This is a genomic window from Dechloromonas denitrificans, from assembly GCF_001551835.1.
Taxonomy (GTDB): Bacteria; Pseudomonadota; Gammaproteobacteria; order Burkholderiales; family Rhodocyclaceae; genus Azonexus; species Azonexus denitrificans.
On the sequence record NZ_LODL01000019.1, the window covers coordinates 237,859 to 351,746 of the forward strand.

The window sequence follows — 113,888 nt, forward strand, 5'->3', positions numbered from 1 at the left end:
CGCGAGCATCACCATCGATGGCGGCATCACCGTGCAGTGTCCGGGGACGATTACGGTGCATGCGAGTAAGAAGTCGTTTAGCGGGCCGGCACAGCAGAATTACGGATTACCGAAATTTCCTGCAAGCGTGTGCAAAGAGTGTTTACTGGCGGCGATGAAAGCAGCCTCTCCATTTGCCGCAGCACAATGAGGAAAAGGGCTTGAAGTCATTTCTTCAAAATCAACATGCGGCCGGGCTTGCCGGTGAACTGGCGGCCTGGCTGGAAGTTCCCTCGCCACAAAACTACAGGCGATTTGCAATAGCCGACATGAGTATGCTCGACACAAAAATGCTGGCTCGTATGGAACGGCATACGTCTCTGGGAATCCAGATACTTGAAACCAGTCGCTACGCAGCATACGAAGAACTTGGCCCTCGCCTGATCCCTCTGGATCGGCTTCCTGCGGAAAAAATGCAAAGTTTTCTCAGCACATCCGATGGTGTGCCAGCGTTATCTTTCGTGGAGCTTCTCGCATCTGAAGGCATTCCCCAACTTCAATCTCTGATCTGGCTGGCCGAAGCTGAAATAGCTGATGGCATGCAAATGTATTGCCGCTACACTGATACGCGGATTCTTCCGGTACTCCTCGATACGTTGACAGAAGATCAAACAGCGATGATCGGAGGAACCATTCGTCGTTGGGCTTGGTTCAACCGGGAAGGCGCGCTAAGTCAAAAAAACTTTGCGGCGACCAAGGCAGTCAACGATGTCCCATTGCCACCTCTATCTTTCGACGACCAGCAATTTTCCTCATTGATGCAGGCTGCCGAAGCAGATCTGATCTTTAGCATGCTGCGCCAATCGTCACCTGAAATTATTCCTGAAACAACGCCATTCGATATTCACCGACGTTTGTTGAGTTTGCTTGAGGCGGGACGGGAACGCGGGGTGATCGATGCGCCAGACCAACTCCAGTTTGTTGCAATTGCCTGGAGTTCATCAGAGACCTTTTACCAATTACCTTGTCTTGCTCAGAGCTGGGAAAACATTCGCAACCAACAAGGCCGTTTCTCCGAAGTTTTAAAGACCTGGGATGACAGCATTTGGGAGCAGATTGACGCCTTGAAGCCTGGAAGCCTGGAAGCCTGGAAGCCTGGAAGCCTGGAAGCAATAGAAAATACGCATGAAAACCTATTCCAATACCTTGAAAACCATATTGGCGCGCCGGCTACCCCTCGCTTTTTTCATGGTGCTTGCCGGGTGCGATTCGAGTTTCACGCCTCCGCCAGTCGACAACACAGCAGTTAGCTCCTTGTCCGCCTACAACTTCTCGTCGGAAGGCATACAGGAATATTTTGTCGATGGATCTTGGGGTGGTGGCGTGGGTATCGGCTCGGGGGGCGGCCAGGTGTGTTGCGTCAAAATTCCGAGGAAATGGCATGACAAGCTTGAGGTGACGATTGAGTGGCGGCGGAGCGATTGCGGTGTTCCAAAATCCCCACAATGTAGCCATGAAAATGCTGTGTCTGGCTCTTGGCCCATGAAAACCCTCAAAAAAATGGTTCCCATCGAGGCATATGTTGAGCCCGGAATGACTCAGGTTGTGTTTCTGCCACATGATGAAATCCAGGTTTACGTGAGCAATATGGATATTGGCCATCTCGATCACCCTTCCAAATTTGGAGACATAGGGCCACACCCGCTGACTGAAGAAGAGTTTCAAAGGTTGATAAAAAAATGACTGTTCAAACGCCACCAACCAGCTTGCCCGGATTACGTCCACTTTCTGCCAGGGAGCAGGCTCAACGCACCGCCGCCTATGGCTGCCTGGCTGACAACAAGCAGCCCAGTTGTCAGCAAACCATTTGGGTTGGCATATTCTTCGATGGCACGAACAACAACAAGAAGCGCGATCAGGAGAAAGTCACAGACCCGAACAAGCGTAGCCACTCAAACGTCGCGGTTTTGCATGATGCGTTTAGGGATGATCGAAACAACGGCTATTTTCCGTATTACATCCCCGGTGTAGGTACAGAGTTTGAGAAAATAGGCGAAAAGACTGAAAGCTCAGATGGGAAATCAATGGCTAAAGGTGGTGAGGCACGCCTTCATTGGGCCATGATCCAGCTTTATAACGCCGTTAACCGAGCGGTGCATAAGACATTGCTGGTTCCAGATGATGAAGCCCGATCCTCTGTGAACAACCCCGATGTTCTCAAAAACGGCTGGACCCTGTTCTCCGGCAAGCGTCGGAGCTATTTTCAAAGGCTAGAGTCACGACTGAAGCAGTCGCTGGGTAAAGACCCCAAGCCCAAACCCGTATTGATCAATGTGTCGGTTTTTGGGTTCTCGCGCGGAGCGGCAGAGGCCAGGGCCTATTGCAACTGGATACTCGAATGCTGCAAGAAAAAGGATGGTGGCTATACCTTTTGCGGCATTCCGATCCGCTTTCAGTTTGTCGGCCTGTTCGATACCGTTGCTTCCGTTGGTCTGGCTGATTCCTCACCGATTGGCGGTGATGGTTTAATGGACTGGGCGGATGGCACCATGGAAATCCCCGAAGCGGTTGAGCGCTGTGTGCATTACGTCGCTGCCCACGAAATCCGAAAATCTTTCCCAGTGTCGACCGCTCGCCACGGCAAGAGCTATCCAGCCAACTGCCTAGAGGTCGTCTACCCCGGCGCGCATTCGGACGTTGGTGGCGGCTATGGTCCCGGTTCGCAGGGTAAGGCCGTTGGCAGTAGGACCCTGCTGGTTTCGCAAGTGCCACTCGTGAATATGTATCTGGAGGCGAGGAAATCTGGGGTTCCGTTGTCGGATATTGCAACACTTGAGTCGGAAAATAAGGCCGACGTTGTATACGATCTAAATGTTTCCCCAACCCTCGCTACCCGTTTTCGGGACTATGCCATCTGGTCGAAAGCCTCCGCCGCTGCCGTCGAAACCCTTCTGCACAAACACATGCGGATGTACTGGCGCTGGCGGGTTAAGGCAGCTCCCAAGTTCAAGGAACTAAGCAGCTACCAGAAAGCCGATGCGCAAGACAAGGAAGACCTCTACGCCAGCGAACTGGATTTCCAAAAGGATATGGAACGGGCAATGAAGCGCAAACGCTGGTTGGATAGCTTGCCTGCCAACGACAAGCGTTCGCGCTCGCAAATGCCCTACAACATGCCGACCGAGTTGGATAAGGAGGCACTTGAGGAAGCCAAACAGGCAGATCAAGTTCCGCCGTCGGTTCATTTGTTTTTTGATGAACACATCCACGACTCCCACGCATCCTTTTACCTTGCCGGGCCGGTCACTGATTACGACAAGGCAGAAAAAATCAAACTCGCAAAAGAGAAGAAACGACGTGGACAGAAACTCAATCCATTCGAAGAGCGCATTCTCAAGGAGGATGCCCAAAAGCCGGGCAGCTTCCCAGTAATGCGGGATAGTGATGTTGGCGACATCCTGGATACTGAAGGTGCTGCAACTGGCGGCGTTGTCAAAATAATGACTTCGACACGGCGAGAAAGCGAAGGGCATATCCGGCAGCGGGTAGTTTTTGACAAGAGCTAAAGAGGCAATGACTTACCTGTTGCCCACCGAGTGCAAATTTCATTTTTCACCAAGATTGCTGGTCGACCGCCGCACTTGGCTTTTAGTCACCGGTTCGCCCTGAAAGCCGGCCAAGCCCGTCGCTGCATCTGGCTTGGGCGCTGCGTGGCGATGTCCACCTGGTCGACCACGCCGGATGCCGGCGCTGGCGATATAGCGCTGATCAAGCAGGTCGATATGCCGGCCCGCAGCTTGTCGAAGGCGGCGGCCACCCACCAAACCGTCCAGCTGGCCGGCGCGATTGGCAGCACCGGCAGCGACCAGAGCATCATCGACGACCAGGCGGCACCGCTCAAGGCATTGCAGATCGTCGCCAGCGGCATGGTCGATGCGCACCATGAAAGTGCTGCGGTAGACGACGCCCAGCAGAAGAATTCCACCACCGGCCAAGGCAAACTGCCGCACCTGACCGACCCAGCCATCATCCAGGCCGGCAAGGCCGGCATCGCGCATGTCGCCGGCAAGAATCTGCAATACGCCACTGGTGAAACCCTGACTTTCGCCAGCGGCGAGGACAGCAATTTCGCCATCGCCGGCCGGACGAGAATCCACAGCGGCCAGGCCATCGGCCTGCTCGCCGGCGCGATCAAGGCGGGCGACGGCAACACCGGTCTCAAACTGATCGCCGCCCGGGACGACATCGACCTGCAGGCACAGAGCGACGAGATGAAGTTCCTGGCCAGGAAGGACGTGAAACTGGTCTCCGCCACGCAGCACATCGACTTTGCTGCGGCGAAGAAAATCCACCTCGCCGTCGCCGGCGGGGCGAGCATCACCATCGATGGCGGCATCACCGTGCAGTGCCCGGGAACGATTACGGTGCATGCGAGTAAGAAGAGTTTTACCGGTCCAGAGAAGCAGAGTTATGCGTTACCGACGTTCCCGCAGAATGTGTGTATCAAATGCCTCCTGAAAGCGATGAACAGCGGTTCTGCTCTGTCCAAAGTCTGATAATCAATATGACGTACTACGCAGTGAGACCGCACGATTTACCGGCATTGCTAGCAGATCTGGCCAGACAGATAGTGAATGCCTCCGGGGAAAAGTGGTATGCCTTGGTCGATACTGCATTCGATCACGAGGGAAAAGCGCTTCGCGTAACCGGAAATGAAGGATTGGCCTTGTATTCCCAAGGCCAGCTAGCAGCGCTATCTGGTGTTTCACCGGTCCTGTATGCGTTGCCGACCGGCAACTCAGATCAATTGCAGCACCAATTGTCGCGCTTGCTGCACCATTGCCAAGCTCGCCCAATGCTCAGTTTTATTGGTTCGAAATTGCCGGCAAGCGATCTACGCGTCAGCTGGCAAAGCCTGCTTGAAGTTGAAACAGAAGACCAAGAGCGTTACCTGCTGCGTTTTGCCGATACACGGGTGCTGCCTACACTCGCCAGTCAGGAAAAGATTTGGAAGCGCCTGGCTGCCAACGCAACCGCGTGGTGGTCCATTGAGCGCGATGGTAAGTTGCGGGACTTGCCATTGCCGCTATTGCCAGAGCAAAACAATGACCCCTTGAAAATCGACAACTACTGCTTGGCTAAGTTACTTCGGGCAGGGGAAGTTGATGCAATGGCGGATTACATGGGCAACTACTTTCCGGAACTGCTTGCAGTGCGTGACGGATATGCCAACTACGAGATACTTGAACAAGTACTGACGCTTTGTTCGGAGCAAAGTGTATTCGGGACAACTGATCAATACGCATTAGGTGTAGCGGCACTATTTACGGATGGGCGACTATTAAATGCCCCTGAGATTTCGACTTGGCTATCAGAGAAAACTTGGGGCGAAAAAGGCATCGAAGATGCATTGGCAGAATTTATGGAAGACAAAGGATTTTCATGAGCAAACAGATTCAATCAACCAAGGACTGGTTATTGGCATGTTTGATAGGGTTCGCGCTGGCGGCCTGTTCCTGGGATGAAACCGTCGCGGTGAGCTACGGGGCATACAACCATACGGATGAGAGCATTGTTTCCATCGTCATTAACGGCGAAGGTGGAATTTTGAATGCTTCTGCCCACGGAGAAGGCGGCGGGGTGTGCTGTGTCGTTTTGCCCAAACGTTGGCGCCAGGGATTGATGGCGACGATTAAATGGCAAGAAGACGATATTCCGATATTCAACCCAGACGGCACGCGACAATTTATTGATGGCGTGCCAGCAACGAAGGAATCGCCATGGAAAGAACGGACGGTAGAGGTACCAAAGTATGAGGGTGAGCTGGGAACATTCTTTATTCACATCTTTCCGGGTGATGAGGTAAAGGTGCTAGTGCATAAATATGCAGCCGGGTACGAGGGGCATCCATTTCCTCATCCCGATAGCGACAAATCCCCAAAAGGCAAATAGCCATGGCAACGATTTCCCCTGCACCCTTTCCCGAATCGGGCCACCGCAAGCTTTCTGCGCGGGAAGCCATGCAACGCGCCAAGGCGGCTGCCTGCACGGTACCCAAAGACAATACCCCCACCTGTTCCGGGCAGGTCTTTGTTGGCCTGTTTTTCGATGGCACTGGCAACAATCTGGATGCAGACTATGTGGAGCCACGAACAGTCGAGGAACGCAAACACAGCAATGTAGTGCGGTTGTTTCATACTTTCCGTGATGAACGAAAAAAAGGTTACTTTCGCCACTACATTCCTGGTGTCGGTACAAAATTTCCACAAATTGGCGACGACAATACTTACCTTTTTAAGAAAAACCGGGGTGCCATCGGCGGCGAGCGGGGAGAGGCTCGCATTATCTGGGGGCTACTCCAGCTGCTGAACTCGCCGCATATCTATGTCACGGGCGCACACCTGATATTGGGTGACGCGGCAGCAAACATCGCCAACACCTTGGCAAGTTCCGGCTCTCCAGCTGCGCAGCGACGTATGGCACTTCGCACATGGCAAGATAAGCTCGCAGCAGCGCTGAAAGATCGCAAGCCGGCCGTCGAACAGATCAATGTCTCGGTCTTCGGCTTTTCGCGTGGCGCGGCAGAGGCTCGGGTTTTTGTTAATTGGTTGTTTGAGGTTTGCAAGCAGGAGGGCGGAGGCTGGACATTTGCCGGCATTCCCATTCGGTTACAGTTTCTCGGCATTTTCGACACGGTGGCCTCGGTGGGGCTAGCGAACCTCTCGGACTCTGGTACGCTGGCCGGCCACCAAGGCTGGGCAGACAACACGCTGGAAATCAATCCGGCTGTCGAGCGTTGCGTGCATTTTGTAGCCGGGCACGAAGTCCGTGCCTGTTTTCCTCTCGACTCAGTGCGCGTCAAATCCGATTACCCAGCGAATGCGATAGAAGTAATGTATCCCGGCGCTCACTCCGATGTTGGTGGTGGCTATGCCCCCAGAGCTCTGGGTGTTTCGCCGGCGCCAGATGCCTTCATGTCCATTATTCCCGGCAAAAGAATGTATGAGGAGGCAATCGATGCTGGGGTGCCCTTGAAGGAGTGGGAGCATCAACTGGAGGATCGTTTCAGGAAGGATCTCACGCCTTCGGCAGCGGCCATCGCCGATTTCAACGCCTATATCCAGGCGGCCAAAATCGGTGCGGGGCCAGTCGAGGATTTGGGGCGAAAACATATGGCGTATTACTTCAGCTATCGCTTCAAGCACCGTAATGCCTTTTTCCAGCGCCCACCGTATACCACTACTTCGACCAAGGATCAGGTCTATCTACGATCCACACAAAACTGTTTTATTCGCCGCCTCAGTTCCTTGACGCCAGCACTAGATCCGGGAAAGCCGCATTCCGTACGTGATCAGGTCGCCTTGTCTACTGACTTTGATCCCGTCAAATCTGCGGAGCTGCATGAAAAAATGCTCAAGGCTGCCGGGTTGCCGCCTAGTTTTTCAGAACAACATGCCATCCGTGTAGCTAAACGCATCGACACCGGTTCGGTGACGGCTGAGATGGATGTTTTCTTTGATCGATATATCCACGACTCCATGGCTGGGTTCATCGACATGGGAATGGATGAATATCAGATGAACAGCATTGGTATTCTGAAATTCAGGACTGTATTCAAGGGTAACGATTAACGTGGAGGTACTTATCTGGGCATTTCAATATTTCAGCCATAATTTCCGATTGACCGTAGAAACCCCGAAATTCCCAGCTTGAACCTCCGCGAAGCCCATGACCGCACCTGGCTAGGTCGGGGCACCGTGCGCAGCCTGCGCCTCAGCACCGCCTTTCACATCATCGGCCTGGCCCTCGACCCGGCCAAGCCGGATACCGAACACCGTTACACCGCCACCGACATCACTCACCTCGGCATCAACAACCTCAACGTAACGCTGGCTGAGAGCTTTCATGTCGACTTGATTGGTCTATATCACCCCAGCACCTATGTTATTTATGGTACTGATACCGAACAGCCGAGCTTTGAGAAAGTCGTCTGGCGCGTCAAGAAGGGCTTGACGCCGCGCGGTGGGGCCGGCCCCTCTTTGGGTGATGTCCCCTCTTTGCCGCATGGCGGCATTCGTGGGGAAGGCAGCACGCCGGAATACGTCGGCGGTCGCCCTGAAATGACGCCGACCTACGGGCATGGCACACCCTACGTCTATCAAACCAGTCACTGGGAACTACACTGCCTGTTGCAGGACGGTAAAGGCGACGGCACGGTGCCGCAAAGCTCCGGTGCAGCCCCCCTGAAGGAAAGCAAGAGCCATGTTCGGCAACAGTTCAGGATGACCGGTTTTGGTCATGAACCGGCTTACAAGAACACCGACGTGCAGCAGGCCAGCCTGTTCTCGATCAACAAGATAGCAGGATCGGCCAAGGTGCCCGCATGAAAAAAGCGCAGACCATCACCGGCGCGCTGACCGCCGCCCTGCTGATCGCCATTGCCGCAACCGCCCATGCAGGAAAAGGATTCTTCATGAAAGACAAAATCGAGCTCCCCAAAATGCAAACCCATTGTATCGGTCGCTACCTGATTGATCTCCCCGAAGAATTCAACATGACCACCGGCAGCTATCTGACCCTGTACTTCGGGCTGGACAAGAATTTTGATGCGGTCGAAATCCAGAATCACCGCCAGCGGGGTGAGTCGCCGAGTCTGGCTCGCCTGGTGGCGGCCGAAAAAGCAGAGTTGGAGAATAGCGAACATTTCAAATCCCCATCCAAGAACATGCTGGCTGCCGTAAAAGAGGTGGATCGGGATTCGATATTGGTTGAAGCATACGATGGCATGCGTTCCGTTGACTCATTGAAACTGCATCTATTTGCGCAGCGCGGTGAAGCGGTTGCCCGTCTCCAAAATGAGAAATATTCGGACAAGATCGACAGTCGCCCCCTGTCTTTCTTCGAATCTCAACTCACTCGCATCGCCGGAAACACCCGCTATATCGCCTCACCCGAGCAAGCCGGGCGCGGCGGCTGCCTGGGAACGCTGGCGGTCGACGACAAGCAGGACGGCGAAATCTACTCCTTGTACTTCTACAGTGAAAAACATCCCGATGTCGGGATCGATATCGACATGAACTCCCTGACTGAAAAGGGAGATGGCGGTTTGCTCAAGCGTGTTTCGGGCAAGGCAGGTTTGTTGCGCGCACTGGATTTCAGCTCTACTACGCTGCGCAAGGGAAAACGCCAGATGGCCGGCCGGCCGGGTGAGGAACTGCTGGATGCCGGCAAGCAGGAGGGGAAGGTACAGCGCCATTTCGTTGCGGAAACCCTCATTACCGAGCCTTCATCGTTAAGCCGGCCCGTCATTGCTATCAGTATGTCCATGGGCAGGCAAGACAAAAAGGGGAACTACATCGACCCTTCACTATCGGAAAAAGAGTCGCTGGCTTGGTGGGATGCGATTGTCGGCAGCATTCGTTTGCGGCCCGGTGCGCAATAGAGCGTTTTTCTGATACTTAGGCATTTCGCATGGAAATATGGCTGAGCCCGGCCATTTCAATTTTTGGCCTTGTTTCCGGCCGACCGTAGCATTCACCGTCCGGCGCTTGTTAGCGACGCGTTACCATCGCCCCTATCACTGCCTCACCTAGCGTCCAGGCAGGACTCGCAAAACCTGCTGTCGAACACGCTTCCCCTGACAGTAAAATCCCGATTCATTTTCCCAAGCATCACCCCATGCGGCCCAAACCTCCTCCTGATTATCTGGCCAACTACCCATCCTCCCTGACTGAACCAGTATGGCGGTTGATCAAGGAGAAGCGGCTGGGCGAGGTTCTGCTGAGGAAATATCCGCTGGCGCATGAAGTGCGGAGCGACAAGGCGCTTTATGACTATGTGCAGGCGTTCAAGAACCAGCACATGCGCAATGCGCCGCAGCCGAGCAAGGTGGGGTTTGATGCCAAGCTGCGCGACTTGCGCCAGGCGCTGGGGACGCACACCAGCATTGTGCGGGTACAGGGCGGCAAGCTGAAGAACAAGCGGGAGATCCATGTCGCCGCCCTCTTCCGCGAGATGCCCGAAGAATTCCTGCGCATGATCGTCGTTCATGAACTCGCCCACCTGAAGGAGCGTGAGCATGACAAAGCCTTCTACCAGCTGTGTTGCCACATGGCAGCGGACTATCACCAGTTGGAATTTGACCTGCGCGTCTATCTGACCCATCTGGCGGCGGGCGGCGAGGCCTTGTGGTCGAGTCCGGCGGTCGACCTGCCCCCAAGCCCAAAAACCGACGACTGATTTTCCCGGTCGCGCCGGGAAACAGGCACCCCGCCGCCGCGGGATGCCCGAGCGCACCCCTACAGGGCGCGCACCTTCACCGTCTTGCCCTTGACCTTGCCGGCCGACAGCTTGCGCACCGCCTCGCGGGCGATGCTGCGGGCGACGGCGACATAGGTGCTCTGGTCGGTGACAGTGATCTTGCCAATCTGCTCGCGGGTGAAGCCCGCTTCGCCGGTCAGCGCGCCGAGCACGTCGCCGGGGCGGATCTTGTCCTTGCGGCCGCCGAGAATCTGCAGCGTGGACATCGGCGGCACCAGCGGCGCCTCGTCCTTGGCTTCCAGTTCGCTCAGTTGGTGCACCGGCAACTGGCAGTTCATCGCCTGGGCGATGGCGGCGACCCGGCGGCGGTCGCCGGAACTGCACAGGCTGAGCGCCCAGCCCTCCTCATCGCCGCGACCGGTGCGGCCGATGCGGTGGATGTGGATTTCCGGGTCTGGCGTCACGTCGACATTGATCACCGCTTCCAGCTGGTCGATATCGAGGCCACGCGCCGCGACGTCGGTCGCCACCAGCACCGAGATGCTGCGATTGGCGAACTGGATCAGCACCTGGTCGCGCTCGCGCTGTTCCAGGTCGCCGTTCAGCGTCAGCGACTGGATGCCCTGCCCGCGCAGCACTTCCATCAGGTCGCGGCATTGCTGCTTGGTATTGCAGAAAGCCAGCGTGCTGACCGGGCGGTAATGCTTGAGCAGCGTCGCCACGGCCGGCAGGCGATCCTTGTGCTCGACTTCGTAGAAACGCTGGCGAATCTTGCTCTCGGCGTGCTGTTCGAGCAGCTTCACTTCCTGCGGCTGGCGCAGGAACTGTTTGGCGAGCTGGGCGATGCCTTCCGGGTAGGTCGCCGAGAAGAGCAGCGTCTGCCGTTCCTTCGGGCAGCGCTTGGCGACGTAGGCGATGTCGTCGTGGAAACCCATGTCGAGCATGCGGTCTGCTTCGTCGAGCACCAGCGTGTTCAGTTCGTCGAGCTTGATCGTGCCACGTTCCATGTGATCCATGATCCGGCCCGGCGTGCCGACGACGATATGGACGCCGTTTTCCAGGCTGGTAATCTGGTTGCGCATCGCCGAACCGCCGCACAGCGGCAGTACCTTGATGTTTTCCTGGAAGCGGGCGAGCCGGCGGATTTCCTGCTTCACCTGGTCGGCCAGTTCGCGCGTCGGGCACAAAACCATGGCCTGCACGGCAAAACTTTGCGGATTCAGGCGGCTGAGCAGCGCCAGGCCGAAGGCGGCGGTCTTGCCGCTGCCGGTCTTGGCCTGCGCGATCAAATCGTGGCCGGCCAGCGCAATCGGCAGGCTGGCCGCCTGGATCGGCGTCATCGTCCGGTATTCGAGCTGTTCCAGCGTCGCCAGCATGGCCGGAGCCAGCGGCAGTTCGGAAAATGGCTGTCCGGCGGCGTCGACCGCAGGCATGCTGGCAGTGGGCAAATCGCTCATCGGCGAACTCAAAGCTTGCGCTTCTTGGCCGGCATCGGCTTGCGCTGGCGCTGGCCGGGGCGGTTGGTCCCGCCTTCCGGCTTGGGCTTGGCGACCAGCAGGTTCTTGACCGTCGCCTTTTCTGTAGCCCGATGCGCCAGAATGGCTGTCGTCACCTGCTCAAGCGTCACGCAAACTGGAGCGGACTCGCCCTTGGCTTCGTAAACCGACAACTTGTCCTTGATAGTAAAGACGCGCTCGGACATATCCGCCTTTCTCGACTTTGTGGCAACGATTTCCTGCGCCGCCGGCGTCAGCGTGTAACCGCCTTCCGCCTCAGCCAGCAAACCATGGACGCCCAGGCGTTCGAAGGCCTCGACCAGCTTTTGTTCGGCGGGCACATTGCCCTGAATCAGATCGGCCGCCGCGACGACCTCGACCAGCTCCGCCGGCCGCCGTTTGGCAGAAAGCATCATGGCTAGTAAGAGAAGGGCATCAACATCGTGAACGGGGTGCATCGGGTAACCTTTGAAAAGCAGTGAAATGAGGCGAGGCGGCTGATTGACCGCGGCAGGCGGCCAAAAGAAAAGCGGACGAATGCCGATCGGCCCCGCAAAGACGAGAGTGTAATGGTTTGCGCCGCTTCCCGCCGGCAAAAATGGGCGCCTTGAAGAAAAAAAACCGATCAGATTCAATGATCTGGCGCCAACCAAAACCAGAAAAAAACCTGAGCGCCCGGCTAGCTCACACCATCGGCAAGACCGCCCGGCCCTGCGGTCAACCGCCAGCAGAGGCAAAAATCAGGCTTGACGAACAATCGCCAATCCTCGCCAAGCATATGTTGGCGCAAGGGTTTGAATCGTTTAGCATACGCCATACAAATTGACCCGTTGGGACGCCCGCTGGTGGATATTTCTCCTCTTTTCCGCAGGATAGAAGCGAGCCGCCCTTCGCCGAATTGCTGGCGGCCGCAAAGCCAAGGAGTCGCCACAGCCGAAATCGGCCCTTACCGGGCCAGGCTGGTTGGACGAAAGCGGGTTGCAAGGCGGCTGGTCCGATGCTTTTGGCGGCTTAAGTCCATGGCAATCAAGCACATCCCGGCCAAAGCCTGGGCACGATCACCACCAGGAGCCTCATTATTGATATAAATCAATTTTGACACGTGTCTACCAGAAGCCGGCCAAAACGATTATAAGTAGCGTTTTCGGCAAACAGCCTCACAATAAATACGAAAATTCGCAAAATCATGAAAACAATCTTTCTCGTCGACGACTCTGCCACCATCCTCCTCAGCATTTCCAACATCCTGACCAAGGCCGGCTATGCCACCGAAAAAGCCGCCAATGCGGAAGAGGCTCTGCGCAAGCTGCGGACCGGGATCAAGATCGACCTCCTGATCACCGACCTCAACATGCCGGGCATGAACGGCATCGAACTGATCAAGGAAGTCCGCAAACTGCCCGCCTACAAGTTCGTGCCCATTCTCTTCCTGACCACCGAATCGCAGCAGTCGAGAAAGCTGGAAGCCAAGGCAGCCGGCGCTTCGGGCTGGATCGTCAAGCCGGCGACGGCGGATGAACTGCTCAACACCATCAAGCTGGTAGTGCGCTAAGACCATGGATTTCGCCAAACTCCTGCAACGAACGCTGATCGTTTCCCTGCTGGTCGCGCTGGGTGCGGCGACGACCGTCTACTTCATGCATGACTGGTTCCACAGCACATTCAATCCGGCGCCGATGGCAGATGCAATTGGGGTTGTCTTCATTCTGATGGTCGCTTTCATTGCCCAACGCCTGGTCTCGATCGCCATCTACAAGGACTCCATGCTCGGCCTGAATGTGGTCGCCGAGACGGGCGAAGGCAAGCAGGAAACCTTCGGCAAGGTGGCCGACGAGATTTCGGGAGAACTGAAGCAGGTCCATGATTTCAACGAAGTGGTGCGCGGCCAGCTGAAAAGCGTCATCGACGACACCGAGAAGGCCGCCTACGACATCGTCGAGCGCCTGCAGACCGTCGATGCCGTGATCACCAAGCTCGATCGCTTCGTCAATACGACCGCCGACGAAACCACCCAACTGGTCCGCGACTCGGAAGCCCGCATCGCGCAAAACCAGACCATTGTCTCGAGAATGGACGGTTACGTTCAGCAACGCCTGCAGGAAGCCGAGCAGGACCAGGCCAGGGTGACGCAGGTCGTCCAGGAGGCCCGCTCGCTCGAATCGCTGGTCAATCTGATCAAGCACGTCGCCGGCCAGACCAACCTGCTGGCGCTCAATGCCGCCATCGAGGCGGCGCGGGCCGGCGAGGCCGGTCGCGGTTTTGCCGTGGTCGCCGACGAAGTGCGCAAACTGTCCAGCGAGACGGAAACCGCCGTCGTCAAGATCAGTCAGGGCATTTCATCGGTTGCCGAGCATATCGAGACCCAGTTCCAGGACAAGCTGTCGAATGTCAATCTGGCCAAGGAAAAACAACTGCTGGAGTTCTTTTCCAGCCAGCTCAACGAGATGGGCCAAAGCTACGAGGACCTGATGCGGCACGAAGCCGGCGTCCTCTCCGAGGTCAGCGACAGCAGTCGGCAACTCGCCACCATGTTCATGGAAGCCCAGGCCAGCGTTCAGTTCCAGGATGTCAGCCGGCAGCAGATCGAACATGTGATGCAGGCCCTGACTCAGCTCGACGAGCATGCCGCCTTGCTGGCCGATCGCCTGAAGGCCTATGACGACGCCCATTTTGTCTACACGCCGATCGCCCAGCATCTGGAAGCGCTCTACAGCCGCTACGTCATGGAAAGCCAGCGGTCCACCCATCAAAATTCGCTAAAACGGGAAACGGCAACGGCAGCACCGGCCCAATCCCGCATCGAATTGTTTTAAGGGCCAGCCCCATGCCTTCCAGCCAATTACTTTCCATTTCCGAAGATCTGACCATCTATCACGCCCTTGAGCAGAAACAGATGCTGCTCGATGCGCTGGCAGCGACCGATGAGCTGGAACTGAATCTCGCCCAGGTCGCAGAAATGGACACCGCCGGCCTCCAGTTGCTCGTCCTGCTCAAAAAGGAATCGCAACGGGCCTGCAAGCGCTTGCGCATCGTTGCCCACAGCCAGGCCGTCAGTTCGGTAATCGATTTCTGCAACATGGCGGCCGAATTTGGCGACCCGCTGGTCATTCCGGCGCACGAAGCCTCCTGAGAAAGCGGAGAAAACGACATGGACGAGATTACCAGCGTCTTCATCCAGGAAAGCCGCGAACAGCTGGCCGACATGGAAGCCGGCCTGCTGCAGCTTGAGCAGAACCCGGACGATCACGACAACATCAATGGCATTTTCCGGGCGGCGCATACCATCAAGGGTGGCTCCGGCGTCATCGAGTGCCATTTCATCGAAGCATTCACGCACCGGGTCGAAAACCTGCTCGACGCCCTGCGCAACAACGAACTCGCCGTCAGCCCGCCACTCGCCACGCTACTGCTCGAATGCTGCGACCACATGGTCAGCCTGATCGACGTGCTGGCCGCCGAAGCCGAGGCCCCGGACGCCGACCTCCAGGGCAAAGGCGACGCCCTGACCGAACGCCTCAAGGGCTTCCTCGACCGCATCGGCCAGCCCGCCGAGACCCCGGCCAATTCGGAATTGACCCTCCATGATCCGACGGTCGAAGTCGAAAGCTCCGGTGGCGGCGTCGTTCTCACCGACAGCTGGCACATTTCCGTGCGCTTTGGCGAAAACGTGCTGCGCGGCGGCATGGACCCGCTCTCCTTCATCCGCTACCTGGCCTCGCTGGGCGAGATCCTCGGCATCCAGACGATTACCGATGCCATGCCGCCGGCCGCAGAGATGGACCCGGAATCCTGCTATATCGGCTTTGAAATCCAGCTGCAGACCCGCAGCTCGAAGGCGGACATCGAACGTGTCTTCGATTTTGTCCGCGAAGATTGCGACCTGCGCATCCTGCCGCCGAACAGCAAGCTATCCGAGTACATCAAGCACATCCAGGAATTGCCGGAAGACACCATGCGTCTCGGTGAAATTCTGGTCCGTTGCGGCGCGCTGACCCAAGCCGAAGTCGACCAGGGCCTGAGTGACCAGAAGTCCGCGGTCGAACATGCTCAGTCAGGCGATGCAACAGCCGCCTCCCAACTCGGTCAGATCCTCGTCGACCACAAGGTGGTGCACAAGGAAATCGTCGATGCGGCGGTCGTCAAACAAGCCCAGGTCAATGACAAGAAGGCCAAGGACGCTCGCCTGGTCCGGGTCCAGGCCGACAAGCTCGACCAGTTGATCGACCTGGTCGGCGAACTGGTCATCGCCGGCGCCTCGGCCAACCTGCTCGCCCAGAAGAGCAAGCAGGTCGACCTGGTCGAGGCCACCTCGGTCCTTTCCCGCCTCGTCGAAAATATCCGCGATTCGGCGCTGCAACTGCGCATGGTCCAGATCGGCGACACCTTTACCCGCTTCAACCGCGTCGTGCGCGACGTTTCCAAGGAGTTGGGCAAGGAAATCGACCTGGTGATCAGCGGTGCCGAAACGGAACTCGACAAGACCGTCGTCGAAAAGATCGGCGACCCGCTGATGCATCTGGTCAGAAATTCGCTCGATCACGGCATCGAGCCGACCGCCCTGCGCCTGGAGCGCGGCAAGCCGGCCAGCGGCCGGGTTGCGCTGAACGCCTATCACGACTCAGGCAGCATCGTCATCGAAATATCGGACGACGGCGGCGGCCTGAACAAGGAAAAGATCACCGCCAAGGCGCTCGAACGCGGCATCATCCAGGCCGGCGAGACGCTCTCCGAAGCCGAGATCGTCAACCTGATCTTCGAACCCGGTTTCTCAACGGTGGAGAAAGTCTCCAATCTCTCCGGCCGCGGCGTCGGGATGGACGTCGTCCGCCGCAACATCCAGGCCCTGCGCGGCGCCGTCGATGTCGCCTCGGTCGAAGGCGAAGGCACCACCTTCACCATCCGCCTGCCGCTGACCCTGGCCATCATCGACGGTTTCCTGGTCGGCGTGGACAAGGCGGCCTACGTCATTCCGCTCGATACGGTGGTCGAGTGCATCGAACTCAAGAACCTGCCCACCGATCGCAATTTCATGAACCTGCGCGGCGAGGCCTTGCCTTTCATTCGCCTGCGCGAACTCTTCGAAATTCCAGGCGACGCACCGCCCCGCGAGAGCATCGTCGTCATCCAGTTTGCCGGACAGCGAGCCGGGATCGTCGTCGATCAACTGATGGGCGAGTTCCAGACAGTCATCAAGCCCTTGGGCGCCATGTTCCGCCATCTGCGCGGCATTGGTGGCTCGACCATCCTCGGCAGTGGCGAGGTGGCATTGATTCTTGACGTTGCCGCCCTTGTCCAGGCCGTCACCCACAACGAGCAGCATCTGTTGCCCGGCCGCAGCCACGCCGCGCCGGCAGCACTGACCAGCAACCAGTTCACCCAGCATTGATACGAGGAAAAAAATGTTCAAGAACCTGAAAATCGGCGTCCGCCTCGGCCTTGGCTTCGGCTTTGTGCTGACCCTGTTGATCGTCATCGCCACCATCTCCTTCCTGCGCATCGGCAGCCTCAACGACGAGATTCACGATCTGGTCGAGGACAAGTTCCCAAAGACAGTCCTGGCCAATGACATTATCGATCAGGTCAACCTGGTTGCCCGCGCCCTGCGCAACGCCATCATGCTCAGCAAACCGGAGGAAGCACAGGCCCAACTCGACCGTATTCCGGAATCCAGCAAGATCATCAGTGACCGCCTCGACAAGTTGGACAAGAGCGTAACCTCCAACGAAGGCCGGCGCTTCCTGGCCAGCGTCGGTGAAGCCCGCAAGGCCTATGTCACCGACCTGAACAAGATCCGCGAACTGATCGCCGGCGGCAAGCGCGACGAAGCGCAGAGCATCCTGTTCGGCAGCATGCGAAAATCCCAAGGCGACTATCTGGATGCGATCACCAAATTGATCAGCTACCAGACCGATTTGATGTCCCAAAGCGGCAAATTTGCGGCCGAAGCCGCCACCAGCGCAAAAAACCTGATCCTCGTCATGGCTGGTGCCGCCATCCTGCTGGCGCTCGCCTTCGCCATCTGGGTTACCCGCTCAATCACCGTCCCTATCAACCGCGCCGTCGAAGCGGCCGGCCGTTTGGCTGAGGGCGACCTGACGGTCAAGCTGGATTCGGACAGCAAGGATGAAGTCGGTCACCTGATGAATGCCATGCAGAACATGATCGGCCGACTGACGCAGATCATCGGTGAAGTGCGCACCGCCGCCGACAACCTGACCAATGCCGCCGGCCAGGTCTCGGCCACCGCCCAGTCGCTGTCGCAATCCTCCAGCGAACAGGCGGCCTCGGTCGAGGAAACCACTTCCTCGATGGAGCAGATGACCGCATCCATTTCCCAGAACACCGAGAATGCCCGTGTTACCGACGGCATGGCCGCCAAGGCCGCGACCGAAGCCGCCGAGGGCGGCGCTGCGGTCAGCAAGACGGTTGATGACATGAAGAGCATCGCCAGCAAGATTGGCATCATCGACGACATCGCCTACCAGACCAACCTGCTGGCCCTCAATGCGGCCATCGAAGCGGCCCGCGCCGGCGATCATGGCAAGGGCTTCGCCGTGGTCGCCGCCGAGGTCCGCAAACTGGCCGAGCGTTCGCAGGTCGCTGCTCAGGAAATCGGCGATCTCGCCTCTTCCTCGGTCAAGCAGGCCGAACGCGCCGGCACCCTGCTCACCGAGATGGTGCCGACCATCCGCAAGACGTCCGACCTGGTCCAGGAAATCGCCTCGGCCTCGTCCGAGCAGTCGAGCGGTGTCGCCCAGATCAACGGCGCCATGGGCCAGCTGAACCAGGCCACGCAGCAGAATGCCTCGGCTTCCGAGGAACTGGCGGCGACCGCCGAGGAACTTGGCTCTCAGGCCGAGCAGTTGCAGCAGACGATGACCTTCTTCCGCCTCGATGACAGTGGCCGCAACACGGCCCGCAGCTTCGCCCAGCCGGCCGCCCGCACGACCGGCAGCAAGCCGCGTCCCGCGACGCGTAGCACTGCAGTCCAGATCAACGACGGCGACTTCGAGCGTTATTGAGCCAGGAACATGCGATGATTCGTGCCCCCCGGAACCCGCCGGACCGCCGCTCAGGGTTCCAGCATCGACCAAGCCATGGACTATAGCCAGCTACCCACCCAGGAAATCGAACGCCTGGCCCGCGTGATCCACCCGGGAGCCTGGGCGCTTGAGCCGGAACGGCCACTGGCCACGCTGCTTGGCTCCTGCGTCGCGGTCTGCCTGTTCGACCCGCAGGCGCGGGTCGGCGGACTGAACCACTTCATGCTGCCGAGCATCCGCCGCGGCAGCAACGACGACGTCGATTCCCTGCTCTCCGGTTCCTACGCCATGGAAGCGCTGCTCAATGCCCTGCTCCAGCGCGGTGCGAAAAAGGCCAGGTTGCAGGCCAAGGCCTTCGGCGGCGGCACGATCATCAATACGGCCGGACCGTCGATGAGCATCGGTCTGCGCAATGCCGAGTTCACCAAGGAATGGCTGGCGCGCGAGGAAATTCCGCTGCTCGCCTCCGACTTTCTCGGCCCCTGGTCGCGCAAGGTACTGTTTCTGCCGGCCAGCGGCGATGCCTTTTGTCGGCGCATGGTAACCAACATGGCCACCGCCGAAACGATCGCCCGCGAGGAACAAAGCTACGCCGCGACGCTGGCACAGAAACCGAAAACCACCGACAAGAAAATAGAGTTGTTCTGATGGCCGAACCCAGTCCCATCACCGATCAGGAATTCGCCCTCTTCCAGCGGCTGATCTACAAGATTGCCGGCATCAGTCTGAGCGATGCCAAGAAAGTCTTGCTCGTCGGGCGCCTGACGCGCCGGCTCAAGGCGTACGAACTGAGCAGTTTCAGCCAGTACTACCGCATGCTGGCCACCGGCGAGCATGCCGAAGAAATGCAGACCATGGTCGACCTGCTGACCACCAACGAAACCTATTTTTTTCGCGAACCCAAGCACTTCGACTTCCTGCGCGACGAAATCATCCGCAAACGGAAGAGCCCGGCGCCCTTCCGCGTCTGGAGCGCGGCCTGTTCGAGCGGCGAAGAGGTCTACACGCTGGCCATGGTACTGGCCGAGAATCTGCCGAACACCCCATGGGAAGTCGTCGGTTCGGACATCAGCACCCAGGTCCTGGCCAAGGCGGCGACCGGACATTATTCCGTCGCCCGCACCGAAGGCATTCCGCCCGGCTACATGAGCAAGTACTGCCTGAAAGGCGTCCGCTCGCATGCCGGCACCTTCCTCGTGGCACCGGAACTGCGCAAGAAAACGAATTTTTACCAGATCAACCTGATGAATCCGGTCGATGCCGAAATCGGCGAGTTCGAGGTGATTTTTCTGCGCAATGTGATGATCTATTTCGATCCGCCGACGAAAGCGAAAGTGGTGCACAATCTGCTGCCCCGCCTGAAGTCCGGCGGCCACCTGATCATCGGCCATTCAGAAACGCTCAATGGCATCACCGACCGGGTCGATGCGGTTCTCCCGACCATTTATCGCAAACCATGAACACCGCAGCCCAGGATATCGACGAGATCTTTCTCAACCCCGGCGAGTTTCACTTTGGCCATGGCAATACACGCATCTCGACCCTGCTCGGCTCCTGCGTTTCGATTACCCTGTGGCACCCGCGCCGGCGCATCGGCGGCATGTGCCACTACATGCTGACGGAACGGAAACGATCCGCCAACACGCCTCTGGACGGCCGTTTCGGCAGCGAGGCGTTCGAGCTTTTCCTGCAGCACGTCGAAGCGGCCGGCACCCGTCCTGGCGAATATCAGGCCAAGCTGTTCGGTGGCGGCAACATGCTGAGCGGCCCTTCCGGCGGTCAACTGGAGATTGGCCCCCGAAATGTCGCACACGGGCGGCAACTGCTGGCGTCGCGCCATATCGCGCTGCTCGCCGAACACGTCGGCGGCAGCGGCCGGCGCAAACTTCATTTCGATGTCTGGAGCGGCGATGTCTGGCTGGCCTTTCCCGATGGTTCGGACGCTCAGATAAAGACTGCCCATGGCTGACAACATCAAGGTAATGATCGTGGACGACTCGGCCCTGGTGCGCCAGGTCGTCGCGCAGGCGCTGACCAGCGCCCCCGGCATCGAAGTGATCGGCACGGCATCGGACCCGCTCTTTGCGTTGCAGAAAATGAAGGCGCAGTGGCCCGACGTGCTGGTCATCGATATCGAAATGCCGCGCATGGACGGCATCTCCTTCCTGAAGAAAATCATGGCCGAGCGGCCGACGCCGGTCGTCGTCTGCTCCTCGCTCGCCGAAAAGGGCGCCCAGGCAAGCTTCGAGGCGCTGGGAGCCGGTGCCGTCTCGATCATCACCAAACCCAAGCTCGGGCTGAAGAGCTTTCTCGAAGACTCCTCGAACGACATCGTGCAAGCCGTGCGTAGTGCAGCGCGAGCCAACATGCAGGCCTTGCGCAGCACCAGCAGCCCGCCCCTCAATCGCCCCAAGCTGTCGGCCGACGTCATGCTCAGCGCCAGTGGCAACCGGGCGCTGGAGCGGACCACCGACCAGGTAGTGGCCATCGGCACCTCGACTGGCGGCACGCAGGCCCTCGAAGCGGTGCTGACCAAGCTGCCGGCCACCGCGCTGGGTATCGTCATCGTCCAGCACATGCCGGAAAAATTCACTGCGATGTTTGCCGAACGTTTGCACAACCTTTGCCAGATCGAGGTCCGCGAAGCAAAACACGGCGATCGCGTCATCCCGGGCCGGGCCCTGATCGCCCCTGGTGGGCGCCACATGATGCTGAAGCGCAACGGCGCCCAGTACGTGGTCGATGTCACTGACGGACCGCTGGTCAATCGCCACAAGCCCTCGGTGGATGTCCTCTTCCGCTCGGTGGCCAAGTTTGCCGGCGCGAACGCCCTCGGCATCATCATGACCGGCATGGGTGACGATGGCGCGCGCGGCCTGAAGGAAATGCGCGAAGCCGGGGCAAAAACCATTGCCCAGGACGAGGCAAGTTGCGTCGTCTTCGGCATGCCTAAGGAAGCGATCAAGCTCGGGGCGGCGGAGCAAATCCTGCCGCTCGAGCAAATCCCGGCAGCAATTGTCAGCTACGGCAGAGGACTCTGAGAAAGGTAAGCCCGATGGATGTTCAGACTGTGCTGGAGACAATTGCGGCCGATGCCGCCCGCGGTGAAATGGTCTTTCCGACCCACGCCCGGATCGCGCTGCGCGTTCAGCGCGCACTGGACGACCCTGACTGTTCAGTCGACCAGTTGAGCAAGCTGATCTCGGCCGAACCGATACTGTCGGCCAAGGTGGTAGGCATCGCCAACTCGGTGGCCTACAACCCTTCCGGCCGGGCCATCAGCGACGTGCGCAGCGCCGTTTCCCGTCTCGGCTTCAATACATTGCGCTCGCTGGTCAGCGCGGTGATCATCCGCCAGATGCAGGAAATGTCACCGTCTTCGGAACACCGGGCGCTGGCCGGTCGTCTCTGGGAACACACCGCCCATGTCGCCGCGCTGGCCCGGGTGATTGCCCGCCGCGTCACCCAGCAGGACCCGGAGGCCGCCTTCTTCGCCGGCATTGTCCATGAAGTCGGCGGTTTCTATCTGATTGCCCGGGCGGCAGATTTTCCGGGCTTGCTCGACAGCAACCTTGAGCAATGGTCCGGCACAGGCGAAGCCGAGGTCGGGCGCAAAGTCTTGCAGGCCTTGGGCGTCCCGGCCAACATTCTTGGCGCCATCGAAAAGCTGTGGGATGGCTACCTGGCGATGCCCGCCACCTCACTCGGTGACACGCTGCTGCTCGCCGACCAGCTCGCGCCCTGCGAAAGTCCGCTGGCCGAACTGGATGGCATGAGCCGGCACGGCATGACGGCCGATATCGATCTGCTGGTCGGCCAGGAAATGCTGAGCGCCATCCTGGCCGACTCGGCCGAAGAAGTCGATTCCCTGACTACCGCCCTGAAGAACTAGTGCTGGCCGGGCGGTAGCGGCGGCGCTGCTGCTCACTGCCGGTTTTTCTTCCAGGCCGGGCGGAAGCGATCAGCCGATACGCGCTATGATTTCCGGAGTAGGCATGGCAGCGGCAACGCAGGCATATCGCTTTGCTCTAGCTGCTTGCGGCCATCAAGTTCCAAACAATCGCCATAATGAGGAAACATGAGGCTGAGACTCCCGCTTTGGCTGCTCGTAGCATCCTTTTTTCTGCCGGCGGCAACGCCGGCCGCCGATTTCGGCAGCAAAGATGGGCCGGAACCGGCCAATATCGACCAAATCAGCAGATTTCTGCGCAAGGATCCTTACGATCTGGAATTGCTGATCAGCTTCGGCACCTCCAAAGGCGGCTCGGCTGGCCATCTCGCCCTGGCCATCCGGGATGGCGTTCCGGGCGACGACTTGGTCTATTCAGCCAACTTCTATGCCGATCGCACCGACAAACATGCGACTGGCTTCTACACCAAAGACCTGATGGTCGGCATTCCGAAAAAGGAATACCTGTTCAAGACAACCTCCTCGCTCGATGACACGGCATCGTTCGGACTCGATTTTGGCGAAATCTACAAACGTTCGGTCATCGGCGTTCGCGTCTACGGCGTACCGGCCAACGAGAAGGAAGCCTTGGTCGCCTACTTCAATCGCATCAACGACGACTATCACCAACAGTCCAGCAACACCGAATATCACGACCGGGAAATCAAGTACGACTACATGCACCTCAACTGTGCCAAGACCATCGGCGTTGCCTTCAAGTTCGGCGCCGGTTACCAGGATCTGGAAATCAGCGGCGTAAGACTCTTCTCCCGAGTCCGGGTCGTTGCGGCAGCCAATGCCAATATCCCCACCGAAATGGCGATGAAACTGATTGAAGAATGGCACAAACGCGGCTTTGGCATGGACGTAGTGCTTTACAAGAAATACGGTGCCTCGACCTACATCGACCCGCACGAGGAGGAACAGGTGATGTTCAAGGACCTGCCCAACCGATTTCCCTCGGTGCTGTCCCGCGATTTCCGCCGGGAACAGGGCGCGTACGAGGATTTCGACAATCTCTACGCGATGTACCTGCTCTATAACATGGGCAAATACAGCGTGCTCCTGAACGAGCGGACCAAGCTGCTGGCGACCGAGAAAAGCAAGAACCCGATGCCCTATCCAGGCGCCGCCGAACTAGCCAAACGCAGCGCCAAGTCGGACAGCGCCAAGTATCGCCGGCACCTGCTGTTCAAGCCCAAGGGCACAAGAATCGGCGAGACTGCGGACAACACGCACCTCTACAACTTCAGCGAAAGCGACAAGCGCGCCCCCTGAAAATCACGCCAACCCTGCCGCCGTGAAACCCGCTTTTGCCTTCCTGCCAGCCCTCGTCACGCTCCTCAGCCTGGGCGCCCTGATTGCTCACGGCCCAATCGCGCAACCGGCGAACTATCACGCCTTTGCCGACCCCGACCATCTGCTGGGCATACCCAACGCCAGCGACGTGCTTTCCAACCTTGGGTTTGCCATCGTTGGCCTGTGGGGAATAGTCAAACTCTGGCCGCAGCGTCATCACGCCCGCCTCCAGCCGGCAAGACCGGGCTATGCCCTGTTCCTGGTCGGCCTGACGCTGACGGCACTCGGTTCGGGCTACTACCACCTCGCGCCGGACAATGCGCGGCTGATCTGGGATCGCCTGCCGATTGCGCTGGCCTGCGCCGGCCTGCTGGCCGGGGTGTGGAGCGAAACCGCGCTGCCCAGGAAGCATGTTCCCGCGGCAACCGCGCTGCTTGCCTTGTACTCATTGGCCAGCGTGTTCTGGTGGTCTTTCACCGAGCAGCAAGGGCATGGCGACCTGCGCCCCTACCTCCTGCTGCAAATTCTGCCGATCATGCTGATCCCGCTGTGGCAGACGATCTACCGCTCGGCGACCGCCGATCGCCTGGCCTTTGCCGCGGCCCTGCTGCTCTATGTCTTCGCCAAGCTGGCCGAAATCTATGATCTAGCGCTCTACACCACGACAGACATGCTGATCAGCGGCCATACGCTGAAGCATCTGCTCGCCACCGCCGCTGCGGCCGTACTGGTCGGCCGGCTTATCAAAAGAACCCGGGCCTAAGCCGGCCGCAGGCCAAGACACAACGGCGGGTGTGATGGCTAGCCTAGAAAAATGTCACCCCCTGGGCGAGCGGCAATTCCCGGGAATAGTTGATGGTATTGGTCGCCCGCCGCATATAGGATTTCCAGGCATCGGAGCCTGCCTCACGGCCGCCGCCGCTCGCCTTTTCGCCGCCGAAGGCACCACCGATCTCTGCCCCCGAGGTGCCAATATTGACGTTGGCGATACCGCAGTCACTACCGCAGGCCGACAGAAACAGCTCCATTTCGCGCAGATCACTGGTGAAAATCGCCGAGGCAAGGCCTTGCGGAACGGCGTTGTGCAGTTCGATGGCAGCGACAAGTTCGCGATAGGTCATGACATACAGAATCGGGGCGAAGGTTTCCTGACTGACGAGCGATGTTTGGCGCGGCATTTCGACCAAGGCCGGGCGAACGTAGAAGCCGCCGACGGCTCCCTGCACCGAAACGCTTTCGCCGCCATGGATCCTGCCGCCGTCGGCACTGGCGGCAAGCAGCGCCGATTGGTGGGCGGCGAAGGCGGCGGCGTCGATCAGCGGGCCGATCAGCACCCCATCGCGGCGCGGATCGCCAACCACCAGGCTGGCATAGGCGTGGACCAGGCGGGGCAACAGGACAGGCGCAACCGACTCATGGACGAAGAGCCGGCGCAACGAAGTGCAGCGCTGCCCGGCGGTGCCGGCGGCGGCGAACACGATGGCACGCAGGGCCAGATCGAGATCGGCAGTGGGCGTCACGATCATGCCGTTATTGCCGCCCAGTTCAAGCAGGCAACGCCCGAAGCGAGCCGCCACCCGGGGGGCGACGGCGCGCCCCATGGCGCTGGAGCCGGTGGCGGAGAGCAGCGCCACCTCGGGATTGTCGGTCAGGGCGGTGCCGACGGCGCTGCCGCCAGGCAGCACGGCCGATAATCCGGCCGGCGCTTCCGGCAGCTCGTCAGCGACGGTGGCCAGCAGCGCGTGGCAGGCGAGCGCGGTCAGCGGCGTTTTTTCCGATGGCTTCCAGACCACCGCATCGCCGCAGACCAGGGCCAGCGCCGTATTCCAGGCCCAGACCGCGACCGGAAAATTGAAGGCGGTGATCACCCCGCAAACGCCCAGGGGATGCCAGGTTTCCATCAGGCGGTGGCGCGGGCGTTCGGAGGCAATCGTCAGGCCGTACAACTGGCGCGACAGGCCGACGGCGAAGTCGCAAATATCGATCATTTCCTGGACTTCGCCCAAGGCCTCGGTGCGAATTTTCCCGCTTTCGATGGTCACCAGTTCGGCCAATTCGACCTTGTGCCGGCGCAGGGCCTCGCCGAAGCGGCGCACCAGTTCGCCGCGCCGGGGGGCCGGCACCATGCGCCAGGCGAGAAAGGCGGCCTGCGCGGCAGCAACCGTCGCCTCGACTTCGGTCGGCGTTGAACTGCGCAAGTTGGCCAGACGGGCGCCATCGATCGGCGAATGGACGGCGAGATCGCCGGCCTCCAGCGGAACGGTGTTCCCGAAATCGGCCAGCAGCTTGCGGGCTTGAGCAGCGGTGTTTCCCATGGCAGCCTCCTGATTCAGGCGAATGCAGTGCCTCAATGGCTTGTTTCATTATAGGAAACGCTACGTGGAAGCTTGCCCGACTGGATGCGCAGTGCAGCGCACATGATAAAATTGGCCGCTTTTTTTCCGGAAACGGCGGAGAGCAGCATGAGCAATCTAACCCAAGGCGATCGCGTATTTCACCCCAACCAGAAGGGCTGGGGGCTCGGGAAAGTGCTCAACGTAACGCCCGACAGCATTGACGTTTTCTTTGTCGGCACAGGCGCCAAGCGCCTTTCGCAATCATTTGTCCAGCTTGAAATCGCCGAAGGAACGGCGGCGAAACACCGCCTGCTGGACAACCTGATCGAAACATCGCAAATCGGCAGCGTGGACTTCGTGACACCCGCCATGGCCATCGAACGCTTCCTGGCGATCCACCCGGATGGCTTTTCAGCGCCCAGCTTTGTCAAGGAAGAGCGCGAAGCCAGCGTCCGCGCCCACCAGTTCGCCGTCCAGTTACTCGGTGAAAGCGAGATTTCGGAATTGATCGCCGAAGGCCGCTATCAGGACGTCTGCGATCGTGCGCGGCACATCGAATCGGTGACCAATCTACTGACCAAGGGTGAAAAGACGGCTTTCTACAGCGCGCTGGAGACGCCGATGAACCAAAAGACCTTCTCGATCGGTTTGGCCGCCTACCTTTACGGGACGGATTCGGAAGAAGATCGCTTCAAGGCCTTCACGCGCGTCCTCGACCTGCTCGGCATCAACCGCTGGCCGTATGCGACCCTTTTCGGCTTCATCCGCTTCCCGCAGGAAAAGGCCTTCATCAAGCCGACCGTGATCCAGAATGTGGCCAAGGCATTTTGCTGGCGCATCATCTACAAGGCCGAACCGAACTGGCGTACCTATGCCGCGGTACTGCGGCTTTACAATCACCTGCGCACCAGCCTGGTCGAAGAAGGCCTGATGCCCAGAGACATGATCGACATGCAGTCATTCATCTGGTCGATCGGCCAAAAATAAATCCGGAACCCGCTCGCCGCTGCCGGTCAACGGCGAGCCGCCCCATTATTCGCAAAGGAAAAACATGAACTCGCAAGCATTGGCAGAAAAGCTCAACAAACTCGGTTTCACCCCGGTCGCCCTCAGCGAACCGTCGAAAAAAGAGGACGGGATGATCGTCATCACCAAGGGCGTCCACGTCCAGGTCCCGCTGCACGGCGACGAACCCAACGTGGTTCGCGAGATCAGCAAGGGCGAGTACGAGTTCTACGATGCGCACAAATCGATCAATCGCCTGATCGAGGATCTGCAGGCCGCGCTGCAGGACGAAAAGGCGATGGGTTCGCGCTAATCCCGGATTCCCGGCTCCTCGGCTCGGCGAGCGGTCAACAGCCCGTGTTCAGCGGGATGTTGACCTGATCCGATCAAAGCACGGTCTTGATCAGGAGCCCCAGTACCGCGCAGGCGGCAATGACATGGATGACATTCCGCTGGAAGCGGAACAGCGCGATGGCGGCCGCCAGTGCGATGAGTGCTGAAATCCAGTCGAAACTGCCACCGAAGCCCTTCGGCCACAGCACGTGGTAGCCGAAGAAGATGGCCAGGTTCAGGATGACGCCGACCACGGCGGCGGTGATCGCGGTCAGCGGTGCCGTGAACTTCAGGTCGTTGTGGGTCGTTTCAATGAGCGGCCCGCCGGTCAGGATGAAGATGAACGACGGCAGGAAGGTAAACCAGGTGACCAGGCTGGCCGCCACGGCGCCGGCCAGGAACAGGCTATCGGGGCCGAAGACGGCCTTGAGGTAAGCGCCGACGAAACCGACAAACGCCACGACCATGATCAGCGGCCCCGGGGTGGTTTCGCCCAGGGCCAGCCCGTCGATCATCTGCAGTGGCGACAACCAGCCATAGCCCTCGACGGCGCCTTGATAGACATAGGGCAATACGGCATAGGCCCCGCCAAAGGTCAGCAGGGCCGCCTTGGTGAAAAACCAGCCCATCTGGGTCAGGGTGTGCTCCCAGCCGTAGGCCGCGGTCAGGGCAGCCATCGGAATCAACCAGAGCAACGCACCGGCAACCAGCACCTTGAGCAGATGCGGCCAACTAAAGATGGCATGGGCCGGGGTCGGCGTATCGTCATCGATCAGCGCCCGGCCGAACGACTTATCACTCTTGCCGTGGCCGCCGCCCGCCTTGAACAGTGCCGGTGCAACCCGGCCACCAAAATAGCCGACCAGCGCCGCAGCCACGACGATGGCCGGGAACGGCACGTCAAGCGCAAAGATGGCGACGAACGAGGCAGCGGCGATGGCCCACAGCGCATTGTTTTTCAGCGCCCGCGAGCCGATGCGATGGGCCGCCTGAACGACGATGGCGGTCACCGCCGGCTTGATGCCGTAGAACAGACCGGCGACCAGCGGCATTTCCCCGAAGGCGATATAGACCCAGGACAGGGCAACCAGGATGAACAGCGAGGGCAGCACAAACAGCCCCCCGGCGAAGATGCCGCCCCAGGTACGGTGCATCAGCCAGCCGATATAAGTGGCCAGTTGCTGGGCTTCCGGGCCGGGCAGCACCATGCAGTAGTTCAGCGCATGCAGGAAACGGCGCTCGGAAATCCAGCACCGGTTCTCGACCAATTCCTGATGCATGATCGAAATCTGGCCGGCTGGCCCGCCGAAACTGATGAAGCCGAGCTTCAGCCAAAAAAGGAAGGCCTGCCAGAAGCTGACCTCGGGCGGCGGAAAATCCGGATTTTCGCTTCGCTCGGCGGAGACTGCCTTGTTCATGATCGGGTTGTTTCTCGCAGGAAACCAGAAGTCCGGCAAAGATACAGCCTCCGGCCAAAAAAAGTCAGCGGCGCCCCCTCCTCCGGCTAAGCTTCGGCACACTCCGCCACCCAGCCCAGGGCCTTGATGCAGGCGCGGGCGATCGGTGGCGAGAGGGCGGCGTGGCCGGCGCCGGCGACCGGGAACCAGGTCGCTTCCGGCCAGGCGCGGTGCAGTTTTTCGGCCGAGCCGGGCGGACAGACCGGGTCGGCCATGCCCTGGACGATGGCGGCCGGGATATGGCGCAGGCGGTCGACGCCGGCCAGCAATTGGCCGTTGGCGACAAAGCAATGATGGGTCAGGTAGTGCATCTGCACCTGAACCTTGGCCAGTTGCCCGGCATCGGGCACGGTGGCCAGCGGTGGCTCGCCCATCAGCGCCCGCTCGTAATCGAGCCAGGCGGTGGCGGCGGCCAGCGCGGCCTGCGGCTCGTTGCCAAGGATGCGCCGGGCGTAGGCGACGAGCAGGCCGTCACGCTCGGCGACCGGCATGGCCGCAGCAAACTTTTGCCAGGCTTCCGAGGCACCGCCATTGGTGCCCTGGACATAGGCCTGGATCTCTTCCGGCGAACCGAGAAAGATGCCGCGCAGCACCAGGCCGAGTACGCGTTCGGGGAAGAGCTGGGCGTAGGTCAGCGCCAGCAGGCTGCCCCAGGAGCCGCCGAAGACGATCCAGGCGCGAATGCCGAGCGCCTCGCGGACATATTCGAGGTCCATCACCAGATCGGCGGTGGTATTGGCCGTGCGTTCGCCGCGCGGCCGGCTACGCCCGGCACCGCGCTGGTCGACAAAAATCGCACGGTAGCGCTTGGGGTCGAACAGCCGGCGCTGGGCCGGCGAGCAGCCGCTACCCGGGCCGCCGTGCAAAAACAGCACCGGCAGGCCGTCGACCGCAGCGCACTCCTCGACATAGAGCAAATGCCCGTCGCCAACTGCCATCTGGCGGGCGCAATTGGCCCGGCTGGCGGGGAAAAGGTGGTCGTCTGGCAATCAGGCCTCGATCAGTCCGTTACGGACCGCAACCAGCGTCAGCTCGGCGGCGTTGTGCACGTTGAGCTTCTGCTTGATGTGATAAAGATGGGTGCCGACCGTGCTTGGGCTGAGACAGAAGTCGGCGGCGACGTCGTTGACCGAGCGGCCTTCGGCCAGCTTCAGGAAGACCGCCAGCTCCTTTTCGGTCAGCGTCTCGACCGGGCTGGCCGAGCCGGACAACTGGGCCAGCGCGACGGTCTGCGCCAGTTCGGGGTCGAGGTAGCGGCGGTCGTTGGCGACCTGGCCGACGGCGCGCAGGAACTCGTCCGGCGACGCCCGTTTGCACAGGTAGCCACGGGCACCGAGCTTGAGGGCGCGTACCGGCACGATGTCGTCGTTATGCGCCGAGAGCATCAGCACCTTGGCCTTGGCTTCCCAGACGAGCAGGCGTTCGAGCGCGGCGAGGCCACCGATGCCGGGCATCGAGACATCCATCACGACGACGTCGGGATTGGTTTCTGCGTAAAGGCGGACAGCGCTTTCGCCGTTGTCGGTCTCGGCGACCACGCTCGCCCCCGCCCCTTCGAGCAGCAGCCGGAAACCGAGGCGGACGACGGCGTGGTCGTCGGCCAACAGGACGCGTTTGCCTTGCAGTGAGTTGTTCATGCCACTTCCTCCACAGAGATCGCGACGGCCGCAGCCGGCAGCCGAACCAACAGGCGGAAGCCGCCGCCCAGCGGTTTTTCGAATTTGAGATGGCCGCCCAGCGCCGCCACCCGTTCCTGCATGCCGGCCAGCCCGAAGCCGCAGCCGGCCTGCGGCGACGGCCGACCGTCGCAGCCCTGGCCGTTGTCGGCCAGGCTCAACTGCAGCCAGTCGCCCTGCCGGCTGAGCCGCAGATCGACGCGGCTGGCCCGGGCATGGCGGACGACATTGGTCAGCCCTTCCTGGACGATGCGGATGACGGCCTGCGCCACCGCGTCGGCCAGCGGCGACTCGCCCGGCGCCAACTGGCTGCTCAGCGCGATGCCTTCGTTCTGCTGGCGCCAGGCGTTGAGCAACTGCTCCAGCGTCGGGACCAGGGCGCGGCCGGCGGCCGGGCGCAGGCGGTGCAGGATGTTGCGGACACCGTCCTGCATCTCGCCGGTGACGGCGACGATGCTTTGCGCGTGGCCGTGCAGCGCCGGCTGCTCGCCGGTGCGCTGGACGATGGCACCAGCCAGGGCGCGAACGGCGGTGATGCCCTGGGCCAGTTCGTCGTGCAGTTCGCGGGCGATCAGCTTGCGTTCTTCCTGCAGCCGGGCCTGCATCTGCTCGGCGACTTCGCGTTCGGTTTCGAGGTGTACGTTGTCGTTGACCGCCGCCGTCAGGCGGTCGGCCATGCCGTTGAAGGCACGCGACAGGCGGCCCAGTTCCGGCGTCGCGAACACCGGCAGGCGGGTGTCGAAGCGGCCGCTGCCGGTCCGGTCGAGGGCCTGCATAACCTGCTCCAGCGGGCGCAGGGCGCGGTCGAGGGCGCGCCGGCTGGCGACGAAGATGCCGGCCAGCAACAGCACGGCCCAGCCGGCCATGGCCAGCAGGTCGTCCCAGGCGTCGATCAGCGAGCGCGAGGCATCCGGCTGCAGGGTCAGTTGCAAGTCGCCAACGGTCAGGCTGCGACTGGCGAACTGTGGCGCCAGCAAGGCGGCGAACCAGCCCGGCACCGAGCGCCCGGCCTTGTAGGTCGGCGGCGGCGAGCGGTAGAGCACGCTGCCGTCGACCGTCGTCACCGTCAGCGCATTGGCGCGGATGCGGCCGAGCGGCTTGACGATGCCGAGCAGGCGGCCGGGCAGCACGGCCGGCGACAGTTCGCGTAGTTCGCCGGCCAGCGCCTGCAGCCATTGTTCGGAAACCCGGCTCGCCGCTTCAACTTCCTCATGCATCGCGCTGCGCGCGCCGTGCAGCCAGAAGCCGGCGAGGACCAGCAACAGGCTGGCGGCCAGCGCCGTGAAGACGAGGCCGACCCGGGTATGCAGGCTAAGCCTGCGGTCGACCGGTAAAAAATGGCAAAAACCGCGCATCACAGACCGCCGAAGACGTAGCGCATGCCGACCCAGGCGGCACGCGGCGCACCGGGGGCAACGAAGGTTTCGCGGCGCCAGTCGCCGGAATCGTTCTGGAAGGCGCCAGCGCTGTTGAAGGGGTTTTCGGCCAGCGCCGCCGCCGTCGCGTAGCGCTTGTCGAAGACGTTATTGACCTTGGCGAACAGTTGCCAGCCGGCGCCCAGCCGGGCTTCGGCATTCAGGTTGAGGATGGCGTAGCCGGCGGTCTTGCCGGCGCCGTCGAAAGTGCGCGTATTGCCGAAGGCGTCGGTGTAGGTGCCGGCCTGGTGCTGATTGTTTTCGTTGCCGCGGGCGTACTGGCCGGAAAAGGCCTGGACGTCGCCGCCCAGGCGCAGCCAGTCGGTCGCTTTCCAGCTCAGGCCGAGCTTCAGGCTGTGCGTCGGCAGACCGGGCAGGCGGTCGCCCTTCTTGACGTAGATTTCGTCGTCCTGGCCACTGGCCGTACATTCGGCCGCCGTACCGCGCGAACTGTTGTTTTCGGCAAGCAGGCAGGCGCCGGACTGGAAGGTGGCGTGCAGGTAACTGTAATTGGCGAACCAGTCGATGCTGCGCTGGCGGCCGTTGAGGCCAAGTTCCAGACCCTGGCGCTGGGTCTTGCCGAAGTTGGTGAAGTAGCCGGCACTGGTCGAGGTGCCGACGAACAGGATGTCGTCGGTCGACAGTGTGCGGTAGACGCCGGCATTCCAGCCGATATCGGCGCTCAGCTTGCCGCGCAGGCCGGCTTCCAGGGTACGGGCGACGACCTGTTTCAGGTAAGGGTCGGCCGCCATCGAATTGGGCAGCGTGCACGGGTTGGCCGGGTCGGCGCAGCCGAGTTCGATCGGCGTCGGCACCCGGTTGCCCTGGCTGAAGCCGGCGTAGGCATTGAGCGCCGGCACCACCTGCCAGCTCAGGCCGACGGCCGGGTTGAGCTTCTTGTAGCTGTGGTCGCCGTCGAGATTGGGGGCGGTCCGGTTCAGTTCGTCGAAGGTGGTGACGCGGCTCATGTTGTAGCGGGCCGAGCCGGTCAGGTGCAGGTTGGGCAGCAGGCTGTAGGTATCGGTGACGAACAGGCTGGCCGTCCGCGTCGAGCCGTGCAGCGCATTCTGTTCGGTCTCGGCGCCGACCTCGGAGATGCCGCGCGTCGCATCGACGACGCCGAGTTCCTGCGTCTGCTGGAACTTCATCTTGGCGTAGTCCAAGGAAGCGCCGACGGTCAGTTGCTGGCGTGCCGTGTTCAGGTTCCACTGGCCGCTCAGGCCGCTGCCCTGCTGCGTCGTCCGGGTCCGGTTGTTGGCGCCGGACTCCTGGTTCGAGATGCCGTCGTAGGTACCGTCCTCGAAGTCGTCGTTCATGTCGCCGTTCAAGGTGCGCGTCTTGCTGCGCCGATGGTAGATGTTGCCGGACAGGCTTTGCGTGTCGTTCAGCCAGAGGCGGCCGCTCAGGGCGAGTTGGGTCAGGTCGTTCCGCGTCTGGTCGGGGTGGGTGAAGATCTGGTCGCGGCGGGTGGCGTACATCGATTCGGGCAGCAGGCCGTTGCCGGTCATCTTGGTGACGGCCCGGGTCAGCGTCAGGTCGGCCTCGCCGGTCGCGCTCTTGTGCGACAGCTTGCCGAAGAGCTGTTTGGCCTCGGACTTCGAATAGTCGCGCCAGCCGTCTTCCTTGAACCAATCGGCGGCAAGGTACCAGCCGAGCGAGCCGGCGCTGCCGCCATGTTCCAGTTCCAGGTTGCGGCGCCCGAAGCTGCCGCCGGAAACCTCGATCTTGCTGCCCGGATTGCTGAAACCGCTCTTGGTGCGAATGGCCAGCGCGCCGCCCAGCGTGTTCAGGCCGAACACCGGGTTGGAGCCGGGCACCAGGTCGATGCCGGCAATCGCCGAATGCGGCAGCAGATCCCAGTTCACCGTATCGCCGAACGGCTCGTTGATGCGCACGCCATCGAGATAGACCGACAGGCCCTGCGCCGTGCCGAGCAGCGGCGAGGCGGTGAAGCCGCGATAGTTCACATCGGCCTGGTAGGGGTTGCCCTGGATCTCGTTGACATTGACGCTCGGCAACTGGCGCAGCATGGCCTCGGGCAGGTTCAGGCTCTCCTGTTCCTCCAGTTGCTGGCTGCTGATCGACTGCACGTTGGCCGGCACATGCAGCTTCGGCACGCCGAGGCCGGCCAGCGGCGTGTTGCCGACGACTTCGACGGTTTCGGTTTCGATGACCTGGCCGGCGGCGACGGCGGGGCCGAAGGCGGCGGCCAGTGCCAGGGCGAGCAGGGACGGTTGCGGGAATTGTCTCTTCATGTTGCTTTTTTGAGTTTGTAGTTGATCGGAACGACGACCTGGATTTCGTTGGCTTCCAGCGCCTCGGGCAGCGGCGGCAGGCCGGGCAGCGCTTCGACCATGGCCAGCGCGTGCTCGTCGAGCACCGCGAAACCGCTGCTCCGGTCAACCTGGACGCCGAGCAACTGGCCCTTGCGCGCCACTTTCAGACGCAGCCTGACTTCGCCCTCCCAGCCGCGCAGCGCGGCAATGCGCGGGTATTCCTGCTGGCGGGCGAAGAGGTCGCCGAGCCGGCGGCGGTAGCCGTCGAGCAGTTCGCTGTCGGGGCGGGCGGCAGCGCTGGGCGGAGCGGCCGGGCTGGCGGCGGGGCTATGCTCGCTGGCCGCCGCTGCCGGAGCGGCGGGCGTTGCGGGCGCGGTCTGGGCCGGCACATTGGCCGGCCCGGCAGAGGAAGTCTCGGCACGGGCTGAGGGGTGCTCGGGACGGGACGGGAACTGCCGGGCCTTCGGGGGGATGGCGGCGGCAACGCGGGCCGCTGGGGCGGGCGTTGCGGCCGTCGATCCGGATTCGGATGCGGATGGCGCTGGTGCGAGAAAGCGCAGGGTGGCGAAAATCGGCGGCAGGACGACCGGGCTGGCCTGGCGCTGCCCGTTGATGACGGCGAACAGGCCACCGTGCAGGACCAGCGAAAGGAGCAAAATAAGGCCGAAACGGCGGTTGACCGCCGGCCTCGCGGAACGCCCTTCGGCGGCGAGGCGCAGGGAACCCTGAAACAGCGCGGCGCTCATCATTGCGCCGCCCCCAGCGCTTCCTGCTCGGCGGCCGGGAACAGGTGGCCGACCGAACGCCGATATTCGCTGGCCGCCACCGGCAGGCCGGCGAACTCGGCCGGCAGCGGCAAGGCCAGCACTTCGTTCATGTCCAGCCCTGCGCGTGCCGCCTGCTGCATGGCGCCGCGCAGCCAGAGCAGCCAGGCGCGGGTCTGGCGGATCGGCGCCGCATCGCGGGCGACGGCGCCATGGCCGGGGACCAGCGCCGTGAAGCCGGCTTCGCGCGTCACTGCCTCCAACTGGTCGAGGGCGGCCAGCCAGTGGGCGAGGTCGGCATGCGGCGTGGTCGGGGCGCGGCCGTTGAAGACGAGGTCGCCGGCGAACAGCACGCCGCTGGCCTCGTCGTAGATGGCGAGGTCGGCACCGGTATGGCCGTCGAGGGCGATCAGCCGCAACCGGCGGCCGGCGATCTCGCTGTGGCCGGCCGCCAGCGCCCTGCTCGGAGCGACGACTTCGGTGCCCTTCATCCAGTCGCCGGTCAGGCGGTACAGGTTTTCGGCAAAGGCGTTGCCTTCGCTGGCGATGCCGTCGATGGTGGCAGGCAGCGCGGCGAGCGGCGTGCCGGCGAAGGCCTGGTTGCCGAGGAAATGGTCCGGGTGGTGATGGGTATTGATGACCAGGGCCAGCGGCCGCGGGCTGACCCGGGCGATGGCCTGGCGCATCTGCTGGCCGTAGCGCAGCGAGGACCCGCTGTCGATGACGATGATGCCGCCCGGGGCGACGATGAAGCCGGTATTGACGATATTGCCGCCGTTGGCGGTGCTGAAATCCTCGTTGCGGCCGATGAAGGCGTAAACACCCTCGGCGACCGGCTGCGCCTGCAGGCCGTAGTCGAACTCGGCGGCAGTCGCCAGGCCGGCCAGTGCGCAAAGAACGAGGCTGAACAGCTGTTTCATGGCGCGATGCTGGCCTTGAAGCGGTTGCCGTTGTTGTCGCGGCCGCTGGCTTCGACCGGGCCGCTGACCTGGCCGCGATGCAGCGTGAACACCGGGTTTTCGGCGACCGGCTCGTAAGTCTGGACGCGCATCAGGCGCTGCCCGGCGGCATCGGCGATCTCGATCTCTTCGAGGTGGAAGGCCGGCGTGCCGGCGACCAGGCCGGTATCCATCGGATGCACGATGCTCAGGCGGACGCGGCCGGTCTGCGGCCCTTCCGACCATTGCCGGCCGCTCACCGCGTTCAGCCGCTTCTGCCATTCCTTGGAGGCGGAGGCGGCGGAAGGCGCCGTACAACCGCCGCCGACCGTATTGACCCAGGTTCCGCCGACATGCCAGACGCCGTCGGCGGTGCGCACCGCGGCGCGGACCGGCGTCGATTGCTGCAGCTTGACGCGGAAACCGAGGTAGGCGCCGCTGCCTTCCGGGAAGAAGCGCAGCACCTGGACGATCGGGTTGAAGTCGGCGAAGACCAGCACTTCCTGCACATTCGGCAAGGCGGTGGCATCGATGGTGACCGGCACCTGCATCGGGTTCTCGGCGGTGGACGGAGCAATCACCTTGACCCGCGGATCGAAGAGGACCGGTGCGCCACCCAGCACGGTTTTCTGCATGTCGCCCCAGCGCGCCGAGGCCAGCGGATCGCCACTGTCCTGCAGCGCGGCGGCATCGGCCGGCGGCATCAGCGCGGCCAGCGCAATGGCGGCAATGGTCAGTGGAAATTTCATGCGGTCTGCTCCTCTCGCCCCGACGGGCTGTCCTGCCGAAGAGATGTGCAAGCGGCGTGCCAAAAGCAGCGGCTGGCCCGCCGATGCCGGCCATTCAGGCCTTGGGGGAATTTTGCTCCTTTTGAGCGGTCCACCGTAGCACTGCGATTGCGCAACTTTGGAGCACTTGTGTTCATTTGCAGCAACCCATTCCCGGCCGCGCGCAACACTACGGCAGCAGCAGGCCCGCCGATGCCCACCGGCACCAGCGGCCGGCTTGGCTCGCCGACAGCATGGCACAGCCCTTGCAGACCGCCTCTCCTGCCGGGGTTCGATTCAGGGAATGGAAGGAAGCCCCGGGCATTTCATTCCACAGCGCTGTCAGCCCTCTCCGCCAACGCCGCTGTCGGGATCAATGGATAAACCAAGGAGACAATCCATGCACAGACACACCCTCCCCCAACGGCGCTCGCTCGGCCTTGCCCTGCTGGTCGCCGCGGCCTTCGCCGGCAGCCCGGCAATGGCCAAGGACGTCACCGATGCCGATATCCTCAATGACGCCAAGTCGCCCGGCGATGTCGTCAGCTTCGGCCTCGGCACCCAGGGCCAGCGTTACAGCCCGTCCACCCAGATCAACGCCAAGACCGTCAAGAACCTGGTCCCGGCCTGGTCGATGTCCTTCGGCGGCGAGAAGCAGCGCGGCCAGGAATCGCAGCCGGTCATTTCCGACGGCAAGATGTTCGTCACCGCCTCCTACAGCCGCCTGTTCGCGGTCGATGCGAAGACCGGCAAGAAGCTGTGGAAGTACGAGCACCGCCTGCCCGACGGCATCATGCCCTGCTGCGACGTGATCAATCGTGGCGCAGCGCTGTACGGCAACCTGGTCATTTTCGCCACACTCGACGCCCAACTGGTCGCCCTGAACCGCGACACCGGCAAGGTCGTCTGGAAGGAAAAGCTCGGCGACTACGCCGCCGGCTACTCCGCCACCGCCGCCCCGATCGTTGCCAAGGGCAAGCTGATCACCGGCATCTCCGGCGGTGAATTCGGCGCCGTCGGCCGCATCGACGCGCGCGACCCGATGACCGGCAAGCTGATCTGGACCCGGCCGACCGTCGAAGGTCACATGGGCTACCGCTATGAAGACGGCAAGGAAATCGAGAACGGCATTTCCGGCACGACCAACGCGACCTGGGAAGGCGACCTGTGGAAGACCGGCGGCGCCGCCACCTGGAACGGCGCCACCTACGATCCGGACACCAACCTGATCTTCGCCGGCACCGGCAACCCGGCCCCGTGGAACAGCCACCTGCGCCCGGGCGACAACCTGTTCTCGTCGTCCACCGTCGCCATCGACGCCGACACCGGCAAGATCGCCTGGCACTACCAGAACACCCCGCACGACGGCTGGGACTTCGACGGCGTAAACGAATTCGTCTCCTTCGACTACAAGGATCCGAAGACCGGCAAGCTGCTCAAGGCCGGCGGCAAGGCCGATCGCAACGGTTTCTTCTTCGTCAATGACCGGACCAACGGCAAGCTGCTCAACGTCTTCCCCTTCGTCAAGAAGATCACCTGGGCTTCCGGCTACAACATGGAAACCGGCCGGCCGAACTACATCGATGAAGGCCGTCCGGGCGACCCGGCGCAAGGGGCCGACGGCAAGAAGGGCAAGGTCGTCTTCTCGGCGCCCTCCTTCCTCGGCGGCAAGAACCAGCAGCAGATGGCCTACAGCCCGCAGACCGGCCTCTTCTACGTGCCGGCCAACGAGTGGTCGATGGACATCTGGAACGAACCGGTCTCCTACAAGAAGGGCGCCGCCTACCTCGGCGCCGGCTTCACGATCAAGGCGCTGAACGACGACCATATCGGCGTGCTGCGCGCCGTCGATCCGGCCACCGGCAAGATCGTCTGGGAAAACAAGAACTACGCCCCGTTGTGGGGTGGCGTGCTGACCACGGCCGGCGGCCTGGTCTTCTACGGTACGCCGGAAGGCTACCTGAAGGGCGTCGACGCCAAGACCGGCAAGGAACTGTGGTCCTTCCAGACCGGTACCGGCATCGTCGCACCGCCGGTCAGCTGGGAACAGGATGGCGAGCAGATGATCGCCGTCACCACCGGCTGGGGCGGCGCCGTGCCGCTGTGGGGCGGCGACGTCGCCAAGCGCGTGAACTTCCTCGAACAGGGCGGTTCGGTCTGGGTGTTCAAGCTGCACAAGTAAGCAACAGTCTCTCCTGCGGGCGCTCTGGCGCCCGACCCCCACGGCGCGGCGGCTTCGGCCCCCGCGCCGTTTTTCATGGTTTTCAGGCAGTCGACCGGCGGAATGCATCAGCGCGCCACCGCCCGGGCTTCGACAAAGGCCTGGATCGCCCAGACCAGTTCCGGGCTGAGCACGTTTTTCCACGGCGGCATGTGCATGACGCCAACAATGGTTTTTCCGTTCGCCACCGTCTTGCTGAAATAGGCGTCGTTGTCGGCCAGGCAGGCGGCCTGCACGGCCGGCTCGCCGATCCGCCGGCAATAGCGGTTGAGCTGGCGCAGATCGGGCGCCGGGGCGCCGGCCGGATTGGCATCGATGCCGTGGCAGCGGGCGCAGGCTTGGTTGAAGGCGGATTGACCGACTTCGATGGCCCGCGCATTGGCCCGATAGGGATTGGTCCTGACTTCGACGCCGAGGGGCGGCAGGCCGGATTGATCGACCACCGGGGCAACGGCGACTTCGCCAGCCACCGCCACAGCCACGAAGGCCAGGCAGCCAGCCAGCAGCCCGAAGCCGCGAGAAAGAGAAAGCCGAAGGCGCAGCGTCATTGCCAGTCCTCCGTCGGACAGCCGGTGCAGCCTTCGAAAAAGGCGTCGGGGAAAATGGTGTAGCGGCGATAGGCCCCTTCGAGATTGGCATCCTGCAGATTGACCGTGACGAACTTGGCTTCCTGCAGATTGGCGTTGCTCAGCCGGGCACCGGCGAACCAGGCGAAATTGAGCTTGGCCGCTTCGAGATTGGCCGCGGTGAGGTCGGCCCCGGAAAAGTCGGCCCGAAACAGGCGGGCGAACTCGAGATCAGCCCCCACCAGCCTGGCCTGGCGAAAGGTGGCGGTCGGGCCGCTGGCCTTGTTCAGGCGAGCCGCCGTCAGATCAGCCCCATCGAAAATGGCCCCGGCCAGATTGGCGCCGCGCAGATCGACGCGGGCCATTTGGGCGCCGGTGAAGTCGGCACCGGCCAGGTTCTTGCCGGCCAGGTTGGCGTGGCGCAGATCGGCGCCGGGACAGCGGGTATGCGGCCAGATACCGCAGCCGTTGATGACCAGCGGCTCGATATTTTCGGGCGGCGCGGCAACTGCTGCGGTCGACAGCGTAAAAAAGGCAAAAATCAGGCAACGTCTCATCAATGACTCATCCGTTGGCAAAGCCGCCCCAGGCCCGGGCCGCCGACGCACCATGCGGCGCCGGCGGCTGGCGGCGGCGACCGCAGGGAGACGGCCACCGCTGGACTTGAGGTGCTTATCGGGCTCGCAGACCAAATGGTTTTGTCATTCCCGCGCAGGCGGGAATCCAGAAAAATCAATGAACTGGATCCCCGCCTTCGCGGGGATGACGAATATTTCAGCGTCTCCTTAGCGCTTGGCCATCTTCGGCAGCTTGAAGACCCACATCGAGCCACCCTGCGTCACCTGCTTGGTCAGGTCGGCCAGATCGCCGCCCCACAGCGGCACGGCGCCGCCGTAGCCGGACTGGATGCCGATGTACTGCTCGCCATCCATTTCCCAGGTGATCGGCACCGAGACGACACCGGAACCGGTCTGGAACTTCCATAGCTCCTTGCCGTTCTTGGCATCGAAGGCCTTGACGTAGCCGTCCGAAGTGCCGGTGAACAACAGGCCACCGGCGGTGGTCAGGGTGCCGGCCCAGAGCGGGAATTTCTCCTTGTGTTCCCAGGCGATCTTGCCGCTCTTCGGGTCGATGGCGCGCAGGATGCCGACGTGGTCGTCAAACAGCTTCTTTATACGGAAGCCCTGGCCGAGGTAGGCGGAGCCGGCCTTGTAGGTCAGGTGCTCGGTCCAGTAGTCCATCGCCCAGTGGTTGGCCGGAATGTAGAACAGGCCGGTGTTCGGGCTGTAGGACATCGGGTGCCAGTTGGTACCGCCGAGGAAAGGCGGCGAGACGAAGACCGATTCGCCCTTTTCGGCGCCCGGCTTGGGGGCCGGCGGCCGGTTGTCCTTCTCGATCGGCTTGCCGGTCTTGAGGTCGAAGCCGGAGGCCCAGGTGATGCCGTCGACAAACGGCCAGGCGCCGATCAGCGAGGTCGGCTTGTTCGGATAACCGGCACCGGTCGCCAGCTTTTCGCGGTCGGTGACGAAGAAGAAGCCGTTGCGGTCGGCGTGGGCCGAGGCCTTGACCAGCTTGCCGCTCTTCGGGTCCTTGTACTCGAAGAGGACCACCGAGTTGTTGCCGGAAAAGTCCCAGGCGTCGTTCGGCGTGTGCTGGTAGAAACCCTTCAGTTCGCCGGTGTTGGCATCGACGTAGGCCTGGCCGGAGGTGAACAGGCTGTCCCAGTTGCGCGGATCGTCGCCTTCCTTGGTCCGTTTCCAGGTATTCCACGGCGCCGGGTTGCCGGCCCCGATCACCACGGTGTTGGTTTCGATGTCGAAGCTGGCCGTCTGCCACGGCGCGCCACCGCCGTGGTTCCAGGCCTCGACCAGCTTGCCGTCGGCGTCGCGCGGCCAGGACGGGGCGTTGGCATCGCCGGTCGTGACGCTGTCCTTGCCGTTCAGGCGGCCCATGTGGCCTTCGACCAGCGGCCGCGCCCAGACTTCCTCGCCGGTCTCCGGGTCGCGGGCGAACAGCCAGCCGACGACGCCGAATTCGTCACCCGACGAACCGTGCACCAGCAGCACCTTGCCGCTCTTCTGGTCCTTCACCACAAACGGCGCGCCGGTCATCGTATAGCCGACCTTGTGGTCGCCGAACTTCTTCTTCCAGACGACCTTGCCGGTGTCCTTGTTGAGGGCGACGATGCTGGCGTCGAGCGTGCCGAAATAGATCTTGTCGCCGTAGATGGCCGGGCCGCGATTGACCACGTCGCAGCACGGACGGATGTCGTCCGGCAGGCGGGCCTCGTATTCCCAGATCCGTTTGCCGGTCTTGGCATCGATCGCGAAGATCCGCGAATAGGAACTGGTGGCGTAGATGACGCCGTCGTGCACCAGCGCCTGCCCTTCCTGGCCGCGCTGCTTCTCGCCGCCGAAGGAAAAACTCCAGGCCGGGACCAGGGCTTCGACGTTCTTCGTATTGACCTTGCTCAGCGTGCTGTGGCGCTGCGCCTTCAGGCCGAGGCCGTAGGAGAGCACGTCGCCGGGCGTCTTGTCGTCGTTCAGGATGTCCTCCCAGCTCACCTTGCTGCCGGCCATCGCCGGGGCGCAAAGGGTGGCGGCCACGAGGGCGGCGAGAAGGGTCGGGCGGGGGTTGAACCGGGTTGATTGCATTTTTTCTTTCGTCTCCAGATTGGTGTCGTAACGTTCCCGATGCTTCGGGCCGGCCTGGCCATGGCGACAGGCGAGCCGAGTATAGGAAGCGGATTTGCCCGCCGTCCCGGGAGAAGCTCCCCGACAAACCGGGAAAAATTCCCGAGCGCAAGGCACTCGGTACGAAACCTGCTCTTCCCTGCTCATTGCAGACAACGAGGCCGGCGATGGATCTACGACGAAGACTGGTGGGCTATCTCGGCGCCCTGCTCGGCGGCCTGATGCTGATGGCAATCCTGATCAACCTGCATTCGCTGCGCGCCGACCTCAATGCCGAAGTCGATGCCTCGACCCAATTGGTCAAGGTGCTGCTCGCCGCCGGCCAGCCGGCGACCAGTCCGGCCCAGTTGCAGGCGCTGTTGGGCGAAGCGCCGCTGCGCCACCTCAGCATCCAGCCCGGCCCCGGGGCCGCCGCCGGCGAGAGCAGCCGCAGCTGGCTGAGCGCCCTGCTCGGCCTGGCGCCGCGCCACGAACCGGCGCAGACCATCCGGCTCGGCGAGCAGACCTTGCATATCGCGCCCAACCCGGCCTCGGAAATCGAGGAGCGGCTGGGCGACACTGTTCGACTTTGCATCACCCTGTTGTTCTATTCTGGAGCAACCCTGCTCGTTGCCTGGTGGGCGGCGCATCGCGCGCTGAGCCCGGTGCGCGAACTGGAAGCCGGCCTGCAGCGCCTGGCCCGCGGCGAAGCCGAAGCCGCCCTGCCCCCTTTCGCGCTGCGCGAGTTCAGCCGCGTTGCCGGCGCCATCGACGATCTGGCCGCCGCACTCAACGAAGGACGGGCCGCCCAGCGCCAGTTGGCCCGCCAGCTGATCGAGGTGCAGGAAGCCGAACGCAAGACACTGGCAAGGGAATTGCATGACGAGATGGGGCAGACGCTGACCGCCATCGGAGTGACCGCCGCCTATCTCGAACGCCATGCCGGCCAGCTCGACGCCGGCCGGGTCGCCGAATGCGCGCAGGACCTGCGCCGTGACGTCAAGACCAGCGGCGAGCAACTGCGCGGCATGCTCAGGCAGTTGCGGCCGCATGGCCTGGATGCCGGCGGGCTGGCCAGCGCCTTGCGCGAACTGGTCGGCAACTGGCAGCAGCGCGAGTGGGGCATCGACTTTCAGCTGGCGATGCCGCCAGCGCTGCCGGCGCTCGGCGAGGCCGCAGGCCTGGCGCTGTACCGCGTCGTGCAGGAGGCGCTGACCAATGTCGTCCGCCACAGCGGTGCCCGGCATTGCCGGGTCAGCATCGGCATCGCGGTGGACGAACTGCGGCTGGCGATCGAAGATGACGGCCAGGGGCTGCCGGCCAGCGCTGCCGCCCACCGGGGCGGCCTGCTCGGCATGGCGGAACGGCTGGACATGGTCGGCGGCCGGCTGGAAGTGGCCGGTGGGCCGGGCAAGGGGCTGCAGCTGCGGGTCAGCCTGCCGCTGGCCGGTGAAGAACAACAGGAGGAGCTACCGTGATCCGCATCATTCTGATCGATGACCACGCTGTCGTAAGAACCGGCTACCGTCGCCTGCTCGACGCCGAGCCGGGCCTGCAGGTGGTCGGCGAAGCCGCCAGCGCCGACGAGGCCAACGCCCTCGTCCTGCGCACGACGGCCGATGTCGCACTGGTCGATCTCAGCCTGCGCGGCAGCAGCGGCATCGAAGCCATCCGCGGCATGCTGGCCCGCTGCCCAGCGCTGAAAGTGCTCGTCCTCTCCATGCACGAAGGCGCCGGCCACGTCACCCAGGCCCTGCGCAGCGGCGCCCTCGGCTACCTGACCAAATATTGCGAGCCGGGCGAGGTGATCGACGGCATCCGCCGCATTGCCGCCGGTAAACGCGTCTTTTCACCCGAAATTGCCCAGGTGCTGGCCGAAGAGGCAATCGACGGCGACGGCGCCCTCGCCCATCTGACACCGCGCGAATTCGAAGTGCTGCGCATGCTGGTGCACGGCGAATCGGCCACCGGCATCGCCAGCTCGATGCACCTCAGCCCAAAAACCGTTCTCAACTACCTGACCCTGATCCGGCAAAAGCTCGACGCCGACAACGATTTCAAACTGCTCCACCTGGCCGCCCGCCACGGCCTGGTGGACATGAACCACGCGCTGGGCGCCTGAACCGCCCGCTTTTCAATGACCACCGGAGACAATCCATGAATAAAACCACCCTCAGATCCAGCCTGGCCGGCCTGCTCATGCTCGCCGCCAGCACGCTGGCCAGCGCCGCCGAGCACGCCACGCCGCGCGAGGCCCGCGCCCTCTTTGACCAGGCCGTCAAATACCTGCAAGCCAACGGCCCGGAAAAAGCCTGGGCCGCCTTCAACAACAAGAAAGGCCCCTTCGTCAAAAAGGATCTCTACGTCTACGTCATCGACCTGCAGGGCACCTACGTCGCCAACGGCGCCGCCCCCGACAGCCTGGTCGGCCTCAAGGTACTGGACAGCGTCGACGCCGCCGGCAATCCGCTCTTCCGCCAGATGATCGCCGTCACCGACAAACAGCAGGAAGCGCGCATCCGCTACGTCTGGCTCAACCGCCAGAGCAACCACGTCGAACCCAAGTTCGCCTGGCTGCACCGCGAAGGCGAGCACATCCTCGGTGTCGGCTACTACGCGCCGCGCTCGACCGCCGACGACGCCAAGAAGCTGCTCGACGCGGCCAGCGCCCAGGTCAAGAAACAAGGCATGGCCAAGGCCTTGGCCAGCTTCAACGACCCGCGCGGTCCCTTCGTGCGTGACGACCTCTACGTCTTCGCCATCAACCTGGCCAGCGGCAAGTTCGAAGCCCACGGCATGAACCCGAAATGGACCGGCACCAACGCCAGCGACCTGCACGACGTCGAAGGCCATCCGCTGGTCAAGGACATGCTCGAACTGGCCAAGAGCAAGGGCGAAGGCACGGTCGACTACGTCTGGCGCAACCCGGTCACCAACAGCGTCGAAAAGAAACGCACCTTCATCCGCCGCGAAAACGGCAGCCTGATTGGGGTCGGTTTCTACACAGAATAAGGCCTGATCGCGCCAACCGGACGACTGCTGCGGTCGACCGGGTAAAAAGGGCAAAAAGCAAAATGGCGCATCGATCGGATGCGCCATTTTTATTGGCGGGGAGCAGATCGCCTGCGCCGGCAGGAACTACGCGTTGCCCTCGCCTTTCAACGCCAGGAATTCGTCGATCAGGCGGACCAGGATTTCTTCTTCGTCGCCGTCGTCGAGGCCGAGCAGTTCGGCGACCATTTTAACCTTGCCCGGATTGACGCGCTGGCGGGGGGCGGCGGGCGGCGTGACCGGGGCGGCCGGCGCCTCTTCCCAGGGCGGGATGCTGGCGGCGGCGGGTGCCGTGGCGACCGGCACCACCGCTGCGGGAGCGACTTCCGGCTCGGCTTCTTCCTTCTTGCGGCGGCGGCCGCCTTCTTCGGAGAGCGCGCTGTCGATGACCTTCTTGGCGAGCTTTTCGCCTTCCGGCAGTTGTGCGGTCTGGACGATCAGCGTTTCGGCGCGGGCTTCGTTTTTCTGGGCGAGTTTTTCGAGCTGGATGGCGGCGCCGGTGCTGGCGATCTTGCCGGAATCGAGCAAGGCGCTGACTTTCGGCGACAGGTTGGCGGCGGCGGTGGCCTGGCTGAGCCAGGCGGAGCTGCGGCCAAAGTGATCGGCGGCGGCTTCCGGCGTTTCGAAGCGCTGGGCGATGTTCTGGATGGCGTTGGCCATGTCGCGCGGCTCCAAGGCAGCGCGCACGCCGAGGCCGAGGTTTTCGAAGATTCGCACCTCCAGCACTTCGTCAGCCGGACAAGCGTGGATCAGGGCCGGCACGCGCTGCTCGCCGGCCAGTTGGGCGGCGCGCCAACGGCGTTCGCCGACGATCAGGCGATAGCGCCCGCCACTGTCGGCCGGCTGGACGACCAGCGGGTGGATCAGGCCTTTCTTGGCAATGGCGTTGGCCAGGCCCTTGAGGCTGGTTTCGTCGATTTGCTGGCGCGGATGCGCCGGATCCGGCTCGATCAGCGTCACGTCGAGCATCTGGAACTGGATGGATGTGTCTTTGAAAGTCATGGCGGCTCGGCAAATCGGAAAGGGGCAGCATGTTCACCGGGATCGGACCATTTTTCAAGCCCGAGCGCTGCATTTGGACAATTTGCCCAGCCCCGTGGGTGCACCGCTCCAGAATTGAGCACCTGCTCCGGCGTTGATCAGGTGCATGACAAAGCAGTGTTTCACCCGCCGCCGACCAAAACACTCAAGTCATTGATTCAATGCAACTTTCAAAGCATTGGCACAGCTAGCGACGGCTTGGCACACGGCATGCACTTTATTAGGCACGAGACAGACAGGTAGCAATGTTCGATTTGAACCACGACCTGCCAGCCTTGAACCATTGTTCGCAACTCAATTTAAGAAACTGGAGACAAACATGCTCTACGCAGCTCCCGGTAACGCCGGCGCCAAAATCGCCTACAAGGCCAAGTACGACAATTTCATCAACGGCAAATGGGTTGCCCCGGTCAAGGGTGAATACTTCAGCGTCGTGACCCCGGTCAACGGCAAGCCTTACACCATGGCCGCCCGCTCCACCGCCGAGGACGTCGAACTGGCGCTCGACGCCGCCCACGCCGCTTTCCCGAAATGGGGCAAGACCGATGCGGCGACGCGTTCGAACATCCTGCTCAAGATCGCCGACCGTCTCGAAGCCAACCTCGAACTGCTGGCCTATGCCGAGACCGTCGATAACGGCAAGCCGATCCGCGAAACCCTGGCGGCCGACATCCCGCTCGCCGTCGACCACTTCCGCTACTTCGCCGGCTGCCTGCGCTCGCAGGAAGGCGGCATCTCGGAAATCGACGAGAACACCATGGCTTATCACATCCACGAGCCGCTCGGCGTCGTCGGCCAGATCATTCCGTGGAACTTCCCGATCCTGATGGCGGCCTGGAAACTGGCCCCGGCCATCGGCGCCGGCAACTGCGTCGTCTTGAAGCCGGCCGAATCGACCCCGATCTCCATCCTGATCCTGGCCGAACTGATCGCCGACATCCTGCCGCCGGGCGTGCTGAACATCGTCAACGGTTTCGGCCGCGAAGCCGGCATGCCGCTCGCGACCAGCAAGCGGATCGCCAAGATCGCCTTCACCGGCTCGACCTCGACCGGCCGCGTCATCGCCCAGGCCGCCGCCAACAACCTGATTCCGGCCACGCTGGAACTGGGTGGCAAGTCGCCCAACATCTTCTTCGCCGACGTCATGGACAAGGATGACGGCTTCCTCGACAAGGCCATCGAAGGTCTGGTCCTGTTCGCCTTCAACCAGGGCGAAGTGTGTACCTGCCCGAGCCGCGCCCTGATCCAGGAATCGATCTACGAGAAGTTCATGGAGCGTTGCCTGAAGCGCGTTGCCGCGATCAAGCAGGGCAGCCCGCTCGACACCGACACCATGATGGGGGCCCAGGCCTCGCAGGAACAGATGACCAAGATCCAGTCCTACCTGCAGCTCGGCAAGGACGAAGGCGCCCAGGTCCTGATCGGTGGCGAACGCGCCCACCTCGGCGGCGACATCGAAGGCGGCTACTACATCCAGCCGACCCTGTTCAAGGGCCACAACAAGATGCGCATCTTCCAGGAAGAGATCTTCGGGCCGGTGCTCGCCGTGACCACCTTCAAGGACGAAGCCGAAGCCCTGGCCATCGCCAACGATACCCCGTACGGCCTCGGCGCCGGCGTCTGGAGCCGTAACGGCAACGTCGCCTACCGCATGGGTCGCGCCATCCAGGCCGGCCGCGTGTGGACCAACTGCTACCACGCCTACCCGGCGCACGCTGCCTTCGGCGGCTACAAGGAATCCGGTATCGGCCGCGAGACCCACAAGGTCATGCTCGACCACTACCAGCAAACCAAGAACCTGCTGGTCAGCTACGCCGAACAGAAGCTGGGCTTCTTCTAACCGGGCAACGCATCTCCTCCACTGGCCCAGTTGCGGGCAACTCTTCGGGGGCGGGCAACCGCCCCCTTTTTTTAGCGGGCCGTTCTGAAAGCCGGGAGAAAACCATGGTCGACCGCGTCATTGCCACCGAAGCCACGCTGGAACTGATCAAGCAGTTGCAGGCCAAGCATGGCGAACTGATGTTCCACCAGTCCGGCGGCTGTTGCGACAACAGCGCCGCCAACTGCTACCTGCCCGGCGAACTGACCATCGGCGCCGGCGATGTCCTGCTCGGCCAGATCGGCGGCGTGCCCTTCTACATCGGCAAGACGCAGTACGAATACTGGAAGCACACGCAACTGATCATCGACGTCATCGACGGTCACGGCGGCACCTTCTCGCTCGAAGGCCCGGAGGGCAAGGCCTTCCACACCCGCTCGCGCGTTTTCACCGACGCCGAATGGGCCGAACTGCAAGCTGCCGGCCTCGTCTGACGGCAGCCATTTTTACAAGGAACCGAAACATGAAGTCATCCGCCACCGCTTTGTTGCTCCCCCTGCTCGCCACCAGCCTGCTGACGCTGACCGGCCCGGCCCAGGCCTCCGAAGCCATCGTCAAGAAGGCGCGCTGCGTCGCCTGCCATACCGTCGACGCCAAGCGCGTCGGCCCCGCCTACAAGGACGTAGCCGCCAAGTATCGCGGCGACGCCGGCGCCCCGACCAGGCTGTTCGACAAGGTGCGCGCCGGCGGCAGCGGCAACTGGGGCGAAATCCCGATGCTGCCGCACGGTGCCGACAAGATCAGCGATGAAGATCTGAAAGCCGCCATTCAGTGGATCCTCAGCCTGAATTGATGGCCGGACAAAAAACACCCACCGCTCTTGACCAAAACCGGTCAAACGCGGCTATAATGCGCGCCCTTTCGCGTTCTTAGCTCAGTTGGTAGAGCGTCGCCCTTACAAGGCGAATGTCGGCGGTTCGACCCCGTCAGGACGCACCAGTGCTCTGGTGGTGAAATTGGTAGACACGCTATCTTGAGGGGGTAGTGCCGTAAGGTGTGCGAGTTCGAGTCTCGCCCAGAGCACCAAAAGAAAGTACAAAGCAGTCCGATAAAGGCCGAAACAGCTTGTTGATACAAGGGTTCCGGCCTTTTTTTCGTCTACTGCTCTCGAATATGCAATATTGAAATCCGACACTCGCTCTCGGTCAGGCGATTTTGGCTGATACGCCCAAAGCAGGGGGCTTCAGGCGCAAGCGGCCGCCAGATTGCTTCAGTAGGTTGTGCCGTAATAGGCGTGGACGCTCTTTTCCCAGGTACTATCGGCCATGTTGGGCCAGTTGTCGCTATCGAATCCCGGGGCATTCTTCAGGCGTTCTTCGTCGGTATCCATAATAAGGCGCTTGTTTTCAGTGTCGACCTTCAGGGCGCTCCAGGGCACGGCAAACAGCTTTTCGCCGAGGCTAAGGAAGCCGCCGAAGGAGAGCACGGCGTAGCAAACTCTGCCGCTTTCGATGTCCAACATGAGTTCCTTGATGCTGCCCAGCTTTTCGCCTTTCGGGTTGTACACATCGTCACTGCTCAGCGTGCTGGCGCTGAGTAGTCTTGTGCCACGGCGGGCGGTATTGATTACTTCGGTGTTGATCGTATCGTTCATTTGATGCTCCTGAATTTGTTTGGTGAATGACTGAATGGGAAAGAGATTGTTGGCTGAAGGGTTCGGCCAAGGCTTCGAATATCTATTTCCCCTTGCTGGCGTCCTTGATGTCTTCTTTCAGGTCGCCGTAGGCGGCCTGGATTTTTCCGCCAGATTTTTGAATCTTTCCTTTCAACTCCAGGTCGTCGTTGCCGACGAGGTTGCCGGCAACTTCCTTGACTTTGCCTTTGGCTTCTTCGAGACGCCCCTTGGCTTGATCCTTGTTCATGGTGAACTCCTGATAACTAGATGAATGGAACGGGTGCCTGAGTTGCGATCCGGCATCCGTGATGGAGAGAATAGGTAAGGCGACGCTGAAAATCGGTGCGCTGGGACGCTTAACAAACGGGCCTGGCCAACGTTGGCGAGCAGACAAATTGGCCGTACGCACAGCCTGATAACCGGCGTTTTTCACCGAAATCTCTCAAAGGAAATTGACTGGCAAGGCGGACGCAAAACGGCGCGTCAGCTATCTATTCAGTCGTTTTGCCGTTGAATTGCTCAGTGTCCCCCTCAGCGTCGGCACGGGTCTCGTGAACGACGCCATCCCGATGATTGGGTGGGGCATAGAGCGTATAGAGCTTGAGCGGCACGCTGCCGGTGTTGATGATGTTGTGATTCACCCCGGCCGGCACGAGTACTGCGAAGCCAGTTTGAATCGGCGTTCTGGCGCCATTCAGAACGGCTTCGCCGGAACCTTCTTCGACACGGAAGAACTGGTCGACCTGATGAATCTCTGCGCCGATGTCTTCCTGCGGCTTAAGGGAAATCAGCACGAGCTGGGATTTTTTGCCGGTATATAGAACTTGGCGAAACTTGTCGTTTTTGACGGCCAGACTTTCGATATCCTGCACAAAGCCCTTCATGGCAATTTTTTACCGCAGGCCAAAAAATGACAGGACGGCGATCACGACAACGACCAGACCGACGATGTAGATAATGTTGTTCATTAGCGTTTCCTTTCGCTTAATCGGCTGGACGATTCCTATTGCCCAACCGACTTCACCTTACCCTGCACGCCAGTCACGCTCTGTACGCCAGCACGCACAAAAACCGGCCTTGCTTTACCAAAGCAATGGCTGCTCGCTGCTCTGAGTAAATTCGCTGGCGGCTGGCATCGTCGAACTGTCGGTTGATAAGGCTTCGTCGCAGAAATATGGCAGCATCATGCCGCTGGCAGGATTCTCGACAGCGACGGCGCGAATGACTACGGCATGTGTTTTGACCGCACCGAAAACTGTTGCAAAAGATACGTCGGCTGCATCCCGGCCAGTACCGAAACGGACGAACCCCATTGGGATTCCGGTGCCTGAGGGATCGAAGATATACCAGCGGTAACCAAGATATACCTCGACATAGGCCTGGAAGTCGGACGGGCCCAGCGTCGGGTCGGCTCCGTAATCCGTGCCCGTGGCGAAGCGGGCCGGAATGTTGAGGGCACGGCAAAGGGCGATCATCAGGTGAGCGAAATCGCGACATACCCCGACACGTTGAATGAGCGTATCGATCGCCGAGGTGTTGGTGTTCGAACTGTTCAGGGCAAAGCTGACATGCCTTTTGACCCAGTCCTGTATTCCCCGGACCCGGCTATATCCTTGCGTGAATCTTCCGAACTCATTGTTGGCAAACTTGATGAGAAGGTCCGACTGGCAATAACGGCTGGGATAGATATAGCCAATGACCTCGGGCGGCATATCGCACACAGCGACCTCGGCGATTTTCACGGGATCTGCGAAGTAGTGCATGAGATCGATCTGCGCAGTGTAGCCAAGACTCAAGGCACCTGGAGCCGCATGCAACTGCAGATAGCGATTGCCGGTTCCGGGCGCCGTATACATCCTCGGCGAGATTGGCTGGCTCAGCGTCAGGTTTTCGGTGGAAACCCGCTGATTCGGCGTCTGTGCAGCATGTATGTTGAAAACGAAATCGGCACCTGGGCCATCAATTTCATACGTTAGGTCAATCTGCAAGTCGATCCGGATCATGAAGTGGGCGAGCTTTCGATTGTTGGGCAGCCCAACCATAATTCAGCCTCGCCGCAAACACTGTGCGCCAGGACACAGAGAGATGGCTGAGGTTTGTAGTCGCTTATACCGTCTCCAGGAGCAAGACCCGTTTGAAGCCCGGCGCCTCAAGCGCTCGGCAAGGCAAGGCCCCGGCAAATCTTCGCTAGCCACGTCCAACTGAAGGTAATCGCGGATAATTGGCGCCTTCTCTTTTACGGCACGACGCCAATGTCCTTCGCCCCTTTCAAACCCTACGCCATCGCCGGCGCCGTGCTTGCAACCGCCTGTGGCGGACTGGTCGCCAGTGGCCGGATCAATAGCGACGATCTCGTCCTGCTGTTGCCGAGTATTTTTCTGCTTGGCGGCTTTTGCGCCTTTATCCACGCCATCGTGGTCGGCATTGCCGCTTATCGCGGCAAACTGTCACGGAAGACCGGCCAGCCGGTACCTTTTTCCGATAGCGTCAATCTGCTGCTCTTTGCCAGCATCCTGATCGGCGCCATGGCGGTGATCGGCTCGCATCCCTGACCTGCCGCCGTCTGGCATTGCCGGCGATTACTCGGTAAGCTGCAACCGTCTATCCCGAGCAAGCACCTAGCGAGGCGAACATGAGCGACGTTGAATCGGCCCCGGCGGCGGCCAAGCAATCCAACCCCAACAAACTGCTGATCATCCTGATCGGCTGCGCGCTGGCCCTCTCCCTGGTCAATACCGTCCTGTTGGTGCTCAACCCTACGGCGAGCAAGGTCGAAGCCTTCAACGAGAGTCTTAAAACCGACCTCGCCGAGAGCATTGCCAGCGTCCACAAGAAAGTCGATGGGCTGCGCAGCGCCGAAATCGAGTGGCAAGCCGTGCTGAAGAAAGCCAGCGAGAAGCCGGCGGCGACCTACAAGATCGTCAAGTCGGGCGACGGCTTGCTGACGCTGACCGAAATTGAAGCAGCCGCCCCGATGACTGCCGAAACAGCCGCCCAGGAGCCGAAAAAGTAAGCTGGCCGGCTAGGCAGGCACAGTATGCAACCCGCAACCGTGCGGGTTTTTTCTTGCCTTTAATTTGATCCAAATCCTTCTGGCGGCGGGCAAACGGCGCACAATCGGAGCATGCGAAGGCGCTCCAGAAAAACGACCTTGCTGGCGGCGATTGCTGCCGGGCTACTCGCGGCCGGCATCGCGCTGGCCACCGGTGCCGAGTTGTACCTGACACTGGGCTTTGTGATTGCCTGCGTCGCCGTCATCGTCTGGGTCTATTGAATTGGCGGGCGCAGGAAATACCGGGCATTTTTTGCCTTTTCAGGCCGTCGACCGCCGGACTCGCCACCGGCGATGTGACAAGGCTGTGACAGAGCACTGCTCCAGCACAGCACAACTGTTCAATTCCTGAACAACCGGCCGGGCAACATGCGCCGCAGGCTGCCGTCACCCTGTATCGCATGCTTGGCGGCACCGGCCACATGCAAGACGATCAACCCGGCCCCGCCCCAGGCCGCCGCCACGTGCAGCAGCTTGAAAACGCCGTTCAGGCCTTCATCGGGCCAGCCGAGCTTGAGCACTTCAAGACCGAAGAACTTCAGCGGATAGGTGCTGAAGGACGAGGCCAGATAGCCGGCCAGCGGCGCCAGCAGCAGGAAGGCGTAGAGCGCGTGGTGAGTCAGGTGGGCGAGCTTCGCTTCCCAGCCTGAAACGGTGAGCGGTGGCGGCGGCTGCCGGCGGCGCCAGGCGAGGCGGATGGCGAGCAGCAGCAGGACGAGCAGGCCAAAGGACTTGTGCAGGCTGTAGGCCGCCGTGCGCTCGGCGCCCTTGGGCAGATCGATCATCGTCCAGCCGCGCCAGAGCAGCCAGCAGACGATGACCGCCATCCCCCAGTGCAGAATGATGGCGGGCAGGGAGTAACGGGCGTTGTTCATCGGATGCTGACGCCCCAGGGCAGTTCACCAACCTCGATATCGCTCAGCTTCTTGAAGCTGGCCGTATCGATCACCGAAACGCTGTTCGAGCGCCCGTTGGCGACGTAGAGCTTGGCGCCATCCGGCGTCAGCGCCATGTTCCATGGCCGCTTGCCGACTTCGACGCTGGCCACCACCGTGTTGCTGGCAGTGTCGATCGCCATTACCGACGGATCGCGCCCATTCGAGACGAAAACCCGCTTGCCGTCGGGGTGTACCGCCAGGCCGTTGGGGTATTGCCCGGCCTGGATTTCGGCCACCACCCGCTGCGCTGCGACGTCGATCGCGTAAACCTTGCCGGCCATTTCACAGGCGACGTAGGCGCGGCTGCCATCGGGCAGGAAGGCGATGCCGCGCGGCCGCTTACCGACCGCGATGCTCGCCACCTGGCGGCGGGCCGCGACATCGATGACGTCAAGCTGCTCGGCCTCTTCGGCGCTGACGTAGAGCCAGCGGCCATCGGGACTGAACACGGCATGCTCGGGGTTGCGGCCGCGCACCTTGATGCGGGCTACTTCCCTGCCCTCCGGCGCGGTCAGCAGGACGACGCTGTTGTCGTCCTCGACGGCCACCGCCAGCAGCTTGCCATCGGCCGACAGGCTGATGCCTTCCGGCGAATCGCCGAGGCGGACGCTGCGCAGCAGCTTGCCGGACGCGGTATCGACGATGAGCAGGCTGCCGGCCTTGGCGTCGGTCAGATAGAGATGGGCGCCACCATCGCTGGCCGAACCGCGCGGCCGCTGGCCGACGACGATCTCACCCTGCCGCCGGTCGGTCGCTGTGTCGATAATGCTGACGCTGGCCGATTTTTCGTTCGGTACATAAGCCAGCGGGCCAGCCAGCGCCGGGCCGGCGAAAGCCAGCGCCAGCGCGGCAAGAAGCGGAGTCAGGGAGCGCATATCGACCTCAGGCGGGGTGATGGGAAATACCGTGACGCTTGAAAATGGCCGCCACCGTACCGTCGCGCTTCAGATCGGCAAGGGCCGCGGCAATCGCCTCGGCCAGCTCCTTTTCCTCAGCCTTGACGGCCATACCGAGCGGCCAGCCGTCGATCTTCAGTTCGGCGAACTTCGGCGTATCGAGCGCGTACCCCTGTTGACCCTTGAGGCCGGCTTCCAGTTCAGCGCGCGGCGCCAGCACGGCGGCCAGTTCGCCTTTGGCAAAGGCCTGCGTCGCCTCGCCGACCGTCGCAAAATGCACGACATTCTCGCGCAGCCGGCCATTCAGCACGCCGAGCAGGAAGGAGTCGGCCAGCGATGCCGTTTCGACGCCGATCTTTTCCCGGGTGAAGATTTCCAGCGCCACCGCGGCCGACCCGGACAGTACCGGCACGCGTTCCGGCTTGCGGGCCAGGGCCAGCGATTCGCGATGATAGGCACCGAAGATGCGCACCTTGTCGTTGGCCCGCGCCAGATGCTCGTCGACCGGCACGTGCAGCATCACATCGGCCGGCTGGGTGCCGAGGTAATGACCTTTCCAGACCATGTTGCGCAGGTCGTCGTTCATGTCCTCGTCGGCATTGAAACCGACGATTTCCGGGGCCAGGCCGAGCTTTTCGGCAATCGCCCGACCGAGATCGGCATCGATGCCCTTGCCGCCCTTCATCGAGTAGGGCGGAAAATCGTTATAAACGGCGATGCGCAGGCGGCCGCGCTGGCGAATGGCGGCCAACCCGCCATCTTCGGCCAGAACCGGCAGCGCCAGCAGGAGCGGCGAGGCGGCAAGCGCCTTCAGCCAGAGGCGGCGATCAGTCTTCATGGACGGTTTCCAGCCAGGTACGGATGGCCCACATCGCTTCCTGGCTCAGCGTGCCTTCGAACGGCGGCATGTAGACACGGCCGTCGCGCACGGCGCCCTTGCGGATGCGCTGCATGAATACTTCGTCGCCTTCGTCGCCGAGCGGCAGATAACGCAGGTCCGGCGCGATGCCGCCGGAAATGGCGCCAAGACCGTGGCAGCGGGCACAGTTCTGATTGAAGGCGGAATCGCCGATGCGAATCGCCGTCTTGTCCTTGCGGTAGGGGTTGGCGGCCTGCCAGTCGGCGCCCAGGTTCTTCAGGCCGGTGGTGTCGACCGCCTGCGGCACGACATCGCCGTGGGCAAAGACTTGCGGGGCGGCCGTGCCAATGAACAGGGCAGCAACAACAGCACCGAGATAGCGGACAGATTTTTTCACAATGGCTCCTTTGGTGAGTACGTTTAACAGCTTGTGTGCTCATCCTTCTGCAAAGCCTGTGCCAGGGACGCGTCACTGTCCAGCGAGAAATGCAAATGCCTGCATCGCAACTATTGATCCCGGGGCCGGCAACTCTCCGGGGAAAATATGGTCCGATCTGGCACAGCATTTGCTCACCTTTCCGCAGCAGTGCTCGGTGCATTGCTAATAAAATGTGCAAGTGTTACGTTATGAAACAATAAAAAATACAAAAATGACAACTGGAATGCTGGAGGAGAGATGGGACAACTTCAACTTGCGGCCGACACACATGGCCAGCGCCTGCAACAAGCCCGGCAGCTATTTTTCGACCGTGGCGACCTGCCCGAGGGCCTGGTCGATCCGCTGATCCTCCGCTCCTGGGAACGCTGCCTGCGCTTCGGCCTGACCGAGCAGCACCCGCTGCCCGGTGTCGAGTCGCTCGACCGCGTCGCACTGAAAACCGAGCAGGACCGCAACCGCTACCTGCTGGCCCAGGGCCGGCCGATCATGGAACATGTTTTCGAACAGATCCGCGAATCGGGCAGCATGGTCGTCCTCGCCGACGCCAACGGCTTGCTGCTGGAAACCGTCGGCGATCCTGACTTCGTCGACCGGGCCGACCGCATCGCCCTGATGGCCGGCGCCTCCTGGGATGAAAACCAGCGCGGCACCAACGCCATCGGCACCGCCTTGGCCGAAGAAGCGCCGACCGAAGTACTCGGCGCCGAACACTTTCTTGAACACAACGGCTTTCTGACCTGTTGCGCCTGTCCGATCTTCGGGCCGGATGGCCGGGTCATCGGCGTCCTCGACATTTCCGGCGACTATCGCAGCCAGCAGCGCCACACCCTCGGCCTGGTCCGCCTGTCGTCGGCCATCGTCGAAAAGCGCCTGTTCGAAACGATCCACGCCCGCGACATCCTGGTCTGCTTCCATAGCCGGGCCGATTACCTGGGCAGCCCCAAGGAAGGCATCGCCGCCGTCTCGCCAGACGGCCAAGTGCTGGCGGTGAACCGCAAGGGTCTGGAACTGCTCGGCATTCGCCAGGTCGATGCCGTGCGCCGCGACTTCTCGATCGTTTTTGAAAGCAACCTGTCCGCCCTCGTCGACCGCCTGCGCGGCAACACGCAAGGCAGTTGCGAAATCTCGGTCAATGGCAAGCAGATCCACGTCCAGTTACGCGGCCAGTTGCCGCCGCTGAGCATCGCCGGCCGGGTCTACGACGAGCCGACCGCCGTTCGCCCGCCGCCGCGCCGCCAGGAAAACGCTGCCACCCCGCAACTGACGCTGGACACCCTGAATACCGGCGACGCCCGCCTGCAGGCCGCCATCGACCGCTCCCGGCGCATTCTCGGGCGCGACATCCCGATCCTGATCCAGGGTGAATCCGGCGCTGGCAAGGAGATGTTCGCCAAGGCCTTCCACAACAGCGGCTCACGGCAGAGCGGCCCCTTCGTCGCGCTGAACTGCGCCTCGATCCCGGAAACGCTGATCGAATCGGAACTCTTCGGCTACCAGGGCGGTGCCTTCACCGGCGCCCGCAAGGAAGGCGCCCCCGGCAAGATCCAGCAGGCGCATGGCGGCACCCTCTTCCTCGACGAAATCGGCGACATGCCGCTCAACCTGCAGGCCCGCCTGCTGCGCGTGCTGCAGGAACGCTGCGTGACGCCGCTCGGCAGTACCCGCGCCATCCAGGTCGATATCTCGCTGGTTTGCGCCACCCACCGCAAACTGCGCGAGGAAGTGGCGCGCGGCACTTTCCGCGAAGACCTTTACTACCGGCTGAACGGCATGTGCGTCACCCTGCCCGCCTTGCGCGAGCGGACCGACATCCGCCAGATGGTCGGCAAACTGGCGGCGGCCGAAACCGGCAACCGGGCGCCGGTCCGTTTCACCGAAAGCGCCATGCAGGCGCTGGAAAGCTATAGCTGGCCGGGCAATATCCGCCAGTTGTTCAACGTCATCCGGGTCGCCATCGCGCTGCTCGACGACGGCGAAACCTTGATCAGCGAAACCCACCTGCCGGAAGAGCTGTTCGAAAGCCTGCCCATCGCCCCGAGCGTGCCGCTCGGCAACAGCGACGTCTGGGCCGCGGCACCGCTCGACAATGCCGGCAGCCTCGAAGAGATCGGCCGCCAGGCCGCGCTGCGCACGCTGGAAGCGGCCGGCGGCAACATCTCGGCGGCGGCCCGCCAGCTGGGGATCAGTCGCAACACGCTGTATCGCAAACTGGGCAGGCTGTAACACCGCCCCCGGCTAGCGCAGAAGGCCCGGTGACCCGGGCCTTTTTTACAGCCAGGGCAAGGGATTGCGGCTCAGCGCAACGCTGACGATATAGCCGTAGGCGAGCAGCGCCAGAACCAAGTAGCGGGTACGGATCGCCTTGCTCCGGCCACGTTTCAGGGCCATTGTGCCGAGCAGTATGTAGGCGAGCAGGCCGCCCAGCTTGGCGGTCAGCCAGCCCTGGACGAACGGGTACTGGCCGCTGAGAACGGCCATGCTCAGCGCACTGCCGAGCAGCAGCGTATCGACGATATGCGGCAGGACGCGGGCCAGCCGCTGCTGCAGCGCCGGCGACTCGCGCAGCATCCACCAGCCGCGCAGGCAGAAGCCGAGGCCGCTGAGGACGACGCAGGTGACATGCAGATGTTTCAGGGCGACGTAGATCATTTGCTCCCGGCCAACTTGGCTGCCAGCTTGCCCCGGATATCCCGGCCGAACTGGCGATAGCGGCGGATGGCGCCAAACAGGTTGAGCCACAACCAGCCGCTGGCCAGCGCAAAGCCCAGACCGGCCGGCCGGGCCAGCCAGTCGGGGAAGAAGACGGCGGCCAGCAACAGCACCAGCGCCGCGACGTAGGCGATCAGCTGCCGCTGCATGGCGGTATCGGCCAGAATCTTGTTCATGCTCGGCGCCGGAACCTTGGCCTGACCCTGATTCTGCAGATGGGTCCAGGCCAGGAAGGGAACGATCTTGTAGAGCATGCCGACAATGAAGGGCAGGAAACCGCCGCCAACCAGCAGGATGCCGAAGAGCAGGGTCCAGCCAGTCAAATCGCTGGCGGCCGGCCAGAGTGCTGCGGTCAACAGCATCAAAAGGGCAAAAATGCTCGCCGTCAGCCCCAGTTGCCAGTAATGATAGGTAGCATCGGCCCGCGCCCGCCGCCGTTGTTGTTGCAGGCGCAGCGTCAGGCCGGCGAAGGCGATGCCGACGATCGCCGCCAGCCCCTGGCAAAGCCGGATCAGCGCATTGAGGTCAAAAAATACGGCGGCGCTCCACAGCAGCAGCAGGCTCAGCATGGCCAGCGGAAACCACCAGCTCGGCTTGGCCGGATAACCCGGCGTCAACTGGAACATCGGGACCACGACGTAGGCGATGGCGGCGAGCAGCACGCCGGCCCAGCCGCCCAGGCCCCAGCCGGCATGCAGGTCGGTCAGTACCGGCAGCGGCAAGGCCCAGCCATGGGCCAGCGCGAAGGCCATCACGGCACCGAGGGCGACGACGCCGAACAGGCCGAACAAGGCCAGCTTCAGGCCACGAATGGTCGGGCTGGTCGACGGCACGCCGATCAGCGCCAGCGTCGTGGCGACCAGGAAAACCAGTACCGTCACGGCAAGCAGCAAGGCGGCAGCGCTCAATAGCAGCGGCTGGCCCAGATAGAAGCCACCGGCCAGCAGCAAGGCACCGATACTGAGGCCGAGATGGAGAATCGTCGCGATCAGCAGCGGGCGTTTCAGGTTGGCCCCGGCCACCACAGGCAGGATCTGGATCAGCGCGCCGAGCATGACCTGCAGCATGAAGCCGACTGTCATCAGGTGGGTCGCGGCCAGCGTCGCCGGCATCCAGCGCGAGGCGAACAGGGCCGGCCCTTCGAGCAGCAGCAACAGCCCGGCCAGCACGGCGAACAGCGGCGCCGTGACAAAAAACCGGAGCGGTGCCGCGAAGGGAGGCGTGTTTTCGAAAGAGAGCAAGGCTTGCATCGGGTGATGCGGCTCAGCTTGCGCGCATCACGGCCAGATCAGGATTTCGTAGGTACCGTCCGGCATCAGTTCGGTCTCGTAGGCGTGACCGTTCTGCTTCAGCACCTTGTAGAGCGGATGCGGCTCGCGGTAGAGCAGCAGCAGCATCTTCTCGCCATCCTTCAGGAGATCGAGCATTTCCATGGTCTTGACGAAAGGCTCGGGCGGCTCCATGAAACGGGCGTCGACGACATGCGGTGTTTTGGGATGACTCATGCTTCGGACAATTCGCTTTCCAGGTGTTGAAGGACGGCCGGCAGTTCCTCGGTCAGATGCTGGTCGCACATCGGGTAGAGAATATTCTCTTCCTTCATGTTGTGCTGCTGCATCATGATCAGCAGGGTTTCCGCCTGGCCGAGGTAATCCTCGGTATTGCCCGCGCCCAGCGCAGCGGCTGCTTCATCGAGCAGCGCACGCATCTGCGCGTGTTCCATGCGCATGACCTGGGTCGGCCCCATGCTCATGCCGGTCTTGGCTTCGAAAGTCGGGAAAAGGGTTTTTTCCTCGGCTGCGAAATGGGCCAGGATGGCCGACTGGAAATGCGCGAAAGCGGCGCGGGCGGCTTCGATATTGTTCTTGGCCATGGCCTGCTCGGCCTCGGCAAACAGATCATCGCAATGGCGATGATCGTCGGTCATGAAAGTTCTGATGGTGGTCATGGCTCACTCTTGGCGTTGGGCTAGGGCCCCATTCTCGGGGCCACCGCCAGCGGCCACCTTGACCGCCGTCAAATCCCGCAAGAATCAGGCTTTGACGATACCGACCTGCAGGTCGTCGAACCAGTTGATGAAGCGCTGGACGTCGGCGCCACGGTAGATCGCACCGTGTTGCGGGCAGAGCATGTCGATATCCATCTGCGACACCCGCTCGCACCAGCGGCGCTTGGCCTCGTTCGACCCCATCCAGCGCCGGTGAAAACCTTCGGCATGGCGGATGTGACGATCGAAGTCCTCGACGAACAGGCTGTCCTCACCGGGCGGCAGGAGTGCCGCGCCGACATCGCCGGAGAACATCACCTTGGCGATCTTGTCGTAAAGGTTGAAATTGCCGGACGAATGCAGGTAATGCGCCGGCACCGCCTGCAGGATCAGGCCTTCCAGCGAAATGTCGGTGCCTTCGTCGGGGATCGGCACGAAGGTATCCGCCGTACCGCCGAAATGCGGGATGAAACTGCTCCACAACCAACTGACGTAGCAGCGCATGCCAGGATTGAATTCGAGCCACAGGGCCAGTGAGGAACAGATGTCCGGGTCCTGGTGCGAGGCGAAGATGCCGGCCAGCGCCGACGGATCGAACTCGGCCGACAACGCCGAAAAGACGGCCGGGAAGATTTCGGCGCCGCCCGGGTCGAGCAGCAGCCCCTTGCCACCGTGGGTCACCAGGTATTCGTTGGTATCGACCAGGTAATTGGGCTTGTCCGGATCGCGCACGATCGCCACCCACTTGTGGTTGCCCTGCTGGAAAATGGTCTTGGTTGTTTTCACGTATCCCCTCCCGGAATCTCAATGGCCAGTGAAAAAGGCCGAACGGCGCAAGGATTCGAGCGAGCCGCGAATCTCTTCAACAATGCCATCGAACTCGCCGGACACCTGCGACAGCGACGGGGCAAAACTCTGCCCGTAGGCCGCCTCGATCTTGGCCGACTTGGCCAAGACGCCGCCCAGTTCGACCATCTGGAAAGCATCTTCGAGCGCCCGCTTCAGTTGGCCGCGCAAGCGGGCCAGCTTTTGCCGATGCTCATCATTCTCATCCTCGCGCCGCTGCAGCACGGCAATTGCCGCCGACTTCGGCGCCAGTTCGGCCGCCTCGCGCAGCAAGCGGGTAAAGCGGATGTCCTGCAGCACGATGGAGACCTCGTTGACGCAGCCATGGATCAGGCCGGTCAGCGCCTCCATGCAGGTCCGCAGATCCTGCGAGAAAACGCGCAACTCGTTGGACAGCACGCCAAAGCCGCGGGCCGCCGTGCCGGCCCGCTTGGCCAGAAAAATGGCGTTGAGCGCCATGATGTTGATCTTGAAGGAGACCCCGACCACGCGCTTGATTTCTTCATTGATGCGCACGATACGCAACAGATCGTCACCAGCCGGCGGCTGCCGGGCTGGGCTCATCGTCAGGGCATTCATCATCATCCAGGCACCGTGGAACTTTCCAGTCAGCGGCTAATGTATCAATTCAAGCCGGGGCCGGATAGCCCGACGGTGCTTGGCGGCAGGCGGTGCGCTATTTTTCCAGGACGTAGGTGCCGGGCGCGTCGGCCAGCGCCGGGAACTTGCGATTGGCCGCCGGATAGGCTTCGACCAGATCGCCGGTCCGTTCGCCCAGCCAGTTCGTCCAGTCGTCCCACCAAGTGCCCGGCTTCTTCTCAGCGCGGTCCAGCCAATGCTCCCAGTGCTCGTTGCGTTCAGGCTCGGCGATCCAGTAGGCACGCTTCGGTGGATTGGCCGGCGGGTTGACGATACCGAGGATATGGCCCGAGGAGGACAGCACGAAACGCACGGAGGCCGCGACATTGACGTACTTGCGAATGCGGTAGCACTGCTTCCAGGGCGCGATGTGGTCATCCTCGGCCGTCACTGCATAGAGCGGCTGCGTGATGCGGTCGAGGTCAATCGACTCGCCGGCGATTTCCAGCTTGTCGCGCTTGATCAGGTTGTTGTGCAGGTACATTTCGCGCAGGTAATAGGAATGCATGGCCTGCGGCATGCGCGTCGTATCCATGTTCCAGAACAGCACGTCGAACGGCGGCAGACTTTCGCCGAGCAGGTAGCTGCTCACCCAGTAATGCCAGATCAGGCTGTTCGAACGCAGCAGGCGGAAGGAGGTGGCCATTTCACCGCCGTCGAGATAGCCCTTCTTGGCCATCGACTCTTCCAGCGCGCCGACACAGGCTTCGTCGATGAAGACATCGATGTCGCCCGGATGCGAAAAATCGGTCAGCGTCGTGAACAGCGTCCAGTGCGCCACCGGTACCTGGTCGGCGCCATAGCGCTTGTTGGCCCAGGCCATGTAGGTGCTGACCAGCGTACCGCCGATGCAGTAGCCGACCAGATGCACCTGCGGCACCTTGCAGAACTCGCAGGCGACGCGGACGACTTCATCGACCCCTTCGAGCAGGTAGTCGTCGAGGCGGATATTGGAGAGATCCTCGCCCGGGTTCTTCCAGCTGGTGATGAAAACCGAGAAGCCCTTGTCGGTCAGGTGCTTGACCATGCTCTTCTTGGCCGTCAGGTCGAGGATGTAGAACTTGTTGATCCACGGCGTCGTGATGACGATGGGCGTCGCTCGCACCTTGTCGGTGGTCGGCGCGTAGTGGATCAGTTCGACCAGGCGATTGCGGAAGACCACCTTGCCCGGCGTCGTCGCCAGATCCTTGCCGACGGTGAAGGCATCCGGCTCGACCATCAGGATGTTCTTGGCCTTGGCATCGCGTTGCAGGTTTTCCCAGCCCTGGCGCAGGCTTTCGCCGTTAGTCTCGACGAAGCGCCGCATGGCGACCGGGTTGAGCCAGAAGTAATTGGTCGGCGCCACCATGTTCAGCCATTCGCGCAGCCAGAAGGCGGCACGCCGGCGTTCCTTGTCGGACAGCCCAGGCGTTTCGAAATACATGTCCTGCAGGCGGTGGGTAAAGGCCAGGTACCATTCCTTGATGATGTCCCACGAGGCCGAGTCGGTCCACACCGGGGCGGCAAAACGGGAATCGTCGGCATTCGGCTTGATCACGTCGTCCGACGGAATGCCGATCGCCCGCCGCATGACATGCGACTGGAGCGCAAAAAGATCGCCCGACAGGGCGTTGAGCGCACGGGTCAGCTCCTGCGGATGCATCATCCAGGCCATGTGGGCGTTGAGCAGCGAGGTGGTGACCCCATACGGATCGAGGGCGTTGCTGATCGCCTTGCTGGTCGTTTCCAGCGGACTCAGGCTGCTGATATCGACGCCGCCGTGGCGGGCTGTTCCATTACCGGACATTTGAATTACCTCTTCCTGATTATTCCAAGATTACCAAGAGCATGTTACAGCGAGACCGACTCGCCGGGGAGCGGCAGATGCACCGCCGACCAGCCGAGTTCTTCCTCGATGGCGCGCTTGAAGGCGGCCGAGGCGCCCGCTTCGCCATGCACCACAAAAGTCTGCCCCGGCGCCTTGTGAAAACCGCGCAGCCAGGCGAGCAAGGCTGCCTGGTCGGCATGCGCCGACAAGCCGCCGACCGTATAGATGCGTGCCCGCACCGGCACCGCCTGGCCAAAGATATGAACCAGCCGCGCCCCATCGACCAGTCGCCGGCCGAGTGTGCCGGCCGCCTGGAAACCGGTGATCAGCACGCTGCATTCGCTGCGCGACAGGTTCTCGCGCAGGTGGTACTTGATGCGGCCAGCCTCGCACATGCCGCTCGCCGAAATGATCACCGCGCCGCTGCGCACTTCATTCAGCGCCTTCGAGGCCTCGACATCGGCGACGAATTCGATCTTCATCTGCGCCGGGTGGGCCTGTTGCCAGGCGATCAACTCGCGGGTTTCCGGATCGAGCAGTTCCTGATGGCCAAGCGTGATGCGCGTTGCGCTGTTGGCCATCGGCGAATCGACATAAACCTTGAGCGGCGACAGTCGCTTGCGGCGGACCAGATCGGCCAGCGTGTAGAGCATTTCCTGCGTCCGGCCGACGGCAAAGGCCGGAATGATCAGGTTGCCACCCGCAGCCCGGGTCCGTTCGATTGCGTCAATGATTTCCGCTTCGGTTTCCGGCAGGGAGCGGTGCAGGCGGTTGCCGTAGGTTGATTCGATCAACAGCACATCGGCCGTCGGCACGACCTTTTCCGGATCGCACAGCACCGGCCGGTCGGACATGCCGAGATCGCCGGAAAAGACCAAGCGGCGCGGCCGCCCCTCGCCGCTCACCGTCACTTCCAGCCAGGCCGAGCCAAGGATGTGGCCGGCATCGTGGAAACGCACGCGGACCGCTTCGGCCGGTTCCAGCTCGACACCGTAACGAACCGGCTGCAATTGGGACAAGGAAGCCAGGGCTTGCGCCACCGAGTAGAGCGGCGCCGGAATGCCGCGCTCATTCTTGCCGCGCCGGTGACGATGGCGCAACTGCCACTCGGCTTCCTTTTCCTGGATATGGGCGCTGTCCGGCAGCAGGACTTCAAGTAGCGCGATGCTGGCCGGCGTCGCATAGATCGGCCCTTTGTAGCCAAGCATGGCGAGGCGCGGCAGCAGGCCGGAATGGTCGATGTGGGCGTGGGTGAGCAGCACGAAATCGATCCGGCGGACATCGAAACCGAAATCAAGCGCCCGCTGGTTCTTCTGGCGCGCCTCCGGCCCGCCCTGGAACATCCCGCAATCGACCAGGAAGCGGGTATCGCCCGTCTCGACCAGGGTGCAGGAACCGGTCACTTCACCGGCGGCTCCGAGAAAAGTCAGTCGCATGTTTATATTCCTCCCGACTTGGCGTAGCATGAACCTCAAGAAGGCTGAATGCAACGCCAGCAGACTGTTTCAGGAGGTAGACCCAATCATGTTCAAGCACATTCTCGTACCGACCGATGGCTCCGAACTTTCGCGCGCCACTGCCAAACGGGCCGTTTCGTTTGCCAAGGAATGCGGCGCCCGGATCACGGTCTTTTTCGCCAAACCGGAATACCCGATCGCCTACTTCGGCGAAGGCGCCTTGATCGACCCGACCACGCCGGAGAAATTCGCCGAACTGGCCGACCAGCAAGCCAATGAATACCTCGGCGAAGTCCAGAAGGAGTGCGCCGAAGCCGGCGTCGAATGCTCGCTGACCTCAGCCACCAGCGACGTCCCCTACGAAGCCATTATCGAAGCCGCCGAAAAATCCGGCTGCGACCTGATTTTCATGGCTTCCCACGGTCGACGGGGCATTAGCGGCTTTTTACTGGGCAGTGAAACCAACAAGGTGCTGACCCATTCCAAGGTGCCGGTGCTGGTTTACCGCTAGGTTTCCACCCGCCCGTTCGGCACCTGCGGCCCGCGCACGGCCGATACTTAACACGCTGTTGAAAACCGCCCGCTCCGGCAACGGGACGTGGCGGTTTTTTGCTGTTGAACCAGAACCATCGCCTCATGGCTTCCCAATCCGCCAGCTTTCGTATCAAGCGCCAGATTCTGTATCCGGTCGCTATCGCCCTGTTGTCGCTGGTCGCCATATTTGCGCTGGTCTTCAACAATTATCAGGTCAAGCGCGAACGACAATTGAGCGAAGACAGCGGCCGGCAGGTGCTCGCCATCTGGAAAAAGCTGCAGGACGACAGCACGCGCCAACTGGCCTGGTTCGCCGCCGAGGCCAGCCGCAATCCGGCCCTGATCGTCGCGATGAGCCAGCAGGACGGCGATGCGCTGCTCGCCGAAACCCGCCACACCCTGGCCAGCCTGCGCCAGCAATTCGGCATCAGCCATTGGTATTTCATCCGGCCGGATGGCCGGACACTGCTCCGGGTGCATGAACCGGCAGTCAAGGACGACCGCATCGAACGGCGCAGCTTCCGTCAGGCGGCGGCCAGCGGCCAGCCGGCCAGCGGACTGGAGCTGGGGGCGACGGCGACCTACACCTTGCGTCATGTGCTGCCCTGGCGGGTCGATGGCCGGTTGCTCGGCTATATCGAGCTGGGCATGGAGGTCGAATGGTTTGCCGGCATGATCCAGAAATTCCTGCAACTGGAGACCTTCACCGCCGTCCATAAAGCCCGGACCAGCGCCCAGGCCTTCGCCACCGGCAAGCAGGCCCTCGGCTTCAGTGGCAACTGGGCGGACTACCCCAACTTCGCCCTACTCAATCAAAGCCTCGAGCAAATGCCGGCCGAGCTGGCCGACGCACTGGCCAGCCACGTCGCCGGCCAGGACCCGGGCATTGTCGAATTGCGCGACGGCCGACATACCTGGCTGGCCAGCATCGTCTCGCTGAAGGATGACAGCGATCAGGCCGTCGTTGCGCTGGCCATCCTGCGCGACGTCAGTGCGGTGCGGGTAACCAGCCGGCAGCACCTGCTGCTGGCCAGCCTGTGCGGGCTGGCCCTCGCCGTGCTGCTCTTTGTCGCCCTCTCCCGCCGCCTGCAGCGAATCGAAAGCGACCTGGGCGAAGCCAATCAGTCGCTGGCCGCCAATCAACAGCGCTTTCTCGACATTTTCTCGACCAGTTCCGACTGGTGGTTCTGGGAAATGGACAGCGCCCTGCGCTTCTCATTCTTTTCCGACAACGCCGGCGCCATGCTCGGCGTGGATACAAACAAAATCATCGGCAAAACCCGGCGCCAGATCCTGGCTGCGGTCGACCCGCGCGACATGGCGGAAATGAACGCCCATATCGCCGACCTGGAAGCACACCGCCCCTTCCATCGCTTCGAATACCGCCTGCTCAAGCCGGATGGCGGCTTTAGCTGGATCAGCCTGAGCGGCGTGCCGGTCTTCGACCAGGCCGGCCAATTTTGCGGCTATCGCGGGGCAGCCTCGGATGTCACGGCCCGGCGCCTGCATGAGGACGCCGAACATGAGGCCCGCGAAGGGGCCGAGGCCAAATTTGCCATCGCCCGCATTCTCCAGGAAGCCGGCCGCCCGCTGGCCGAGCGCTTCGACGCCGCACTGGCTGCCGTCTTCATGCTCCACGGCCTGAATATCGAGCAAAAAGGTGGCGTCTTCCTGCTTCAAGCCGGCAGCCGCCAGCTTGACCTGAACACCACCCGCGGCAATTTTTCGGCCCGTTTTCTCGCCGACGAAAAGCAGGTGCCGCTCGGCCGCTGCCTCTGTGGCCGGGCCGCCGAATCCGGCCAGGTCATCGTTTCCGACGGCTGTTTCGACGCCCCCCGGCACGAAAACCACTGGCCCGACATGCTCAATCACGGCCACTACATCGTGCCGCTGATGCTGGGCGGCGAATGCCTGGGCGTGCTCTTCCTCTACACCAACCCCAAGCCCTCGCAGTCGGCCACGCGCCTGGCGACGCTGGAAGAGATCGGCCAACTTTTCGCGCTGGCAGTCGCCAACGAGCGCGCCCTGCTCGCCCGGCAGGAGGCATCGGAACGGGCCGAAGCGGCCAGTCGCGCCAAGAGCGCCTTCCTCGCCAACATGAGCCACGAAATCCGGACGCCGATGAATGGCGTCATCGGCATGACCGATCTGCTGCTCGATACCGAACTCGACGACGAACAGCGCGAATTCACCGACATTCTGAAAAGCAGTTCAAATTCGCTGCTGGGCATCATCAACGACGTGCTGGACTTTTCCAAGATCGAAGCCGGCAAGCTGACTATCGAGCAGATCGATTTCAATCTCGGCGAACTGCTGGGCCAGACCTGCAGTCTGCTCAGCGTCCAGGCGCGCAAAAAGGCACTCAACTTCAGCCAGCACATTGCGCCGGAAGTCCCCGGCATGCTGCGCGGCGACCCCGGGCGGATTCGCCAGATACTGACCAACCTGATCGGCAATGCGATCAAATTCACCGCCGAAGGCGAGGTGCGGGTCGAGGTCAGGCGCGACGAAGGCGCCGGCGACGGGCTGATCTTTGCGGTGCACGACACCGGCATCGGCATTTCCGAACAGCAACTGGCCGGCCTGTTCATTCCCTTCGCTCAGGCCGACAGTTCGACAACCCGCCGCTTCGGCGGCACCGGCCTCGGTCTGTCGATTTCGAAGCGCCTGATCGAATTGATGCACGGCGAAATCGGCGTCCGCAGCACACCCGGCAACGGCTCCACCTTCTGGTTCCGCCTGCCGCTGTGCCGGGCCAGTTGCCACGCCGAGGCTTTGCCGACCACCGACCACCAACCCAGCCTGCGCATCCCGCTCGTCGACAATGATCCGGCCAGGCAGCGCCAGGCCGACGACACTCTCGCCCGCCTCGGCCATCTGGTCGAGATTGCCGGCTGCAGCCAGCATGCGCTCGATGCGCTGACCCACGGCAATTACGACCTGATGCTGCTGCGTTGTGAATTGGCCGAGCTGGATGGTTACCAACTCACCCGCCAGCTACGCGGCTCGGACAGTGTGCGCAACCCGGCCATGCCGGTCATCGCGATGCTGGCCAGCGTGCAGCCACAGGATCGCGAACGTTGCCGGGCAGCCGGCCTCAACGACTGCGTCGAGCAGCCATTCAGCGACACGGAAATCAGGCAGGCCCTGGCCAACACGCTGAGCGCCCTTGGCGCCAGCACCTGAGCCGCCGTTTGGCTCAGCGCTTCAGACAGTCGTTGCTGGCCGGGCGAATACGGCAGAGCACCTTGCCGCTGTCGGTATCGACGAAATCGATTTCGTCGAGCACGCTGACCAGATAGCGCTTCTTCAGCGTGAAATCGGTCGGCTTGCCGTAGGTGGCCTTCCAGAAAGTCGTGCTCTCGCTGATCAGCGGCTCGATCAGGTGAGCCCGGGCGCGCAGGCCGAGATGGCCGACCGCAGCGGCGGGCAGCTCGGCGACGAAGCCGGCGTCGTCATCGACGACACGCGGATAGAAATCGTAGAGGTTGTCGAAGGCCAGAAAATAGTCGTAACGCCAGCTGACTTTCATCTGCTGCGTGACGCCGATTTTGTCCTCGTGCGCGTATTCGCCGCGCTCGACGGCGACCGACTGCAGCGGCAGAAATTTGTAGCGGTAATAGTCGTCGACCGCAGGATCGGCCAGCGGGCGCCAGCTCCAGCCTTCGGCGATCTGGTTGAAGGCCATGCGGTAGCGGACCTGCGCCTTTTCCCCGGCGAGCTCGACGCTGAAGCCGGAACTGGCGGCCAGATCGATGTCGACTTCGACAGTTTCCCCCGGCGACGGCGGGTGACCGGCCTTGACCTGTGCAGCCAGACGCTCGAACTGCTGTTCGGCGCTGTCCAGCGCGCTGGCTGGCGTCAAAAAAGCGGCGGCCAAAGCCGCCGTCAAACAATGCCTGAGGAAAAACATATCACTCTCGCAACACCACCGGAAAGGCAGCGCACAGCTACCAGAATGCCGCCATCGAGGCGGCTTGCCCATGATGCACATCAACAAATCCTGATGCAGTCAGAGCGACGGCTGGGTCACCGCCAGGCACAAGCGGCTAACGGCTGCAAATTGGGGCGATCGCCGCCGGGCCGCGCAGATCGGGCCGCTGGTAGGTGGTCCGGACAATGCCCGAAGTCGCATCGAACAGCACGTCGAAGCGGGCCAGCTGATTCCAGTCGTCGCAGAACAGCCACTCCCAGACCAGTTCGTTGCGCGCTTTGAAAAATACGGTCCACGCCGGATTGGGCGGGCCGAGCAGGCGCAGGATGTCGTTCTGGTCGTGCTTGTCCGGCCGGATTTGCGCAAAGTGGCGGGTATCGAGGACATTCTCCAGCCGGAGCAAGCGCTGATCCGGCCCGAAAAAGGCCATGAAGGTATGGACGCCCTGCGGCCCGCGCGGGAAAGCCAGTTGCTGGCTGCCATCCGGGTCCTCCCAGCGCAGCGCCGGCGGCCCCATCCGGGCGACCACTTCGTCGATCTGCGCGATGCCGGGCTGCAAGCCGCGGCCATCGTTACCGGCGCAGGCGGACAACAGCAGCATGGCGCCAAGCAGGCAGATTTTCCGGATCATGATGCGCTCCTTGACACCTCAGGCAATGCCTGCGGTGGACGTGGCAAATTCGGCAAAAACCGGCGCCGCGGCCGGCCCTTCCAGGCCCGCCCAGAACTCCAGTTCCTGCCGCAAGCACAGCTTCTGCAGCAGTTCGAAGGCGGCGTCGACATGGCTTTCGGCCGCCACACTCAGGGCCGCCCCCAGCTCGAACTGCTCACCGCGCACGCAGAGCACGAAGGCCGGCGGCGCGTCACAGCCTTCGGTCTGCCGGTAAACCTGCAGCACCGACTCGGGCGGCAGCGCATGCGTGCTGTGCGCCAGGCCGGGTACGGCCGCGATGCGCCGGAAGGTGAATGGCGCAGGCGTCCGTTCGCCGGCATCGATGAACAGCGCGAGTTGCCGGCCCGGCAAGTCGAGGACGTGCTCGATGTTGAGCTGGAAGTCCTCGACCAGGTCGACCTGCCCGGCCAGCCCGGCATGGTCGAGCCAGTCGGCCAGTCGAGCGCAGAGCAGCGGGCCGATGGCGTCGTCGCCCCGGCTCGGATTGCCGACCACGTAGATGACCAGCGGCGCCGTCATGCCCGGCTCAACGCATGCACGACCTGCCCTTCGACATCGACCAGCTCGACGGCCAACGGCATCTTGCCCAGCGCGTGCGTCGCGCAGGACAGGCAGGGGTCGAAGGCGCGGATGGCGACTTCGATGTGGTTGAGCAGGCCTTCGGTGACTTCGCGGCCATTCAGGTAGCGCCGGGCGACGTGGCGGATCGCCTCGTTCATCGCCTGGTTGTTGTTGGTCGTCGACACGATCAGGTTGGCCATCGTCACCACGTCGTTCTCGTCCACCTGGTAATGGTGGAACAGCGTGCCGCGCGGTGCCTCGATGACGCCGACTCCTTCCATCTGCCGTTCGCCTTCGACCATCAGATCTTTCGACAGCAGGTCGTCGTCGTGCAGCAGTTCCTTGATCACCTCGGCGGCGTGCAGCATCTCGATCATCCGCGTCCAGTGGTAGGCGAGCGGCGCGTGCAGCGGCGAGCCGCCGGCGTAATCGACGAATTCCTTGCGCTCATGCTCGGCAAACGGCGTCGAGATCTGGTTGCAGTTCTGCACCCGGGCCAGCGGGCCGACCTTGTACCAGCCGTGCTCCTTGCCCAACGACTTGAAGAAGGGAAACTTCATGTAGCTCCACGGCCGCACTTCTTCCTCGATGTACTGGTGGTACTGCTGGTAATCGACATGGTCGAAGATCAGTTTGCCGTTGTCGTCGCGAGCGCGCAGCGTGCCGTCGTAGAAATCGAGGTCGCCATTGTGGCCGACCAGCGACATGAAATTGGAGCGGAAGATGCCGAAGCTGTTGTACAGCCCCGGGTCTTGCGTATGCACCTGCTGGATCAGGTGCACCGCGTCGCGCGACCACTGGACGATGTGATAGATGTCTTTGAGCAGCTCGTCGCGCTCGGCGGTAGTCAACGACTTGTTCATGCCGCCCGGCACCGCCCCCGTGCCATGTACCCGCTTGCCGGCCGTGACGCGGATCACCTCCTGACCGAAGCGGCGCAGCAGCACGCCGCGTTTGGCGGTTTCCGGGTGCGCCATGGCGACGCCGACGATGTTGCGCTTGGTCACCTCGCTGTCGAAACCGAACAGCAGGTCCGGCGAACAGAGATGGAAGAAATGCAGCGCGTGCGATTGCAGCATCTGCCCGTAGTGCATCAGCCGACGCAGCTTTTCGGCGGCCGGCGTCAGCTTCTTGGCGCCGACGATGACATCGAGCGCCTTCGACGCGGCGAGGTGGTGCGACACCGGGCAGATGCCGCACAGGCGCTGGACCATGACCGGCACCTCCCAATACGGCCGGCCCTGGATGAATTTCTCGAAGCCCCGGAATTCGACGATGTGCAGGCGCACCTGGTGCACCTTGTTCTGGTCGTCGAGCAGGATTGTCACCTTGCCATGCCCTTCGACGCGCGACACCGGATCGATGGCGACGCGGCGCAGGGTTTCGGGGTGCTGGGCAGTTTCAAGGTTGTAGCTCATTCAAATCTCCCAATCCGGGCGGCCATTCCATGACGCGGCCGAATTCAGTCGTAATGCATCAAACCGTGGCCCAGCGACGGCTCGCGGCCGGCCAGCAGGTCGGTCAGCACTTTCCAGATCGCGTCGGCCGATGGCGGGCAACCGGGGATGAAATAGTCGATCTTCACCACTTCATGGATCGGGTGCACCTTGTTCAGCGGCAGCGGCAGTTCCGGGTCGTTCGGGATCATGCCGTTGGCCAGGCCCGGGCTGGTGTGATAGACCTCTTCGAGGATAGTGGTCAGCGGCAGGTGGTTGCGCTGCGCCGGCAGGCCGCCATTGACCGCGCAGGCACCGAGCGCGATCAGGATCTTGCAGTTCTGGCGGAACTCGCGCAGGACATGCACGTTCTCGGCATTGCACAGGCCGCCCTCGATCAGGCCGATGTCGGTGCCCGGGCTGACCGTCTTGATATCGGTCAGCGGCGAGCGGTCGAACTCGATGTGTTCGAGCAGCGTGAACAAGCGCTCGTCGATATCGAGGAAGGACATGTGGCAACCGAAGCAGCCGGCCAGCGAGGTGGTCGCCACCCTCAATTTGCGGTTTTCGCTCATCTCAGCGTCCCTCCGTCGTTTCGGAAATCGGCGCCTTGTCGTACTTGCGCTCGCCGATCGGCACCGCGAAACCGAGCCGCTTGGGCAGGATGACACCGACCGGGCAGACCTGCGCCGCCTTGTCGGCCAGCGTGAAGTCGGTGTCGGCCAGGCGGCCGGATTTGGCATTGACGATCAGGTGCGTCTTGATGCCACGCCCAGACAGCGCAAAAACGTTCTTGCCATCGACGTCGCGGCTGGCCCGCACGCACAGCGAGCAAAGAATGCAGCGATTGAAGTCGAGCAAAACATCGGGATGCGAGGCGTCGACCGCCCGACTCGGGAAAAAATGGTCGAAATGCGGGCTCATCATGCCCAAGTGATAGGCCGTCGCCTGCAACTGGCAGTTGCCGCTCTTCTCGCAGGAGGGACAGAAATGGTTGCCCTCGACGAACAGCATCTGGGTCAGCGCCCGGCGCTCACCGTTGATTTCCTCGGTCTCGCTCTCGACCACCATGCCGGGCAAGGCGCGCATCGTGCAGGAGGCCGTCTGCCGGCCATTGACCTTGACCGTGCACAGCTTGCATGAGCCGTGCGGCTTGAAGTCCGGGTGGTAGCACAGGTGCGGAATGAAGACCCCGGCCGCGTCGGCGGCCTGCAGGATGGTCTGGCCCTCGGCGAAGGGAATGGTTTTGCCGTCGAGCGTGAAGGTATGGCTCATGCTGCACCTCCATGTGTGCTGGAGAGATGGGCGCCGGCATCGTCGCGCCCGGTCATCTGCCGCGCTTCGGCCAGCGCCCGGTCGAGGTCGAAGGCCGGCGTGAAGTCCTGCTGCGTCATCCGCTGCTCGTAGGCCGGCCGGAAGCGGGCAATGGTGTCGAGTACCGGATTGCAGGCGGTATGGCCGAGACCGCAATGGCTCATCGCCTGCAGCAACTGGTTCAGTTTCTCGATTTCGGCGAAGTCGTACGGTGAACCGACACCGTTGTGCAATTTATCCATCAGGTTCTTGAGCAGCGACGTGCCGACCCGGCACGGCGTGCAGAAGCCGCAGCTTTCATGCTGGAAGAAATGCACATAGTTGCGGGCCACCTCGAACATGTCGCGACTGTTGTCGAAAATGGTGAAGGCGCCGGCCGTCGGAATATCCTCGAAGCCGATGACGCGGTCGAATTCGGCCGGCGCGATGCAGACGCCGGACGGACCGCTGACCTGCACGGCCTGGGTATCCCTGGCACCACAGTCGTCCAGCACCTGGCGAATGCTGACGCCGAATGGGTACTCGTAGATGCCGGGCCGCTCGCAATCGCCGGACACTGAAAGCAGCTTGGTGCCGGCCGAATGTTTGGTGCCGATGCTGGCGTACCAGTCACCGCCATTGAGCGCGACGAGGGCGGCGGCGGCGAAGGTTTCAACGTTATTGACGATGGTCGGCTGGTCCAGGTAGCCGTTGGTCACCGGGAACGGCGGCCGGTTGCGCGGCGTGCCGCGCTTGCCTTCGAGCGACTCGATCAGCGCCGACTCTTCGCCGCAGACGTAGGCGCCGGCGCCAAGATGGATCTCGATATCGAAATCGGCCCCGGGCAAGCCGAGAATGTCGTTGCCCAGTACTTTTTCCCGCCGCCGGCGTTCGAGCACGGCAGTCAGCGGTTCGAGCAGGTAGCGGTATTCGCCGCGCAGGTAAAGGAAGCCACGGCGGGCGCCGATGGCGTAGGCCGCCGCCGTCATCCCTTCGAAGACCAGATCGGCATGCGAGGTCAGCAGCACGCGGTCCTTGAAGGTACCGGGCTCGCCTTCGTCGGCATTGCAGACGACGAAGCGCTCCTGGCCGGGCTTGAGCGGTGCGTTGCGACAAGCTTCCCACTTGATCCCGGTCATGAAGCCGGCGCCGCCGCGGCCGCGCAGGTTGGCCCGCTTCATGTCGTCGAGCATGGCGATCGGCCCACCCAGTCCGGACGGCAAACCTTCGCGCCAGGAGCGCATGTTGGAGGCCATCAGGCCATCGCTCGGCGCCCGCGCCCGCGCCGCCCGCAAGGCATCGCCCGGCGCCATCTGGGCGGCGAGCAGCACGTCGGCCCGCCGCACATTGTCGTCCACCCGGAAGTAGTCGGCCGGCCACTCGGCCAGCGGTACCTTGTTGCGGATCAGTTCGGCGATTTCATCGACCAGTCCTGCGGTCAACCGTGGAATGGCGTAATTATTGACCAGCAGGCCCGGCCCCTGATCGCACATGCCGGTACAGGAGGTGATATCGACGCTGAGCAGGCCGTCTTCCGAGACCTTGCCGGGTTCGATCCACAGGCTGCTGCACAGGCGCTCCATCAGTGCGACGCTGCCCTGCATGCGGTCGGTGACATTGTCGGAAAACAGGATGCGGTACTTGCCGCGCGGCTGGGTGTAGAGGAAGGCGTAGAAGCCGGCGACACCTTCGATCTTGGTTCTCGGCACGCCGAGTACCACTTGCAGGCGATCAATCGCTTCCGGCGGCAACCAGTCACAGGCCTCCTGGACTTCACGCAGTATCTGCAACATGCAGGTCGGATCTCGCCGATAACGGGTAGCCACACGATCGACAATCCCGGCTACCGCTTCGGCATGCATTTCGTTGAGTGCCACTTCAACCTCCCGAAAACTGCCCATGACAAGTCAAAGATTAGCACTATTTAATGCAGGGTTATTGCGGCAGATCAAACAGCGCCCCGGCCGTTGCTGATAACGATGCCAACACCCCGCCAAGTGGCGCCGACACGTGCTGCGGCAAGCAAAAGCACGCCATCGGAATGTCAACAAACCGCAACAGGAATGTGCAACAATAATGTTGCATCACAGCATGCATTAGTACCCATTAATGCATGTTCACCAGCCAATAATGGTGCACCGCATCAGTTTCTGGCCCCCCTTTACGGAAGGAAGAACAGCATGACCACAACAACCGAACAATCCCCCCTCGTGCACACCAATCAGGTCTTGCCGCTGGCCGGCAAGAAGGGTCTGGTCACCGGCGTTGCCAATGACAAGTCGATCGCCTTCGCCGTCGCCAAGGCGATCCGCGAACTGGGCGGCGAAATCGCGCTGACCTACCAGAATGACAAGACCGCCAAATACACCCAGCCGCTGGCCGAGGCACTGGGCGCCAAGCTCTTCCTGAAGCTCGATGTCACCGAAGAAGGCAGCCTGGAATCGGTCATTGAAAAATGCGGCGCCGAATTCGGCGAAATCGACTTCGCCATTCACTCGATGGCCTTCTGCAACGCCGACGACCTGCACGGCCGCGTCATCGATACCACCGAAGCCGGTTTCGACGCGGCGATGAACGTTTCCTGCCACAGCTTCCTGCGCATGGCCAAGGCGCTGGAGCCGCTGATGGCCCACGGTGGCTCGCTGATCACCATGTCCTACCTCGGTGCCGAGCGCGTCGTCCGCAACTATGGCGTGATGGGCATCATCAAGGCAGCGCTTGAATCGTCCGTCCGCTACATGGCCTACGACCTCGGCCCCAAGGGCATTCGCGTCTTCGCCGTGTCGCCCGGCCCGATCATGACCCGCGCCGCTTCCGGCATCGCCAACTTCAACACGCTGCTCGAGAACGATGCCGAGAAGGCCCCGCTCGGCCGCACCGTGACCATCGACGAAGTCGGCGCCCTGACCGCCTTCCTGTGCACCGCCGGCTCCTCCGGCATGACCGGGCAGACAATCTACGTTGACGCTGGCGCCCATATCGTCGCCTAAGCAGTCAGTTCAAGCAGCCGCGAGGCGCAGTCCGACTGCGTCTTTGCGGTATGCTTTGGTTTCAGATGTTCCCGTATGGTGCAGCCAATGGAAACCAATTGCGGCACGATCATCGCCGACCCGGTCCCGGATCACCCGCTGCTCAATGGCAGGCAGGAGATCGGCCGCGGCGAAAACACCATTGTCCTCGATGGCGATGTGGTGGATGGGCAGGAGAGAGTCTTCAAGGTCCTCTCCTCACCGACCGACTATGCCTATTACACGGCTCCCGACCGCCCGACCGGCCATCACTTCCCGGTTGTCTATGCCGACCACGGCACCGCCGGCCGTTCCAGTCGCGGCTTTCCCTTTCATATCGTCGAAGTGGAAAAGCTCTACCCCCTGCCCGGCGGCGGCGACGCGGCGGACGTCGCGACCAAGATTTCGACCTCCTACTTCGATGCCTGCCTGATGTGGCGCAACCTGGCCCAGGACATGGGACGCATCGCGCTGCACCACCTCGTCGTCACCCCGATGGGCTGGACCGATACGGTCAAGGACTCGCTGAAGGCGCTGGAAGACTTTTCCAGCGAATACGGCGCCCTGCCCGACCTGATCAAGGCCGACAACCTGATGATGCGCAAGGATGGAACCCTGGTCTTCTCTGACCCGGTTTTCATGGAATGAGCACCGTCCACCGCAGCCCTCGGATTTTTCTTGCCACATAACGCAATTTTCACCACTGGCCTCGCCGGATCATGACCATCAGCCAAATTCATTTCGCCTCGCGCGAACACGCCGAGTCACTCGCCGGCAATCCCTTGATGGCGGTGATTTCGATCACCGACCCGGGCACCCCGGAAGCCAAGCTCGATCCGATGTTCAACCACGTGCTGCGCCTGGCCTTTTACGATGCCGTGCCGGCCGACGAATATCTGCCAGCCCCCATGCCCGGCCTGTTCAATCACCTGATGGCGCGCCAGATCGGCGATTTCGTCAAGGAATTGCAGGCGGCGCCCTTCCCGATGTCGGTCATGGTGCATTGCGAATATGGTGTCAGCCGCTCGGCCGCCGTCGCCCTTTTCGTCGAGGCTTATTCCGGCGCCCCGCTGCATGCCCGGGAATTCACCTTCGAGGCCAACCAGTGGGTCATCGATCGGCTGTCGGCACTCCATCCCAAACTGCAGATCGACATACCGCCCCAAACCGCGGTACAGGAACGTCGCGTCGCCCAGCGCGACTGATTTGCACGGCCTCGGCGCATTGTTTGCTGCGCCGCAGCATAATATACTGGGGGCCAGTTTCCGGACCTCCTGGTCCATGTCTTTATTGGGGAGCCAGACCATGCATGAGAGTAACGAGCAACGTTTACTCGTCAACCGCACCTACGACGAAATCCGGATCGGCGACGCCTCGAATCTGACGCGCACCCTGATGCCGGAAGACGTCAAACTGTTTGCGATCCTGACCGGCGACGTCAACCCGGCCGTCGTTGACCCGCAATACGCCGAAAGCGGCATGTTCCGCGAAGTCATGGCGCACGGCATGTGGAGCGGCTCGCTGATTTCGACGGTGCTGGGTACACAGTTTCCCGGCCCCGGCACCATCCTGGTCGACCAGACGCTGCATTTCGCCCGCCCGGTGACCATCGGCGACACCATCACCATCACGGTGACCGCCAAGCAGAAATTCGATCACAACAAACACGTCATTTTCGATTGCGTCTGCACCAACCAGGAAGGCCTGCAGGTCGTGCGCGGCACGGCCGAGGTCCTGGCGCCGACGGAAAAAATTTCGCACATGCAGGCGGTGCACTTTCCGGCCATCCGCATCGACGACAAGCACGAGCGTTACAAACACCTGCTGTCGCGCGTCAAGGGTCTGGAACCGATCCCGACCGCCGTTGCCCATCCCTGCGACTGCGAATCCCTGCGCGGGCCGGTCATCGCCTTCCAGGAAGGCATCATCGAGCCGATCCTGGTCGGTCCCGAGTCGAAAATCCGCTCGGTGGCCGAAGAGTTCGGCATCGACCTGCACGGTATCCGCATCGTCAATGCCGCGCACAGCCACGACTCGGCGGCGATCGCCGTTTCGCTGGTGCGCACCGGCGATGCCGAAGCCCTGATGAAGGGCAGTCTGCACACCGACGAGCTGATGGGCGAAGTCGTCTCGCGCGCCAACGGCCTGCGCACCTCGCGCCGGATCAGCCACGTCTTCCTGATGGATGTGCCGACCTATCACCGGCCGCTGCTGATCACCGACGCGGCGATCAATATCGCACCGACCCTGGAAGAAAAAGTCGACATCATCCAGAACGCCATCGAACTGGCCCACATCATCGGCATTCCCGAACCCAAGGTCGCGATCCTGTCGGCGGTCGAAACGGTGAACCCGAAAATCCAGTCCACATTGGATGCGGCTGCCCTGTGCAAGATGGCAGACCGCGGCCAGATCCGGGGCGGCATCCTCGATGGCCCGCTGGCCTTCGACAATGCCGTGTCCATCGTTGCCGCCAAAACCAAGGGCATCAAGTCGGCCGTCGCCGGCCACGCCGAAATTCTCGTCGTGCCCGACCTCGAATCCGGCAACATGGTCGCCAAGCAGCTCGAATACCTCGCCAACGCCCTGACTGCCGGCATCGTGCTCGGCACCCGGGTGCCCATCGTCCTGACCAGCCGTGCCGACTCGGCGGAAACGCGTACCGCCTCCTGCGTCATCGCCGCCCTGATCGCCCATAACAACCGTAAAAAAGGAGCTGTCTGATATGCAGCAAGGCATTCTCACCATTAACGCCGGCTCGTCGTCGATCAAGTTCGCGCTCTTCCCGCTGACTCGCCCGATTTCGCCAGAAGCCGAAGTTTCCGGCCAGATCGACGGCATCGGCGCCGAAGTCACCAAATTGGTTGCCAAAAACCGGGCCGGCGAACGGATCGCCGATCAAACCCTGAGTGGCGAGCGGGTCAATCACGACCAATCGTTTGACGCCATGCTCAAATGGTTCACCGCCAGCCATGCCGACTGGGAAATCGTTGCCGTTGGCCACCGTGTCGTGCATGGCGGCGATCTCTACTCGCAACCGACCATCATCGACAGCCAGGTGCTCGATCACCTGACCAGCTTTACGCCGCTCGCCCCGCTGCATCAGCCGCACAACGTCGCCGGCATTCGCGCCTTGCAGGCCCTGCTGCCCAAAGTGGCACAGGTTGCCTGCTTCGATACCGCCTTCCACCGCAGCCAGTCCGGCGTCGCCCAGATGTTTGGCCTGCCGCGCTGGGTCACGGCGGAAGGGGTCAAGCGCTACGGGTTTCACGGCTTGTCCTACGAATTCATCGCCCGCGCCCTGCCCCAGCATTCCCGGCGCGCCGAAGGCCGTGTCGTCGTTGCCCACCTCGGCAACGGTGCCAGCATGGCGGCCATGGTTGGCCGCAAATGCGTCGCCACGACACTTGGCTTCTCGACTATCGACGGCTTGGTCATGGGCACCCGCTGCGGCGCCCTCGACCCCGGCGTTGTCCTGCACCTGATGGAAACGAAAGGCCTGAGCGTCAAGGACATGACCAAAATGCTCTACAAGGAATCCGGCCTGCTCGGGGTTTCCGGCATCTCCCAGGACATGCGCACCCTGCTCTCCAGCGACAAGCCGGAAGCGCAGGAGGCCGTCGAGCTGTTCTGCTATCGCATCGCCCGCGAACTGGGCTCGCTGGCCGCCGCAGCAGGCGGCCTCGATGCCCTGGTCTTTACCGGTGGCATCGGCGAGCATGCCGCGGAGGTGCGGCGCCGGGTCTGCCTACAGTCCGACTGGCTCGGCATCCGCCTCAATCCGGAAGCGAATGCCCGCCATGACCTGCATATTGGTGCCGGCAACAGCAGCGTCGATGTGCTGGTCATTCCGACCAACGAGGAGTGGATGATGGCTCATCACGCACAAACGCTACTCGCCCTTTAAGCAAAAAATTTTCAGCCGCAGGCCCCGGCCCCGAGAGGTGCCGGGGCCTTGTTTTTTCGGGGTTTTCAGCAGTATGACAAAACGCTTCCCCGATTGGCACACAACCCCGTATCTAGTCAACGGATTGAATTGACCTACTAGATATAGTAGATTCGGATCCATTCGAAAACTAACAAGCCCGATTAATCAAGCCATGCTGAGGAGCAAAAAGTGAGCCCAGTTGCCGAACAATTGTCCCTGACCGACATCCCCGCCCCGCCCGAATTCGCCCCGCTCCAGGAGCAGGAAATCTCCGGCGAAGTGCTGATCGAAAAGTACGCCAAGGGCAAGGAAGCCAACGTCCATGACGTGCGTCGCCGCGTCGCCTACGCACTGGCTCAGGTCGAGCAGGAAAAGGATCGGGCGCACTGGGAATCGAAGTTCCTGTGGGCCCAGGAAAACGGCTTCATTCCGGCCGGCCGCATCAATTCGGCCGCCGGCACCGACTTGCAAGCCACGCTGATCAACTGCTTCGTGCAACCGGTGGGCGACTCCATTGTCGAAACGACCGACGGCAAGCCCGGCATCTACACCGCTCTGGCCCAGGCGGCCGAAACCATGCGCCGCGGCGGCGGGGTCGGTTACGACTTTTCCAGCATCCGGCCGCAAGGCGCCCACGTCAAGGGCACGCAATCGCGTGCCTCCGGCCCGGTATCCTACATGCGCGTCTTCGACCGCTCCTGCGAGACCGTCGAATCGGCCGGTGCCCGGCGCGGGGCGCAAATGGGTGTCCTGCGCTGCGATCATCCGGATATCGAGGAATTCATCCACGCCAAGGACCACGGTGACCTGACCAACTTCAACATCTCGATCGGGGTGACCGACACCTTCATGGAAGCGGTCGATGCCGATACCGATGTCGAACTGCTGCATCGGGCCGAACCGAATGCCGACATGCTGTCAGCCGGCGCCTACCAGCGCGAAGATGGCATGTGGGTCTACCGCAAGGTGCGCGCCCGTGAGCTGTGGGATCAGGTGATGAAATCCACCTACGACCATGCCGAGCCGGGCATCCTGTTCCTAGACCGGATGAACAAGGACAACAACCTCAATTACTGCGAAGTGATCGAGGCGACCAACCCCTGCGCCGAACAGCCCTTGCCGCCCTATGGCTGCTGCTGCCTGGGTTCAATCAACCTGACGCTGTACGTTCACCACGCCTTCTCCGACAAGGCCGAGTTCGATTTCGCCGCCTTCGAGGAAGTCGTCCGCGTCTCGACCCGCATGCTCGACAACGTACTCGACGCCACCCACTGGCCGCTCGAACGCCAGCAGCAGGAAGCCGCCAACAAGCGCCGTGTCGGCCTCGGCTTCACCGGCCTCGGCGATGCGCTGGCCATGCTCCGCCTGCGTTACGACCGAGTCGAAGCCCGCGCCATGGCGACCCGCATTACCGAAAGCATGCGTGATGCCGCCTATCTGTATTCGGTCGAACTGGCCAAGGAACGCGGCGCCTTCCCGCTGTTCAATGCCGAGCTCTACCTGTCCGGTGGCAACTTCGCTTCCCGTCTGCCGAACGAGGTCAAGGCCGAGATTCGGAAGCATGGCCTGCGCAACTCGCACCTGCTGTCGATCGCGCCGACCGGCACCATCTCGCTGGCCTTCGCCGACAATGCCTCGAACGGTATCGAACCACCGTTTTCTTGGACCTACAACCGCAAGAAGCGCATGCCGGATGGCACGCTGAAAGAATACGCGGTCGAGGACTACGCCTGGCGCCTCTACAAGCACCAAGGCGGCGATGTCAGCAAGCTGCCCGACTACTTCGTCACGGCGCTCGAAATCTCCGCCCAGGCGCATGCCGACATGGTCGCTGCAGTAGCACCGCATATCGACACCTCGATCTCGAAGACGGTTAACGTCCCGGCCGACTATCCCTACGAAGACTTCCAGGATCTCTACATGAGCGCCTGGAAATCAGGTCTCAAGGGTCTCGCCACCTATCGCCCGAACAGCGTCCTCGGCTCCGTTCTTTCCGTCTCCACCGAGCCGGCCAAGACCGACTCCACGGCAGCCGACGCCAAGTCGCCGCAGGACTTCGTCTCCGACGCCAATCGTCGCCTGTCGATCAAGAACCTGCCGGCCCCGGTTCTCTCCAGCCTGCGCTGGCCGGGTCGTCCGAACCTGCCGGAAGGCAATCTGTGCTGGACCTACATGATCGACTCGCCGATCGGCAAGTTTGCGCTGTTCGTCGGCCACGTCGAACCGGAAGGCCGCGCCTGGCCGTTTGAAGTCTGGGCCAACGGTCCGGCCGAACCACGCGGTCTGGGTGCCGTCGCCAAGACCTTGTCGATGGACATGCGCGCCAACGACCACGGCTGGCTGGAAATGAAGCTCGATGCGCTGGCCAAGACGCCGGGCGACTCCTTCGAAATGCCGATGCCGCCGCATGGCGAGCGCAAGCGGGTGCCTTCCGTGGTTTCTGCCATGGCCCAGGTCATCGCCTGGCGTTGCGAACAACTCGGCGCCTTCAAGCACGAAGGTCCGACGCCGGTGAAGGATGCCCTGTTCAGCGCCAAGGAGCCGAAGACCGGTACCGACGGCACGCTGTCTTGGACGGTCGACATCAACAACCCGTCGACCGGCGAAGACTTCGTCCTCGGCCTCAAGGAAATCACGCTGCCAGACGGTGTCACCCGCCCCTACTCGATGTGGCTATCGGGCAACTACCCGCGTGCCCTCGACGGCCTTTCCAAGCTGCTCTCGCTCGACATGCGCGTCCTCGATCCGGCCTGGATCGGCATGAAGCTGCGCAAGCTGATCGATTACTCCGAGCCGCTCGGCGATTTCATGGCCTTCGTCCCGGGCTCCCGCAAGCAGCAGACCTATCCGTCAACGGTAGCCTACATCGCTCACCTGATCATCCACCGCTACTGCATGCTCGGCATCCTCGACGACAAGGGCTTCCCGCTGCAGCAGATGGGCATCCTGGAAGCGCCGGAAGACACTTCCAGCAACAAGGTGCTACCGACCCAGGGCAAGCTCTGCCCGGAATGCGGCAACCACACGATGATCCGCAAGGATGGCTGTGACTTCTGCACCGCCTGCGGCGCGGTTGGAACCTGCGGCTGATCAGCGCACGACACACCAGCAAAAAGCCTGTGGGAACCCCCAATGTTTGCAATTGGGACCCCATAGTCTGCAATTTTGGACCCCATAATTTGCAATTCGAACCCCCCAAAGTCTGCAACTAGGGGGTTAATGAAAGCTCCGAAAACTGAGCAATTTCACTAAAGCGTGTGTCGAGCAATCGACACACGCTTTTTTCATTTCAAACCCACTTGGGAATATCACTTCCCAAAAGGGTGTGGTGTTCCCATTAAATTGGAGAAACACCATGAATGCAGAACAACTTCTTCCTCTTGTTCACAAGGCACATGCCGAAGGAAGGAAATACCTTCCTCCACCAAATCACTTCATCAACGTTGATGAAGTGCTCAAATGGAAGGCTTCATATGAGAAAAAACTACAAGAGGCCAGTAGAAGGCTTGAGCAGTACCGTACCAACCCACATTTTTATGGGGAGGCATCGGGGCTGATTTTGATACGTTCTATCGTCAGATCAGCAGCTCACGACTTCTGTATCTGTGTATGCCGGTGAATTTGAGCAGTTCCCCCGGCGTCATGAGCACGTATTCCACTGCTCGCGAGCATTGCTGAAACACTGAGCAAGGTCGATTTGTTTCAGAGTTTTCGAGTATTTGGATTTATTTATCAAACCCGAAGAATGAACTCCCCGTGGTCTCGGATTGGCGAAGCCAAACGAGCCAGGCGGCAAGCGAAGCGCGGCAGGTAGTGCGCTTACCGTTCTCTGGCCGCTTCGTGCCAGGCCTTCCTGACCGGTGACAGCAGGTACTCCATCACCGTCCTGTCACCCAACCAGATTTCCGCATTCGTCTGCATGCCGGCCGATAGCGTAAAACGTTGTCCATCCATGACCAGCGCCATGTCTTTGAGGCGTACGAGCGCCTTGTAGAGCAAGGGCTGGGTTTTCTTGTTCGGTTCGTTCTGTCCAGCGGCATTGCCATCCGCCGCATCGGCGCTGACATGCTCGACCGTGCCTTCGATCATGCCGTACTTCTGGAAGGGGAAAGCGGCAAACTTGAGTTTTACCGGTTGGTCTTGGCGGACGAAACCGATGTCTTCATTGGACACCCATACCTCGGCCCGTAGGATTTCGTCCTTGGGTACCAAGGTCAGCAGGATGGTACCGGGCTGGACGACGGTACCGCCAGTGTGCGTGGCCAAATCCTTGACCACCCCGGCTTGCGGTGCCCTGAGTTCGAGCAGGCTCTGTTTATGGCTTTGCTTGGCCACTTCCTGGGCCAGTTTGTCGAATTGCCCCTGAATGTCGTTGCGTTCGGCGTGTAGTTGCCGCCGGTAGTCGGAGTCGATTTGGGCGAGTTTCTTTTCCGACTGAAGGATGCTGGCCTTGGCCGATTCGATCAGGAAGCCTTGGGTTTGTAGCTCCTGCTCTTTCTCCAGGCGTTCGCGCTTCTTGTCGCTGCCCATTAGCGAGCCGGCAAAACCGTCCTTGACTAGCTTTTCATAGGCTTGGTCCTGATTACGGTAGTGTGGCAGAACCTCTTCGAGCTTCCGCTTGACCTGTTCGGCGGCCGCCATGTCCTGCTTGGCCTTGATCAGCCGCGAGCGCTCTTCGGCCAGGGCGGCCTCGAGCGCATTGCGGTTGGCTCGATACTGGGCAGCAATTTCCTGGGCGAGTTGCGGCTGGTCGTCAGCGTGTGTCTTGAACGGCTGGCCGGCCAATTCGGCTTCAATACGGCGCAAGGCGAGTCGCTTGCGCTGGTAATCGCCATCGAGGGATTTACTCTCAGCTTCGCTGATCAAGGTATCCATGCGCATCAGTACCTGACCGGCTTGGACGCTCTGCCCTTCCTTGACCAAGATGTCCTTAACGATGCCCGACTCGGCGGGCTGGACGATCTTGACGTAGCTTTCGGGGATCAACTTGCCTTCGGCCACGGCAACGATATCGAGTTTGCCGATCAACGCCCAGAGGACGAGTGTCAGCAGTAGTGCGAGCAGGCTCCATAGCACTTTGCGCCCCAGCGGATTGGGTGGCATATCTTGTAAATTGCAAACTTTGGGGGTTAAGAGTTGCAGAACTAGTGTACCCGGCTCAAGACAAGCGGTTGTTTTGTAGAGAATTGCAATTGCAGCCTATGGCGATGCCCACAAAGCCCCGGAGATTAATTTCTCCGGGGCTTTTTTTCGACTGCTGCGGTCGACGTCCGCAAACGGCAATAATTCAAACCTGGCCTACAAGCGATCCAGCCAGTAAAGTGCGGTAATCGTTTTGGCATCGGTAATGCCGCCGTCCAAAACCGCAGCGCGAGCCGCGCCCGGGGACAGTTCGATGACATCGAGAAACTCGTTGTGATCCAGCTGTTTCTCACCGCTCAGATGCAAGCCACGCGCGACAAAAATCTCGATCCGTTCGTCGGAGTAACCGATGCAGGGATGCATCACCCCCAGATGCCGCCACTCCCTGGCCACGTAGCCGGTTTCTTCCAGCAACTCACGTTGCGCGGTCAGCAAAATATCCTCGCCGGCATCAATCTTGCCGGCGGGAAGTTCCAGAAAGACCCGCCGTAAGGGATAGCGAAACTGCCTTTCGAATAGCAGGTTACCGTTATCGAGCAGCGCCAGCACGACGACTGCGCCCGGATGCCGAATGTACTCACGGATCGACTGCTTGCCGTTCGGCAAACGGACGACATCTTTCCGCACATGCAACAGGGCGCCTTCGAAGACCATCTCCGAACTGACTTCCGACTCGATCAAATGACTGTCATCAAGCATCTTCAACTCCAAAAAAAACGCCCCGTTCGGGGCGTTTTAATAAAACTATCTTCGTCGTATCAGAGCGATCGCAACAGGGCGTAAGCACAGAGCGACATGATCACCTGCGGGAAGACCCCGAGCAGACCAATCGCCAGACCATTTGCAGAAATCAGGATCCGCATGTCCATGCCTGCCTGGATCGGCGTCTCATCAAGCGGTGCATCGAAGTACATCAGCTTGACGACGCGTAGGTAATAGAAGGCACCGATCAGCGAGAAGAGCACAGCGACGATGGCCAACCACATATAACCTGCCGCGACGACCGCCTGCAACACGGAGAACTTGGCAAAAAAGCCGATAAAGAACGGCACACCGGCCATCGAGAACATGATCATCAACATCACGCCGGCAAACCACGGGCTACGCTTGTTCAGTCCCTTGAAGTCATCCAGATTGTCAGCCTCGAAACCGGCCCGCGACATCAGCAGAATCATGCCGAAGGAAGCGGTGGACGTCAGCACATAGGCAATCACATAGAACATTGCCGAGCTGTATGCGTTCAGTGCGTAACGTGCGTCGCCGCTGACCACGCCGGTGGTGATCCCGAGCAGCATGAAACCCATGTGGGAAATTGCCGAGTAGGCCAGCATGCGCTTGAGATTGGTCTGGGCAATTGCCGCCAGGTTACCGATCGCCATCGACAGAACGGCCAGGATGATCAACATCGTCTGCCAGTCCTGGGCCATGGTAATCAGGCCATTCACCAGCAGACGCATGACGATCGCAAAAGCCGCCAGCTTCGGGGCCGAGCCGATGAACAAGGTCACCGAAGTCGGAGCGCCGTGATAGACGTCGGGAATCCACATGTGGAAAGGAACGACACCAAGCTTGAAGGCGAGTCCGGAAACAAGGAAAACCAGGCCGAAGACCAGTACCGATTTGTTAACGCCACCACTGTAGAGACGCTCAGCAACACCGGTAATTTCCAGGGTTCCCGTCGCACCGTAGATCATCGACATCCCGTAGAGCAGCAAGCCGGAAGCCAGGGCCCCCAGCACGAAGTACTTCATTGCGGCTTCGGTGGAGACAACCGATTCGCGATTCATCGCAACCATGGCGTAAAGCGACAGCGAAAGCAATTCCAGACCCATATAAACGGTCAGGAAGTGATTGGCCGAGATCATGACCATCATGCCCAGCGTCGCGAACAGCGCCAAGACGTAATACTCACCCTTGTTCATCGCTTCCCGCTCGATGATGTAGCCACGGGAATAGAACAGAACGATGACCACCGTCATGTACAGGAAGAGCTTCAGCAAGTCAGACATCAAGTCGTCGACGAACATGTTGCTGAAGGTATAGGTAATTTCACCCGTACTGGTCGAGAACTGGATCAAGGCACAACCGATCAACGTCAGTTGGGCCAAGACAAACGTCACGGTGCGCCGGCTATCCTTGACGAGAAGATCTACCATCAGGATGACCAGAGCCATCGCTGCCAGGAATAGCTCCGGCGCGGCGGGCAGGAGGTCGGGAACAACGAAATTGTCGAACATGTCGGCTACCGTTTATTGAATCTTGCTGATGGCGACGTGACGCAGCAGGTCGGTGACCGAAGCGTGCATGACTTCCGTGAAAGGCTGCGGGTAGAGACCCATCCACAGGGTGGCGATGGCCAGCACGCCAAGAATGGCGAACTCGCGCTTGTTGATGTCAGACAGTTCTTCGACGTGGTGATTGCCTACGTCGCCGAAGACTACCCGCTTGTACATCCACAGCGAGTAGGCAGCACCGATGATCATCGCGCTGGCGGCGGCAAAGGCGACCCAGAAGTTGAACTTGACGGCGCCGAGGATGACCATGAACTCGCCGACGAAGCCGGAGGTGGCCGGCAAACCGGAATTGGCCATGGTAAACAGCATGAACAGGGCGGCAAACTTCGGCATCTTGTTGACCACACCACCGTAATCGGCAATCTGGCGGCTATGCACCCGGTCGTACATGACGCCGATACAGAAGAACATGGCGCCGGAGACGAAACCGTGCGAAACCATCTGGACCAGCGCGCCTTCGATGCCCATCGGGCTGAACATGAAGAAACCGAGCGTCACGAAACCCATGTGGGCGATCGATGAGTAGGCCACCAGTTTCTTCATGTCCTCCTGAACCAGGGCGACAAAACCGATATAGACCACTGCAATCAGCGACAGGGCAAGCACCAGGCTGGACAACTCATGCGAAGCATCCGGCAGGATCGGCAGCGAAAACCGCAGGAAACCGTAGGCACCCAGCTTCAGGGCAATGGCAGCCAGCACGATCGAACCGCCGGTCGGTGCTTCGACGTGAGCATCCGGCAACCAGGTATGCACCGGCCACATCGGCACCTTGACGGCGAAGGCGATCAGGAACGCCAGGAACAGCCAGATCTGGGCACCGAGCGCGATCGGCAGTTTGTGCCATTCGAGAATGGAGAAGCTGCCACCGGACTGGATGAACAGATACATCAGGGCCAGCAGGAAGAGCAGCGAGCCGAACAACGTGTAAAGGAAGAACTTGAAGGCCGCGTAAACCCGGCTCGGGCCGCCCCAGACACCGATGATCAAGTACAGCGGGATCAGCGAAGCCTCGAAGAAAACGTAGAACAGAACGCCGTCGAGCGAGGTGAAAATGCCATTCATCAGGCCGGACATGATCAGGAAGGCTGCGTTGTACTGGGCAACCTTATTCTGGATCACTTCCCAGCCAGCCGCCACCACGATAATGGTGATGAAGGCGTTGAGCACGACGAAGAGCATGGAGATGCCATCGACGCCCAGGTGATAGTTGATGTTGAAACGGGGAATCCAGGTCTTCAGTTCGACGAACTGCATGCCGCCATTGGCGATATCAAAACCAGTCCACAACGGAATCGTCACCAGAAAGGCGGCGATGGCACCAAACAGGGCAAGCATCCGGGCCAGCGGGGCATTCCGGTCGGAACCGGTCGCCAGCACGAAAAAGCCGGCGACGATCGGAATCCAGATGGCGAAAGATAGCAGCGGGTAAGTCGACATGTTATTCCTTGCTTTTCTGCGAACTATTCACGGCTAGGCGCGGTTGATCCACAGGGTCATCAGCACAAAGACGCCGATGATCATGGTGAAAGCGTAGTGATAGACGTAACCTGTCTGGAACAGACGGGTTATTGAAGAGATCCAGCCCACAAGCTTGGCCGAGCCATTGACGATGAAGCCGTCGATGACCGCGACGTCGCCGCCGCGCCACAGGGCTTTACCTAAAAGACGGGCGCCGCCGGCGAAGACCACATCGTTGAACTTGTCGAAGTAGTACTTGTTCTCCAGCAAGGTGTGGATGGCCGAGAAACGACGCTGGATGGCTGCCGGAATGTCCGGACGCTTCATGTAGAAGAACCAGGACAGCACCACACCGGACAGCGCCAGGATGAACGGCAGCGAGGTCAGGGAGTGGACCCCCATGGCCGCCGCGCTGTGGAACTCTTCCTTGAGATGTTCCATGGCCGGATGGGCGTGATGATCGATATGGATGACGCCATCGAAATAATTGCCGTACAGCATCGGTTCGATCGCGATGTAACCGATCAGCAGCGACGGAATGGCCAGCAGAACCAGCGGCAACCAGACGACCCACGGGGTTTCGTGGGGCTTCTGGCCGGGAGCCAGGCCATGATGGTGGTCGTGCGAGGTCTCTTCGTCGTCGTGATCGCCTTCGTGCTCGTGGTGGTGCGCATCGTCAGCCTTGCCGAAACGCTCTTCGCCGTGGAAAACGAGGAAGTACATGCGGAAGGAGTAGAAGGCAGTGACGAAAACACCGGCGAGTACCGAGAAGTAGGCAAAACCGGAACCCGGAATATGGGACAGGCCGACCGCCTCGATGATCGAGTCCTTGGAATAGAAACCGGACAGGAACGGGGTACCGATCAGGGCCAGCGAACCGACCAGCGAGGTGATCCAGGTGATCGGCATGTATTTACGCAGTCCGCCCATATTACGGATGTCCTGATCGTGGTGCATGCCAATGATTACCGAGCCAGCAGCAAGGAATAGCAAAGCCTTAAAGAAGGCATGCGTCATCAGGTGGAAGATGGCGACCGAATACGCCGAGGCACCAAGAGCAACCGTCATGTAACCAAGCTGGGACAGCGTCGAATAGGCGACAACGCGTTTGATGTCGTTCTGAATGATGCCAAGGAAGCCCATGAACAGTGCAGTGATAGCACCGATAACTAGCACGAAGGACAGTGCAGTGGTGGACAGTTCGAACAGCGGCGACATGCGCGACACCATGAAGATACCTGCGGTCACCATGGTCGCCGCGTGAATCAGTGCGGAAATCGGGGTCGGGCCTTCCATCGAATCCGGCAGCCAGACATGCAACGGCACCTGGGCCGATTTACCCATCGCACCGATGAACAGGCAGATACAGGTGACCGTCATCAGCGACCAGTCAGCAGCACCCCAGATATTGATCGTGGTGGCGGCCAGTTCCGGTGCCTTCTCAAAGACGGTTTTGTAATCCAGCGAACCGAAGTGGGCCAGGACCAGACCGATACCCAGAATGAAACCGAAGTCGCCAACGCGATTGACCAGGAAGGCCTTCATGTTGGCAAAGATGGCGGTCGGACGGGTATACCAGAAGCCGATCAGCAGGTAGGAAACCAGACCGACAGCCTCCCAGCCGAAGAATAGCTGCATGAAGTTGTTGCTCATCACCAGCATCAGCATGGAGAAGGTAAACAACGAGATGTAGCTGAAGAAGCGGTTGTAGCCCGGGTCTTCCTGCATGTAGCCGATCGTGTAGATATGTACCATCAGCGACACGAAGGTGACGACCAGCATCATCGTGGTAGTCAGCGTGTCGATCAGGAAACCGACTTCGAAGCGATAGTCACCGCTGGTCAGCCAGGTGTACACCGTGCCGTTGTAGACATGACCGGCCTGCACATCCTTGAAGATGATCACGGAGGCGATAAAGGCGGTAGCGACCCCGGCGATGGTCACGGTATGGGCCAGCCAGCGCGGAATGACCCGGCAGAACAGGCCGGCGACCATTGCCCCAAATAATGGTGCAAGGGGAACGAGAAGGTAAAGTTTCTGCATTTCCATGGTTAACCCTTCAGGCTGTCCAGGTCATCCACATGGATGCTCTTGAGATTGCGGAACAGCACGATCAGTATGGCAAGGCCAATGGCCGATTCGGCAGCGGCGACGGTCAGAATGAAAAAGACGAAGATCTGACCGGACAAGTCCTGCAAGTAGTGCGAAAAGGCCACGAAATTCATGTTGACCGCAAGCAGCATCAACTCGATGGCCATCAGCAGCACCAGCAGGTTCTTCCGGTTAAGGAAGATGCCGACGATACTGATCGCAAACAGAATGGCGCCCAGAATCAGGAAATGCGAAAGTGACAGAGTTAGCATAGTCTTCCCGGGGTTCAGTCTTTTTCAACCGGCATCTGCAGAACGCGGACGCGATCCTTCGCCTTGACGAAGACCTGCTGATTCGGGTTGGTGTACTTGGTCTTCTTGGGACCACGGTAAGTAAGAACAATCGCCGCAATCATGCCGACCAGCAACACGATGGATGCGAGTTCAAACGGATAGACGTAATCGCTGAACATCAGCGCACCAATACTCTTGGTATTGGAAATACCAGCCGGCACGAGGGCCTCTGCGGCCGGCACCTGGAAGTACTTGCTGCCGAGCACCAGGCCCATCTCCAAAACCATCAGCAGGCCGAGAATCGCTCCCAGCGGCAGGTAGTTCCAGAAGCCCTGGCGAATGCGATCCATATTGATGTCGAGCATCATGACCACGAAGAGGAATAGAACCATCACCGCGCCGACATAAACCAGAATGATGGCGATGGCCAGAAACTCGGCTTGCAGCAGGGACCAGATGCCGCCACAGGTGAAGAAGGCGAGGATCAGGTGCAGCGCGGCGTGAACCGGATTGCGCGCAGTAATGACGCGCAGGCTGGCGACGATCAGAATCGCCGACAGGAAGAAAAAGACCAATGTCTGAAAATCCATCACTTGTACCCGTTATCGGTAAGAGGCATCGAGTTCGCGGTCCTTGGCAATCTGCTCTTCGTAGCGGTCGCCGTTGGCCAGCAACATTTGCTTCGTGTAGTACAGATCGCCACGCTTCTCGCCGTGGTATTCGAAAATGCGGGTTTCAACCACCGCATCGACCGGACAGGCTTCTTCGCAGAAACCGCAAAAAATGCACTTGGTCAGATCGATGTCATAGCGCGTCGTACGGCGCGAGCCATCATCACGCGGCTCTGCTTCGATGGTGATTGCCATCGCCGGGCAGATCGCTTCACACAGTTTGCAGGCGATGCAGCGCTCTTCCCCGTTCGGGTAGCGACGCAAGGCGTGCAGACCACGAAAGCGGAAGCTCTGCGGCGTCTTTTCCTCGGGATACTGAACGGTAATCTTGCGGGCAAAGAAATACTTGCCGGTCACCGCCATGCCTTTCAACAACTCCTTGAGGAGGAGGCTGTTGAAGATTTCCTTCATCGAACCCATGAGTCTCTCCTCAATTCCAGATATTCAGCGGGGACATCATCCAGACCCCGACGACGACAAGCCAGATCAGACAAACCGGCACAAACACCTTCCAACCAAGACGCATCAGCTGGTCATAACGATAACGCGGGAAAGTGGCACGGAACCAGAGGAACAGGAACAGGATGGCCGCAACCTTGGCGAACAGCCAGAGGATGCCGTCCGGCAGGAAGCCAACCGGTGACAGCCACCCACCCAAGAACATGATCGAAGTCAGCGTGGACACCAGGATCATGTTGCCGTATTCGGCCAGGAAGAACACCGCGAAGGCCATCCCGGAATATTCGACGTGGAAGCCGGCGACGATTTCGGATTCACCTTCGCAGACGTCAAACGGCGCGCGGTTGGTTTCAGCCACACCGGCAATCAGGTAGACCAGAAACATCGGCAGCAGCGGCAGCCAGTTCCACGACAGGAAGCTCAGCCCCCAACTGGCGAAGCGACCTTGATCCTGGGCATGCACGATATCGACCAGGTTGAGGCTGTTCGACACCATCAGCACGCAGATCAGCGCGAAGCCCATCGAGATTTCGTAGGACACCATCTGCGCAGCGGCGCGCATGGCTCCGAGGAAGGCGTACTTGGAGTTCGAGGCCCAACCGGACAGGATGATGCCGTATACGCCCATCGAGGTGATCGCCATGATGTAGAGCAGGCTGGCGTCGATGTTGGCCAGCACCAGTGTCTCGTTGAACGGCACCACCGCCCAGGCGGCCAGTGCCGGCGCGATGGCCAGCATCGGGGCGATGATGAAGATCGCCTTGTTGGCGCCGCTTGGCACCACGATTTCCTTCATCAACAGCTTCAGGCCGTCGGCGATCGGCTGGATCAGACCCCACGGGCCAACCCGGTTCGGACCGATCCGCACCTGCATATAACCGATTACCTTACGTTCGGCCCAGGTCAGATAGGCAATGCTCAGCATTAGTGGCGCGACGATGAGGACAATTTTGAGCAGCGTCCACACGGCCGGCCAGATACCGCCGAAAATTCCCTGACCGAAGTTCATCAGTGCGTCCATTTATGCACGCTCCACAGAAATCTGACCGAACATGTCGCCCAGTGCGGCAGTGCTGGCATGTGCCGCGGCGACGCGAACACAACCAACCGGCACGTTATTGTCGGCCTGGGCGACCAGAACAGCTTCACCCTGCCCCTGTTTGACGCGAACCTGCGCACCGCCAGCCAGACCGAGTTGAGCCAGCGTCTGTTCGCTGATCCGTGCCATCGGCGCCTTGGCATCGACGGTCTGTTGCAGAGCCGGCGAACGACGCGCCATGGCATCGGCAAAGTTGATCGGCACATCGGCGATGCGCTGCAGGCCATCGACCGTACCCGGCAGGGCAATTGCCACGCCGTTCAGGCCATTGTCCAGACTGCCGACAAACTCGGCCCCTTTGCCCAGCACTTCATCACGCACCGCTTCGCTGGATTCGTAGCCGAAACCGTCAAGATTCAGCACATTGCCCAGTACGCGCAGGATCTTCCAGGCCGGACGGGCTTCACCGCGCGCCTTGACGACACCGTTGAAGCTCTGCACGCGCCCTTCGATGTTGATAAAAGTACCGGCTGTTTCGGTAAAGGGTGCAATCGGCAGCATCACGTCGGCGTATTCCAGCGCCGGCGCATGCTTGAAGGCTGACATGTAGATCACCAAGCTGGCTTGCTTCAGGGCGCCAAGCACCAGTTGCGGGTTGGCGCAGTCGAACTCGGGTTCGACCCCCATCAGCACGTAAGCCTTGCGCGGCTGCTCGAACATCTGGCGGGCATTGGCACCGGAAGGCAGCGCCCAGCCGGCGTGACCGCCGAGGGTATTGGCGCCTTCGCCGAGGAAGCCGACGCTGGCGTTGGTCAATTTGCCGAGTTCGAGGGCCAGTGCATGCAATTGAGTCGCGGCGGCCGACTGGGTGGCCACGTTGCCGAGGAAAATGGCGCGCTTGTCGCCATCGACCAAGCTTTGGGCAATCGCCCTGGCGCTATCGCAGACGGCAACCGATTCGAGGCCGACCGGAGCGGCGACGCCCTTGATTTCGGCAGCAGCCTTGACCACGGCAGCCAGCGTCTGGGCCAGTTGCGAGGGCGCGACGGTAAGTTTGGCATGCAGGCTGATCAGTTGATCGTCACCCGCCACGGAGAGCAGGCTGACCTTGGTATATTTCTTGGCGGCCTGGCGCAGGCGCTGAGCCAGCAGCGGGTGATCCTTGCGCAGAAAAGAGCCGATGACCAAGGCGGCGTCGAGATCCTTGATCTCGGCCAGCTTGAGGCCCAGCCACGGCGTGCCGGCCCGTTTGAAATCGGTGCCGAAATCGCTCTGGCGCGGCCGAAAATCGACATTGCCGCTGCCCAGACCCTTCATGACCTTGCCGAGCAGGAACAGCTCTTCCAGCGTCGAACTCGGTGCAGCCAGCGCAGCCAGGGCGTCACCGCCGTTGTCGCGGGCAACATCCTTCAGACCGTGCGCGACGTAGTCGAGCGCCACGTTCCAGTCGACTTCCTTCCACTCCCCCCCCTGCTTGACCATCGGCTTGGTCAGCCGTTCGTCGGAATTCAGAGCCTGGTAGGAGAAACGTTCCTTGTCGGAAATCCAGCACTCATTGACGTCTTCGTTCTCGCGCGGCAGCACGCGCATCACGTTGTCGTGCTTGACCTGAACAACCAGGTTGGCGCCGACCGAATCGTGCGGGCTAACGGACTTGCGGCGCTGCAGTTCCCAGGAACGGGCGGTGTACCGGAAGGGCTTGGATGTCAGCGCGCCAACCGGGCACAGGTCGATCATATTGCCCGACAATTCGGAGTCGACCGTACGACCGAGGAAGGTGGTGATCTCGGAATGCATGTTGCGGTTGGCCATGCCGAGTTCCATGATGCCGGAGATTTCCTGGCCGAAGCGCACGCAACGGGTGCAGTGAATGCAACGGCTCATCTCTTCCATCGAGATCAGCGGGCCGACATTCTTATGGAAGACGACATGCTTTTCTTCGGTATAGCGGCTCTTCATCGGGCCGTAACCGACCGACATGTCCTGTAGCTGGCACTCGCCGCCCTGATCGCAGATCGGGCAATCGAGCGGGTGGTTGATGAGCAGGAATTCCATCACCCCCTTCTGCGCCTTGACGGCCAGTTCGGAGTGGGTGAATACCTTCATGCCGTTGGTCACCGGCGTTGCGCAAGCGGGCAACGGCTTCGGCGCCTTTTCCACCTGCACCAGACACATCCGGCAGTTGGCGGCAATCGAGAGTTTCTTGTGGTAGCAGAAATGCGGGATGTACACGCCAACCTGCTGCGCGGCATCCATCACCGTGCTGCCGTCGGGTACTTGCGCTTTCTTGCCGTCGATTTCGATTTCTAGCATGTCGCTACCTTGTAGCCAGTTCTTTCGTATCTATCGCTTGGAAGGTTTCGTTCAGGCCTGAACCTTGTGGAAACCACTGCCCGCCCATTGCACATCCTTGGGAACGAGACAGGTCTTGTGTTCGATGTGGTACTCGAATTCGCTGCCGAAGTGCTTGAGGAAGCTCTGCACCGGAAACGCGGCGGCGTCGCCGAGCGCGCAGATGGTGCGACCGGCAATATTGCCCAGCACGCTGTTCAGCAGATCGATATCCTCGGGCTTGCCCTGGCCGTTTTCGATGCGATGCACCACCTTGTACATCCAGGCCGTGCCTTCGCGGCAGGGCGTGCATTGGCCGCAGGATTCTTCGTAGTAGAAGAAGGACAGACGCTCCAACGCCTTGACCATGCACACCGTCTCGTCCATGACGATGACCGCACCGGAACCGAGCATGGAGCCGCCCTTGCTGATCGAATCGTAATCCATGGTGCAATCCATGATCACGTCAGCCCGCATAACCGGCGCGGACGAACCGCCGGGGATAACTGCCTTCAATTTACGACCGCCGCGCATGCCACCACACATTTCGAGCAGCGTGGCAAACGGGGTGCCAAGAGGAATTTCGTAGTTACCCGGACGATTGACATGGCCGGACACCGAAAAGAGCTTGGTGCCGCCGTTGTTCGGCTTGCCCAGGTTGAGGAACTCCTCGCCGCCCATCTTCAGAATGAAGGGGATAGAGGCGAAGGTTTCGGTATTGTTGATCGTCGTCGGCTTGCCGTACAGACCGAACGAGGCCGGGAACGGCGGCTTGAAGCGCGGCTGGCCCTTCTTGCCTTCGATCGATTCGAGCAGCGCGGTTTCTTCGCCACAGATATAGGCGCCGTAACCGTGGTGGGCAAACAGTTCAAAATTAAAACCGGAGCCAAGAATGTTCTGACCAATGAAACCGGCAGCACGAGCTTCGTCGAGCGCTTCTTCAAAACGCTTGTACTCCAGCCAGACTTCGCCGTGTACGTAGTTGTAACCGCGCGTTGCACCCATCGCGTAGGCGGCGATGGCCATCCCTTCAATGACCGCATGCGGGTTGTAGCGCATGATGTCGCGGTCTTTGAAGGTCCCCGGCTCCCCTTCGTCGGTATTGCAGACAACGTACTTGTCCCCCGGGAAGGAGCGCGGCATGAAAGACCATTTGAGACCGGTCGGAAAGCCGGCACCGCCACGACCGCGCAGCACTGACTTCTTAACTTCGCCGATGACTTCTTCCTGGGAAATCTTGTTGCCCAGGATGCGCTTGAGCTGCTGATAGCCACCGCGCGCGACGTAATCCTTCAGGTGCCAGGTGTTATCACCATCAAGCCCCTCCATCAGGACGCCGTTGATCGAACCAAGCATGGCCATTATTTGCACTCCTCAAGCAGCTTGTCGATCTGTTCCGGATGCATGTGGCTGCACATTGAGCGGTTATTGACGATGAAGACCGGCGCGTCGCCGCAGGCCCCCATGCACTCACCTTCCTTCAGCGTGAATTTGCCGTCGGCGGTGGTTTCGCCATAGCCGATACCCAGCTTCTTCTGCACATATTCGCCGGCGTGATTGCCGCCGGACAAGGCGCACGGCAAATTGGTACAGACCGTGATCTTGTACTTACCGACCGGCTTCAGGTCGTACATGTTGTAGAAGGAAGCCACCTCGTAGGCGGCCATCGGCGGCATGCCGAGGTAGTTGGCGACCGCTTCGATTGCTTCCGGCGGCAACCAGCCCTTTTCTTCCTGAGCGTGGGCGAGACAGGCCATCGACGCCGACTGCTTCTGCTCGGCGGGATACTTGGCGACCTCGCGGTCGAATTTCTGGAGGGTTTCAGCGGAAAACATCAGCGGTCGATCTCGCCAAAAACAATATCCTGGGAACCGATAATCGTAACGACGTCGGCAAGCATGTGGCCGCGGGACATTTCGTCCATGCCGGCCAGGTGTACATAACCCGGTGCGCGAATCTTCATCCGGTAGGGCTTGTTGGCACCATCGGAGATGAAGTAGATACCGAATTCACCCTTCGGGTGTTCAACAGCGGCATAGGCCTCGCCGGCCGGGACGTGTATACCTTCTGTAAAGAGCTTGAAGTGGTGAATCAGCTCTTCCATGTTGGTCTTCATGCCTTCGCGCGGCGGCGGCGCCACCTTGTGATTGTCGGTAATGACCGGACCGGGGTTCTTGCGCAGCCAAGCGATACACTGCTTGATGATGTTATTGGACTGGAGCATTTCCTCCATGCGGACCAGATAACGATCATAGCTGTCGCCATTGACGCCGACCGGCACGTCAAATTCGACCTTGTCGTAGGCAGCGTAAGGCTGCTTCTTGCGCAAGTCCCAGGCAATGCCCGAGCCGCGCAGCATGGCGCCGGTGAAGCCCATCTGCTTGGCGCGCTCCGGCGTCACCACGCCGACATTGACCAGACGCTGTTTCCAAATCCGGTTGTCGGTCAGCAGCGTGTGGTACTCGCTATGGTAGGTCGGAAAGCGGTTGGTGAAGTCTTCGAGAAAATCGAGCAGCGAACCGCTGCGATTTTCGTTCAACTCGCCGGCCTTCTTGGCGCTTGTCCAGGTCGACGCTTCGTATTGCGGCATGCGGTCCGGCAGGTCGCGGTAAACGCCACCCGGACGGTAATAAGCGGCATGCAGGCGCGCCCCGGAGACCGCCTCGTAGGCATCCATCAGGTCTTCGCGTTCGCGGAAGGTATACAGCGCCATGGTCATCGCACCGACGTCCAGCGCATGACAGCCGATCCACAACAAATGGTTGAGTATCCGGGTAATTTCATCGAACATCGTACGGATGTACTTGCCACGCTCAGGCACTTCAATACCGAGCAATTTCTCGGTAGCCAAGCAATAAGCATGTTCGTTGCACATCATCGACACGTAGTCGAGACGATCCATATAGGGAACGGATTGAACCCAAGTCCGGGTTTCAGCCAGTTTCTCGGTTGCACGGTGCAACAAACCGATGTGCGGATCGGCGCGCTGCACAACCTCACCATCCAGCTCAAGCACCAGGCGCAGAACACCGTGTGCCGCCGGATGCTGTGGACCGAAGTTCAGCGTAAAATTGCGGATGTCAGCCATGGGCGGTATCCCCGAAAGTATCTTCGCGCACGATGCGCGGGGTGTTTTCACGCGGCTCGATGGTAACCGGCTGATAGATGACGCGCGCCTGATCCGGGTCATAGCGCATTTCAACGTGACCGGAAATCGGGAAGTCCTTGCGGAACGGATGGCCGATGAAGCCGTAGTCGGTCAGAATACGACGCAGGTCGTCATGACCGACAAAAGCAATACCGTAGAGATCGAATGCCTCACGTTCAAACCAATTAACACTGGTCCAGATACCGGTCAGAGAATCAACTGCCGGAAACTCGTCATCCTCAGCAAAGACCCGAACGCGCAGACGCCAGTTGTTGTTCAGCGATAGAAGATGGGTGACCGCAGCGAAACGCTTGCCTTGCCAAGCCCCGTCACCATAGGTGGAATAATCCACACCACAGAGATCGATCAGCTCGTCAAAGCCCAAATCGGCTTCGTCACGCAACATTTTCATCACAACGAGATAATCAGCGGAGGCAACCTCAACGGTTACCTCACCGAGAGCAATCTTCAGCGACCTGAGCTTGTCACCGAAGTGCTTCTGCAAATTCTGGCTAAGCGTTTCCAGCTTGGCGGACATAGTGAATCAGCCTTGGCAATTAACGAGCGATGGTATTGGTACGGCGAATCTTGTTCTGCAACTGAATGATGCCGTACAACAAGGCTTCAGCCGTTGGAGGACAACCCGGCACGTAGATATCAACCGGCACAATCCGGTCACAACCGCGAACTACGGAATAGGAATAGTGGTAATAACCACCACCGTTGGCACAGGACCCCATTGAGATAACCCAGCGCGGCTCGGCCATCTGGTCATAGACCTTACGCAATGCAGGCGCCATCTTGTTGGTCAGCGTACCAGCAACGATCATCACATCAGACTGACGCGGACTCGGGCGGAACACAACACCGAAACGATCAAGATCATAGCGAGCACAACCGGCATGGATCATCTCCACCGCACAGCAAGCAAGACCAAAAGTCATCGGCCACATCGAGCCGGTGCGCATGTAATTAATCAGTTTGTCAGCCGTAGTGGTGACAAAACCCTCTTGGAGAACACCTTCAATGGCCATGCTTTATTCCCATTCCAGCGCACCCTTGGCCCAGGCGTAGACATAGCCGATAACCAGGATGGCGACGAAAACCAGCATTTCGATGAAACCGAACAACTTGATTGAATCGGTCGCGACGATATCCTTGAAAATCGTCGCCCACGGAAAGAGGAAGGCGATTTCCAGATCAAACAGAATAAAAAGGATGGCAATCAGGTAATAGCGCACATCAAACTTCATGCGCGCATCTTCGAACGCCTCAAAGCCGCACTCGTAGGGAGAGAGCTTCTCCGGATCCGGCTTGCTAGGCGCAAGCAGAAAACCCATCGCAACCGGCAACACGCCAACCGCAACACCCACCAGAACGAACATCAGGATTGGAAAGTAGTTTTCCATGACCCGCCGCCAATATTCAGTTTCTTGTAAGAAACAGCAAACCTTACGGTCACTGCCCCAATTATTGGTGCCGACGGCGAGACTCGAACTCGCACAGCTTGCGCCACTACCCCCTCAAGATAGCGTGTCTACCAATTTCACCACGTCGGCACTACGTTTTTTGCACCACCTAGCGAGGACTATGCCAGGCAACACACCTTGCTTTACTTCGGAATATCTTTTGCCTTGGAACCCGCATCAGCAGGAGCCACCACCCCCTCAGAAACAGCCGGGACCGGCAACGAAACCGGCTGCGATTGTACCGTTTCTTGCATCACACTGCCAGACGTTTTTGGCTTGCTAGATGCTACATAAGCCAAGGCGAGACTGGTCACAAAAAACACCGCAGCCAGAACTCCTGTAGTACGACTCATAAAGTTCGCCGAACCGGAGGAGCCAAACAAACTTCCGGAAGCCCCACTACCAAACGCCGCCCCCATATCCGCCCCCTTGCCATGCTGAACAAGGACCAGACCAACAATAGCGAGTGCCACGAGAATATGGACCGTTAAAACCAGAGAGAAAAACCAGCTCATTTCACCACCTATGAATTTGCCGCGCGGCAAATCGCAAGAAAATCTTCAGCAACCAGCGCAGCCCCACCAACCAAACCACCATCGATATCGGCTTGCGCAAACAATTCGGCAGCACCCTGCGGCTTGACGCTACCACCGTACAAAATACGCAAATACTCAGCAACACCAGGATCCAAAGCCGCAACCTGAGCGCGAATAGCCGCGTGCACCTCTTGAGCCTGGGATGGCATAGCCGTTAGACCAGTACCAATCGCCCAAACAGGCTCATAAGCCACAACCATCTTGGCGAAACCCGCCACCCCAAGGTAATCAAGCACCACAGACAACTGACGAGAAACCACAGCCTTCGTTTGCCCAGCATCACGCTCAGCAAGCGACTCACCAACACACAAAACCGGCGACATGCCTGCAGCCAAAACAGCAGCACATTTCATTGCCACGATCCGATCGGTCTCACCAAACAACTCACGCCGCTCAGAATGACCAACAATAACGTAAGCGCAACCAAACTCGGCAAGCATGGCAGCCGCAACCTCTCCGGTATAAGCCCCCGCCTCATGCTCACTTACATTTTGAGCCCCCAGCACCAAGCGCGAGTGCTGTACTTTTGCCGAAACCTGAGCCAGATAGGGATATGGAACACAAACCAACACCTCGCTACTAACATCAGACAAACCGGCAAGCAACCCATCCAGCAACGCTGCATTTGCCTGAATACTGCCATGCATTTTCCAGTTTCCGGCAACAAGCTTTTTACGCATGAATTGGCTGATCTTTTATGGCGAAAAACCTTTGGATTATAGCCGGGAGCACAATTTTCGGTCAAGGCAAGAGCATCTTCAACTTGATTGCACCGCCGTCCTCACCACCGATGCCAACTCGTCCGCCGCCGCCAAAACCTGCTCGGCACACTCCCCCTCCACCATCACCCGCAGCAAGGGCTCGGTTCCGGAAGCTCGCAACAGAACACGCCCCCCTCCCGACATCTTGCGCTCGATCTCAATTAGAGCAGCTTGAATCGAAGGATCATCCTGCCATGGAAAACCCTTTGAAATCGGGACATTGATTAGCTTTTGGGGATACAGCTTAAGGCCAGCCAGTAATTCTTTGAGCGTTCCCGCGGACTCGCGCAAGGCCGCCAGCACTTGCAGCGCAGCAACCGTACCATCGCCAGTGGTATGGCGATCTAACGCAAGGATGTGTCCGGAATTTTCACCACCAAACAGCCAGCCACGTTCGTTTAACATTTCCACGACATAACGATCACCGACTGCAGCACGTGCAAAAGGAATATCCATCCGCGCCAAGGCATGCTCCAGCGCCAGATTGGTCATCAAGGTACCAACCACACCAGCCACTTTCCCATGGCGCGCACGGCCACAAACAATGGCGTACAGGAGCTGGTCGCCATCGTAGAGGCAACCATCGGCATCTACCATCTGAATTCGGTCCGCATCGCCATCAAGCGCAATACCCAGATCGGCTCGCTGCGCCAGCACAGCATCAACCAGTGCCTTTGGCGCAGTCGCGCCAACGCCATCATTGATGTTCAATCCATTCGGCTGAGTTCCAATGGTCGTAACTTCAGCACCAAGTTCATGAAATACGTCAGGCGCAGTTTGATATGCCGCACCATGAGCACAATCAACGACGATTTTCAGGCCACGCAGATCGAGATCATTCGGAAAAGTACTCTTGCAAAACTCAATATACCTTCCGCGCGCATCGTCGATGCGCCGCGCCCGACCCAGATCAGCAGAGGTCACACAATGCATGGGCTGATCAATCAAGGCCTCGATGGCGCGCTCCATCGCATCGGGCAGCTTCGTGCCCTGTGCCGAGAAAAATTTTATTCCGTTATCGTAATAGGGGTTATGTGAAGCCGAAATCACGATACCCGCCTGCAGACGCAACGCCCGCGTCAGGTAGGCGATAGCCGGGGTCGGCATCGGACCAACCAGACATACATCGACACCGGCAGCGGCAAAACCAGCCTCAAGCGCTGACTCCAGCATATAGCCGGAAAGCCGGGTGTCCTTGCCAATCAGTACCGATGGGCGCTCACCCGCTGCCATCGCAGTATTTTCCAGCAAAACCTTGCCCGCAGCGTAACCGAGGCGCATCACAAAGTCAGGCGTAATCGGCGTCTGCCCGACTCTGCCGCGAATTCCATCTGTTCCAAAATATTTTCTACTCACAGAACGCTCCCTGTTCGATTGCCGCCATGACTTTCAAGGCATCGCGGGTCGCCGCGACGTCATGCACACGCAATATTTTCGCACCTTTTTGAGCAGCCAACATCGCGGCCGCAACACTTGCCGACAGACGCCCATCGACAGCCCTGCCAGTAATTGCCCCCAGCATGGTCTTTCGAGACACACCGACCAACAACGGATACCCGACTTCACCGAGTGCGGTCAACGCACGAAAAAGGGCCAGATTGTGATCAAGCGTTTTCCCAAAACCAAAGCCCGGGTCAAGAATCACACGTTCCCTGGCAATCCCCGCTTGCAAGCAAGCATCAACTCTATCAAGAAGATAATCACGAACCTCGGCAACCACGTTTTCGTAACGCGGCGCTTGTTGCATCCCGCCAGGCTCCCCTTGCATATGCATGACGCAGACTGCGCAATCACTGTCACGCACCAGATCCATCGATGCCTGATCACGCAAGCCGGTAATGTCATTGAAAAGAGAGGCCCCCGCCGCTATTGCCTCACGCATGACAATCGGCTTGTAGGTATCGACCGAAACCGGCACCCCCCAGTCAGCAACCCGATGCAATACCGGCAACAAACGACGCAATTCCTCATCTGCCTGCGTAGGAATAGCACCAGGCCGTGACGACTCTGCGCCGATATCGAGGATATCCGCTCCCGCATCGAGCTGATGCCGCGCATGCGCGACCGCTCGTTCGACATCATTACTCAAACCATCACTTGAAAAGGAATCAGGCGTCAGGTTGACGATACCCATCAGCAATGGGCGATCCAGGCTGAGCCGAAAACGGCCACAATGAAGAATTGACATGGCTATAAAAGAAAAAAGCCGGAAGCAAGCTCCCGGCTGTTATGAAAATCAGAATATCAGGCTGTTGCGGTGGCGGTTGGCTCTGCCCCCGGCGTGTTATCCGACCGGGAAGGACGAGGGGCACTCTGGGAAGGCTTCGGCGGACGCGGCGGTTTGCCATCCATGATGTCGTCGATCTGCTCGGCATCAATGGTTTCCCATTCCAGCAAGGCCTTGGTCATGGCTTCAACCTTGTCGCGGTTTTCTTCCAGCAGCTTGCGGGCTAGCGCGTACTGTTCATCGATAATCCGGCGAATCTCGGCATCGACCTTTTGCATCGTCGCCTCTGAAACGTTCTTGTGTTGCGTTACCGAACGACCAAGGAAGACTTCGCCATCGTTTTCGCCGTAAACCATCACGCCCAGATCGGACATCCCGTAACGGGTGACCATATCGCGAGCCATCGAGGTAGCGCGCTCGAAGTCGTTCGAGGCTCCAGTGGTCATCTGGTTCATGAACAACTCTTCAGCAACACGCCCCCCAAAAAGGACAGCAATCCGGCTCATCAAATATTCGCGATCATAAGCATAGCGATCCTGCTCCGGTAGCTGCATGGTCAACCCCAAGGCCCGGCCGCGCGGAATGATGGTGACCTTGTGCACCGGGTCAGATTTCGGCACCAACTTGGCAACAACCGCATGCCCTGACTCATGGTAGGCGGTATTCATCTTCTCGTCCTCGGTCATGACCATGCTGCGGCGCTCGGCGCCCATCATGATCTTGTCCTTGGCTTTTTCGAAGTCTTCCATGTCCACTAGACGCTTACTGCTACGGGCCGCAAACAGCGCTGCCTCATTGACCAGATTGGCCAGATCGGCCCCGGAGAAGCCAGGCGTGCCGCGAGCGATGATGTCGGCCTTGACGTCACCTGCAATTGGCACTTTGCGCATATGGACCTTGAGAATCTCTTCGCGCCCCCGGATGTCCGGCAGCGGCACGACGACCTGACGATCGAAGCGGCCCGGTCGCAGCAGCGCCGGGTCAAGGATGTCCGGACGGTTAGTCGCAGCAATGACGATGATGCCCGAATGCCCTTCAAAACCATCCATTTCAACCAGCAACTGGTTCAAGGTCTGTTCGCGCTCGTCATTACCGCCACCCAGACCAGCGCCGCGATGGCGCCCGACAGCGTCGATTTCATCGATGAAGATAATGCAAGGCGCGTGTTTCTTGGCGTTCTCGAACATGTCGCGGACGCGGGCCGCACCAACGCCGACGAACATTTCAACGAAGTCGGAACCCGAAATGCTGAAGAACGGCACCTTGGCTTCGCCGGCAATCGCCTTGGCAAGAAGTGTTTTACCGGTACCCGGACTACCGACCATTAGCACGCCCTTGGGGATGCGGCCGCCGAGCTTCTGGAACTTGGAGGGATCGCGCAGGAAATCGACAATTTCCTGGACTTCTTCCTTGGCCTCATCGCAACCGGCGACATCGACAAAGGTGATGGTGTTCTGGGCTTCGTCGGTCATTCTCGCCTTCGACTTACCGAAGGAGAAGGCCCCGCCCTTGCCGCCACCCTGCATCTGGCGCATGAAAAACACCCAAACGCCGATCAACAACAGCATCGGGAACCAGCTAACGAAAATACTCATCAGGAAGGAAGGCTCTTCTTCCGGCTTGGCCTCGATCTTGACGCCGTTTTTCAGCAAATCGGAAACCAGCCAGAGATCCGGCGGTGCGTAAGAGGTAATACGCTTACCATCGGTCGTCGTCGCCTTGAGCGTGCGACCTTCCATGACCACCTTGTTGATACGCCCCTGTTTCACTTCTTCAATGAACTGGGAGTACTCGATCGAGCCTTGCGCGACCTGACGGGTATTGAACTGGTTGAATACTGTCATCAGCACAAGACCAATGACCAGCCAGATTGCGAGGTTTTTGAACATGTTGTTCAAGCTTGCTCTCCTTCTACAGCGTAGAGCGATAAAAACGCCATTTTATACACAACTTTCAACGCAACACACGACCGAGCAAATAAAGCTCGGCACTTCGATCCCGAGACGCATCCGGTTTACGGACCACGACAGTCTTGAACGCTTCGCGCATAGAACGGAGAAAATTTTCGTAATCAGTTCCCTGAAAAACTTTGACCAGAAAAGCACCATCCGGTTTCAAATGGGCTTTAGAAAATTCCAGACCGAGTTCAGCCAGATACATGACCCGCGCCTGATCAACCATGGGCACACCCGACATATTGGGGGCCATGTCGGACATTACAAGCCCGACTTGCCGTTTACCGAGCTTTTCTTCGAGTTTTTTCAGGACGTCTTCTTCGCGAAAATCCCCCTGAATGAAATCGACTCCGTGAATGGGCTCCATCTCGAGCAGGTCGAGCGCCAGGACAAGGCCACCATCGCCCACCCGCTTGACCGCAACCTGCGACCAGCCGCCCGGGGTCGCCCCAAGATCGACGACCACCTCGCCGCGCCTTAACAGGCGATCCTTATCATCGATCTCCATCAACTTGAAAGCGGCACGGGAACGCCAGCCTTCCTTTTTCGCGAGCTGAACATAGGGATCATTAATATGCTCCCGCATCCAAGCTTTGCTGGTCCTGGTTATAGCCATTCGGTAAAATGCCGTTTTTGAAAGGTTTACTATGCCGCAATTATCATCTATCGAACGCCGTGAACTTCGCGCCCGCGCTCACAATCTGGATCCCGTCGTCTCGATTGCCGAGAATGGTCTGACCGAGTCCGTCCTCAAAGAAATCGACATCAATCTCAAGGCCCACCAGCTGATCAAGATTCGCGTCTACGGCGACAGCCGCGAGAATCGCATTGCCTATCTTGAACAGATCTGCGCCGAACTTGATGCTGCCCCCGTCCAGCACATCGGGAAACTGCTGATCGTCTGGCGTCCCACGGCTGGTGAGAGCGCTACGGTCAACGGTGCGCAAAACCCAAAATCGCGCGGCCCTGCCTCAGCCCCGCGCCGCACCAAGCGCAGCTTCCAAGGCTGATCACTTCAGTCCGCGACTGCCCCACAAGGCAAGCCAGGCTCCCAGCAGACTCTGCACCAGATAGAGGATGCTGGAGATCCCGTGCCAGGCGACAAAACGATCGCGCAACACGCTTTCCATGACTTCGCGGGGCAAGGCGTCGGCTTTCAGTTGCACCATCAGCGGCTGAATACCGAACTGGCTGGCCAAGGTCATCAAGGCCATCGCCAGCACCAGCCAGAAGACGGCGCTCTTGAAAAAGCGCCCGCCCCAGCGCGATACCAGGAAAAGCAGTAGATAAGCCGCACTTCCCAGGCCGACCCAGCCGATCAGGGCGAACAGCTTACCGGCAATGACCCCGGCCAGTTGCCGGTCACCCAGACTGGCGAACAATACCGGGGCGGCCATATAGCCGATTGTCCATACCCCCCCCACCCAAAGCGTGATGGCAATGATGTAGAGGGCATCGGCCAGCTTGCGCATCGCTGAATTATTCGTAGCGAACGTCGATGATTTCGTATTCGCGAATACCGCCCGGCGCCTGCACCTGGGCGATATCGCCGGCATACTTGCCGATCAGGGCACGTGCCAGTGGAGAGCTGACCGACAGCTTGCCGGCCTTGATATCGGCCTCGTCCTCACCGACGATCTGATAAGTCACCGCATCGCCGGAGTCTTGATCCTCGAGACTGACCGTTGCGCCAAAGACACAGCGCCCATCGGCATCCAGCAGCTTAGGATCGATGATCTGCGCATTCGACAATTTGCCTTCGACCTCCTGGATACGCCCTTCGATGAAGCCCTGGCGCTCCTTGGCAGCGTCGTACTCGGCATTTTCAGAGAGATCACCATGCGAACGGGCTTCGGCGATTGCCGCGATCACCCAAGGGCGATCAACCGTCTTCAAACGGTGCAACTCTTCACGAAGTTTTTCGGCACCAGCCACGGTCAACGGAACTTTACTCATCATATATTCCAGCAAAAGCAAAACCGCCGGCGCCCGACAACGGGCCACCCGGCGGTTTCAGGTTCGTCTTAGTGAAGCTGTTTGTGCAGCGCCTGAATCGGATAGACCACCAATTCGCCGAGATTACGAATCCCCTCGGCAGCAGCCTCGGCCCCCCAGATCGTCGTATACATCGTGACCCGTGCCTGCAACCCAGAGGTCCGGATCGAACGGGAGTCGTTAATGGCCAGACGCTTTTCTTCCACCGTGTTGATGATCAGCGAAATTTCGTTGTTCTTGATCATATCGACGATATGCGGCCGACCTTCGGTGACCTTGTTGACCGATTGCACCGGCAAGCCGGCTGCCTCGATCGCGTGCGCCGTACCGCGCGTCGCCACCAGATGGAAACCAGCATCGTGCAGATGGCGGGCAATTTCGATGGCCTTGGCCTTGTCGCTGTCCTTGACCGACAGGAATACCTTGCCGGATGACGGCAGCTTGACGCTGGCCGCCAGTTGCGACTTGACGAAAGCTTCGGCGAAAGTGACGCCAACACCCATGACTTCGCCGGTCGACTTCATTTCCGGGCCAAGAATGGTATCGACGCCCGGGAACTTGACGAAGGGGAAGACGGCTTCCTTGACCGAGTAATAAGGCGGCACCACCTCGGCAGTCACGCCCTGATCCTGCAGGCTGCGACCGGACATGCAACGGGCGGCGATCTTGGCCAACTGCAGGCCGGTGGCCTTGGAAACGAAGGGCACGGTCCGCGAAGCACGCGGATTCACTTCCAGCACGTAGACGTCGTTGTCCTTGATGGCGAACTGCACGTTCATCAGGCCGCAAACATTCAGGGCCTTGGCCATCAGCTTGGTCTGCCGGCGCAGTTCGTCCTGCACAGTGGCCGACAGCGAATACGGCGGCAACGAACAAGCGGAGTCGCCAGAATGCACGCCGGCCTGCTCGATGTGTTCCATGACGCCGCCAATGATCACTTCCTCACCATCAGACAGCGCATCGACGTCGCACTCGACGGCGTCGTTCAGGAAGCGATCGAGCAGCACCGGCGAATCGTGGGAAACCTTGACCGCTTCGCGCATGTAGCGCTCGAGATCCTTCTGCTCATGGACGATTTCCATGGCCCGGCCACCCAGCACGTAGGATGGACGAACGACCAGCGGATAACCGATCTCCTGCGCCAGGCGCAGCGCATCCTCTTCGGTGCGCGCCGTGCGGTTCGGCGGCTGCTTCAGGCCGAGGTCATGCAACAGCTTCTGGAAGCGCTCGCGGTCTTCTGCGACGTCGATCGATTCCGGGCTGGTGCCGATGATCGGCACGCCGTTGGCTTCCAGCGCCAGCGCCAGCTTGAGCGGCGTCTGGCCGCCGTACTGGACGATGACGCCGACCGGCTTTTCGATAGCGACGATTTCCAGCACGTCCTCCAAAGTCAGCGGCTCGAAGTACAGGCGGTCGGAAGTGTCGTAGTCGGTGGACACGGTTTCCGGGTTGCAGTTGACCATGATCGTTTCGTAACCATCTTCGCGCATTGCCATCGCGGCGTGGACGCAGCAGTAGTCGAACTCGATACCCTGGCCGATGCGGTTCGGACCGCCACCGAGAACCATGATCTTCTTCTTGTCGGTCGGCATCGCCTCGCACTCGTCCTCATAGGTCGAGTACATGTAGGCCGTACCGGTCGAAAATTCGGCGGCGCAAGTATCGACGCGCTTGTAGACCGGGCGGACGCCCAGTGCGTGGCGACGGTTGCGGAATTCGGTCTCGGTCGTCTTCAGCAGATAAGCCAGACGACGGTCGGCGAAACCCTTGCGCTTCAGATAACGCAACTCGTCGGCGGTCAACGATGAAAATTCTCGTTTTTCCACCGCCAGTTCGAGATCGACGATTTCCTTGATCTGAACCAGGAACCACGGGTCGATCTTGGTCAACTCGAAGACCTTGTCGACCGTCATGCCGACGCCAAAGGCATCGGCGACGTACCACAAACGGTCCGGCGACGGCCGGGCCAGCTGTTCGTCGATGGTTTCCGGGTCGACCGTCTTCAGGTTGAAGCCGTCCACACCAACTTCCAGGCCGCGCAGGGCTTTCTGCAGCGATTCCTGGAAGGTGCGGCCGATGGCCATGACTTCGCCGACCGACTTCATCTGCGTGGTCAGCGTCGAATCGGCCTGCGGGAATTTCTCGAAGGCAAAACGCGGCACCTTGGTGACGACGTAGTCGATCGACGGTTCGAACGAGGCCGGCGTCTTGCCGCCAGTGATGTCGTTGGACAATTCATCAAGCGTGTAGCCGACCGACAGCTTGGCGGCGATCTTGGCGATCGGGAAGCCGGTCGCCTTGGAGGCCAACGCCGACGACCGCGAGACGCGCGGATTCATCTCGATGACGATCATCCGACCGTCCTTCGGGTTGATCGAGAACTGGACGTTGGAACCACCGGTATCAACGCCGATTTCGCGCAGCACGGCGATCGAGGCGTTACGCAGGATCTGGTATTCCTTGTCGGTCAGCGTCTGGGCCGGCGCCACGGTGATCGAGTCGCCGGTATGCACACCCATCGGATCAAGGTTTTCGATGGAACAGATGATGATGCAGTTGTCCGCCTTGTCGCGGACCACTTCCATCTCGTATTCCTTCCAGCCGAGCAGCGACTCTTCGATCAGCAGTTCGTGCGTCGGCGAGGCTTCGAGGCCGCGCTTGCAGATGGTCTCGAATTCCTCAGGGTTGTAAGCGATGCCGCCGCCGGTGCCGCCCAGCGTGAAGGACGGCCGGATGATGGTCGGGAAGCCGATCGCCGCCTGCACCTGATAGGCCTCTTCCATGCTGTGGGCAGTGGCGGAACGGGCGGAACCGAGACCGATCTTGGTCATCGCATCCTTGAACTTCTGGCGGTCCTCGGCCTTGTCGATGGCTTCCTTGGAAGCACCGATCAATTCGACCTTGAACTTTTCCAGCACGCCTTCACGGTCGAGATCGAGCGCGCAGTTCAGCGCGGTCTGACCGCCCATAGTCGGCAGCAGCGCATCCGGGCGTTCCTTCTCGATAATCTTGGCGACGACTTGCCAGGTGATCGGCTCGATGTAGGTAACGTCGGCCATCTCCGGATCGGTCATGATGGTGGCCGGGTTGGAGTTGACCAGAATAACCTTGTAACCCTCTTCGCGCAGCGCCTTGCAGGCTTGCGCGCCGGAGTAGTCGAATTCGCAGGCCTGACCAATGATGATCGGGCCGGCGCCAATAATCAAAACACTTTTTATGTCTGTACGTTTCGGCATATGTTTCTCGCTTATTTCGCCGGTTGCAACGCGGCCATACCGCGCGTCATGGTGTCGAGGAAGCGGTCGAAGAGATAGGCAACATCGTGCGGACCGGGGCTCGCTTCCGGGTGTCCCTGGAAGGAGAAGGCCGGCACATCGGTGCGTGCCAGACCTTGCAGCGAACCATCGAACAAGGAGACATGCGTCACCCGCAGGTTGGCCGGCAGTGAATCGATATCGGCGGCAAAGCCGTGGTTCTGGCTGGTAATCAGCACCTGGCCGCTATCCATGTCTTTGACCGGATGGTTCGCACCATGGTGGCCGAACTTCATCTTCATCGTCTTCGCACCAGAGGCCAGGGCCAGCAACTGATGGCCGAGGCAGATACCGAAGGTCGGAATGCCACGCTCCAGGAACTCGCGAATAGCGGCAATGGCGTAATCACAAGGCTCCGGATCACCCGGGCCATTCGACAGGAAGATACCGTCCGGCTTCATGGCCAGCACATCGGCAGCCGGCGTTTCGGCCGGCACGACCGTCAGCTTGACGCCACGCTGGGCCAGCATGCGCAGGATATTGCGCTTGACGCCAAAGTCGTAGGCGACGACATGGAAACGCGGCGCCGGGCCTTGGCCGTAGCCGGTCAACGTCCACTCGCCTTCATTCCAGTCGTACCCGGCCTTGGCGGAAACCACCTTGGCCAGATCCATACCACTCAGCCCCGGGAAAGCCTTGGCCATGGCCAGCGCCTTGGACTCGTCGGCCTCGCCGGCCAGAATACAGCCGGACTGGGCCCCCTTTTCGCGCAGGATGCGGGTCAGCTTGCGGGTATCGATGCCGGCAATGGCGACGATGCCGTGTTTTTTCAGATAGGACGACAGGTCGTCCTGGGTACGCCAGTTGGACGCCACGAGCGGCAGGTCGCGAATGACCAGGCCGGCGGCGTAATTGGCGTCGGACTCGAAGTCCTCCGCATTGCAACCGGTGTTACCGATATGCGGATAAGTCAGCGTGACGATTTGCCGGCAGTAGGAAGGATCGGTAAGGATCTCCTGGTAGCCGGACATGGCGGTGTTGAACACCACCTCACCGCTGGTAACGCCATCTGCGCCGATGGATTGGCCCTTGAAAACCGTTCCGTCGGCGAGGGCGAGAATGGCGGGTGTAAATGAGGGCAGCAACGACACGACCGGCTCTCCTAGTATTTTCTGCTTATTCATGTGCCAAGCGGGAAGGCTTGCGCCTCCCCGCTTGTGCTTTTTAACCTTTCTATTTTAGCCGAAAAGTGCCTTTTCAGGCAAATTCAAGGGATTAGGCGGGTACTCACGAAGTCGGCCATCAGCGGCCTAATGCAGGCCATCTCTTCAATCAGCACCGCACAGAGACGCTGACAACCGACCCAATCGACGCTCTCGACGGCCATCACCGCATTCTCAAGCTCCATCGCTCGGCGGCGCGCCGTTTCCGCATGAAACATGGCCAGCAAACTCTTCAGCGTATGGGCATGCATGCGCAACTCTGGCGCATCGCCAGCAGCCAGCGCCTTTTGCACACGACCAATATGCTCGTCCCACTCGGCAACCAGCATTCCGGCCATCGTCGCAAACAAATCAGGGTCGCCAATATCGTGCAAAGCCCCTTTCAGATCCAGATGCACGACATCCGGCGCCAGGACCAGCCCCGGGAGCACCCCATCCTCGGCCA

At 60.9% G+C, this 113,888-nt stretch carries 112 protein-coding genes and 3 tRNA genes (1 of these 115 running past the window's edge); 49 read left to right on the forward strand and 66 right to left on the reverse strand.

Annotated features, from left to right (window positions below; genetic code table 11):
* From AT959_RS21600 to AT959_RS08955, 11 genes are all read left to right on the forward strand, one after another.
* On the forward strand, window positions 1-190 hold a 190-nt coding region (locus tag AT959_RS21600), incomplete at its 5' end, for a hypothetical protein (protein ID WP_205629875.1).
* A gap of 10 nt (window positions 191-200) precedes the next feature.
* Window positions 201-1,289, forward strand: a complete 1,089-nt coding sequence (locus AT959_RS08910; RefSeq protein ID WP_066882633.1) for a DUF4123 domain-containing protein — start codon at window positions 201-203, stop codon at window positions 1,287-1,289.
* 4 nt (window positions 1,290-1,293) lie between these two features.
* Window positions 1,294-1,722, forward strand: coding sequence for a DUF3304 domain-containing protein (locus tag AT959_RS20490; RefSeq protein WP_169795460.1), 429 nt, complete (start codon window positions 1,294-1,296; stop codon window positions 1,720-1,722).
* Entirely contained in the window at window positions 1,719-3,545 is a 1,827-nt protein-coding gene (locus tag AT959_RS08920) for a T6SS phospholipase effector Tle1-like catalytic domain-containing protein (RefSeq protein ID WP_066882635.1), read from the forward strand. Before AT959_RS20490 ends, AT959_RS08920 begins: the two co-directional genes overlap by 4 nt.
* 150 nt (window positions 3,546-3,695) lie before the next feature.
* On the forward strand, window positions 3,696-4,535 hold the full coding sequence (locus AT959_RS08925) for a DUF2345 domain-containing protein (protein ID WP_083518347.1): 840 nt from the start codon (window positions 3,696-3,698) through the stop codon (window positions 4,533-4,535).
* 8 nt (window positions 4,536-4,543) lie between these two features.
* The gene (locus AT959_RS08930; protein ID WP_066882637.1) at window positions 4,544-5,425 is read left to right on the forward strand and encodes a DUF4123 domain-containing protein; all 882 of its coding nucleotides are present in this window, start codon (window positions 4,544-4,546) and stop codon (window positions 5,423-5,425) included.
* Window positions 5,422-5,931 carry a DUF3304 domain-containing protein gene (locus tag AT959_RS08935; RefSeq protein WP_066882638.1) on the forward strand — a complete coding sequence of 170 codons (510 nt, stop codon included), beginning with the start codon at window positions 5,422-5,424 and terminating at the stop codon, window positions 5,929-5,931. The genes AT959_RS08930 and AT959_RS08935 overlap by 4 nt, the downstream gene beginning before the upstream one ends.
* A gap of 2 nt (window positions 5,932-5,933) precedes the next feature.
* On the forward strand, window positions 5,934-7,610 hold the full coding sequence (locus AT959_RS08940; RefSeq protein ID WP_205629876.1) for a T6SS phospholipase effector Tle1-like catalytic domain-containing protein: 1,677 nt from the start codon (window positions 5,934-5,936) through the stop codon (window positions 7,608-7,610).
* A gap of 78 nt (window positions 7,611-7,688) precedes the next feature.
* Window positions 7,689-8,366, forward strand: a complete 678-nt coding sequence (locus tag AT959_RS08945; protein ID WP_066882639.1) for a hypothetical protein — start codon at window positions 7,689-7,691, stop codon at window positions 8,364-8,366.
* A complete protein-coding gene (locus tag AT959_RS08950; protein ID WP_066882640.1) occupies window positions 8,363-9,421 on the forward strand; it encodes a T6SS immunity protein Tli4 family protein in 1,059 nt (352 codons plus the stop codon). The genes AT959_RS08945 and AT959_RS08950 overlap by 4 nt, the downstream gene beginning before the upstream one ends.
* A gap of 236 nt (window positions 9,422-9,657) precedes the next feature.
* The gene (locus tag AT959_RS08955; protein WP_066882641.1) at window positions 9,658-10,218 is read left to right on the forward strand and encodes a YgjP-like metallopeptidase domain-containing protein; all 561 of its coding nucleotides are present in this window, start codon (window positions 9,658-9,660) and stop codon (window positions 10,216-10,218) included.
* Between the two features lie 59 nt (window positions 10,219-10,277).
* Here AT959_RS08955 and dbpA read toward each other — a convergent pair whose 3' ends face one another.
* Complete coding sequence (gene dbpA, locus AT959_RS08960) at window positions 10,278-11,696, reverse strand: ATP-dependent RNA helicase DbpA (RefSeq protein WP_066882642.1); 1,419 nt, start codon at window positions 11,694-11,696, stop codon at window positions 10,278-10,280.
* 8 nt (window positions 11,697-11,704) lie between these two features.
* A complete protein-coding gene (locus AT959_RS08965) occupies window positions 11,705-12,370 on the reverse strand; it encodes a hypothetical protein (RefSeq protein ID WP_240481796.1) in 666 nt (221 codons plus the stop codon).
* On the opposite strand from AT959_RS08965, the gene AT959_RS21385 reads away from it, so the two are divergent.
* From AT959_RS21385 to AT959_RS09025, 13 genes are all read left to right on the forward strand, one after another.
* Window positions 12,370-12,561: a hypothetical protein gene (locus AT959_RS21385; protein ID WP_169795461.1), complete on the forward strand. Its 192-nt coding sequence runs from the start codon at window positions 12,370-12,372 to the stop codon at window positions 12,559-12,561. The two genes, AT959_RS08965 and AT959_RS21385, sit on opposite strands and share 1 nt — an antisense overlap.
* Window positions 12,562-12,921: 360 nt before the next feature.
* Window positions 12,922-13,287: a response regulator gene (locus AT959_RS08970; RefSeq protein ID WP_066882643.1), complete on the forward strand. Its 366-nt coding sequence runs from the start codon at window positions 12,922-12,924 to the stop codon at window positions 13,285-13,287.
* Between the two features lie 4 nt (window positions 13,288-13,291).
* A complete protein-coding gene (locus AT959_RS08975; protein WP_066882644.1) occupies window positions 13,292-14,548 on the forward strand; it encodes a methyl-accepting chemotaxis protein in 1,257 nt (418 codons plus the stop codon).
* An 11-nt stretch (window positions 14,549-14,559) separates the two neighbouring features.
* The gene (locus AT959_RS08980) at window positions 14,560-14,865 is read left to right on the forward strand and encodes an STAS domain-containing protein (RefSeq protein ID WP_066882645.1); all 306 of its coding nucleotides are present in this window, start codon (window positions 14,560-14,562) and stop codon (window positions 14,863-14,865) included.
* 18 nt (window positions 14,866-14,883) lie between these two features.
* Complete coding sequence (locus AT959_RS08985) at window positions 14,884-17,121, forward strand: chemotaxis protein CheA (protein ID WP_066882646.1); 2,238 nt, start codon at window positions 14,884-14,886, stop codon at window positions 17,119-17,121.
* Window positions 17,122-17,134: 13 nt separating this feature from the next.
* Window positions 17,135-18,757, forward strand: coding sequence for a methyl-accepting chemotaxis protein (locus tag AT959_RS08990; protein WP_066882647.1), 1,623 nt, complete (start codon window positions 17,135-17,137; stop codon window positions 18,755-18,757).
* A 21-nt stretch (window positions 18,758-18,778) separates the two neighbouring features.
* On the forward strand, window positions 18,779-19,426 hold the full coding sequence (locus AT959_RS08995) for a chemotaxis protein CheD (protein ID WP_240481797.1): 648 nt from the start codon (window positions 18,779-18,781) through the stop codon (window positions 19,424-19,426).
* On the forward strand, window positions 19,426-20,238 hold the full coding sequence (locus AT959_RS09000; protein ID WP_066882649.1) for a CheR family methyltransferase: 813 nt from the start codon (window positions 19,426-19,428) through the stop codon (window positions 20,236-20,238). Before AT959_RS08995 ends, AT959_RS09000 begins: the two co-directional genes overlap by 1 nt.
* On the forward strand, window positions 20,235-20,747 hold the full coding sequence (locus AT959_RS09005) for a chemotaxis protein CheD (RefSeq protein WP_066882650.1): 513 nt from the start codon (window positions 20,235-20,237) through the stop codon (window positions 20,745-20,747). The genes AT959_RS09000 and AT959_RS09005 overlap by 4 nt, the downstream gene beginning before the upstream one ends.
* Entirely contained in the window at window positions 20,740-21,819 is a 1,080-nt protein-coding gene (locus AT959_RS09010; protein ID WP_066882651.1) for a protein-glutamate methylesterase/protein-glutamine glutaminase, read from the forward strand. The genes AT959_RS09005 and AT959_RS09010 overlap by 8 nt, the downstream gene beginning before the upstream one ends.
* Window positions 21,820-21,833: 14 nt before the next feature.
* Complete coding sequence (locus AT959_RS09015) at window positions 21,834-22,670, forward strand: HDOD domain-containing protein (RefSeq protein ID WP_066882652.1); 837 nt, start codon at window positions 21,834-21,836, stop codon at window positions 22,668-22,670.
* A 186-nt stretch (window positions 22,671-22,856) separates the two neighbouring features.
* A complete protein-coding gene (locus AT959_RS09020) occupies window positions 22,857-24,005 on the forward strand; it encodes a hypothetical protein (protein WP_205629877.1) in 1,149 nt (382 codons plus the stop codon).
* A gap of 22 nt (window positions 24,006-24,027) precedes the next feature.
* Window positions 24,028-24,789, forward strand: coding sequence for a hypothetical protein (locus AT959_RS09025; RefSeq protein WP_066882653.1), 762 nt, complete (start codon window positions 24,028-24,030; stop codon window positions 24,787-24,789).
* Between the two features lie 43 nt (window positions 24,790-24,832).
* On the opposite strand, the gene amaB is transcribed toward AT959_RS09025, so the two are convergent.
* Complete coding sequence (gene amaB, locus AT959_RS09030; RefSeq protein ID WP_066882654.1) at window positions 24,833-26,341, reverse strand: L-piperidine-6-carboxylate dehydrogenase; 1,509 nt, start codon at window positions 26,339-26,341, stop codon at window positions 24,833-24,835.
* Window positions 26,342-26,488: 147 nt separating this feature from the next.
* Here amaB and AT959_RS09035 point away from each other — a divergent pair, with 147 nt between their 5' ends.
* Both AT959_RS09035 and AT959_RS09040 read left to right on the forward strand, forming a co-directional pair.
* Window positions 26,489-27,349 carry a DUF3553 domain-containing protein gene (locus AT959_RS09035; RefSeq protein ID WP_157651260.1) on the forward strand — a complete coding sequence of 287 codons (861 nt, stop codon included), beginning with the start codon at window positions 26,489-26,491 and terminating at the stop codon, window positions 27,347-27,349.
* Window positions 27,350-27,413: 64 nt separating this feature from the next.
* Window positions 27,414-27,680: a hypothetical protein gene (locus tag AT959_RS09040; protein WP_066882656.1), complete on the forward strand. Its 267-nt coding sequence runs from the start codon at window positions 27,414-27,416 to the stop codon at window positions 27,678-27,680.
* Between the two features lie 73 nt (window positions 27,681-27,753).
* On the opposite strand, the gene chrA is transcribed toward AT959_RS09040, so the two are convergent.
* The 8 genes from chrA to AT959_RS09080 form a co-directional block, all read right to left on the reverse strand.
* Window positions 27,754-29,118 (reverse strand): chromate efflux transporter, encoded by a 1,365-nt coding sequence (gene chrA, locus AT959_RS09045; protein ID WP_066882657.1) that lies wholly within the window; start codon window positions 29,116-29,118, stop codon window positions 27,754-27,756.
* An 86-nt stretch (window positions 29,119-29,204) separates the two neighbouring features.
* Complete coding sequence (pip, locus tag AT959_RS09050) at window positions 29,205-30,146, reverse strand: prolyl aminopeptidase (RefSeq protein ID WP_066882658.1); 942 nt, start codon at window positions 30,144-30,146, stop codon at window positions 29,205-29,207.
* On the reverse strand, window positions 30,147-30,794 hold the full coding sequence (locus AT959_RS09055; RefSeq protein ID WP_066882659.1) for a response regulator: 648 nt from the start codon (window positions 30,792-30,794) through the stop codon (window positions 30,147-30,149). It lies immediately after the preceding gene.
* Window positions 30,791-32,188, reverse strand: coding sequence for a HAMP domain-containing sensor histidine kinase (locus tag AT959_RS09060; RefSeq protein WP_066882660.1), 1,398 nt, complete (start codon window positions 32,186-32,188; stop codon window positions 30,791-30,793). Before AT959_RS09060 ends, AT959_RS09055 begins: the two co-directional genes overlap by 4 nt.
* Window positions 32,188-34,503, reverse strand: a complete 2,316-nt coding sequence (locus tag AT959_RS09065; protein ID WP_066882661.1) for a TonB-dependent receptor — start codon at window positions 34,501-34,503, stop codon at window positions 32,188-32,190. Before AT959_RS09065 ends, AT959_RS09060 begins: the two co-directional genes overlap by 1 nt.
* Window positions 34,500-35,273, reverse strand: coding sequence for an energy transducer TonB (locus AT959_RS09070; protein ID WP_083518312.1), 774 nt, complete (start codon window positions 35,271-35,273; stop codon window positions 34,500-34,502). Before AT959_RS09070 ends, AT959_RS09065 begins: the two co-directional genes overlap by 4 nt.
* A complete protein-coding gene (locus AT959_RS09075) occupies window positions 35,270-36,208 on the reverse strand; it encodes a quinoprotein relay system zinc metallohydrolase 1 (RefSeq protein WP_066882663.1) in 939 nt (312 codons plus the stop codon). The genes AT959_RS09070 and AT959_RS09075 overlap by 4 nt, the downstream gene beginning before the upstream one ends.
* Window positions 36,205-36,975: a quinoprotein dehydrogenase-associated SoxYZ-like carrier gene (locus AT959_RS09080; protein ID WP_066882664.1), complete on the reverse strand. Its 771-nt coding sequence runs from the start codon at window positions 36,973-36,975 to the stop codon at window positions 36,205-36,207. The genes AT959_RS09075 and AT959_RS09080 overlap by 4 nt, the downstream gene beginning before the upstream one ends.
* Before the next feature lie 418 nt (window positions 36,976-37,393).
* Here AT959_RS09080 and AT959_RS09085 point away from each other — a divergent pair, with 418 nt between their 5' ends.
* Window positions 37,394-39,175, forward strand: coding sequence for a PQQ-dependent methanol/ethanol family dehydrogenase (locus AT959_RS09085; protein ID WP_066882665.1), 1,782 nt, complete (start codon window positions 37,394-37,396; stop codon window positions 39,173-39,175).
* A gap of 107 nt (window positions 39,176-39,282) precedes the next feature.
* Here the strand turns inward: AT959_RS09085 and AT959_RS09090 are convergent, their stop codons facing one another.
* From AT959_RS09090 to AT959_RS09100, 3 genes are all read right to left on the reverse strand, one after another.
* Window positions 39,283-39,762, reverse strand: a complete 480-nt coding sequence (locus AT959_RS09090; RefSeq protein WP_066882666.1) for a c-type cytochrome — start codon at window positions 39,760-39,762, stop codon at window positions 39,283-39,285.
* Window positions 39,759-40,337, reverse strand: coding sequence for a pentapeptide repeat-containing protein (locus AT959_RS09095; protein ID WP_066882667.1), 579 nt, complete (start codon window positions 40,335-40,337; stop codon window positions 39,759-39,761). The genes AT959_RS09090 and AT959_RS09095 overlap by 4 nt, the downstream gene beginning before the upstream one ends.
* A 228-nt stretch (window positions 40,338-40,565) precedes the next feature.
* On the reverse strand, window positions 40,566-42,434 hold the full coding sequence (locus AT959_RS09100; RefSeq protein ID WP_066882668.1) for a methanol/ethanol family PQQ-dependent dehydrogenase: 1,869 nt from the start codon (window positions 42,432-42,434) through the stop codon (window positions 40,566-40,568).
* 206 nt (window positions 42,435-42,640) lie between these two features.
* Here AT959_RS09100 and AT959_RS09105 point away from each other — a divergent pair, with 206 nt between their 5' ends.
* From AT959_RS09105 to AT959_RS09115, 3 genes are read left to right on the forward strand one after another with little or no spacing between them, the layout of a single operon-like run.
* A complete protein-coding gene (locus tag AT959_RS09105) occupies window positions 42,641-43,930 on the forward strand; it encodes a sensor histidine kinase (protein ID WP_066882669.1) in 1,290 nt (429 codons plus the stop codon).
* Window positions 43,927-44,574: a response regulator gene (locus tag AT959_RS09110; protein ID WP_205629878.1), complete on the forward strand. Its 648-nt coding sequence runs from the start codon at window positions 43,927-43,929 to the stop codon at window positions 44,572-44,574. Before AT959_RS09105 ends, AT959_RS09110 begins: the two co-directional genes overlap by 4 nt.
* A gap of 35 nt (window positions 44,575-44,609) precedes the next feature.
* A complete protein-coding gene (locus AT959_RS09115) occupies window positions 44,610-45,464 on the forward strand; it encodes a cache domain-containing protein (RefSeq protein ID WP_066882670.1) in 855 nt (284 codons plus the stop codon).
* Between the two features lie 126 nt (window positions 45,465-45,590).
* Here the strand turns inward: AT959_RS09115 and AT959_RS09120 are convergent, their stop codons facing one another.
* Window positions 45,591-46,505, reverse strand: coding sequence for a ParB/RepB/Spo0J family partition protein (locus AT959_RS09120; protein WP_066882671.1), 915 nt, complete (start codon window positions 46,503-46,505; stop codon window positions 45,591-45,593).
* A gap of 358 nt (window positions 46,506-46,863) precedes the next feature.
* Here AT959_RS09120 and exaC point away from each other — a divergent pair, with 358 nt between their 5' ends.
* From exaC to AT959_RS09145, 5 genes are all read left to right on the forward strand, one after another.
* On the forward strand, window positions 46,864-48,384 hold the full coding sequence (gene exaC / locus AT959_RS09125; RefSeq protein ID WP_066882672.1) for an acetaldehyde dehydrogenase ExaC: 1,521 nt from the start codon (window positions 46,864-46,866) through the stop codon (window positions 48,382-48,384).
* A gap of 104 nt (window positions 48,385-48,488) precedes the next feature.
* Complete coding sequence (locus AT959_RS09130; RefSeq protein ID WP_066882673.1) at window positions 48,489-48,857, forward strand: DUF779 domain-containing protein; 369 nt, start codon at window positions 48,489-48,491, stop codon at window positions 48,855-48,857.
* 29 nt (window positions 48,858-48,886) lie between these two features.
* The gene (locus tag AT959_RS09135) at window positions 48,887-49,216 is read left to right on the forward strand and encodes a c-type cytochrome (RefSeq protein ID WP_066882674.1); all 330 of its coding nucleotides are present in this window, start codon (window positions 48,887-48,889) and stop codon (window positions 49,214-49,216) included.
* 70 nt (window positions 49,217-49,286) lie between these two features.
* Window positions 49,287-49,362 (forward strand) — tRNA-Val (locus tag AT959_RS09140).
* Between the two features lie 2 nt (window positions 49,363-49,364).
* A tRNA-Leu gene (locus tag AT959_RS09145) sits at window positions 49,365-49,449 on the forward strand.
* A gap of 184 nt (window positions 49,450-49,633) precedes the next feature.
* On the opposite strand, the gene AT959_RS09150 is transcribed toward AT959_RS09145, so the two are convergent.
* From AT959_RS09150 to AT959_RS09165, 4 genes are all read right to left on the reverse strand, one after another.
* Complete coding sequence (locus AT959_RS09150; RefSeq protein ID WP_066882675.1) at window positions 49,634-50,017, reverse strand: PRC-barrel domain-containing protein; 384 nt, start codon at window positions 50,015-50,017, stop codon at window positions 49,634-49,636.
* A gap of 82 nt (window positions 50,018-50,099) precedes the next feature.
* Entirely contained in the window at window positions 50,100-50,471 is a 372-nt protein-coding gene (locus AT959_RS21805) for a CsbD family protein (protein ID WP_240481798.1), read from the reverse strand.
* A 58-nt stretch (window positions 50,472-50,529) separates the two neighbouring features.
* Window positions 50,530-50,922 (reverse strand): cupin domain-containing protein, encoded by a 393-nt coding sequence (locus tag AT959_RS09160; RefSeq protein WP_066882677.1) that lies wholly within the window; start codon window positions 50,920-50,922, stop codon window positions 50,530-50,532.
* A gap of 198 nt (window positions 50,923-51,120) precedes the next feature.
* Window positions 51,121-52,080, reverse strand: a complete 960-nt coding sequence (locus tag AT959_RS09165) for a transglutaminase-like domain-containing protein (RefSeq protein ID WP_066882678.1) — start codon at window positions 52,078-52,080, stop codon at window positions 51,121-51,123.
* 210 nt (window positions 52,081-52,290) lie between these two features.
* Here AT959_RS09165 and AT959_RS09170 point away from each other — a divergent pair, with 210 nt between their 5' ends.
* The 3 genes from AT959_RS09170 to AT959_RS21095 all read left to right on the forward strand — a co-directional run bounded on the left by AT959_RS09170 (window position 52,291) and on the right by AT959_RS21095 (window position 53,312).
* Complete coding sequence (locus AT959_RS09170) at window positions 52,291-52,590, forward strand: hypothetical protein (protein WP_066882679.1); 300 nt, start codon at window positions 52,291-52,293, stop codon at window positions 52,588-52,590.
* Between the two features lie 80 nt (window positions 52,591-52,670).
* Window positions 52,671-53,051 (forward strand): hypothetical protein, encoded by a 381-nt coding sequence (locus AT959_RS09175; RefSeq protein WP_066882680.1) that lies wholly within the window; start codon window positions 52,671-52,673, stop codon window positions 53,049-53,051.
* A gap of 111 nt (window positions 53,052-53,162) precedes the next feature.
* Window positions 53,163-53,312: a hypothetical protein gene (locus tag AT959_RS21095; RefSeq protein ID WP_157651261.1), complete on the forward strand. Its 150-nt coding sequence runs from the start codon at window positions 53,163-53,165 to the stop codon at window positions 53,310-53,312.
* 119 nt (window positions 53,313-53,431) lie between these two features.
* Here AT959_RS21095 and AT959_RS09180 read toward each other — a convergent pair whose 3' ends face one another.
* From AT959_RS09180 to pedF, 4 genes are read right to left on the reverse strand one after another with little or no spacing between them, the layout of a single operon-like run.
* On the reverse strand, window positions 53,432-53,965 hold the full coding sequence (locus AT959_RS09180; RefSeq protein WP_066882681.1) for a cytochrome b: 534 nt from the start codon (window positions 53,963-53,965) through the stop codon (window positions 53,432-53,434).
* Window positions 53,962-54,903, reverse strand: a complete 942-nt coding sequence (locus AT959_RS09185; RefSeq protein WP_066882682.1) for a beta-propeller fold lactonase family protein — start codon at window positions 54,901-54,903, stop codon at window positions 53,962-53,964. The genes AT959_RS09180 and AT959_RS09185 overlap by 4 nt, the downstream gene beginning before the upstream one ends.
* Window positions 54,904-54,910: 7 nt before the next feature.
* The gene (locus AT959_RS09190) at window positions 54,911-55,762 is read right to left on the reverse strand and encodes a substrate-binding periplasmic protein (RefSeq protein WP_066882683.1); all 852 of its coding nucleotides are present in this window, start codon (window positions 55,760-55,762) and stop codon (window positions 54,911-54,913) included.
* The gene (gene pedF, locus AT959_RS09195; protein ID WP_066882684.1) at window positions 55,752-56,180 is read right to left on the reverse strand and encodes a cytochrome c-550 PedF; all 429 of its coding nucleotides are present in this window, start codon (window positions 56,178-56,180) and stop codon (window positions 55,752-55,754) included. Before pedF ends, AT959_RS09190 begins: the two co-directional genes overlap by 11 nt.
* A 279-nt stretch (window positions 56,181-56,459) precedes the next feature.
* Between pedF and AT959_RS09200 the strand changes: the two genes are divergently transcribed.
* The gene (locus AT959_RS09200) at window positions 56,460-58,445 is read left to right on the forward strand and encodes a sigma-54-dependent Fis family transcriptional regulator (RefSeq protein WP_066882685.1); all 1,986 of its coding nucleotides are present in this window, start codon (window positions 56,460-56,462) and stop codon (window positions 58,443-58,445) included.
* A 45-nt stretch (window positions 58,446-58,490) separates the two neighbouring features.
* Here AT959_RS09200 and AT959_RS09205 read toward each other — a convergent pair whose 3' ends face one another.
* The 8 genes from AT959_RS09205 to AT959_RS09240 form a co-directional block, all read right to left on the reverse strand.
* Window positions 58,491-58,868 (reverse strand): SirB2 family protein, encoded by a 378-nt coding sequence (locus AT959_RS09205; protein WP_066883042.1) that lies wholly within the window; start codon window positions 58,866-58,868, stop codon window positions 58,491-58,493.
* Complete coding sequence (locus AT959_RS09210; protein ID WP_066882686.1) at window positions 58,868-60,181, reverse strand: hypothetical protein; 1,314 nt, start codon at window positions 60,179-60,181, stop codon at window positions 58,868-58,870. The genes AT959_RS09205 and AT959_RS09210 overlap by 1 nt, the downstream gene beginning before the upstream one ends.
* A 27-nt stretch (window positions 60,182-60,208) precedes the next feature.
* Window positions 60,209-60,436: a DUF2249 domain-containing protein gene (locus AT959_RS09215; protein WP_066882687.1), complete on the reverse strand. Its 228-nt coding sequence runs from the start codon at window positions 60,434-60,436 to the stop codon at window positions 60,209-60,211.
* Window positions 60,433-60,879 (reverse strand): hemerythrin domain-containing protein, encoded by a 447-nt coding sequence (locus AT959_RS09220; RefSeq protein WP_066882688.1) that lies wholly within the window; start codon window positions 60,877-60,879, stop codon window positions 60,433-60,435. Before AT959_RS09220 ends, AT959_RS09215 begins: the two co-directional genes overlap by 4 nt.
* A gap of 84 nt (window positions 60,880-60,963) precedes the next feature.
* A complete protein-coding gene (locus AT959_RS09225; protein WP_066882689.1) occupies window positions 60,964-61,704 on the reverse strand; it encodes an oxygen-binding di-iron domain-containing protein in 741 nt (246 codons plus the stop codon).
* Window positions 61,705-61,722: 18 nt separating this feature from the next.
* Entirely contained in the window at window positions 61,723-62,349 is a 627-nt protein-coding gene (locus AT959_RS09230; protein ID WP_240481799.1) for a chemotaxis protein, read from the reverse strand.
* 91 nt (window positions 62,350-62,440) lie between these two features.
* The gene (locus tag AT959_RS09235; RefSeq protein ID WP_083518313.1) at window positions 62,441-64,189 is read right to left on the reverse strand and encodes a PHA/PHB synthase family protein; all 1,749 of its coding nucleotides are present in this window, start codon (window positions 64,187-64,189) and stop codon (window positions 62,441-62,443) included.
* Window positions 64,190-64,233: 44 nt separating this feature from the next.
* Window positions 64,234-65,646 carry an MBL fold metallo-hydrolase RNA specificity domain-containing protein gene (locus AT959_RS09240; protein ID WP_066882690.1) on the reverse strand — a complete coding sequence of 471 codons (1,413 nt, stop codon included), beginning with the start codon at window positions 65,644-65,646 and terminating at the stop codon, window positions 64,234-64,236.
* An 88-nt stretch (window positions 65,647-65,734) separates the two neighbouring features.
* On the opposite strand from AT959_RS09240, the gene AT959_RS09245 reads away from it, so the two are divergent.
* Both AT959_RS09245 and AT959_RS09250 read left to right on the forward strand, forming a co-directional pair.
* Window positions 65,735-66,178, forward strand: a complete 444-nt coding sequence (locus AT959_RS09245; RefSeq protein ID WP_066883045.1) for a universal stress protein — start codon at window positions 65,735-65,737, stop codon at window positions 66,176-66,178.
* A gap of 125 nt (window positions 66,179-66,303) precedes the next feature.
* Entirely contained in the window at window positions 66,304-69,387 is a 3,084-nt protein-coding gene (locus AT959_RS09250; protein WP_157651262.1) for an ATP-binding protein, read from the forward strand.
* 13 nt (window positions 69,388-69,400) lie between these two features.
* On the opposite strand, the gene AT959_RS09255 is transcribed toward AT959_RS09250, so the two are convergent.
* The 7 genes from AT959_RS09255 to AT959_RS09285 form a co-directional block, all read right to left on the reverse strand.
* Window positions 69,401-70,066: a hypothetical protein gene (locus tag AT959_RS09255; RefSeq protein WP_157651263.1), complete on the reverse strand. Its 666-nt coding sequence runs from the start codon at window positions 70,064-70,066 to the stop codon at window positions 69,401-69,403.
* Between the two features lie 184 nt (window positions 70,067-70,250).
* Window positions 70,251-70,766: a hypothetical protein gene (locus tag AT959_RS09260; protein ID WP_066882693.1), complete on the reverse strand. Its 516-nt coding sequence runs from the start codon at window positions 70,764-70,766 to the stop codon at window positions 70,251-70,253.
* Window positions 70,767-70,784: 18 nt separating this feature from the next.
* On the reverse strand, window positions 70,785-71,327 hold the full coding sequence (locus AT959_RS09265; RefSeq protein WP_066882694.1) for a hydrogenase maturation protease: 543 nt from the start codon (window positions 71,325-71,327) through the stop codon (window positions 70,785-70,787).
* A complete protein-coding gene (locus tag AT959_RS09270; RefSeq protein ID WP_066882695.1) occupies window positions 71,324-72,787 on the reverse strand; it encodes a Ni/Fe hydrogenase subunit alpha in 1,464 nt (487 codons plus the stop codon). The genes AT959_RS09265 and AT959_RS09270 overlap by 4 nt, the downstream gene beginning before the upstream one ends.
* A gap of 44 nt (window positions 72,788-72,831) precedes the next feature.
* Window positions 72,832-73,380 (reverse strand): NADH-quinone oxidoreductase subunit B family protein, encoded by a 549-nt coding sequence (locus AT959_RS09275; protein ID WP_066882696.1) that lies wholly within the window; start codon window positions 73,378-73,380, stop codon window positions 72,832-72,834.
* 1 nt (window position 73,381) lies between these two features.
* The gene (locus AT959_RS09280; protein ID WP_066882697.1) at window positions 73,382-74,080 is read right to left on the reverse strand and encodes a 2Fe-2S iron-sulfur cluster-binding protein; all 699 of its coding nucleotides are present in this window, start codon (window positions 74,078-74,080) and stop codon (window positions 73,382-73,384) included.
* Entirely contained in the window at window positions 74,077-75,960 is a 1,884-nt protein-coding gene (locus AT959_RS09285; RefSeq protein WP_066883046.1) for an NAD(P)H-dependent oxidoreductase subunit E, read from the reverse strand. The genes AT959_RS09280 and AT959_RS09285 overlap by 4 nt, the downstream gene beginning before the upstream one ends.
* Before the next feature lie 318 nt (window positions 75,961-76,278).
* Here AT959_RS09285 and fabI point away from each other — a divergent pair, with 318 nt between their 5' ends.
* The 7 genes from fabI to AT959_RS21100 all read left to right on the forward strand — a co-directional run bounded on the left by fabI (window position 76,279) and on the right by AT959_RS21100 (window position 84,653).
* Complete coding sequence (gene fabI / locus AT959_RS09290) at window positions 76,279-77,088, forward strand: enoyl-ACP reductase FabI (RefSeq protein WP_066882698.1); 810 nt, start codon at window positions 76,279-76,281, stop codon at window positions 77,086-77,088.
* Window positions 77,089-77,175: 87 nt separating this feature from the next.
* Window positions 77,176-77,754, forward strand: coding sequence for a hypothetical protein (locus AT959_RS09295; RefSeq protein ID WP_240481800.1), 579 nt, complete (start codon window positions 77,176-77,178; stop codon window positions 77,752-77,754).
* Between the two features lie 71 nt (window positions 77,755-77,825).
* Window positions 77,826-78,311: a protein-tyrosine phosphatase family protein gene (locus AT959_RS09300; RefSeq protein ID WP_066882700.1), complete on the forward strand. Its 486-nt coding sequence runs from the start codon at window positions 77,826-77,828 to the stop codon at window positions 78,309-78,311.
* 100 nt (window positions 78,312-78,411) lie between these two features.
* Window positions 78,412-79,830 carry a bifunctional enoyl-CoA hydratase/phosphate acetyltransferase gene (locus tag AT959_RS09305; protein WP_066882701.1) on the forward strand — a complete coding sequence of 473 codons (1,419 nt, stop codon included), beginning with the start codon at window positions 78,412-78,414 and terminating at the stop codon, window positions 79,828-79,830.
* A 1-nt stretch (window position 79,831) separates the two neighbouring features.
* Complete coding sequence (locus AT959_RS09310; protein ID WP_066882702.1) at window positions 79,832-81,013, forward strand: acetate/propionate family kinase; 1,182 nt, start codon at window positions 79,832-79,834, stop codon at window positions 81,011-81,013.
* A gap of 231 nt (window positions 81,014-81,244) precedes the next feature.
* Window positions 81,245-84,124, forward strand: a complete 2,880-nt coding sequence (locus AT959_RS09315; protein ID WP_066882703.1) for an adenosylcobalamin-dependent ribonucleoside-diphosphate reductase — start codon at window positions 81,245-81,247, stop codon at window positions 84,122-84,124.
* 265 nt (window positions 84,125-84,389) lie between these two features.
* Entirely contained in the window at window positions 84,390-84,653 is a 264-nt protein-coding gene (locus AT959_RS21100; protein WP_157651264.1) for a hypothetical protein, read from the forward strand.
* A 200-nt stretch (window positions 84,654-84,853) separates the two neighbouring features.
* Here AT959_RS21100 and AT959_RS09320 read toward each other — a convergent pair whose 3' ends face one another.
* From AT959_RS09320 to rlmE, 23 genes are all read right to left on the reverse strand, one after another.
* Window positions 84,854-86,137, reverse strand: a complete 1,284-nt coding sequence (locus tag AT959_RS09320; RefSeq protein ID WP_083518314.1) for an HlyD family type I secretion periplasmic adaptor subunit — start codon at window positions 86,135-86,137, stop codon at window positions 84,854-84,856.
* 195 nt (window positions 86,138-86,332) lie between these two features.
* Complete coding sequence (locus AT959_RS09325; RefSeq protein WP_066882705.1) at window positions 86,333-86,875, reverse strand: NUDIX domain-containing protein; 543 nt, start codon at window positions 86,873-86,875, stop codon at window positions 86,333-86,335.
* Between the two features lie 59 nt (window positions 86,876-86,934).
* Window positions 86,935-88,413 (reverse strand): NADH-quinone oxidoreductase subunit NuoN, encoded by a 1,479-nt coding sequence (gene nuoN / locus AT959_RS09330; protein WP_066882706.1) that lies wholly within the window; start codon window positions 88,411-88,413, stop codon window positions 86,935-86,937.
* A 12-nt stretch (window positions 88,414-88,425) separates the two neighbouring features.
* Window positions 88,426-89,910 (reverse strand): NADH-quinone oxidoreductase subunit M, encoded by a 1,485-nt coding sequence (locus AT959_RS09335; protein ID WP_066882707.1) that lies wholly within the window; start codon window positions 89,908-89,910, stop codon window positions 88,426-88,428.
* A 33-nt stretch (window positions 89,911-89,943) separates the two neighbouring features.
* Window positions 89,944-91,980 carry an NADH-quinone oxidoreductase subunit L gene (gene nuoL, locus AT959_RS09340; protein WP_066882708.1) on the reverse strand — a complete coding sequence of 679 codons (2,037 nt, stop codon included), beginning with the start codon at window positions 91,978-91,980 and terminating at the stop codon, window positions 89,944-89,946.
* Window positions 91,981-91,982: 2 nt separating this feature from the next.
* Window positions 91,983-92,294: an NADH-quinone oxidoreductase subunit NuoK gene (gene nuoK, locus AT959_RS09345; RefSeq protein WP_066882709.1), complete on the reverse strand. Its 312-nt coding sequence runs from the start codon at window positions 92,292-92,294 to the stop codon at window positions 91,983-91,985.
* A gap of 14 nt (window positions 92,295-92,308) precedes the next feature.
* Window positions 92,309-92,905 (reverse strand): NADH-quinone oxidoreductase subunit J, encoded by a 597-nt coding sequence (locus AT959_RS09350; RefSeq protein ID WP_066882710.1) that lies wholly within the window; start codon window positions 92,903-92,905, stop codon window positions 92,309-92,311.
* Window positions 92,906-92,917: 12 nt separating this feature from the next.
* A complete protein-coding gene (nuoI, locus tag AT959_RS09355) occupies window positions 92,918-93,406 on the reverse strand; it encodes an NADH-quinone oxidoreductase subunit NuoI (protein ID WP_066882711.1) in 489 nt (162 codons plus the stop codon).
* Window positions 93,407-93,416: 10 nt separating this feature from the next.
* Window positions 93,417-94,466 carry an NADH-quinone oxidoreductase subunit NuoH gene (gene nuoH, locus AT959_RS09360; protein ID WP_066882712.1) on the reverse strand — a complete coding sequence of 350 codons (1,050 nt, stop codon included), beginning with the start codon at window positions 94,464-94,466 and terminating at the stop codon, window positions 93,417-93,419.
* Complete coding sequence (gene nuoG / locus AT959_RS09365; protein WP_066882713.1) at window positions 94,467-96,797, reverse strand: NADH-quinone oxidoreductase subunit NuoG; 2,331 nt, start codon at window positions 96,795-96,797, stop codon at window positions 94,467-94,469.
* Window positions 96,798-96,848: 51 nt separating this feature from the next.
* Entirely contained in the window at window positions 96,849-98,177 is a 1,329-nt protein-coding gene (nuoF, locus tag AT959_RS09370) for an NADH-quinone oxidoreductase subunit NuoF (RefSeq protein WP_066882714.1), read from the reverse strand.
* Window positions 98,177-98,650 (reverse strand): NADH-quinone oxidoreductase subunit NuoE, encoded by a 474-nt coding sequence (nuoE, locus tag AT959_RS09375; protein ID WP_066882715.1) that lies wholly within the window; start codon window positions 98,648-98,650, stop codon window positions 98,177-98,179. The genes nuoF and nuoE overlap by 1 nt, the downstream gene beginning before the upstream one ends.
* Window positions 98,650-99,903, reverse strand: a complete 1,254-nt coding sequence (locus AT959_RS09380; RefSeq protein WP_066882716.1) for an NADH-quinone oxidoreductase subunit D — start codon at window positions 99,901-99,903, stop codon at window positions 98,650-98,652. Before AT959_RS09380 ends, nuoE begins: the two co-directional genes overlap by 1 nt.
* Window positions 99,896-100,501 (reverse strand): NADH-quinone oxidoreductase subunit C, encoded by a 606-nt coding sequence (locus AT959_RS09385; protein WP_066882717.1) that lies wholly within the window; start codon window positions 100,499-100,501, stop codon window positions 99,896-99,898. Before AT959_RS09385 ends, AT959_RS09380 begins: the two co-directional genes overlap by 8 nt.
* Window positions 100,502-100,520: 19 nt before the next feature.
* The gene (locus tag AT959_RS21605; protein WP_066882718.1) at window positions 100,521-100,997 is read right to left on the reverse strand and encodes a NuoB/complex I 20 kDa subunit family protein; all 477 of its coding nucleotides are present in this window, start codon (window positions 100,995-100,997) and stop codon (window positions 100,521-100,523) included.
* A 3-nt stretch (window positions 100,998-101,000) separates the two neighbouring features.
* On the reverse strand, window positions 101,001-101,372 hold the full coding sequence (ndhC, locus tag AT959_RS21610; protein WP_066882719.1) for an NADH-quinone oxidoreductase subunit A: 372 nt from the start codon (window positions 101,370-101,372) through the stop codon (window positions 101,001-101,003).
* A 65-nt stretch (window positions 101,373-101,437) separates the two neighbouring features.
* Window positions 101,438-101,522: transfer RNA gene (locus AT959_RS09400), tRNA-Leu, on the reverse strand.
* A gap of 53 nt (window positions 101,523-101,575) precedes the next feature.
* A complete protein-coding gene (secG, locus tag AT959_RS09405) occupies window positions 101,576-101,947 on the reverse strand; it encodes a preprotein translocase subunit SecG (RefSeq protein WP_066882720.1) in 372 nt (123 codons plus the stop codon).
* 8 nt (window positions 101,948-101,955) lie between these two features.
* Window positions 101,956-102,708: a triose-phosphate isomerase gene (gene tpiA / locus AT959_RS09410; protein ID WP_066882721.1), complete on the reverse strand. Its 753-nt coding sequence runs from the start codon at window positions 102,706-102,708 to the stop codon at window positions 101,956-101,958.
* 78 nt (window positions 102,709-102,786) lie between these two features.
* Window positions 102,787-104,145, reverse strand: coding sequence for a phosphoglucosamine mutase (gene glmM, locus AT959_RS09415; protein WP_066882722.1), 1,359 nt, complete (start codon window positions 104,143-104,145; stop codon window positions 102,787-102,789).
* Window positions 104,138-104,977: a dihydropteroate synthase gene (gene folP / locus AT959_RS09420; protein ID WP_066882723.1), complete on the reverse strand. Its 840-nt coding sequence runs from the start codon at window positions 104,975-104,977 to the stop codon at window positions 104,138-104,140. The genes glmM and folP overlap by 8 nt, the downstream gene beginning before the upstream one ends.
* 56 nt (window positions 104,978-105,033) lie before the next feature.
* The gene (gene ftsH / locus AT959_RS09425) at window positions 105,034-106,914 is read right to left on the reverse strand and encodes an ATP-dependent zinc metalloprotease FtsH (protein ID WP_066882724.1); all 1,881 of its coding nucleotides are present in this window, start codon (window positions 106,912-106,914) and stop codon (window positions 105,034-105,036) included.
* A gap of 55 nt (window positions 106,915-106,969) precedes the next feature.
* Window positions 106,970-107,587 (reverse strand): 23S rRNA (uridine(2552)-2'-O)-methyltransferase RlmE, encoded by a 618-nt coding sequence (rlmE, locus tag AT959_RS09430; RefSeq protein ID WP_066882725.1) that lies wholly within the window; start codon window positions 107,585-107,587, stop codon window positions 106,970-106,972.
* 31 nt (window positions 107,588-107,618) lie between these two features.
* Between rlmE and AT959_RS09435 the strand changes: the two genes are divergently transcribed.
* Window positions 107,619-107,981: a YhbY family RNA-binding protein gene (locus tag AT959_RS09435; RefSeq protein ID WP_066882726.1), complete on the forward strand. Its 363-nt coding sequence runs from the start codon at window positions 107,619-107,621 to the stop codon at window positions 107,979-107,981.
* Here AT959_RS09435 and AT959_RS09440 read toward each other — a convergent pair whose 3' ends face one another.
* From AT959_RS09440 to AT959_RS09460, 5 genes are all read right to left on the reverse strand, one after another.
* Window positions 107,982-108,443 carry a DUF4149 domain-containing protein gene (locus AT959_RS09440; RefSeq protein WP_066882727.1) on the reverse strand — a complete coding sequence of 154 codons (462 nt, stop codon included), beginning with the start codon at window positions 108,441-108,443 and terminating at the stop codon, window positions 107,982-107,984.
* 7 nt (window positions 108,444-108,450) lie between these two features.
* Entirely contained in the window at window positions 108,451-108,927 is a 477-nt protein-coding gene (greA, locus tag AT959_RS09445; protein ID WP_066883047.1) for a transcription elongation factor GreA, read from the reverse strand.
* A gap of 68 nt (window positions 108,928-108,995) precedes the next feature.
* Complete coding sequence (gene carB, locus AT959_RS09450; RefSeq protein WP_066882728.1) at window positions 108,996-112,202, reverse strand: carbamoyl-phosphate synthase large subunit; 3,207 nt, start codon at window positions 112,200-112,202, stop codon at window positions 108,996-108,998.
* An 11-nt stretch (window positions 112,203-112,213) separates the two neighbouring features.
* Entirely contained in the window at window positions 112,214-113,362 is a 1,149-nt protein-coding gene (gene carA, locus AT959_RS09455) for a glutamine-hydrolyzing carbamoyl-phosphate synthase small subunit (RefSeq protein WP_205629891.1), read from the reverse strand.
* Between the two features lie 125 nt (window positions 113,363-113,487).
* Window positions 113,488-113,888: the final stretch of a response regulator gene (locus AT959_RS09460; protein WP_066882730.1), read on the reverse strand. Its footprint extends 2,155 nt past the window's final position; only the last 401 of its 2,556 coding nucleotides appear in the window; its start codon lies beyond the right edge, outside the window; it ends in the stop codon at window positions 113,488-113,490.

Excerpts from the sequence above, each read along its gene's own strand:
- AT959_RS09060 (WP_066882660.1), bottom strand. The coding sequence starts at position 32,188 with ATGCGCGGTTTTTGCCATTTTTTACCGGTCGACCGCAGGCTTAGCCTG.
- nuoF (WP_066882714.1), bottom strand. The coding sequence starts at position 98,177 with ATGGCCATGCTTGGTTCGATCAACGGCGTCCTGATGGAGGGGCTTGAT.
- AT959_RS09015 (WP_066882652.1), top strand. The coding sequence starts at position 21,834 with ATGGATGTTCAGACTGTGCTGGAGACAATTGCGGCCGATGCCGCCCGC.
- AT959_RS09245 (WP_066883045.1), top strand. The coding sequence starts at position 65,735 with ATGTTCAAGCACATTCTCGTACCGACCGATGGCTCCGAACTTTCGCGC.
- AT959_RS09440 (WP_066882727.1), bottom strand. The coding sequence starts at position 108,443 with ATGCGCAAGCTGGCCGATGCCCTCTACATCATTGCCATCACGCTTTGG.
- AT959_RS09270 (WP_066882695.1), bottom strand. The coding sequence starts at position 72,787 with ATGAGCTACAACCTTGAAACTGCCCAGCACCCCGAAACCCTGCGCCGC.
- AT959_RS09065 (WP_066882661.1), bottom strand. The coding sequence starts at position 34,503 with ATGAAGAGACAATTCCCGCAACCGTCCCTGCTCGCCCTGGCACTGGCC.
- AT959_RS09165 (WP_066882678.1), bottom strand. The coding sequence starts at position 52,080 with ATGGTTGGGCTGCCCAACAATCGAAAGCTCGCCCACTTCATGATCCGG.
- AT959_RS09135 (WP_066882674.1), top strand. The coding sequence starts at position 48,887 with ATGAAGTCATCCGCCACCGCTTTGTTGCTCCCCCTGCTCGCCACCAGC.
- AT959_RS09300 (WP_066882700.1), top strand. The coding sequence starts at position 77,826 with ATGACCATCAGCCAAATTCATTTCGCCTCGCGCGAACACGCCGAGTCA.
- AT959_RS09005 (WP_066882650.1), top strand. The coding sequence starts at position 20,235 with ATGAACACCGCAGCCCAGGATATCGACGAGATCTTTCTCAACCCCGGC.
- AT959_RS09040 (WP_066882656.1), top strand. The coding sequence starts at position 27,414 with ATGAACTCGCAAGCATTGGCAGAAAAGCTCAACAAACTCGGTTTCACC.
- AT959_RS09385 (WP_066882717.1), bottom strand. The coding sequence starts at position 100,501 with ATGTCCGCCAAGCTGGAAACGCTTAGCCAGAATTTGCAGAAGCACTTC.
- dbpA (WP_066882642.1), bottom strand. The coding sequence starts at position 11,696 with ATGAGCGATTTGCCCACTGCCAGCATGCCTGCGGTCGACGCCGCCGGA.
- AT959_RS21095 (WP_157651261.1), top strand. The coding sequence starts at position 53,163 with ATGCGAAGGCGCTCCAGAAAAACGACCTTGCTGGCGGCGATTGCTGCC.
- AT959_RS09200 (WP_066882685.1), top strand. The coding sequence starts at position 56,460 with ATGGGACAACTTCAACTTGCGGCCGACACACATGGCCAGCGCCTGCAA.
- AT959_RS08990 (WP_066882647.1), top strand. The coding sequence starts at position 17,135 with ATGTTCAAGAACCTGAAAATCGGCGTCCGCCTCGGCCTTGGCTTCGGC.
- AT959_RS09335 (WP_066882707.1), bottom strand. The coding sequence starts at position 89,910 with ATGTCGACTTACCCGCTGCTATCTTTCGCCATCTGGATTCCGATCGTC.
- AT959_RS09185 (WP_066882682.1), bottom strand. The coding sequence starts at position 54,903 with ATGCGCTCCCTGACTCCGCTTCTTGCCGCGCTGGCGCTGGCTTTCGCC.
- AT959_RS09265 (WP_066882694.1), bottom strand. The coding sequence starts at position 71,327 with ATGACGGCGCCGCTGGTCATCTACGTGGTCGGCAATCCGAGCCGGGGC.
- amaB (WP_066882654.1), bottom strand. The coding sequence starts at position 26,341 with ATGGGAAACACCGCTGCTCAAGCCCGCAAGCTGCTGGCCGATTTCGGG.
- nuoH (WP_066882712.1), bottom strand. The coding sequence starts at position 94,466 with ATGGACGCACTGATGAACTTCGGTCAGGGAATTTTCGGCGGTATCTGG.
- AT959_RS09285 (WP_066883046.1), bottom strand. The coding sequence starts at position 75,960 with ATGCATGCCGAAGCGGTAGCCGGGATTGTCGATCGTGTGGCTACCCGT.
- AT959_RS09250 (WP_157651262.1), top strand. The coding sequence starts at position 66,304 with ATGGCTTCCCAATCCGCCAGCTTTCGTATCAAGCGCCAGATTCTGTAT.
- secG (WP_066882720.1), bottom strand. The coding sequence starts at position 101,947 with ATGAGCTGGTTTTTCTCTCTGGTTTTAACGGTCCATATTCTCGTGGCA.
- AT959_RS09035 (WP_157651260.1), top strand. The coding sequence starts at position 26,489 with ATGAGCAATCTAACCCAAGGCGATCGCGTATTTCACCCCAACCAGAAG.
- AT959_RS08920 (WP_066882635.1), top strand. The coding sequence starts at position 1,719 with ATGACTGTTCAAACGCCACCAACCAGCTTGCCCGGATTACGTCCACTT.
- AT959_RS09130 (WP_066882673.1), top strand. The coding sequence starts at position 48,489 with ATGGTCGACCGCGTCATTGCCACCGAAGCCACGCTGGAACTGATCAAG.
- fabI (WP_066882698.1), top strand. The coding sequence starts at position 76,279 with ATGACCACAACAACCGAACAATCCCCCCTCGTGCACACCAATCAGGTC.
- AT959_RS08975 (WP_066882644.1), top strand. The coding sequence starts at position 13,292 with ATGGATTTCGCCAAACTCCTGCAACGAACGCTGATCGTTTCCCTGCTG.
- greA (WP_066883047.1), bottom strand. The coding sequence starts at position 108,927 with ATGAGTAAAGTTCCGTTGACCGTGGCTGGTGCCGAAAAACTTCGTGAA.
- AT959_RS08955 (WP_066882641.1), top strand. The coding sequence starts at position 9,658 with ATGCGGCCCAAACCTCCTCCTGATTATCTGGCCAACTACCCATCCTCC.
- AT959_RS09380 (WP_066882716.1), bottom strand. The coding sequence starts at position 99,903 with ATGGCTGACATCCGCAATTTTACGCTGAACTTCGGTCCACAGCATCCG.
- AT959_RS09275 (WP_066882696.1), bottom strand. The coding sequence starts at position 73,380 with ATGAGCGAAAACCGCAAATTGAGGGTGGCGACCACCTCGCTGGCCGGC.
- AT959_RS08970 (WP_066882643.1), top strand. The coding sequence starts at position 12,922 with ATGAAAACAATCTTTCTCGTCGACGACTCTGCCACCATCCTCCTCAGC.
- AT959_RS09260 (WP_066882693.1), bottom strand. The coding sequence starts at position 70,766 with ATGATCCGGAAAATCTGCCTGCTTGGCGCCATGCTGCTGTTGTCCGCC.
- carB (WP_066882728.1), bottom strand. The coding sequence starts at position 112,202 with ATGCCGAAACGTACAGACATAAAAAGTGTTTTGATTATTGGCGCCGGC.
- AT959_RS08935 (WP_066882638.1), top strand. The coding sequence starts at position 5,422 with ATGAGCAAACAGATTCAATCAACCAAGGACTGGTTATTGGCATGTTTG.
- AT959_RS08930 (WP_066882637.1), top strand. The coding sequence starts at position 4,544 with ATGACGTACTACGCAGTGAGACCGCACGATTTACCGGCATTGCTAGCA.
- AT959_RS08940 (WP_205629876.1), top strand. The coding sequence starts at position 5,934 with ATGGCAACGATTTCCCCTGCACCCTTTCCCGAATCGGGCCACCGCAAG.
- AT959_RS08985 (WP_066882646.1), top strand. The coding sequence starts at position 14,884 with ATGGACGAGATTACCAGCGTCTTCATCCAGGAAAGCCGCGAACAGCTG.
- AT959_RS09070 (WP_083518312.1), bottom strand. The coding sequence starts at position 35,273 with ATGATGAGCGCCGCGCTGTTTCAGGGTTCCCTGCGCCTCGCCGCCGAA.
- AT959_RS08980 (WP_066882645.1), top strand. The coding sequence starts at position 14,560 with ATGCCTTCCAGCCAATTACTTTCCATTTCCGAAGATCTGACCATCTAT.
- AT959_RS09160 (WP_066882677.1), bottom strand. The coding sequence starts at position 50,922 with ATGAAGGGCTTTGTGCAGGATATCGAAAGTCTGGCCGTCAAAAACGAC.
- AT959_RS09175 (WP_066882680.1), top strand. The coding sequence starts at position 52,671 with ATGAGCGACGTTGAATCGGCCCCGGCGGCGGCCAAGCAATCCAACCCC.
- folP (WP_066882723.1), bottom strand. The coding sequence starts at position 104,977 with ATGTCAATTCTTCATTGTGGCCGTTTTCGGCTCAGCCTGGATCGCCCA.
- AT959_RS09085 (WP_066882665.1), top strand. The coding sequence starts at position 37,394 with ATGCACAGACACACCCTCCCCCAACGGCGCTCGCTCGGCCTTGCCCTG.
- AT959_RS09055 (WP_066882659.1), bottom strand. The coding sequence starts at position 30,794 with ATGAACAACTCACTGCAAGGCAAACGCGTCCTGTTGGCCGACGACCAC.
- ndhC (WP_066882719.1), bottom strand. The coding sequence starts at position 101,372 with ATGGAAAACTACTTTCCAATCCTGATGTTCGTTCTGGTGGGTGTTGCG.
- AT959_RS09320 (WP_083518314.1), bottom strand. The coding sequence starts at position 86,137 with ATGCCACCCAATCCGCTGGGGCGCAAAGTGCTATGGAGCCTGCTCGCA.
- AT959_RS09240 (WP_066882690.1), bottom strand. The coding sequence starts at position 65,646 with ATGCGACTGACTTTTCTCGGAGCCGCCGGTGAAGTGACCGGTTCCTGC.
- nuoG (WP_066882713.1), bottom strand. The coding sequence starts at position 96,797 with ATGCTAGAAATCGAAATCGACGGCAAGAAAGCGCAAGTACCCGACGGC.
- AT959_RS09150 (WP_066882675.1), bottom strand. The coding sequence starts at position 50,017 with ATGAACGATACGATCAACACCGAAGTAATCAATACCGCCCGCCGTGGC.
- AT959_RS09180 (WP_066882681.1), bottom strand. The coding sequence starts at position 53,965 with ATGAACAACGCCCGTTACTCCCTGCCCGCCATCATTCTGCACTGGGGG.
- nuoE (WP_066882715.1), bottom strand. The coding sequence starts at position 98,650 with ATGTTTTCCGCTGAAACCCTCCAGAAATTCGACCGCGAGGTCGCCAAG.
- AT959_RS09000 (WP_066882649.1), top strand. The coding sequence starts at position 19,426 with ATGGCCGAACCCAGTCCCATCACCGATCAGGAATTCGCCCTCTTCCAG.
- AT959_RS09010 (WP_066882651.1), top strand. The coding sequence starts at position 20,740 with ATGGCTGACAACATCAAGGTAATGATCGTGGACGACTCGGCCCTGGTG.
- AT959_RS09095 (WP_066882667.1), bottom strand. The coding sequence starts at position 40,337 with ATGAGACGTTGCCTGATTTTTGCCTTTTTTACGCTGTCGACCGCAGCA.
- AT959_RS09295 (WP_240481800.1), top strand. The coding sequence starts at position 77,176 with ATGGAAACCAATTGCGGCACGATCATCGCCGACCCGGTCCCGGATCAC.
- AT959_RS09190 (WP_066882683.1), bottom strand. The coding sequence starts at position 55,762 with ATGAAGACTGATCGCCGCCTCTGGCTGAAGGCGCTTGCCGCCTCGCCG.
- AT959_RS09100 (WP_066882668.1), bottom strand. The coding sequence starts at position 42,434 with ATGCAATCAACCCGGTTCAACCCCCGCCCGACCCTTCTCGCCGCCCTC.
- AT959_RS09350 (WP_066882710.1), bottom strand. The coding sequence starts at position 92,905 with ATGGATTTTCAGACATTGGTCTTTTTCTTCCTGTCGGCGATTCTGATC.
- AT959_RS09170 (WP_066882679.1), top strand. The coding sequence starts at position 52,291 with ATGTCCTTCGCCCCTTTCAAACCCTACGCCATCGCCGGCGCCGTGCTT.
- tpiA (WP_066882721.1), bottom strand. The coding sequence starts at position 102,708 with ATGCGTAAAAAGCTTGTTGCCGGAAACTGGAAAATGCATGGCAGTATT.
- AT959_RS09120 (WP_066882671.1), bottom strand. The coding sequence starts at position 46,505 with ATGACTTTCAAAGACACATCCATCCAGTTCCAGATGCTCGACGTGACG.
- AT959_RS09310 (WP_066882702.1), top strand. The coding sequence starts at position 79,832 with ATGCAGCAAGGCATTCTCACCATTAACGCCGGCTCGTCGTCGATCAAG.
- AT959_RS09090 (WP_066882666.1), bottom strand. The coding sequence starts at position 39,762 with ATGACGCTGCGCCTTCGGCTTTCTCTTTCTCGCGGCTTCGGGCTGCTG.
- AT959_RS08925 (WP_083518347.1), top strand. The coding sequence starts at position 3,696 with ATGTCCACCTGGTCGACCACGCCGGATGCCGGCGCTGGCGATATAGCG.
- AT959_RS09215 (WP_066882687.1), bottom strand. The coding sequence starts at position 60,436 with ATGAGTCATCCCAAAACACCGCATGTCGTCGACGCCCGTTTCATGGAG.
- exaC (WP_066882672.1), top strand. The coding sequence starts at position 46,864 with ATGCTCTACGCAGCTCCCGGTAACGCCGGCGCCAAAATCGCCTACAAG.
- nuoI (WP_066882711.1), bottom strand. The coding sequence starts at position 93,406 with ATGGGTTCGATGAAGGAAATCTTCAACAGCCTCCTCCTCAAGGAGTTG.
- chrA (WP_066882657.1), bottom strand. The coding sequence starts at position 29,118 with ATGAACAAGGCAGTCTCCGCCGAGCGAAGCGAAAATCCGGATTTTCCG.
- AT959_RS09235 (WP_083518313.1), bottom strand. The coding sequence starts at position 64,189 with ATGTCCGGTAATGGAACAGCCCGCCACGGCGGCGTCGATATCAGCAGC.
- AT959_RS21385 (WP_169795461.1), top strand. The coding sequence starts at position 12,370 with ATGATCTGGCGCCAACCAAAACCAGAAAAAAACCTGAGCGCCCGGCTA.
- AT959_RS21100 (WP_157651264.1), top strand. The coding sequence starts at position 84,390 with ATGAATGCAGAACAACTTCTTCCTCTTGTTCACAAGGCACATGCCGAA.
- nuoL (WP_066882708.1), bottom strand. The coding sequence starts at position 91,980 with ATGGAAATGCAGAAACTTTACCTTCTCGTTCCCCTTGCACCATTATTT.
- rlmE (WP_066882725.1), bottom strand. The coding sequence starts at position 107,587 with ATGGCTATAACCAGGACCAGCAAAGCTTGGATGCGGGAGCATATTAAT.
- nuoN (WP_066882706.1), bottom strand. The coding sequence starts at position 88,413 with ATGTTCGACAATTTCGTTGTTCCCGACCTCCTGCCCGCCGCGCCGGAG.
- AT959_RS09305 (WP_066882701.1), top strand. The coding sequence starts at position 78,412 with ATGCATGAGAGTAACGAGCAACGTTTACTCGTCAACCGCACCTACGAC.
- AT959_RS09075 (WP_066882663.1), bottom strand. The coding sequence starts at position 36,208 with ATGAAACAGCTGTTCAGCCTCGTTCTTTGCGCACTGGCCGGCCTGGCG.
- AT959_RS08950 (WP_066882640.1), top strand. The coding sequence starts at position 8,363 with ATGAAAAAAGCGCAGACCATCACCGGCGCGCTGACCGCCGCCCTGCTG.
- AT959_RS09115 (WP_066882670.1), top strand. The coding sequence starts at position 44,610 with ATGAATAAAACCACCCTCAGATCCAGCCTGGCCGGCCTGCTCATGCTC.
- AT959_RS09435 (WP_066882726.1), top strand. The coding sequence starts at position 107,619 with ATGCCGCAATTATCATCTATCGAACGCCGTGAACTTCGCGCCCGCGCT.
- AT959_RS09020 (WP_205629877.1), top strand. The coding sequence starts at position 22,857 with ATGAGGCTGAGACTCCCGCTTTGGCTGCTCGTAGCATCCTTTTTTCTG.
- AT959_RS09325 (WP_066882705.1), bottom strand. The coding sequence starts at position 86,875 with ATGCTTGATGACAGTCATTTGATCGAGTCGGAAGTCAGTTCGGAGATG.
- AT959_RS09230 (WP_240481799.1), bottom strand. The coding sequence starts at position 62,349 with ATGATGATGAATGCCCTGACGATGAGCCCAGCCCGGCAGCCGCCGGCT.
- AT959_RS09080 (WP_066882664.1), bottom strand. The coding sequence starts at position 36,975 with ATGAAATTTCCACTGACCATTGCCGCCATTGCGCTGGCCGCGCTGATG.
- AT959_RS09280 (WP_066882697.1), bottom strand. The coding sequence starts at position 74,080 with ATGAGCCATACCTTCACGCTCGACGGCAAAACCATTCCCTTCGCCGAG.
- AT959_RS21605 (WP_066882718.1), bottom strand. The coding sequence starts at position 100,997 with ATGGCCATTGAAGGTGTTCTCCAAGAGGGTTTTGTCACCACTACGGCT.
- AT959_RS09105 (WP_066882669.1), top strand. The coding sequence starts at position 42,641 with ATGGATCTACGACGAAGACTGGTGGGCTATCTCGGCGCCCTGCTCGGC.
- AT959_RS09210 (WP_066882686.1), bottom strand. The coding sequence starts at position 60,181 with ATGCAAGCCTTGCTCTCTTTCGAAAACACGCCTCCCTTCGCGGCACCG.
- AT959_RS09220 (WP_066882688.1), bottom strand. The coding sequence starts at position 60,879 with ATGACCACCATCAGAACTTTCATGACCGACGATCATCGCCATTGCGAT.
- nuoK (WP_066882709.1), bottom strand. The coding sequence starts at position 92,294 with ATGCTAACTCTGTCACTTTCGCATTTCCTGATTCTGGGCGCCATTCTG.